The organism is Actinomadura macra NBRC 14102 (genome assembly GCF_001552215.1).
In the GTDB taxonomy this organism is placed as follows: domain Bacteria; phylum Actinomycetota; class Actinomycetes; order Streptosporangiales; family Streptosporangiaceae; genus Spirillospora; species Spirillospora macra.
Genome location: NZ_BCQT01000015.1, coordinates 1 through 114,083, shown reverse-complemented (window position 1 = coordinate 114,083; position 114,083 = coordinate 1). Strand labels below are relative to the sequence as shown.

Below are 114,083 nucleotides of genomic sequence, written 5' to 3'. Positions count from 1 at the left end.
GAACAGCATCCAGACGAAGACGGGGACCAGCGCGATCCGAAGGAGCGTCAGCGCGTTCGCGATGTTGTAGACGCTCGCCGGCGGCGGGTCCGGGGACCCCGTCATCGGGTCGGGCGCGCCGGCGATCATGACACGTCCGCGACGAGGTCCACGCCGTCGCTGCCGGTCACGCGGGCCGTGACGATGTCTCCGACGGCCGTGCCGGCCGGCAGGCCCGCGCCTGTGACGAGGACCGTCCCGTCGACCTCGGGCGCCTGGTGCTCGGCACGCCCCTCGAACGCGCCGTCCCCGGCCTCCTCCTCCAGCAGGACGCGGACCTGCGAGCCGACACGGTCCTCGGCGCGCTGGGCCGTCAGCTCCTCGGCGAGCCCCGACAGCTCCTCGACCCGGCGGGCGACCTCGTCCGGAGCGAGCTTGCCGTCCAGGTTCGCGGCCTCGGTGCCGTCCTCGTCGGAGTAGCCGAACACACCGACCGCGTCCAGGCGCGCGGCGGACAGGAAGGCCACCAGTTCCTCGAAGTCCTCCTCGGTCTCGCCGGGGAAGCCGACGATGAAGTTGGAGCGCACGCCCGCTTCGGGCGCCTGGGCGCGGATCTGGCCGAGCAGATCCAGGAACCGCTCGCGGTCGCCGAAACGCCGCATCGAGCGCAGCACCGGTCCGCTCGCGTGCTGGAAGGACAGGTCGAAGTAGGGCGCGACTCCCGGCGTGCCGCAGATCGCCTCGACGAGCCCCGGGCGGGTCTCGGCGGGCTGGAGGTAGCTCACCCGGACGCGTTCGATGCCCTCCACGGCGGCCAGGCCCGGAAGCAGCCCCTCCAGCGCGCGCAGGTCACCGAGGTCCTTGCCATAGGACGTGGAGTTCTCGCTGACGAGGACGAGCTCACGCACGCCGTGCCCGGCCAGCCAGCGCGCCTCCTCCAGGACCTCCGCCGGCGGCCGTGAGACGTAGGCGCCGCGGAACGCGGGGATGGCGCAGAACGTGCAGCGCCGGTCGCAGCCGGACGCCAGCTTCAGCGGCGCCACCGGGCCGCCGCCGAGGCGCCGCCGCAGCACCCGGGGGCCGGACGCGGGGGCCACCCCGTCGGGGAGGTCGTCCTGCCCGCCGTGCCCGGGGATCGCCACCGCCGTGCCCGCCGCGGTGCGCTCGACCGGGCTGATGGGCAGCAGGGTCCGCCGGTCCCGCGGGGTGTGGGCCTCACGGGCCCGGCCCGCCAGCACGTCGTCCAGCCGCTCGCCGATGGAGGTGTAGTCGTCGAAGCCGATCACCGCGTGGGCCTCCGGCAGCGCCTCGGCGAGCTCCTTGCCGTACCGCTCGGCCATGCAGCCGGCCGCGACGACCTTCGCGCCCGAGTCGTGCGCCGCCAGCAGCGTGTCGATGGAGTCCTTCTTCGCCGCCTCGATGAAGCCGCAGGTGTTGACCACCACCACGTCGGCGCCGGAGGCGTCGTCGCCCGCCACGTCCCAGCCCGCGTCCTCGATGCGGGCGGCCAGCTCCTCGGAGTCGACCTCATTGCGGGCGCAGCCGAGCGTGATGAGTGAGACCTTGCGGCGTGTGGACATGCCCCTAAGGTAATGGGCGCGAGCGCCGGGCCCGACCAGCGGGACGCCGAACCGTTCGGCGGCGTGACCGCCGCGGAGGCGATGGGCGGCCCGGAGGTCAGGCGGTCTTCGGGTCGCCGCGGCCGAAGTCCCTCCGCTGCACGCCCTTGCCCTTGCCGGGCGCGCCGATGTCCTTGCCGTTGACGGTCATCCGGACGCTGCCGCCGACACCGACCACGATGCTGATCTTCTTCTTGGCGGTCCAGCGCTTCTGGTCGCCCTCGCGCAGCATCCCGTTGAACAGCACCTTGCCCTTGTCGCCCTGCACGCTGACCCACGTGGTGCGCCTGGCCTGGACGGCCAGCTCGACGGTCTTGCGCGGCGCGGCGACCACCGGGTCGCTCTGCTTGGGCGGGACGCTCGCGGACGGCCTGGGCGCGGCCGGAGTCCCCGCGACCTGCTGGGCGGTGCGCTGCTCACGCCCGCCGCCGTGCCCCACGACCTGGACGATCCCGTAGATCACCACCAGGGCGAGGGCGAGCGCCATCGCGGCGCTCCAGTTCGGGGAGCGGCGCTCGCGGAACGCCACGGGCTGCTCGGGTTCGAACGCCGACACGGCCGAGACGGGTTGGGGAGCGCCGCCGTGCGTCGCGTCGAACTCGCTGACGAGCGGTTCGGGGTCGATGCCGATGACGCGGGAGATGCTGCGGATATGGCCACGGGCGTAGAAGTTGCCGCCGCAGGTGGAGAAATCGTCGGATTCCATGCCGCGGATGACGGTTTCCCGAATCCGCGTCTGGAGGCTGACCTGGGTCACCGAGAGACCGGCCTGCTGACGCTCCTTCGCCAAGGTCTCTCCGATGCTCACGTCGAGCCTCCTTTGAGCGCGCTCATGACCAACCCCACACTCCAGCGACACCAGTCTAGAAACCGCAATGCCCGCTGAGCGACAGCCAACACGTTCGAAACTGGGCAAGATTTCGCATCATTCCGCCATCGCCCGGCCCGCAAGCCTTCCGGGTGGAGGGAACCTACCGGTCTCCGCCACGGGACGCGCCGGAAACGATCCGTAGAACACCCGTCATGACAACCCGGGACACCGCCCCGACGCTCCCGGGACGACCAGGTCGACCGCCCGACTTCCACTCGACACCGCTCCTTCCGGGCGCCGCTAACCTCCGCGCAACTCGGTCAGGACACCGGGGAGGTCGTCGGGCTTGGCGAGGACGTCGCGGGCCTTGGACCCCTCGCTCGGGCCGACGATGTCGCGGCTCTCCATCAGGTCCATGAGCCGGCCGGCCTTGGCGAAGCCGACGCGCAGCTTGCGCTGGAGCATCGACGTGGACCCGAACTGGGTGGATACCACCAGCTCGATCGCCTGCACCAGCAGGTCCATGTCGTCGCCGATCTCCTCGTCGATCTCCTTCTTCGGCGCGTTGGACTCGGCGACGTCCTCCCGGTAGACCGCCTCCATCTGCCCCTTGCAGTGCTCGACGATCCCGTGGATCTCTTTCTCCGCCACGTAGGCGTTCTGGATGCGCATCGGTTTGCTGGCGCCCATGGGCAGGAACAGCGCGTCACCCTGCCCGACGAGCTTCTCGGCGCCGGGCTGGTCGAGGATGACGCGGCTGTCGGCCAGCGAGGACGTCGCGAACGCCAGCCGGGACGGCACGTTGGCCTTGATCAGCCCGGTGACCACGTCCACGGAGGGCCGCTGGGTGGCCAGCACCAGGTGGATGCCGGCGGCACGGGCGAGCTGGGTGATGCGCACGACCGAGTCCTCGACATCGCGGGGCGCGACCATCATCAGGTCGGCGAGCTCGTCCACGATGACCAGCATGTAGGGGTAGGGGGTGTAGACGCGCTCGCTGCCGGGCGGTGCGGTCAGCTTGCCCGCCTTGACCGCCTTGTTGAAGTCGTCGATGTGCCGGAACCCCGAGGCGGCCAGGTCGTCGTAGCGGCGGTCCATCTCGCCCACGACCCAGTCCAGCGCCTCGGCGGCCTTCTTGGGGTTGGTGATGATCGGTGTGATCAGGTGCGGGATGCCCTGGTACATCGTCAGCTCGACCCGCTTGGGATCGACCAGGATCATCCGGACCTCGTCGGGCGTGGCCCGCATCAGCACCGAGGTGATGAGCCCGTTGATGCAGGTCGACTTGCCCGCGCCGGTGGCGCCGGCGATGAGGATGTGCGGCATCTTGGCCAGGTTGGCCACCACCGTCCGGCCCTCGACGTCCTTGCCCAGCCCGACGATCATCGGGTGGTGCTCGTTGGTCGCGGCGGGCGAGCGCAGCACGTCGCCGAGGCTGACGATGTCCTTGTCGACGTTGGGGATCTCCACCCCGATCGCCGACTTGCCGGGAATCGGGGAGATGATCCGCACATCTGCGCTCTTCACGACATACGCAATGTTCTTGGTGAGCGCGGTGACCTTCTCGACCTTGACGGCGGGGCCCAGCTCGATCTCGTACCGGGTGATCGTCGGCCCCCGGGTGAACCCGGTGACCTGCGCGTCGATGTCGAACTGCTCCAGCACCCCCGTCAGCGCGTTCACCACCGTGTCGTTCGCCTTGGTGCGCGGCTTGGCGGCGCTGCCCGGCCGCAGCGCCGCGGGGTCGGGCAGCACGTAGATCTCACCGGACGACGACAGCGGCAGCTGCTCGGAGCTGCGCGGCGCGGGAGTGGGGTCGGGCGCCTCGTGAGCACCGAGCGCGTCGAGCGGGTCGGGGGTGTCGGGCACGTCGGGCGGCGGCGGCAGTTCGTCGTCCACCGGCGGCGCGGGCGGCGGGACGTCCCCGCTGAACGGGTCGGGCTCGAAGAGCTCGTCGGCGAGGTCGCGCCTCGGGCGGTCGGCCTTCTTGGTGCCGTCCTCAAGCAGCGGCGTGTCGTAAGGCTTGGAGTGCTCGCCCACCTCCAGCTCGCCGTCCTCGTCCTCACCCTTCTTGCTCTTGCGGCGCCGCTTCTTCGGAGCGTCGCCGTCCTGCGCCTCGTTCTCGGACGAGCGTGCCGGGCGCCCTTGCAGCGTCGCCATCGACCACAGGTCGGTGAACCGTTCGGGGACCTTGTTGATTGGGGTCGCGGTGATGACGAGCAGCCCGAAGAAGGACAGGAGCAGCAGCAGCGGGACGGCCACCCAGCCGCTGAGACCGGCCTCCAGCGGCGCCGAGACCAGCCAGCCGACCACACCGCCCGAGCCGCGCACCCCGTCCATGTCCTTGGACGGGGACGGGACGCCGGCGGCGATGTGGAAGATGCCGAGCACGCCGACGGCGAGGGCGGTGCAGCCGATCACGACGCGGCCGGTGTCCTCGTGCTGCTCGGGGTGGCGCAGCGTCTGCCAGGCCAGCAGCGCCAGCAGGACCGGCAGCACCATCGCCATCAGGCCGAGGCCACCGCGCACGACCTTCTCCAGCGCGATCGTGACGACGCCGTCGGGGCGGAACCAGGTCACGGAGGCCAGCACGATCGACGAGCCGAGCAGCGCCAGCCCGAGGCCGTCGCGGCGGTGCTCGGGGTCGAGGTTGCGGGCGCTGTTGCCGTAGGCGCGGAACACCCCGCCGACGGTGACCGCCGCGAGCTGGTAGAGCTTGAACAGCAGCTGGGCGAATCCGGAGATCACCTGGACGATCGGATGGGGCTTGCGCGGGGGACGGCCCCGGCCGGAGCCGCGCGCGCCGCCCTTGGCACCGCCCTTCGCCCCGGCCCGCGAGCCGCTGCTCGTCCGCTTGCGGGGGGCGGAACCGGCCGGCTTCCGGGCCGCGCCGCCCCCGGCACGCGAGGTGCTCTTGGGTCCGGACGCACGTGTGGCCATGATGATGAGAGTAGCCAAGGACCCCTGAGGTTCCAGGGATGGCGGACGGCGTGTTGCACCACCCGTGACGGACGGGGCACCACGCGGTACCCCCCGCGCGGCGAGCACGCGGGAGACCGTGCGGCGGCCCGTCCGTCCTGGAGCGGTCCTATACCTCGACGACCACGGGGATGATCATCGGGCGGCGACGGTAGTTGTCGCTCACCCACTTGCCCACGGTGCGGCGGATGAGCTGGCTGATCTGGTGCTGGTCGTTGACCCCGTCGCCGGCGGCGTCCCGCAGCACCTGACCGATCCGTTCGAGGACGTCCTCGAAGTCCTCGTTGACGATGCCGGCGCCGCGGGCGTGGATCTCCGGCCCGGCCACGACCTTGCCGGAACTGGAGTCGATCCCGACGACGATGGAGACGAAGCCCTCCTCGCCGAGGATCCGGCGGTCCTTCAGGGAGGTCTCGGTGACCTCGCCGACCGACAGCCCGTCCACGTAGACATACCCGGCGGGGACGGCGCCGACGATGCTCGCCTGCCCGTCCACGAGGTCGACGACCACACCGTCCTCGGCGATGACGATGTTGTCGTCGGGCACGCCGGTCAGCGCGGCGAGCTTGGCGTGCGCCCGCAGGTGCCGCCATTCGCCGTGGATCGGCATGAAGTTGCCCGGCTTGGTCATGTTGAGCACGTACAGCAGCTCGCCCGCCGAGGCGTGCCCGGACACGTGCACCAGCGCGTTGCCCTTGTGCACGACCCGCGCGCCCCAGCGGGTGAGGCCGTTGATGACACGGTTGACCGCGTTCTCGTTGCCGGGGATCAGCGATGACGCCAGCATCACGGTGTCGCGGTCGGTGATGCGGATCTGCTGGTGGTCGCGGTTGGCCATCCGCGACAGCGCCGACATCGGCTCACCCTGCGAGCCGGTACAGACCAGGACGAGCCGGTCGGCCGGGATGTCGTCCAGGTCCCGCGGGTCGACCATGATGCCCTCGGGCACGTCCAGGTAGCCGAGCTCACGCGCGACGCCCATGTTGCGGACCATCGAACGGCCGATGAAGCAGACCTTGCGGCCGTTGGCGACGGCCGCGTCCAGGACCTGCTGCACACGGTGGATGTGCGAGGCGAAACAGGCGACGATGAGCCGCTCCTGCGCGGTGCGGAACACCTCGTCCACGACCGGGCCGATGCTGCGTTCGCTCGGGACGAAGCCGGACACCTCGGCGTTGGTGGAGTCCGACAGCAGCAGGTCGATGCCCTCAGCGCCGAGCCGGGCGAACCCGGGCAGGTCGGTGAGCCGGCCGTCCAGCGGAAGCTGGTCCATCTTGAAGTCACCGGTGTGCAGCACGACGCCCGCGCGGGTGCGGACGGCGAGCGCCAGGGCGTCCGGGATGGAGTGGTTGACCGACAGGAACTCGCAGTCGAACGGCCCGTAGCTGCGGCGGTCGCCCTCGACGACGACCTCGGTGACGGGTTTGATGCGGTGCTCGGTGAGCTTCGCCTCCAGCAGGGCGAGGGTGAGCTTCGAGCCGACCAGCGGGATGTCGCGGCGCTCCCGCAGCAGGTACGGGACGGCGCCGATGTGGTCCTCGTGGCCGTGGGTCAGGACGACCGCCTCGATGTCGTCGAGGCGGTCTCTGATGTACTCGAAGTCGGGCAGGATCAGGTCGATACCGGGCTGCTCGGTCTCGGGGAAGAGCACGCCGCAGTCGATGACGAGCAGGCGGCCGCCTTGCTCGTACACCGTCATGTTGCGGCCGATCTCCCCGAGTCCGCCGAGCGCGACGATGCGCAGGCCGGATTCTGGCGGTGGCGGCGGGTCGGACAGCTCCGGGTGAGGATGACTCACCGGGCGACCTCCGGGATGGCTGCCTCGGGCACTTTTACTCCCCCTATCGTCAGGTCTTCACGCAGGCGCGCCGCGAACTCCGGCGGGGCCTCCACGAGGGGCGCGCGCAGCGGGCCGCCTCCGGGGAGACCGAGCAGGTTCAGCGCTGCCTTGACGGCGATGGCGCCCTGCGTACGGGTCATGATCGCGGTGACCACGGGCAGCAGCCGGCGGTGGATGTCCAGCGCCCGACCGTGCTCACCGGCGCGGTATGCGTCGATCATCTCATGGAGCTCGACGCCCACGACATGGCCGACCACGCTGACGAACCCCGCCGCCCCGACCGACAGCCAGGGCAGGTTGAGGTTGTCGTCGCCGGAGTACCAGACGAGGTCGGTCGCGGCCATCACCCGGGACGCGCCGAACAGGTCGCCCTTGGCGTCCTTGACGGCGACGATCCGCGGGTGCTCCGCGAGTTGCAGCAGCGTGTCGTTCTCGATCGGCACCCCGGCGCGGCCCGGGATGTCGTACAGCATGGTGGGCAGGCCGGTGGCGTCCGCGACCGCGGTGAAGTGGCGGACGAGGCCCTCCTGCGGGGGCTTGTTGTAGTACGGCGTGACCACCAGCAGCCCGTGCGCGCCGGCGGCCTCGGCCTGCCGCGCGAGATTCAGGCTGTGCTCGGTGTGGTTCGTCCCGGCACCGGCGACGATCACCGCGCGGTCCCCGACCGCCTCGATGACCGCGTGCAGCAGGCGCTGTTTCTCTTCGTCGCTCGTCGTCGGCGACTCCCCCGTCGTCCCGCTGACGACGAGACCGTCATGACGCCGCTCGTCGACCAGGTGGGTCGCGAGGCGCGCGGCGCCGTCATAGTCGACGCCACCGTCCGGCAGGAACGGAGTGACCATCGCGGTCAACATCCGCCCAAATGGCGCGTCGGTCGTTGTGCTGGGTGCCATGCATCGAACGGTACCGTTCCGGCGGGTCGGCTTGGACCCGCAGGTCCCTCCCAGTCAGGGAATGTCCCGCCCCGGTCGATCGGGCGGCCCGCGACGGGGTCGCGCGAGGGCCGGAACCGGGCACCGCAGAAGCCGCCGCCACACGCTCGGGGGTACGCGTGGCGGCGGCTCCATCACCACATCGTGGCACGCAAATGCCGCGTTACGGGGTCAGTCCGGCCACACCCCGGACTCGGTTGGATAACGTGGCCGTGCCCGCCGCGGCCCTGGTCGCGGCGTCCGGCCGGGTGCCCGGGAGCGCCTCATGCACGCCTCTGGGCGGCGGTGAGTTCGTGCAGACGGACGCGCAACTCCTCGACGTCGGGCGTCCGGACGAGATCATTCCCGCGGACGGCCCACCAGTGGCCGGAACCGCCCCGGCCGATCCGCCAGCCGACGAATTCGGCCGCTAACTCACTGAGCCTGTCGGTGACGTGCCACGCGGTCTGCTCAGTTCCCATCGGCCGTCCCCTCTTCCTCTGTGTCCACCACTTGCTCTGTGTCCGCCGTTTGGGTCTGGACGTCGCACCGTGGAGTACCCCGAAGGTGCCCCGCTACCCCACCCTTCTGGCCTGCGGAAGCACGCGGAACGGCCTGTCACGTACGGGCTTCCTCAATGCCCGGAACCGGTCGTCGCCGACGGCGGCCACGCCGCGCGGTACCGGGTCCAGGCGTCGGGCCCGGTGGTCCAGTCCGCGTACACGCCGACACCGAACGGACGCTTCGGGGGCCGGTCCAGATCGTCCACGCCGCGCCGGATGCCGCGCAGCGCGACGGTGAGGTCCTCCGCCCATCCCACCAGCGGCCGGTAGGTGGGGACGCCCATGAACACCGTCGCGCGGTCGCCGATCAACTCCAGGGTCCGGCGCGTGTGCCGGGCGTAGTGCCATCCCGCGAGCGACCTGGTCGGCAGCGACACGTCATAGGTCATGATCGCGACCTGGTCCGCCCGGTCGGCGATCTCGTTCAGGAACCTCTCGGTCGGACGCGGCGGATAGTGGACGGGCCCGTGGCGTGGCACGAACGCCTTGTAGACCGGCTGGAGGGCGTCGAACAGCGGCGGCTGCTCCAGCGCCACCGAGAGCAGCCGTCCCCGGGACCGGGTCAGCTCCCGCGTGCGGTCCATGAGCACCAGAAAGGAGGCGTCGTCGGGGTAGATCGGCTCGAAGTCGTAGTGGATCCCGTCGAACCCGACATCGAGGAAGGCCGCGTCGGTCTTCAGCACCCGTTCCCGCACGGCCGGATCGTCCAGATCGGTGACCCCGTGACCGTCCACCATGCGTATCTGGCCCAGGTACGCCTGGGCGCGCACCCCAGGCGCGTACTTACGGACGGCTGCGAGAAGCTGCCCGGCGTACCGGTACTTGGACGGCGGCACCGTCCCGTCCGCTTCGAAGGGCCCGGCGTGGAAATACACGTCGCTGATGCGATTCTGCTTGAGCAGGTCACCAAGCGCGCGGTACTCCGCGTCGGTGTGCGGCTCCCCCACCCACTGATGCCGTGCCCACAACGCGTTCACGTCCGTGCCGCGCGCCCCGGGCTCTGGCTGCCACCACACCCACGCCCCGCTGAACGCCAGCGCGACGAGACCGAGCGCGTACACCGCCGTCCAACCCGTCCACCGCACCACGCGCCGCGCACCCCTGCCACGCATCCCCGTCATCGAGCCATGATCTCGGATCAACCCGGCAGTCCGGACGCGATCGGCATGCCCCCACCATGGAACGATCATGCTTTCGCCGGGATCGCGCGTCGCGCGCGCGAGCTGTTGACACCGCGGGAACGATGTGGTGACCAGGCGGCCCATCGGACCGGGGGCCGGGCCACGGGACCCGTCCACCGCTTCCCGCGCGAGCCGCCGGGTCCGAACCCCGTGTAACGGGATGGAGGTCGAGCTGACATGCGTATCCGACCAAACCAGACCGAGCCGAAAACCCTGATCAGCACCCGGGCCCTAGTGATCATCATCGCCGCCGCCGGCGCCGCCGTCCTGTGCGCCGCCGCGCCCCGCGCCGCGGTCCCGATCGGCGTGGGCGTGGGAGTCGTCACCTTGCTGATCCAGATCGTCCGAGATTGATGGACGCGGCGGCGCATGTACGCAAACACGCGCCGCCGCGCCGTACCTGGCCGCCCGGCCAGGGTGGGGGCGGTTCTCAAAACCCGGGCCGGGCGGCGGTAGGGCACAGGACGCCCGCACCACCGGAACGTCCGTGCCCATCGTGCGGCCTCGCTCACAAGCGCCCTCACCGGCGCCGAGCGTCCAGCCACACGACACTCAAGGTCCCGTCCCAGACGGCGGGACGGAATCAACCCGCGGCTCCCACACCCGCGGCGCCTCCGCAAGCAGAAACAGATACGCCTGCTCACGGACCCGCTCCATATCGGAGTCCAACGCCGCCAAAATCCACTGCCACAACTCATGCGACAACAACATGAACCCCACGCCCCGCTGATGCCCGCTCACAACCCGGCCCGGCGTTCCTCCTCGACGACCTCCTGAAGCAATTCACGAAGAAGGTCGGAGGTGTCGGCGTCCACCTCGGTGACGACACGCACCCCCCGCCACCCCTCCACCGGCGGCTGTCGAATCGCCCACCAACGCTCGGTGTCACGAGTCAAGATCATCGACCAGCCCGGAAACTCAGCCCGGAGTTCCGCCTTGGCCACTTCGATATCGGCTTCCGAGAGCATTTGCGTCATGTGCCAATACTCACCGTGACCACGCACAAGAAGGGACAGGAAGCTGTCCCTACCTAAACCAGCAAACCGATCCGATCCGCCAGCTCTCGGGCATCACGCCGCAGCCCGATCGGACCATCCGCCAACTCCTTGACCATGCGCCTCGCGTAGCCGTTGTAGCGGATCGTCTCCGGCGCCGCCCTGTACGCCCGTTCCAAGGCATGGAGCTCCGCGCCCTGATCGCCGCTGATCTGCCATGCTCGCGCGACCTCGATCAGGTGGCGTCCGCGGCGCGGCTGTGAGGGGATCGCCACGCTCCTCGTCTGCCGCGCCTGCTTGCGCGCTTCTCCTCCCTGCCGAAGCTCCACAGCGACGGTCACGGCGTGAGCACCCATGATGACCTTGGAGAAAGACGTCATCGGGTCGTAGTGACCCGCGGGCAGGCTCTCGGCGATCCGGTTCGCTTTATCCCACCAACTCCAGGCTGTGCCGCTCTGACCCACCCGCGCCGCCGTGTATGCCGCCTCGTGGTGCAATGCCCCCCACATGGCCCGCAGGTCGTCGTCCGCGTTCCCCATATAGGGCTCGATCAATTCCAAGCCTTCGCGGTTGATGGTCTCCGCCGCGTCAAAGTCCCCCGCGTCCCGGTGCGCCTGCGCCGCCAACCACACGGCACCGCCGAGCGCTTTCGGGTCCCCTGACTCCTCGGCTGCCATGATGGACCGCTCAACCGTTCGCCAAAGCAGATCCGCTGACGGCTGGTAGGCGATGAAGAACTGCGCCAGGTTGTAGACCCCGGCGAGGATCGCCAGCGCCCGCCGCCGCTCTGCGCCCCGATACTCGCGGACGGCGTACTTGGCGTCGCTGATCAGTTCGGGCAGCAGGCCGCCGATGACGGTCCGGTGGTCGGGACTGGCGTGCCGGGCACGCCAGGCGGAATCGAGTCGGGCGCGTAGGTGCTCCAGTGGATCCGCCGGTCCAGAGCGCGAGATCGCGACCGCGTTGATCGCATCACGAACACCGGCGAGAGCCGGGTGTCCCGGACCTCGGAACATCGTCATCGGCAGGGGTTCGTCACCGCCCGTGATCTGAGAGACGTCCCTCAGCCTGAGTGCATCCGCCAAGGCCAGCACCGCGGGAATCTTCAACTCCCGGATCTCACCACGCTCAACAGCCTTGACCCACCGGGCACTCTTGCCCACAAGACCGCCGAGAACCTCGCGGCTCATCCCCTCCCGTTCTCGAAAGAACTTCACTCTCTGTCCGACGGTCAGGGCCGGGTCTGCGGGATCGATTTCGCGGTCGCTCATCAGCCCTGCACCTCCTGGAGCGTCGACGCTTTCAGGCTACGGCGCAGGCGCCTCTCGCGTCAGCGCAGAAGCAATCGAGCCCGTGCCCGCCGGACGCTTCACCGTTTCGGGCGTGACGCGTGACGGTCGCGCCCGGCGATCACCACCAGCCGCCGCCGACTGGCCCCGGCGACGGGCGCGGCGACGGACGCGGCACGTCCGAGCTCATCAGAGGGTGAGCACGGGCGAATTCATTCGTCGGGGTCAGGTGGCGCTGGGGCCGAGGGAGTCTTCCGCCGGCGCGGCCGCCGGGCGCGGTTCCTTGAGCTCGATGAAGATCGAGTGAGTCTCGGTGTCGCCGATGTTCTGGCCGGCGTGCTCCTGGGCGTCGAGCCACCGCGCCTGTCCTGCCTCCAGCCGAAGTTCCACCAGCCGATCGCCGGAGCTGAGCCTTCGGGTGAACGAGCTCAGCGTGACCATGACGCTGTCGGGGTGGTTGTGCGGCTTGGTCTGGTCGCCCGGCCGGTCTCGGTACTCCAGGACGCGGACGCGGTCGTTCTCGAACATCACCGAGTAGAGCTCAGGATTGGTCGCCGTGGGGTCCTGATGCATGGCAGCGCCTCGCTTGGCTCGCCGGGTCGTAGATGGAACTGGAGTCCCATGGGACGACGGTACCATGATGGCGATGACTGTCCCATATGAGTTCTTCGGCCGGCGGGAACAGAAGACGCGTACCCGGGAGGCCCTGGTCGCGGCCACCCGCACGTTGATGGCCGAGGGCCTGAGCCCGACCGTGGAGGAGGCCGCGGCCGCCGCGAGGATCTCTAGGACGACGGCCTACCGCTACTTCCCCAGCCAGCGCGCACTGCTGCTCGGCGCACATCCGCAGACCCAGCAGGCATCCCTGCTGCCCAGCGACCCGCCCGACGATCCGCAGGCCCGCCTAGACCTGGTCATGCGCGCCTTCACCGAGCTGACCATCGAGTGGGAACCGCAGCTCCGGGCCTCGCTTCGGCTGTCACTGGAGCCCGGCGCCGACCAGCCGCCGCTGCGCCAGGGCCGGGCCATCGGCTGGATACAGGATGCTCTGGCGCCGTTGCGGAATTCTCACCCGCACATCGATCTGAACCGGCTCGCCGTGGCGATCCGCTCGGCGACGGGCATCGAAGCGCTGATCTGGCTCACCGACATCGCCGGTCTTTCCCGGGACGAGGCGGCCAAGATGATGCGTCAGTCGGCGCACGCACTGCTGCGAGCTGCACTTGTCAACGACGACGGCTGACCGGTAACGCGTCGCCTAATACGACAGCCAATCCGAGCGATCGATGCGTCGGTCTGGCCCGTCCGCTGGTTCCCAAAGCGTGCCGATCACCTGCGCGCCGTCACGTCCAGCGCATCCGGATCCACCGAGGGGACGGGTCGCACGCTCCGGGGCAGTGTCGCCGCCCGCGACGCGGACGGCGACATGCTCAGACTCGTCTGAGGAGAAGCCGGTCGTCGGACGTGCTGGTCACGCGCTGTCCCTCGGCAGAGCGACGGCGGGGAAGTCGAGGTCGGTCTGGGCGACCGAGTTGAAGTAGTTCGTGAATACGTTGAGCGCCACGACACCGACGATCTCGCCGATCTCGCCATCGCCGAACCCGGCGGCGCGCACGGCGGCGAGGTCCTCGTCGCTGACGAAGCCCCGGGTGCGGACGATCTGACGGGCGAAGCGCAGCGCGGCCGCGGCCCGCGGGTCGCCGGCCTCGCCGTGAGTGCTGGCCTTGATCTCCTCGTCGCTGAGTCCGGCGCGGGCACCCAGGGTGTGGTGCGCGGCCAAGCAGTATCCGCAGTCGTTCTCGGCCGCCAGCGCCAGCGCCAGTTGCTCACGCAGAGTGGCGGAGAGGCGCCCGCCGTCCAGCGCACCGCTGAAGGCCAGGTAGGCGTCGAGGACGGCGGGGGACGTGGCCATGGTGAGCATCATGTTCGGCCGGATGCCGAGCGCCCGGTGCACGCGGTCGAGCAGGGCGGCGGTCCGGGGCTCGGCGGTGTCGGGGGGCACGGTGGCGAGTCGGGACATGATCTGCCTTTCTGATGACTACTGAGGAGTCCTAACTTTAGGACTCCTCAGTAAATTAGGGAGCCGGCTCTCATCGTGTCAAGGCATATGCTTAGGACTACTGAGGATCGGAGGGGACGTGCAGGCCGAAGGTGAACTGCCAATCGACGTCGCCCCACCGGTGGCCCAGGGCGGGACGGATCTCGACCGCAGGCTGGTGGCGGCACTGGAGCGCGCCGGTCACGTCGTGCGCACGCTGCTGTGGCGGCAGGCGTACGCGAACGGGCTCAGCCCCATCCAGACTCAACTGCTGCTGCATCTGGTGGGCAAGGCCCAGCCGCCGCGGGTCAGCGACCTCGCCGCCGAGTTCGACGTCTCGCTGGCGACCATGAGCGACGCGCTGGCGGCATTGCGCCGCAAGGAGCTCGTCCGCCGCGACCGCGACCCGGGCGACCGGCGCAGCCACATCTTCGTCCTCACCGACTCCGGTGCCCGACTCGCCGACGAGTTGGCCCACTGGTCCGACCCGGTCACCGGCTGGCTGGGTGCCGGGCCCGAGGCCGACAAGGCCGCCACCCTGCGCTTCCTACTCGACCTCATCGGTCGCTTGCACGACGCTGGGGTCCTCGCGGTCGCCCGCACCTGCGTGACCTGCCAGTTCTTCGTCCGCAACGCGCATGACGACCCGGCGCGCCCACATCATTGCCGCCTGCTCGACACACCCTTCGGCGACGCTGCGCTGCGAGTCGACTGCGCCGAACACCAGCCCAGGGAACACGAACCCTCACAGCCGTGAGACGGGTCGGCCGTGCCTAGCCACAACACCGGAACGGTCTACGGGGCGGAGGTGTAGAACCTGCGCACCCAGCGACGGTAGGTGCCGATCCCTTCGTCTCCGGGTGCAAGGTGCGGACGGTCGAGGTGACGCTGCCAGTTCCAGATCGGGATGTCCTCACGGATGACCCTGATGGCGAGCCGCGTGAAAATCCAGGCGACGACCCGATTCACCAAGACGATGTGCCGGCCGCCGATCGCGCAGGCGAACGCCACCCGCAGATGGGTGCGCCGGGGTCGACGGGCGTGGCGAGGGTCCACATGTGCAGGGTCAAACGCAGCCAGGACACGCGTGTCCTCACCCTCAGACACCCCAGGCCCCTCGCCGTCCGGCGAGGCGGTCCCGCTCAAGTGGGCGGTTGCAAGCGTCCTGGACCTGATTCGACGGGGGCTATTCGCCGATCTTCTTGCTGTACAAGGTGATGGTGGTCTCCGGCGTCACGCGGGTTCCCGCCTTGGGGGACTGCCGTACGACCTCCCAGTTCCGGTCCCACAGCAGCAGCCGGTTCTGTCCGGTGGCGTCCTTCTCCTCCAGCATGTGGAGCCCCGCGGCTTGTAGTTCGTTCTGTGCGTCCTGGTGATTGTGCCCGACCACGTTCGGGACGCGGATCCTCCCGCTCTCGGCAGGTGCCTTGCTCGGCGTCTTGGCGCTTGGGGCAGTAGTCGGTGAGATGGCGGTCGCGGTTACGGTGACGGACGCTGTGGGTTGGGTCCCGCCATTCTCGCCACCGCATGCGGCAAGGACGAGCGGAGTGGCCAGTGCAAGGACCGTCGCTAACGTTCGCATGAAGCTTCCTCTCGCCAGCGGTTACGGCATGGGGTGTCAGGGTCAGAACACCGGGATGATGTCTTCAGGGTCGATGATGGTGACTTCTGCGCCGGAGATGTCGAGTTCGGGGATGGCGGGGAACTCGATGCCCCAGCGTTCGACGATCGCGCGGACGCGGGCTATGGCCTGCTTCCAGTTCTCCGCCTGCTCCTCGGAGGTCAGGACGCCCAGTCCGGCCTCGCGGGCGTGACCCATGAGCACCCGGTGGTTGGCGAGGAAGTAGGGCGGCAGGTCCCAGAAGCCGTCCGGGGGCTCCCAGAGGATCATCGACAGGAAGACGAACCCGGCGCGGAGTTGCTTGGTGATCTGTCCCTTGACGTCATCGGTGAGGCCCGGCCACTCGTTCTCCAGGATCGTCATGCAGATCTGGAGGTGGCGCGACTCGTCCCGGCCGATCCTGGTGAACATGTCGCCGAACAGCGGATGGCGGGTGCCGGACGCCATGCCGCGGAAGAGGGTGGACGCGGCCATCTCGCCCATCATGAAGCTGGTGAACAGGACCGCGAGCGAGTACTTGCCGACGGCCGTCTTGTAGCCATGCCAGTAGCGACCACCGTTGTGGTAGAGCCAGCCGATGTTGTTGTGCGCGGCCCTTTCCAGGTCGGTCTCCGGCCGCCAGTCGAGGGGGCCGCCGGGCCAGAGCGCGGCGATGGAGCGTTGGCAGCACTCCTCGTGGTTCATCTCGTCCCGGGTGATCGAGAAGAAGCACTTGCGGACGGGATCCTCCTCGTGCTGCTCGAACGCCTGGATGGTCGCACGCGCGAACACGGCGGGGCCGGAGGCGTCGAAGTTGGCCAGGACGGCGAACCAGTACATGATGCCGAGGCGCTGCTCCGTGGTGAAGTCGGCGGGGCGCAGTTCGTCCCAGGGCAGGTCGGCGGGGTTCCAGACGGTGCGCTTCGACTTCTGGTAAATGGCGGCCAGCTTGTCGGTCTCGACCCGCCACTCCATCGGGTAGATGTTCGGCTGCGGGACCTCCGGGGCGGGCCAGAACCCGCCCTCGGGGATGGTCAGTTCGTCGGCCATGCGCTGCTCCTCGAAAGTCGCGACGCTGTGACGTCGTCGCTTTCCGCCACGGCGCGCGAGTCGTCTTGGGTACGGCGTACCCGCGTCCGCTGGGTTAGTGCCACGCAGACCAGGACGCCGACGGCGGCCACGGCGGTGGTGGCGTCGATCAGCTCGTTCAGGAAGATGCCCGACCAGACCAGGGTGAGGAGTGGCTGGGCCAGCTGGACCTGGCTGGCGCGGGCGATCCCGGCCCGCGCGAGGCCCTCGTACCAGGCGAAGAAGCCGAGGTAGGCGGAGAACGCCGTCACGTAGCCGAAGCCGAGCGCGGCGCGTCCCGTCCACTGGGGGTCGGTGGTGGCGAGCAACCACACCGTGACCGGGACGGTGATGGGCGCGGCCAGCACGAGGGCCCAGGAGATCACGCGCCAACCGGGCATGGCGCGGGCGAGCCGCGCGCCCTCGGCGTACCCGGCCGCGGCGGCCAGCAGGGCGGCGAACAGCAGCAGGTCCGCGGCGCTGACCTGACCGGCGCCGCGGACCAGCGCGAAGCCGGTGACGCAGGCCGCGCCCGCGGCGCTCGCCAGCCAGAACGCGCGGGACGGCCGCTCTCCCGCGCGCAGCACCGCGAGCACGGCGGTGGCGGCGGGCAGCAGGCCGATCACGACGGCCGAGTGGGCGGACGAGGCGCCGTGGTCGAGCGCGAGGGTGGTCAGCACCGGGAAGCCGAAGATCACTCCGGCGCACACGACCGCCAGCCCGAGCCACTGGTCGCGGCGGGGCGGGCGGGCGCGGACCGCCAGCAGCGCCACGGCGGCGAGCGCGGAGGCGGCGGCGGAGCGACCGATGCCGATCAGGTAGGGGTCGAGTCCCTCCAGCCCGAACACCGTGGCCGGGAAGGTGAACGAGTAGATCAGGACACCCAGCGACGCGAGCCACAGGCCGCCGAGCGCTATCCGCGTGGGGTCAGTAGCGCTATCCTCATTTCTCATGCAACACGATAGCAGTGTGCTCTCTCTGGCCGATCACCTGCGCGCCGAGGTGCGGCGTCTGGGGCCGGGTGAGCGGTTGCCGTCGAGCCGGGCACTGGTGGAACGGCACCGGGTCAGCCCGGTCACGGTGTCGCGGGCGCTGGGGCTGCTCGCCGCCGAGGGACTCGTGGTGACCCGTCCCGGTAGCGGCGCGTTCGCCGCCGACCGGCCCGCGCCCTCGGCGGATCCGATCGACCTGGGCTGGCAGGCGGTGACCCTCGGGGACCGCTCGGTCGACGCGGGCGGGGTGTCGGGGCTGCTCACCCCGGCGCCCGAAGGCACGTCCGCGCTCAGCGGCGGCTACCTGCATCCGACGCTGCAACCGGCCCGCGCGCTGGCGACGGCGGCGGCGCGTGCCGCACGGCGGCCGGACGCCTGGGAGATGCCGGCGCTCGGCGGGATGCCGGAGTTGCGCGGCTGGTTCGCCCGGACGGTCGGCGGCGGCGTCGCGCCCTCCGACGTGGTGATCACCAGCGGCGGGCAGCAGTCGCTGACGACCGTGCTGCGGGCGCTACAGCCGCCGGGCGCGGCCGTGCTGGTCGAGTCGCCGACCTATCTCGGTGTCCTCGCCATCGCGCGGGCGAGTGGGCTGCACCCGGTGCCCGTCCCGACCGACGCCGACGGCGTCCGCCCCGATCTGCTGGCGGAGGCGTTCGCGATGAGCGGCGCGCGGGTCCTGTACTGCCAGCCGACCTTCAGCAACCCGGCGGGGACCGTGCTGTCCGCGCGGCGGCGAGAGCAGGTGCTCGCGGTGGCGCGGGCGGCGGGCGCGTTCGTGGTGGAGGACGACTTCGCGCGGCATCTCGGCATCGATCCGCCCCCGCCGCCACTGATCGCGGTGGACGGCGAGGGCCGTGTCGTGCACATCGCCTCGCTGACCAAGGCCACCGCGCCCAGCCTGCGGGTCGCGGCGGTGATCGCACGCGGCCCGGTCGCCGAGCGGATCCGCGCGACCCAGCTCGTGGAGGAGTTCTTCCCCGCCCGCCCCTTGCAGGAGACCCTGCTGGAGCTGGTCAGCTCACCAGGCTGGCCGCGGCACCTGCGCACCGTCCGCACGGCGCTGCGGTCACGGCGCGACGCCGTGCTGTCCGCGTTCGCCCGCGACCTGCCGGAGCTGCGCCCGAACCGCCCGGCGGGCGGTTTCCACCTGTGGGCCCGCCTCCCGGACGGCGTGGACGACGTCGAACTGGCCGAGGCCGCCCTGCGCGCCGGCGTCCTCGTCAGTGCCGGGCGTCCCTTCTTCCCCGCCGAGGCCCCGGCGCCCTACCTGCGCATCAGCTACGGGACGGCCTCCAGCGAGTCCGAGCTGGTCGAGGGCGTCCGCCGCCTCGCCGCCGTCCTCTCCCGCTGACGCGCCGCTCCTGCGCCTCAGCGCTGGGTGGTGAAGCAGAACTCGTTGCCCTCTGGGTCCCGCCAGACCCGGAACGGGTGGTCCGGGTCGCCCATCGGCTCCCCGTTCGGGGACGCGCCGAGCTCCGCCGCCCGCTCGCCCGCGACATGGATGTCGGGAACGTCGAGGTCCAGGTGCAGCCGGTTCTTGATCGTCTTGTGCTCAGGAACGAGTTGGAACGACAGGAGCGGGCCGTCCGCACCGAGCGGTTCGAGGTCGAGCCAGTCGTCCTCCCGGCACGTCTCCCTCATGCCCAGCAGCGCACCCCAGAACGCCCCCACCACGTCAAGGTCGAGGCAGTCGAAGACGACGTTGGTCACCCTCGGGGTCATCGGACGCCGCCCAGGCCGCGCACACGGCCGGCCCGGTGCGCGGTGCGCTCCGACGCGCGGGCACGGGCGGCCAGGCGCGCCTCCACGATGTCGGCGTGCAGGCGCGCGGACTCGTGCCGGGCCCGTGCGTGCCGCGTGGCCAGGTTCGCCAGGTAGGGCAGCGCGTTCATCCGTCCTCCATTCATTGACACCAGCTAAACCGTAACGCTGGTGTCGACCTGGTGCAACCACCGTAGGACGAACAGCGGTGTCGGGGATTGGTAGGGTGGCTTACGGACAGGCAGGAGGGGTGATGGCCGACGCTCATCCCGGCGAGAACGCCGCGCTGTTGCTACGGGACTTCGTCAACACGCTCGACGTCGACTCCGGCACCGAGGAGCTCGCAACGCCCGCCCGGCTCGCCGAGTGGCTGGCCGGACGCGGCCTCGTCACGTCCGGTGCGAGCGCCGGGGACGCCGACTTGGCCATGGCGATCGCCCTGCGGGAAGGGCTGCGCGCCGCGATGCTCGTCCACCATGAACCCGCCGGGCCCGGCCTGGACAAGCACGAGATGGCGGAAGGGCTGGACGGCGCCCTCACCGTCCTTCCCCTGCGGATCGCCTTCACCGGCCCGCGTCCGACGCTCGTCCCGCTCGGCCCACCCGGGACGGCCGCCACCGGCCTCGCCCGCCTCGCCGCCGCGATCATGGACGCGGTGGCGGCCGGGACGTGGACCCGGCTGAAGGTCTGCCAGCAGAACACCTGCCGCTGGGCGTTCTTCGACACCTCCAAGAACCGGTCCCGCGCCTGGTGCTCGATGCGCGTCTGCGGCAACCGCACCAAGACCCGCGCCTACCGGGCCCGCCGCCGCCCGCCCGGCACGCCCCCGAACGAGGCACCGGACGCGGCGCCCGCGCGCTGACCGGCGCGCTCTAGGGTGGAGCGTGATCCCCGAAGAGAGGACACCCGACCTCATGGCCGATGTGGGCGTGCGGCCCGCCCGACGCGCGGACGCCGCCGCCGTCGCCGACATCCAGGTGCGCACCTGGCGGCAGGGCTACCGGGACCTCCTCCCGGCGGGCGTTCTCGCCCGCGTCACCGGCCCGGAGGCCCTGGCGGCCTGGCGGGAACGGTGGGCGGAGGCGGCGACGTCCCCGCCGAGCCCCCGGCACCGGCTGCTGGTGGCCGTCTCGTCCGACCTGGTCGTCGGATTCGCCGCGCACGGCCCGGCCGAGGACGACGACCTCGACCCGGCGGCGACGGCGGAGCTGATCACGCTGCTGGTCGACCCGCTGCACAGCCGCGCCGGACACGGCAGCCGGCTGCTAGCCGCCTCCGTGGACCTCCTGCGCGAGGACGGCTTCGCGACGCTGACCACCTGGGCGTTCGAGGAAGACGAGGTCACCCGGAGATTCCTCGGGGCTGCGGGCTGGGCCCCCGATGGAGCGGCCCGGACGCTCGACATGGGCGAGCCCGTCCGGCAGATCCGCCTGCACACCGACATCAGGGATGACGGCGCGTGACAGACCGCGCGATCAGGACGTTCGGCAGGGGTCGGTGAGCGGCATCGCACGTCCGGCCATATCTTTGAAGTCGTGCCCGAGTCCGCTTCTCTGACCCCGCCGCCGTATGCCCCGGCGGGGACGCCGCCCGCCGGCCGCCGCCGCTGGCTCGGCATGGTCGTCATCAGCCTGGGCGTCTCCCTCATCGTCGTGGACGCCACGATCGTGGGCGTGCTGCTCCCCCGGATCGTCACCGACCTGGGCCTGACGACCACGGGCGCGGAGTGGGTCACCTCGGTCTACTCACTGGTGTTCGCCGCGCTGCTCATCCCGTTCGGCCGGGCGGGCGACCTGTTCGGGCGGCGCCGCATGTTCGTCATCGGGGTGACGGTGTTCGCGGCCGCGAGCCTGCTCGCGGCGTTGGCGGGCGGCGGCGGAGCCCTGGTCGGCGCGCGCGCGTTGCAGGGGGTCGGCGCGTCGATGATCCTTCCGGCGACGCTCTCGACCGTGAACGCGATGTTCACCGGCCGCGACCGCGCCGTCGCGTTCGGGATCTGGGGCTCGCTGATCAGCGGCATGGCCGCGCTCGGCCCGCTGGTCGGCGGCGCCGTCGCTACCGGCGGCGGCTGGCGCTGGGCGTTCGGGATCAACCTGCCGCTCGGCGCCGCGCTCATCGCGGGGGCGCTCGCGCTGATGCCCGAGACGCGGCGGGAACGCTCCGGAAGCATGCGGCGCGAGATCGACTGGGTGGGCGGGCTGCTGTCGGCGCTCGGACTCGCCGCGCTGGTGTGCGGGCTCATCGAGGGCCAGGTGTACGGCTGGTGGACGGCGACGCGCCCGTTCTCGATGGCCGGGTTCGACTGGCCCGAAGGCGCGATCTCGCCGGTGCCGGTCGTCCTCGGTGTCGGTCTCGTGCTGATCGCGGCGCTGGTCGTCGTCGAGCGGGCACGGTCCGCCGCCGGCCGCGCCGTCATGCTCGATCTGGAGCTGTTCCGCATCCCCAACTTCCGGCACGGGAACCTCGCCTCGTCGCTGATCAGCGTGGGCGAGCTGGGGCTGCTGTTCATCCTGCCGCTGTTCCTGCTGGGGGTGCACGGGACGTCTCCGCTGCAGATCAGCGTGGCGATCCTGCCCCTGGCGATCGGCGCGTTCCTGTCGGGCGGATACGCCGGCAGGCTCGCGAACCGGCGCGGCGCGCACCGGGTCGTGCAGATCGGGATGGTGCTGGAGGTCGCCGCCGTCGTCGCGCTCGGCCTCACCGTCTCGGCGTCCACGACCGGGTTCGGGCTCGCGCCGTGGATGCTGCTGTACGGGCTGGGCCTCGGCCTGACGTCCGCGCAGCTCACGAACGTCTCGCTGGCGGACGTGCCGCCCGCGCTGGCCGGGCAGGCGTCCGGCACCCAGTCCACGGCCCGGCAGGTCGGCGCGGCGCTCGGCATCGCGCTGATCGGGACGGTGTTCGCGACGAGCCTCGGGGGCGCGATGACCGATCGGCTCGCCGGCTCCGAGCTGCCGCCGGCCCGCCAGGCCGCCGTCGCCCACGATCTGCGGGAAAGCGCCGGGACGTACGGGCGGGACCTGCACGAGGCCCCCGGCATGGCCGCCGAGGCGCGTGCGGCCGACGCCAGCCTCGCGATCGCGACCAGGAACGGAGCCCTGACCACCGCGGCGATTCTGGCCATGGGGCTCGCCCTGTCGATGCGGCTGCGCCCGAGCACTCATGATCATCGGGAAGAATCGAGGGGTTAGTCCCCTGTCGTCCCACGAGAACAAGCGGTGACTGTGGCCACGCTCTCCCAATGGGTCGCCGGATCCCGGCCCCGCACCCTGCCCACGTCCCTCGTTCCCGTCGTCGTCGGCACCGGTGTCGCGATCGGCGAGGACGAGGCCGTCTGGTGGCGCGCCGTGCTGGCCGCGCTCGTCGCCCTGGTGCTCCAGATCGGCGTGAACTACTCCAACGACTACAGCGACGGCGTCCGCGGCACCGATGAGGAACGCGTCGGCCCGCTGCGGCTCGTCGGCTCGAAGGTCGCACCCCCGAAACAGGTCCTCGCCGCCGCGCTGGGCAGCTTCCTCGCCGCGGCCGTCGCTGGTCTCGTCCTCGCCGCGGTGACGACCTGGTGGCTGCTCGTGGTCGGCGCGTTCGCGATCCTGGCGGCCTGGTTCTACACCGGCGGCAAGACCCCCTACGGCTACCGGGCACTCGGAGAGATCTCCGTGTTCGTCTTCTTCGGCCTGGTCGCCGTCGTCGGGACGGTGTACGTCCAGGTCGAGGGCCTGCCGTGGGAGGCGTGGGTGGCGGCCGTGCCGATCGGGCTGCTGGCCTGCGGGCTGCTGGCCGCCAACAACCTGCGCGACATCCCCACCGACCGGGTGGCGGGCAAGCGCACCCTCGCCGTCGTGCTCGGCGACCGCTGGACGCGGATCATGTACGCCGCCTGCACCGCACTGCCGTTCATGATCGTCCTGGTGCTCGCGGCCCCCCACCCGTGGGTGCTGCTCGCACTCCTGGCGGCGCCGCTGTCGGTGCCCCCCACGCAGAAGGTGCTGAACGGAGCGACCGGCCCCGCCCTGATCCCCGTGCTCGGCGAGACCGGCCGGCTCCAGATCGTCTACGGCGTGCTACTGGCGGTCGGCCTGGCCCTGCATTGATGCAATCCCGGCCCAAGGCGCTCGCCTGGCGGCTGTCATCTTGACCGTGTTCGGCGAGCGCGTCACCGCTTCGCGATCTGTCCCGGTGAGGCTCGACACCGGCTTTGCTCACCGGGACAGGTAGCGCGCTCGCGCCGGAGGCTTCAGAACGGGCTAGGCCGGCTTCCAGTCGATCTCGGGTTGGCCTGCGTCGACCAGGGCCTTGTTCACGGCGCTGAAGGGGCGGGTGCCGAAGAACTTCTTGGCGCTCAGCGGGCTCGGGTGCGCCGACTCGATCACGGTGTGCTGCGGGCCGGTGATCAGCCTGGCCTTCTTGCGGGCGTAGGCGCCCCAGAGCACGAAGACGACCCGGTCGGTCTTGTCGTTCAGCGCACGGATCGCGGCGTCGGTGAAGTCCTCCCAGCCCTTGCCCGCGTGCGAGCCCGCGTCGCCGCCGCGGACGGTCAGCACCGCGTTGAGCAGCAGGACGCCCTGGTCGGCCCAGCGGGTGAGGTCGCCAGACGTGGCGGGCGGGATCTCCAGGTCGCTGGCCAACTCCTTGTAGATGTTGCGCAGCGAGGGTGGCAGCCGTACGCCCTCGCGGACGCTGAAGCTGAGCCCGTGCGCCTGGCCTGGACCGTGGTAGGGGTCCTGCCCGAGGATCAGGACGCGGGCGCGGTCGAAGGGGCAGTGCCGGAACGCGTTGAACAGGTCCTCGCGCGGCGGGTAGACGGTCTGCTCGTCGTACTCCCCCGCCACGAAGGCTCCCAGCGCGGCGGTGGCGAGCGGATCGAGCAGCGGGTCGAGCCGCTCCCGCCAGTCGCCGGGCAGCAGTTCCATCAGGTCGAGGGGCATCGTCGGGCCTCCGGAAAGGGGATCTCGGTTGGCCCGACACTAGCCCGCGGCACTGACACGCCAGGCCGGAATCACGGGAGCCGATGCCCGTCCACCCTAGGATCAGGTCATATGCCCGACTCCCCCGGTCGGCGGCGCCTCCGCGCGCCCGCCCTGCTCGCGCTGCTCGTCCTGCTGGCCCTTCCCGCGGGTTGTGGCGGGTCGTCAGGGCCGGTGACGCTCACCGTCCTGGCGGCCTCGTCGCTGACCGAGGCGTTCGGCGAGATGGGGGTGGCCTACGGGCAGGCGCATCCGGGGGTGAAGCTGCGGTTCGAGTTCGGCGGCTCGCAGGAGATGGCCGATCGGCTCTCCGACCACGACCCCGGTGATGTGCTGGTGACGGCGGACATGGCGAGCATGCAGGAGGCCGACGACTATCTGACCGGACCCCGCCCGATCGTCGCGCACAACTCCCTGACGATCGCCCTCGCTCCCGGGAACCCGCGGCGCATCCGGGGGCTCCAGGATCTGACGAGGCCGGGACTGCGGGTCGTGGTCGGCGCCGGGACCGTCCCGGTCGGGCGGTACACACGGCAGGTGCTCGCACGGGCGGGGCTGACCGTCCGGTGGACGTCGGAGGAGATCAGCGCGCGCGCCGTCCTGGACCGGGTCCGGGCCGGGGAGGCCGACGCGGGGCTGGTGTACATCACCGACCTGCTCCCCGCGGGCGCCGCGGCGAGCAGCGTCCCCATTCCGGCGAATCTGAACGTCACGGCGGCCTACCCCGCGGCGGCCGTGAAGGACGGCCCCCACCAGGGCGCGGCGACCGCGTTCGTGTCCTGGTTGGGCACGCCCGCCGCGCAGAGGCTGTTCAACAAGTACGGTTTCGCGAGCCCCGGGACGACCCGCTGACCTCGGGTCACGCGGCTTCGGCGCGGACCTTGAGAGCGGCGTTCATGGCGAACTCGTCCTGCGTCTGGAGTCGCCCCCTGGCGGCCGGGACCAGCCCGCCGCGGAACCGCTCGCTTTGGCCAGGAGGGAACGTCCTGAATCCGCGCGCCGTTCTACCTCGCGGAGCCCACCGGGGCTTCCGTGGCCCGCGTTTCGCGAGCATGCGCCCGGGAAGATCTTGATCACCCGACCCGGGGCCGGGTGATGTACGGGGGGAATGTCAGTCGTGCCGTCCCAGCGACCCACGCCACAGCCGAGTGAGGCGAGGGCGCGCCGTGCAGGCCCCGGCGAGCCCGACAGGCGCCAGTCGGTGCCACCCCGCAACGACCCCGAGCAGCCCTGGCGCGCCGAAGGCGTGCCCGAGCGGCGACCGGAACGGCGGATACGGGGCTTCGGCGGCGGGTGGAAGCCCCGCCGCAACACCTCCCTGTTCTGGCTGCTCCTGCTGGTCGTCTTCGGGCTCAGCTACGCCTCGATGCACATCACCGGCAAGCAGGAGAAGGTGACCGTCCCCTACACCGCGTTCACCCAGCAGGTGTCCGCGGGGAACGTCAAGGACGTCTACACCAAGGGCTACCAGATCCAGGGCAAGCTCAAGAGCGCCCAGCAGGTCCCCGGGCAGGACGACGCGAAGAAGACCTACACCGCGTTCGAGACACTGCGCCCCGCCTTCGCCGATGACAAGATCTACACACAGATGGTCGACAAGGGCGTCCAGGTCGAGGCCAAGCCGGTGAACGCGGACCGCGGGCTCCTCGCCAACCTGATGCTGTCCCTGCTGCCGACGCTGCTGTTCGTCGGCCTGTGGATCGGCGTCATGGTGTGGCTACAGCGCCGGATGGCGGGCGGCGGCGGTGGCGGGATCATGGGCGGTTTCGGCCGCTCCCCCAAACCCGTCCAGCCGGACGAGAAGCGCGCCACATTCGCCGACGTCGCCGGAATCGACGAGGTGGAGGCCGAGCTCAGCGAGATCGTCGACTTCCTCAAGGACCCCGGCAAGTACCGGCGGATGGGTGCCCGCGTCCCTCGCGGCGTGCTACTCACCGGCCCGCCCGGCACCGGCAAGACCCTCCTCGCCCGCGCCGTCGCCGGAGAGGCGGACGTGCCGTTCTACTCCGCCGCCGCGTCGGAGTTCATCGAGATGGTCGTCGGTGTCGGCGCCGCCCGTGTCCGCGAGCTGTTCACGGAGGCACGCAAGACCGCCCCGTCCATCATCTTCATCGACGAGATCGACACCATCGGCCGGACCCGCGGCAGCGGCGCCAGCATGGGCGGGCACGACGAGCGCGAGCAGACCCTCAACCAGATCCTCACCGAGATGGACGGGTTCTCCGGCTCCGAGGGCGTCGTCGTGATCGCCGCGACCAACCGACCCGACATCCTGGACGCCGCGCTCCTGCGCCCCGGCCGCTTCGACCGGCAGGTCGCCGTCTCCCCGCCCGACCTGGAGGGGCGGATCGCGATCCTGCGCGTCCACACCCGCGAAGTGCCGCTCGCCGGCGACGCCGACCTCACCTCCATCGCCAAGATGACACCGGGCATGACGGGCGCGGAGCTCGCCAACCTCGTCAACGAGGCCGCCCTCCTCGCGGTGAAGCGCGAGAAGGGCGCGGTCGACATGGCCGACTTCCAGTCCGCGCTGGAGAAGGTGCAACTCGGCACCCGCCGCTCCCTGGTCATGCCGTACGAGGAGCGGCGCCGCACGTCCTACCACGAGTCCGGGCACGGCCTGCTCGGCATGCTCCAGCCGGGGGCCGACCCCGTCCGCAAGATCACGATCGTGCCGCACGGCCGCGCGCTCGGCGTCACCGTGTCCACCCCCGAGGGCGACCGGTACGCCTACGACGAGCGCTACCTGCGCGGCCGCATCATCGGCGCGCTCGGCGGGATGGCCGCCGAGGAGCTGGTCTTCGGCGTGGTCACCACCGGCTCGGAAAGCGACCTGGAGCAGGTCACGAAGATCGCCCGCGGCATGGTGGGCCGGTGGGGCATGTCGCAGCGGGTCGGCCCGCTGTCGATCCTGCCCGCCGACGGCATGGACCCGATGGGCCAGTACGCCGCTCAGGGCACCCTCGACGCGGTCGATCTGGAGGCCCGCCGCATCGTGGACGAGTGCTACGCCGAAGCTCTGGACACCCTCCGCGCCAACCGTGACAAGCTGGACTCCCTCGCCGGCGTCCTCCTCGAACAGGAGACCCTGGACGAGGAGGCCGCCTACGCCGCCGCGGGCATCGCCCGCGTCGTTCCGATCGACACCGTGAAGGTCCCCGGCTAGTCGGGCAGCGGCACGCCGATGGGATTGGGGAAGGGCACGTCCCCCGCCTTTGCGACAGCCGTGGTGAACGGCGCGAGCGTCCGGTAGAGGGCTTCGGGGTCGTCCAGCACCTGGAAGGGCGGCGCGGCGAGCGCGTCGGTCCGCCGCTCGATCTCGGCCTTGACGACCCGCCCCTCCTCGGTGGCCCCGTCGCCGTTCACCAGCCCGCGCCGGGCGAGCGCGCCGGCGGCCTCGTCCCACTCGTCCTGCGACCAGCCGCGGCTCTCCCGCACCCACTGTGCTGGAACGTTCCCCGTGGCGGACGCCAGCACGTTGGCCTCCAGGCCGCTGAGCCCCTCCGCCGTCAGCACCGCCACATGGCCGTCACCCCGGTGCTCCCGGAGCGACGTCGCGAGCTGCCAGAGGGCCTCCACGGGCTCGTCCGGAACAGGGAGATCCCTGTTGGCCGCGAACAATGCCCGCCCCGCCCCGTCCGCCGCCCCGACGACCTTCCCGAGCCGCGGCACGACGTCCGGTGCCGCATCCTCGATCCCCGGCGCCACCCGCCGCAGCGCCTTCGCAGCCGCCGGCGCGCGCACGCGCAGGATGCTCTCCGGCGACGCGAACGCCCACGCGTCCGGCACCGCACGTTGGACCCGCGCCGGATGGAACCCGAAGAACGTCGCCTCGATCACCCCCGGACCCACCGCCCCGAGCGGTGCGCCCCGCCCTCCGAAGTACCCCATCCAATATCCCTTGAGCCCGACACCCTTGACGGCCTCCAGACATTCGGGCGAGAAGTACGTCACCGCGTGCAGCGGCTCCAGCACCTTCCACATCCGTCGCGCGACCGACTCGTCCACTTGATCTCCCTCCACACCGCCGAACGGTAGGCGCGCCCCCACCCCCGCACAACCCCGCTCGTGCACCAACTGCAGCGCCGGATCACTCGATCTGGGTACGCTGACTACTGTGGGTCTCTACGATGACGGGAGCCGAGCGTGATGGAGGAGTCACCTAAAGTGAGCATTCTCGCTACAAGCCATCATCATCGCGAGCTCCCCGACACCCCCTACAACCTCTGGATGCGGGACGAGCTCGCCGACCTGCTGGATCTTCCCCACGACGGCACCCGAGCCGAGATCATCAATGGGGAGATCGTCGTGTCACCAGGGCCGGACATAGCCCACAACCTCATCGTCCAGGACATCTGGCACGCTTTCTCGGCGGCCCGGGTCCTGGACGCGTCGTTCCCGTGGCGCTGCGTCGCCACCCAGGACGTGAACCTCAGTGAGATCCACGATGGCTACATCCCGGACCTCTGCTTCCTACCCAAGGAGACCGCCGCCAGTACACGGCGAGCACAGATCAAGAAGGCCCTCCCAGAACACCTTGGACTCGTGCTTGAGGTCACGTCGCCGACCAACGCCTCCGACGATCGCCTGCCGGGGAAGCGGCGGTCCAAGCCGACCAAGTGGAACGGGTACGCACGGGTGTGCATTCCCTACTACCTCCTGGTCGATCGTGACCCGGCGGTCGCGCGGGTGACGTTGTACAGCGAGCCCGAGTTCGCCATCGGTGAGTACCGGGAGTCCACGAGCTGGGAGTTCGGCGACATCGTCAAGCTGCCGGAGCCCTTCGGCCTGGAGATCCCCACGGACGAGTGGGAGCCCTGGCTGCGCCACCCTTCCTGAGATCGCCTCGTCACATTGCTCCGCTCAGGTTCGTCACTCCTATGACGTAGCTGACAGAGGGGGATGTGGCTCATGGACGAGCGTGACTTTCTCGCGGAGCGGTTCGAGGCGCACCGGGGGCATCTGAAGGCCGTCGCGTACCGGATGCTGGGATCGTTGGCCGAAGCGGACGACGCCGTCCAGGAAGCGTGGTTGCGGCTCAGCCGGACCGACGCCGACGCGGTGCAGAACCTCGGCGGGTGGCTGACCACGGTCGTCGGGCGGGTGTGCCTGGACATGCTCCGCTCGCGGACGTCCCGCCGCGAGACCCCTCTGGACGAGCGGCTTCCCGACCCGGTCATCAGTCCCGTGGACGGGGTCGATCCGGAGCAGCGGGCGCTGCTGGCGGACTCGGTCGGGCTCGCCCTCCTGGTGGTGCTCCAGTCGCTCGGGCCGGCCGAGCGGCTGGCGTTCGTCCTGCACGACACGTTCGCGGTGCCGTTCGAGGAGATCGCGCCGATCGTGGGGCGGTCCCCCGCCGCGGCCAGGCAACTGGCCAGCAGGGCCCGCCGCAGGGTGCGGGGCGCGGTGCCGGTGCCCGAGCGCGATCTCACCCGCCAGCGCCAGGTCGTGGACGCGTTCCTCGCCGCCGCGCGCGACGGAGACTTCGAGGCGCTGGTCACCGTCCTCGATCCGGACGTGGTGCTGCGTGCGGACCAGGGTGCCCTCCCCGACGGTGGCTGGCGGGAGATCCGCGGCGCCGAGGCTGTGGCGGGGCAGGCGCTCACCTTCCGGCGGGCCTCGTTCAGGGCGCTGCCCGCGCTGGTCAACGGGACGGCCGGGATCGTCAACGTCACCGGCGGGCGGCCGGTGTCGGTGCTGTCCTTCACGATCGCCGACGGCCGGGTCGTCGCGATCGACATCCTCGCCGACCCCGACCGGCTCGACGGGCTCGACCTCACGATCCTCGGCTGACGGGCCGGCCCTCCCGGACCGGACGGTCGGCGCGAAGGCGTCAGCCGAGCGTGGTGGGAAGGACGGCGGACTTCAGGGCGTCCAGCACGGCCGGCGGTGGGACGGCGTGGACCGTGGGGTGGACGGGGGTGTCCGGGTAGGCGAGACGATCCTCGGACGGGGAGAAGGCGAGGTCGGTGCCCCGGGGGTCGAGACGGACCCACAGGTCGTCGACGAGGGCGGCGGTGAGACTGTGGAGGACGTCGAACCGCTGGTAGCACAGACCCGCCTGAATGCCGCCGGCGCGGAGCAGGGCGACGTAGGCGTGGGCCTTGGCGAAGCAGAGCCCGCTGCCCTGGGCGAGCGTGTCCGAGGCGCGCCAGGCGGTCGCTTCGAGGGAGTGGGTGATCTCGTCGCGGACGTACTCGAACGCGGACCGGGCATAGTCGATGTCGTCGCCCGTGCGCAGTCGCGCGGCGGTCGACTGGACGAGCGGGTGCTCGATGTCGATCGCCTCGGACGCGCCGAGGTAGTCCCAGGGGTCGGCGGCGAAGTCCATCACGGGCCGAAGTCCCCTCACAGGCCGAGGAGCGACTCTATGCCGAGGGTGAGGCGGTCGGGCTGGTCGGCCACGTTGCGGACGGCGAGGAGGACGCCCGGCATGAAGGACTCGCGGTTCATCGAGTCGTGGCGGAGGGTGAAGATCTCGCCGTGGCCGCCGAGGATCACCTCCTGGTGCGCGACGGCGCCGGAGAGGCGGACGGCGTGGACGTGCACCCCGTCCACGTCCGCGCCGCGGGCGCCGTCGAGGCCGGAGGTGGTGGCGTCGGGAGGCGGGGCGACGCCGGCCTCCGCCCGGGCGGCGACGATCAGCTCGGCGGTGCGGTAGGCGGTGCCGGACGGGGCGTCGGCCTTGTTCGGGTGGTGCGTTTCGACGATCTCGACGGACTCGAAGAAGGGGGCGGCCTTCTGCGCGAAGTGCATCATCAGGACGGCGCCGATGCCGAAGTTGGGCGCGATGAGGACGTTGCCCGGCGCGTCCGGCAGCCAGGAGCGGACGGTGTCGAGGCGGGAGGGGTCGAAGCCCGTGGTGCCGACGACCGCGTGGAGGCCGTGCTTGATGCACCACTGGAGGTTGTCCATCACCACGCCCGGGTGGGTGAAGTCGACGACGACGTCGGCCGTGGCGAGCGCGTCGAGCGCGTCGTCCTGGTCGACGGCGGCGGCGAGCTCCATGTCGTCCGCGCCCTGCACGGCCCGGCACACCTCGGCCCCCATCCGGCCGCGCGCGCCCAGCACCCCAACCTTGATCACGTGTTTCCTCCCGGCTAGCGTGCGTCGAGCCTACCGGTCGGGGGCTTCGTCCCGGATGCGGTCCCCGTCCCCCACGAACAGGTTGAGCAGCCAGCTGACGACCCCGATGATGATCGCGCCCCAGAACGCGGGCCAGAACCAGTCCACATGGAAGGGCAGGTCCAGCTTCCCGGCGATCCAGCTTGTCAGCATGAGCAGGGCCGCGTTCACCAGCAGGGCGAACAGGCCCAGCGTGAGGACGTAGAACGCGCAGCCCAGCACCTGGATCACCGGTTTGAGGACGGCGTTGATGACGCCGAAGATGGCCCCGACCGCAAGCAGGGTCAGCGCCTTCTCGCCGGTGCTCCCGGCGGTGAGGTCGATCCCGTCCAGCAGCGCCTGCGCCACCCACAGCGCCACCGCGGAGATCACGATTCTGATCAGGATCTTCACCCGTGGCCGATACCCGATCATGGGCGAGGTCTAACGGCCTCCAGGTCGAGTGCCGCGGCGGCCCGGGCGACGGCCTCGCGCTGGTGGGGGGCGAGTTCCTGGCCGGGGATCGTGAGCAGGGCGTCCAGGAAGGGGTCGGTGACGGGGGTGCGGACGCCGGCGAGGGTCTCCACGACGGCGAGGCCGCAGAACGGGACGTACTCCGGTGAGTAGCCGCCCTCGTGGGCGGCGATGACGGGGGCGCCCAGCGACAGGACGCGGGAGGTCAGCGCCCGGTACGCGGCGGAATTCAGTGCCATCCGGGCGAGCGGGTCGAAGGCGCTCGCGTCGAAGCCCGAGGCCACGAAGACCAGTTCCGGCTCGAACGCCCGGACGGCGGGCTCGACGACCCGATCGAACGCCTCCAGGTAGGCGCCCGCACCCGAGCCCGCCGGGAGCGGAATGTTGACCGTGAACCCCTCGCCCGGGCCGGTACCGCGTTCGGCGACGCCGCCGGACGCCTCGGGGAACAGCCCGTCCTGGTGCAGTGAGATCGCCAGTACGCCCGGGTCCGCCTCGAAGATCGTCTGGGTGCCGTTGCCGTGGTGGACGTCCCAGTCGACGACCGCGATCCGGCTCAGGCCGCGCGAGCGGGCGTGCTCGGCGGCGACGGCGATGTTGCCGAACATGCAGAACCCGATCCCCCGGTCGGGCACGGCGTGATGCCCCGGCGGGCGGACGAGCGCGTAGGCGTGGGAGACCGTTCCGGACAGGACGGCGTCGACCGCGGTGATGACGCCGCCGGCGGCGAGCGCGGCGATGTCGTAGGAACCGGGCCCGAAGGGCGACTCACCGTCGCCGGCGTCGCCGCCGCCGGCCTCCGACAGCTCCCGCATCCGGGTCACATGCGCCTCGGTGTGGACGCGCAGCAGCTCGTCCCTGGTCGCGGGACGAGGCTTCAGCGGCACCAGCGCGTCCAGCAGGCCGCTCACCTCGACCAGGTTCCGGAACCGCCGTTTGGTGTCCGGGTGGTCGGGGTGCCGCAGCGGCTCCAGGTACCCGCCGGCGGGCGCGCCGAGCGGACCGGACCCGGTGTCGTGCCAGAAGTAGCGCTCGTGGCAGATCCAGCCGGTCGCCATGTCAGCCCGCCAGGTCAGCGGGAGAAGTCGCGGTCACCGACCGGGCCGATGACCGTCAGGGCCTGCGGGGCGTCCAGCACCTCGCGGGCGATGGCGCGGACGTCGTCGAGCGTGACGGCCTCGATGCGGGCGAGGACCTCCTCGACGGGCAGCAGCGACTCGTAGACCAGCTCGCTCTTGCCGATGCGGCTCATGCGGGAGCCGGTGTCCTCCAGGCCGAGCACCATCGCGCCGCGCAACTGTCCCTTCCCGCGCTCCAGTTCCTCCGCGCTGAGGCTCTCGCCGACGACCTTGCCGACCTCGTCCCGGCAGATCGACAGGACCTCCTCGACCTTGCCGGGCTGGCAGCCGGCGTACACGCCGAAGATCCCGGAGTCGGCGTACTGGGCGGTGTAGCTGTAGACCGAGTAGGCGAGGCCGCGTTTCTCCCGCACCTCCTGGAACAGCCGCGAGGACATGCCGCCGCCGAGCGCCGCGTTCAGCACGCCGAGCGCGAAGCGGCGCTCGTCGGTGCGGCTCACCCCGGCGGCGCCGAGCACGATGTGCGCCTGCTCGGTGTCCTTGTCGATCACCCGGGTACGCGGGTCGACGGGCACGGGCGCGCCGTTCAGCCGGGGTGCGGCGGGCGCGGCGTCGCCGGTCAGGTGCTCGGCGAACGCGCGCGACACCAGCCGGACGACCTCGTCGTGGTCGATGTTGCCCGCGACCGACACCACGAGGTTGGACGGGACATAGTGCTCGCGGTAGTAGCCGTGGATGCGCTCGCGGGTCAGCGCGTTGATCGAGTCGACGGTGCCGAGGATGGGGCGGCCGAGCGGCGTGTCCCCGTACAGGGCGATGGCGAACTCGTCGTGGATGAGGTCGCCGGGGTCGTCGTCGCGCATGTGGATCTCTTCGAGGATCACCCCGCGCTCGGCCTCGACGTCCTCGGGACGGTTGACCGACGCCGCCACCATGTCGGACACGACGTCCACGGCGAGGGGCAGGTCGGAGTCGAGGACCCGCGCGTAGTAGCAGGTGTACTCCTTGGCGGTGAACGCGTTGAGGTCGCCGCCGACCGCGTCGATCGCCGCGGAGATCTCCAGCGCCGACCGGGTCCTGGTGCCCTTGAACAGGACGTGTTCCAGGTAGTGGCTGGCGCCCGCGTCCGGGACCGCCTCGTCACGGGAGCCGACGCCGGACCAGATGCCGAACGCCGCGGACCGGACGGTCGGCATCGTCTCGGTGATCACGCGCAGCCCGCCGGGCAGGACGGTACGGCGCACCGCGCCGGCCCCCTCGGTGTGGATCGTGGTGGTGGTGCCGGGCTCCTGCGCCCGCGCCGGCAGGGTCAACGGTGCTCCTTTGCAGCGTCCTTGGCGCCGGGCCCCTTGGGGGCCCTCCTTCGGCGGGCACTGCGTGCGATCGCTGCATCGCTTCCGACTCGCCCTGGCGGGCTCGCTTCGCGATCAGTTTCTCGCAAGCTCGCAACTGCCTTCGGACGCGATCGCGACGCTCTGGGTTGTCGACGGTTGAGGCGGTGGCTGGGGTTGAGTTGTGTTCGCGGTCGTTGTGCCGCCGTGCCCGCGGCGATCGCCGTGTCGTTCCCGCCGCCTGCCGGAGTCGGGCGCTGGAGCGCCTTTCTCCGGCGGGCGGCGCGGCGATCGCTGCATCGCGGTGGTCAGGAGTTCCGCTGGCCGGAGTCGTCGCCGCGGCGTGTGCGGCGGCGGCGGGGCGCGCGGCGGTCGTCGTCGTCACGGCGCTCCCGGCGCTCGCCGGAGTCGTCGTCCGCGGACGCCTCGGCCGGGCCTTCGTCGCCCGCCCCGGCGCGGTCGGCGGCCTCGCGGTCGACGACCTCGACCGGCACCAGCGACAGCTTGCCCCGCTGGTCGATCTCGGTGACCTCGACCTGGATCTTCTCGCCGACACCGATGACGTCCTCGACGTTCTCGATCCGGGCTCCACCGTGCAGCTTGCGGATCTGCGAGACGTGCAGCAGGCCGTCCTTGCCGGGCAGCAGCGACACGAACGCGCCGAACGTGGTGGTCTTGACGACCGTGCCGAGGAACCGCTCGCCGACCTCGGGCATGTGCGGGTTGGCGATGGCGTTGATCGCCTGCCGCGCGGCCTCGGCGGACGGGCCGTCGGTGGCGCCGACGTAGATCGTGCCGTCGTCCTCGATCGTGATGTCGGCGCCGGTGTCGTCCTGGATCGAGTTGATCATCTTGCCCTTGGGGCCGATGACCTCGCCGATCTTGTCGACCGGGACCTTGATCGTGATGATCCGCGGCGCGTTCGGGCTCATCTCGGCCGGAGCCTCGATGGCCTCCTGCATCACGTCCAGGATCGCCAGGCGGGCGCCCTTGGCCTGCTTGAGCGCCGCGGCCAGCACCGAGGCCGGGATGCCGTCGAGCTTGGTGTCCAGCTGCAGCGCGGTGATCACGTCACGGGTGCCGGCGACCTTGAAGTCCATGTCGCCGAACGCGTCCTCGGCGCCGAGGATGTCGGTCAGCGTGACGTACTCGCCGCCCTCGTGGATCAGGCCCATCGCGATGCCCGCCACCATCTGCTTGAGCGGCACGCCCGCGTCCAGCAGCGACATGGTGGACGCGCAGACCGAGCCCATCGAGGTGGAGCCGTTGGAGCCGAGTGCCTCCGACACCTGCCGGATCGCGTAGGGGAACTCCTCGCGGGTCGGCAGCACCGGGATCAGCGCGCGCTCGGCGAGGGCGCCGTGCCCGATCTCGCGCCGCTTGGGCGAGCCCACCCGGCCGGTCTCGCCGGTGGAGTAGGGCGGGAAGTTGTAGTTGTGCATGTAGCGCTTGGTGCGCTCGGGGTTGAGCGTGTCGATCATCTGCTCCATGCGGAGCATGTTCAGCGTCGTCACGCCCAGGATCTGGGTCTCGCCGCGCTCGAACAGCGCCGAGCCGTGCACGCGCGGGAGCACGTGGGCCTCCGCGGTGAGCTGGCGGATGTCCTTCAGCCCGCGGCCGTCGATGCGCAGCCCGTCACTGATGACCCGCTCGCGGACGAGCTTCTTCGTGACGGCGCGGAACGCGGCGGAGATCTCCTTCTCGCGGCCCTCGAACTCCTCCGCGAGCTTCTCGGCGGCGCCGGCCTTCAGCTCGTCCAGCCGGGCCTCGCGCTCCTGCTTGCCGGCGATGGTCAACGCCTGGGCGAGGTCCCCGGCGACGGCGGCGGTGACGGCGTCGAGCACGTCGTCCTGGTAGTCGAGGAAGACCGGGTACTCGGCGGTCTCCTTGGCGGCCACCGCGGCGAGGTCGCTCTGCGCCTTGCACAGCACCTTGATGAACGGCTTGGCCGCCTCCAGGCCCTGCGCGACGGTCTCCTCGGTGGGCGCGGTGGCGCCCTCGCCGATGAGCTTCAGTGTGTCGCGGGTGGACTCGGCCTCGACCATCATGATCGCGACGTCGCCGTCCTCCAGCGTCCGGCCGGCGACGACCATGTCGAAGGTCGCGCGCTCGAGCTCGGGGTGGGTCGGGAAGCCGACCCACTGGCCGTCGATCAGCGCGACGCGCACGCCGCCGATCGGGCCGGAGAACGGCAGTCCGGCCAGCTGCGTGGACATCGAGGCGGCGTTGATCGCCACGACGTCGTACAGGTGGTCGGGGTGCAACGCCATGATCGTCTCGACGACCTGGATCTCGTTGCGCAGCCCCTTGGCGAACGACGGGCGCAGCGGCCGGTCGATCAGCCGGCAGGTGAGGATCGCGTCCTCGGACGGACGGCCCTCGCGGCGGAAGAACGAGCCGGGGATGCGCCCGGCGGCGTACATCCGCTCCTCGACATCCACGGTCAGCGGGAAGAAGTCCAGGTTGTCCTTGGGCTTCTTGGACGCGGTGGTCGCCGACACCACCATCGTCTCGTCGTCGAGATAGGCGACGGCCGAGCCGGCCGCCTGGCGGGCCAGCCGGCCCGTCTCGAAGCGGATGGTACGGGTGCCGAACGTGCCGTTGTCGATCACGGCCTCGGTGCTCTGCGCACCGTCGATGCGCACGGCTTCTGTCACGGGAAACCTCCTCAGGGTTCCTTCATCGGTCCTCGCGGCCGTTTCCCGTGGCTTTCACGCTGCCGGTCTTCGATCGAAGCACCCGGATCGGTGCCCGCCGGCGCGGCGGGAGAATCCGGAAGCCACTACCGAGGACCGGCCCGCACCAGCGGTGTCCGCGAGGCTTGTCTCCAGTTTGGCGGCCCGGCCCCGACCGTGGTCGGCCGGGCGGCCGTTGTACCGGAGGCCGGACCGCACGGCCGGGCCTCCGGGGTGACCGGGCGGGGCGCCGCGAGTCGCCGCGGCCCTCCCGGTCATAAAGAGAGGGAGTGGCCCGGCAGGCCACTCCCTCACCGTGCTAGCGGCGCAGACCGAGTCGCTCGATCAGCTTCCGGTAGCGGTTGATGTCCTTGTTGCTCAGGTACTTCAGGAGCCGGCGACGCTGGCCGACCAGCAACAGCAGCCCACGGCGGCTGTGGTGGTCGTGCTTGTGCTCCTTGAGGTGCTCGGTGAGATCGTTGATCCGCCGGGTCAGCAGCGCGACCTGGACCTCCGGGGATCCGGTGTCACCCTCAGTGGTCGCGTACTCGGCGATGATCTGCTTCTTCGTAGCGGTGTCGAGCGACACGTGGCTCCTTCAGTGAGGTCGTCACCCGCAGATCCCGGGCCCGGTGGGCGAGCGGGTCCGCATGGTGCGTGTTAAGAGAGTGGCGAGCCGCATGAGGGTGCAGCCAGCCGCGCCGGGGCCCTTCCCGGCGACTATTCACCGTACCATGCCCGAAAGCCACCCCGTCACGGTATGGAATCGGGGTGATCACGCCGTGTATGCCCGCTTCAGCAAGAATCACCGGGTGTCGACGGTGATCTCTCGGGCGCTCGCGACGTCCCGGTGCATCTCCTCGATCAGCGCCTCGACGGAGTCGAACTTCAGGGTGTCGCGGATGCGGGCGACGAAGTCGGCGGCCATGTGCTCGCCGTAGAGGTCGAGGTCGTCGCGGTCGAGCGCGTACGCCTCGACGGTCCGCTCCCCCGCGCCCTCGAACGTCGGGTTGGTCCCGATCGAGATGGCGGCGGGCCAGCGGAAGCCCGGGTAGCGGTCGGAATCGCAGACCAGCCAGCCCGCGTACACCCCGTCCGCCGGGATCGCGGTGTGCGGCAGCGTCTCCAGGTTCGCGGTGGGGAATCCGAGCGCCCGGCCGCGCTGGTGACCGCGCACGACGATGCCCTCGACGCGGTGCGGGCGCCCGAGCGCGGTGGCGGCGGCGGCGACGTCCCCGGTCTCCAGCCGCGTGCGGATGTAGGTGGAGGAGATCGTGTCGCCGTTGGCGACCAGCGGCATGCCCGCGGCGGTGAAGTCGTACTTCTCGCCGAGCTCCCGCAGCAGCGCGACGTCCCCCTTGGCGCGGTGGCCGAACCGGAAGTCCTCGCCGACGATCACGTGGGCGGCGTGCAGCCGGTCGACGAGCACCGACTGGACGAACTCGTCCGGCGGCACCTTGGACAGTTCGAGCGTGAACGGTACGACCAGGACGGCGTCGGTGCCGAGGCCCTCCAGCAGCTCGATGCGGCGCTTGGTGGAGGCCAGCAGTGGCGGATGTGTGCCGGGCCGGACGACCTCGTCCGGGTGCGGATCAAAGGTGATCACCACGGAGCGCAACCCGCGGCGGCGGGCCTCCTCCGCGGCGGCCCCGACGATGCGTTGGTGCCCGCGGTGCACTCCATCGAACACCCCAATGGTCACCACCGAACGGCCCCAGTCGGCGGGAACCTCGTCGAGGCCAAGCCAGCGCCGCACCATGCTCTCCCTGCGTAGGACGTGAGTGCCCGGTCTTCTCCTGCGGTCTAAGGGTGCCATGCGGGGGAGCGTGGGGTTGCATCCAGGGTCGGGGTCCCGGCTGAGCCGGCGGCTCAGGCCGACTGGTAGACGACCAGCGACACCGCGATGTACTGCAGGACGTAGGCGGCGAGCGTGCAGGCGTGGAAGACCTCGTGGAAACCGAACCAGCGCGGCGAGGGGTTCGGGCGGCGCAGTCCGTACACGACGCCGCCGAGGCTGTAGCAGATGCCACCGAGCGCGACCATCACACACGCGACGACCCCGGCGCCGGACAGGAACTGCGGCAGGAAGAACACCGCGACCCAGCCGAGGACGATGTAGAGCGTCACGTAGAGCGCGCGCGGTGCGCCGATCCAGATCGTCCGAAAGACGACCCCGGCGATGGCGCCCGTCCAGACGATCGCGAGGACGCAGGCACGGACCGCCCCGTCCAGCGCCAGCACGGCGAACGGGGTGTAGGTCCCGGCGATGATCAGGTAGATGTTGGCGTGGTCGAACCGGCGCAGGACCTCGATGAGCCGGTGCGACCGCTGCCGGTGGTAGGTGCCCGAGATGCCGAACAGCATTCCCGAGGTCGCCACGTAGAGCGCGGACGCGAGCCGGGCCTGCGGGGTGGGCCCGAGCGCGACCAGGACGAGCCCCGCGACCAGCACCGCCGGGAACGCGCCGAGGTGGAGCCAGCCGCGCAGCCGGGGGCGGGTGGGGGACGGCACCTGGGGCTCGCCGGTCTCGAGGGCGGTCATGGAACGCCTCCTCACCAATCAACCTACGGTTACGTAGGTTACCCGACCGTAGGTTGCTCTGCACGGAGCCCCGGGGGTGACGCTCGCCACGGGACATCCCATTGCTCCCCTACAAGTTCGGCAGCGCCGACATAGCCAAGGACCTCAAGACCTTCCTCGGGCAGGAGAAGGACGGCTTCTAGGAGACGAACACGGCGAGGGGCTTGGCGAGGCCACCCTGCTCCTCGACCAGGGCCAGGAGGGTCCCGTCGGGCGCGAACACGCCCACGGGGCCCGGGCCCTGCCCGGCCGCGGTGAGCCGTCCGCCGTGCGCGATCCTGCGGGCGTCGTCGTCGGACACGTCGCGGCGTGGGAAGGCGGAGGCGACCGCCTCTCCCATCGGCAGGATCTCCATCGCCACGGCCAGTTCGTCCAGCGTGCGGGCCATGCCCAGGTCGTACGGGCCGACACGGGTGCGGCGTAGCGCGGTCAGGTGCCCGCCGCAGCCGAGGGACCCGCCGAGGTCGCGGGCCAGCGCCCGGATGTAGGTGCCGGACGAGCAGGCCACGGACGCGTCGACGTCGACCACGTCGCCATGCCGCCAGACACCGGTCACCGCGAACGAGTGCACCGTCACCGGGCGGGCCTTCAGTGCGACCTCCTCGCCCTTGCGGGCCATCTTGTACGCCCGCTCGCCGTTCACCTTGATCGCACTGACCTGCGGCGGGACCTGCTCGATCGGCCCGGTCAGCGCCGCGATCCCGGCCTCCAGCGCGGTATCGGAGACCGTCGCGGCGGACGCGGTCGCCGTGATCTCGCCCTCGGCGTCGTCGGTGTTGGTCGACTCGCCCAGCCGGATCGTCGCGTCGTAGCCCTTCTCCGTCAGCGCCAGATGCCCGAGCAGGCGGGTGGCCTTGCCGACGCCGACCACCAGGACGCCCGTCGCCATCGGGTCGAGCGTGCCCGCGTGGCCGACCCGCCGCGTCCGCGCAAGCCGCCGCATGCGGCCGACCACATCGTGTGACGTCCAGCCGGCCGGCTTGTCCACGATGACAAGCCCCGATTCAACCGATTCCACCTGTGCTCCGAACCCGTCGGGTGAGTCGCGCTGCCGTCTCTGTCATGCACCGCGGTCTTCTCTGTCACGCACTGCCGTCGCCGGGGACGCGCAGCGCTCCCCGCAGCCGGTCGATGATCCAGGCGGGCTCCCCGCCCATGGTGAACGCGGCGGCGGTACGGTGCCCGCCCCCGCCGAGCTCGACGCAGGCGCGGCCGACGTCCACCGAGCCCTTGGCCCGGGTGGAGACGTACCATTCACCCTTGTCGGTCTCCTTCAGCACGACCGCCACCTCGGCCTCGTCGGTCCGCCTGAGCTGGTCGATCACGCCTTCGAGCTGGTCGTAGGGGACGTCCCGGCAGTCCCGGTCGGCCCGGGCGATCGTCGTCCAGACCAGGCCGAGGCCGCCCGCCGCGTCCCGCTCCAGCCGGGCCCGCGCCAGCGCGCCCGCCAGGACCTGAAGGTAACCGAACGGAGCGCGGTCCCACAGCTCCCGGCTGACGGCGTCCGGCCGCACGCCCGCCGTCAGCAGCCGTCCCGCGAGGTCGTGGACCTCGGGCGTCGTGCACGGGTACTTGAACGAGCCGGTATCGCTGGCGAGCCCCGCGTACAGGCCTTCGGCGATGGCGCCGTCGAGGGGGACGCCGAGACGCCGGATCAGCTCCTCGACCAGGACCGCGGTGGCGGCGGCGTCCGGGTCGACCAGCCGTACCCCGCCGAACTCGGTGTTGGAGGCGTGGTGGTCGACGACGATCAGGGAACGGGCCCGCCCGGCGCGCGCGGCGAGCGACCCCAGCCGCGCCTGGCCCGCCGCGTCCAGCGAGACCATCAGCGCGGGCGCCTCGGGCATCCGGTCGGGCTCGACCAGCAATTCCTGCCCCGGCAGGAACCGCAGGATCGCCGGAACGGTGAAGGGCTCGCCGAACGAGGCCAGGCACTGCTTGCCGAGCGAGCGCAGGGCCTGCCCCAGCGCGAGCATCGAGCCGAGCGCGTCCCCGTCCGGCGCCACGTGGCAGACGAGGCAGACCTCGTCGGCGGAGCGGATCAGCTCGACCGCCCGCTCCCACTCCAACTGCCCGCCGAGATGCGCGCCCGCCGGCGCCGGGCCGGCGGACGCCACGGACTCCGGAGCCGCGAGGCCGTTCGGCGCCGGGCCCTTCACCGGCGGTGCCGGAGCCGCGGCCCGCGCCGCGTCGGCGCGCGGGACGATGTCGTGGCCCCCCGCGGAGTGCCCGCCCGCGTCGTGCGTGGAGCAGCGCCGCGTCCACCCCGCACCCGGCGTCTCCGCGCGCCCGTCAGGCCCGCTCACGATGACGGGCGGCCCGATCGGCCGTCCTCGCCGCCCCCCGCCGCGTCACGGCCGTCGAAGTCGTCTTCGTCCTCCTCGCCCGCGTCCTCCTCGCCCACGTCCCCGTCCTCGTCCTCGTCGGGCTCGCGGTAGGGGTTGGCGTCACCGGCGTGGGAGGCGCCCTGCGCCGCCCTGGCGACCTCGGCGTCCCTCGCGCGGGCCTGCGCCAGCAGGTCGTCGATGTGCGCGGCGTTCTCCATCAGGGAGTCCATGACGAAGGTAAGGCTCGGCGTGTGCCGGACACCGGTCTTGCGGCCCACCTCCGTACGGATGACGCCCTTGGCGCTCTCCAGCGCGGCGGCCGTCTCGGCGCGCTCCCCGTCCGACCCGTACACCGTGTAGTAGACGGTGGCGTCGCGCAGGTCGTTGGTGATGCGGGTGTCGGTCACGGTGACGAAACCGAGCCGCGGATCCTTGATCCGGCGCTCCAGCATCTCCGCCACGATCTGCTGGATGCGGTCGGCGAGCTTGCGCGCCCGAGCTGCGTCCACCATGATCGCACTCCCTTTCCGTACTCCTCGCGACGAACTCAGTCGTCGTCGTTGAAGAGCCGCTGCCTGGCCGACAGCAACTCGATCTCCGGCCGCCCCGCCACCAGCCGTTCGCACTGGTCGAGCACCTGGGTGCAGTTGGCCGCGGTGGCCGAGACCACCGCCACACCCAGTTCCGCCCTGCGATGCAGGTCGTTGTCGCCTGTCTCGGCGACGGCCACCGCCGGGAAGTGCTTGTGCACCTCGGCGATGATGGGCCGCAGCACCGACCTCTTCTGTTTCAGCGACCGGACGTCGCCGAGAAGCAGGTCGAGCGTCAGAGCACCCACGTACACCTGTTCGATCACCTCGTGATCCGCATAGATGAAACGACGACGGCCGGTCGCCGTGTTCCCGAAACCGCCTCCGTTGGCGGCCGGGCCGGACATGACAGACGCCAGGCTAGAAGATCCGCCTGGCGTCGGGGCACCGATGAGTCGATCACTCGGTCGGTGAGGCCGCCCGGCCGCGCGGACCCACCCGAAGGAGGGGCCGCGCGGCCGTGCTGGAGCCTCAGTCGCGGGGCTTCTCCCGCATCTCGAAGCACTCGATGACGTCACCGAGCTTGATGTCGCTGTAGCCGACACCGATACCGCACTCGAAGCCCTCGCGGACCTCGGTCGCGTCGTCCTTGAACCGCCGCAGCGAGGACACCGTGAGGTTGTCCGACACCACGACGCCGTCGCGGACGAGCCGGGCCTTGGCGTTGCGCTGGATGATCCCGGAGGTGACCATCGAACCGGCGACGTTGCCGATCCGCGGCACCTTGAAGATCTCGCGGACCTCCGCGGTGCCGAGCTGGACCTCCTCGAACTCCGGCTTGAGCATGCCCTTGAGGGCCGCCTCGATCTCCTCGATCGCCTGGTAGATGATCGAGTAGTAGCGGATGTCGACGCCCTCGCGGTCGGCCAGTTCCTGCGCGTTGCGCTCGGGCCGCACGTTGAAGCCGATGATGACCGCGCCCTCGGACGCCAGCGAGAGGTTGACGTCGTCCTGCGTGATCGCACCGACACCGCGCCGGATGATCCGCAGGTTGACCTCCTCGCCCACGTCGATCTTGAGCAGCGAGTCCTCCAGGGCCTCCACCGAACCGGACACGTCGCCCTTGAGGATGAGCAGCAGTTCCTGCCGCTCGCCCCGCTCCAGGTCCTTGAACAGCTCTTCCAGGGAGCTGCTCTTGCGGCTCTTGAGCAGTTCGGCGTTGCGCTTGCGCGCCACCCGCTTGTCGGCGATCTGCCGGGCGATCCGGTCGTCCTCGACGACCAGGAAGTTGTCGCCCGCACCGGGCACGGCCGCGAGGCCGAGCACCAGCACCGGACGGGACGGGCCCGCCTCCTCGACGTTGTTGCCGTTCTCATCCAGCATCGCCCGGACGCGGCCGTTGGCCACGCCGCAGACGATCGAGTCGCCGACCCGGAGCGTGCCGCGCTGGACCAGCACGGTCGCCACGGCGCCCCGGCCCTTGTCCAGGTTGGCCTCGATGGCCGAGCCCTGGGCGGGCATGTCGGGGTTGGCCTTCAGGTCGAGCTCGGCGTCGGCGGTCAGGATGACCGCCTCCAGCAGACCGTCGATGTTGATGCCCTCGCGGGCGGACACGTCGACGAACTGCGTCTGCCCGCCGAACTCCTCGGCGACCAGGCCGTACTCGGTGAGCTGGGCCCGGACCCGGTTCGGGTCGGCGCCCTCGACATCGATCTTGTTGACCGCGACCACGATCGGCACTCCGGCCGCGGTGGCGTGGTCGATCGCCTCAGTGGTCTGCGGCTTGACGCCGTCGTCCGCGGCGACCACCAGCACCACCAGGTCGGTGGTGTCGGCACCACGGGCACGCATGGCGGTGAACGCCTCGTGGCCCGGGGTGTCGATGAAGGTGATCTTGCGTTCTTCGCCGTCGACCTCGGTCTCGACCTGGTAGGCGCCGATGTGCTGGGTGATGCCGCCGGCCTCGCCCGCCTGCACGTTGGCCTTCCGGATGGCGTCCAGAAGCTTGGTCTTACCGTGGTCGACGTGGCCCATGACGGTGACCACCGGCGGACGGGACTGGAGGTTCTCCTCGCCGCCCTCGTCCTCGCCGTACTCGATGTCGAAGGACTCCAGCAGCTCGCGGTCCTCGTCCTCGGGGCTGACGACCTGGACGTCGAAGTCCAACTCCAGCCCGAGGGCCTGGAGGTCGTCGGGGTCCACCGACTGGGTCGCGGTGACCATCTTGCCGAGGTGCATCATGATCGCGACGAGCGACGCCGGGTTGGCGCCGATCTTCTCGGCGAAGTCGGTCAGGGACGCGCCCTGCGGCAGCCGGATGGTCCGGCCGTTGCCGCGCGGGGCCTGCACACCGCCGACGGCGGGTGCCTGCATGTTCTCGAACTCCTGGCGGCGCGCCCGCTTCGACTTGCGTCCGCGCGCGGGGCGCCCACCGGGGCGCCCGAAGGCGCCCTGCGTGCCGCCTCGGCCGCGGCCGCCGCCACCGGGACGGGGGCCGAAGCCACCGCCCGGACGGCCACCGCCGCCACCACCGGCACCGGCGCGGGGGCCACCGAAGCCGCCGCCACCGCCACCGGGACGACCGCCGCCACCGGGACCACGGCCACCGCCACCGCCACCGGGACCGCGACCGCCGCCACCGGGACCACGGCCACCGCCACCGCCTCCGCCGGGACCGCCGCGCCCGGGGGCGCCTGCGGGCCGTGAGGACGGCATGTTCATCGGGCTCGGCCGCGGGCCGCCCGGCCGGGGCGGCATACCGCCCGGGTTGGGGCGGGGACCGCCGGCGCCTGGGCCGCCGCCGGGACGGCCGCCCGCGGGACGCGGCCCGCCCGGACGGTCGCCGCCGCGGGGAGGACGCTCGTCACGCTCGGGACGGTCGCCACCAGGGCGCGGACCGGGACGCGGGCCCGGCTTGGGCGACTGGCCCATCCCGGTGTTGGTCGAGCTGAACGGGTTGTTGCCCGGACGCGGCCGGCCGCCGCCTCCGCCGCCACCCCCGCCGCCCTGACGCGGACCGGGACGCGGGCCCGGCTTGGGCGCGCGAGGACCCGGCTTGGGGCCGGCCCCGGGCCCGGCCCCGGCGCCGGGGCCACGGCCGCCGCCGCTGGTGGGGGCGGGCGCGGGCGGCGCACTCGGCGCCTGTGCCGCGGGCGCGTTCACCGGCGTGCTCGGCGCCGGCGGAACGGGCGGACGCGGGCCCGGCTTCGGTCCCGCGGGGCTCCCCGCGGGACCGCTGCCAGGGCTGCTGGCCGGCGTGCCGGGGACCGGCTTGGGCGCGGGCGGGCGCGGAGCCGCTGGCCGCGGGGCCTGCGGGCGGGCACCCTGCCCGTCGGAGGGGCCATTGGAGGACCCACCGGTTGCGCCGCCAGGCGGCCCCGGGCGCGGCCCGGACGGACGCGGACCCGAGGGCCTCTTCGGCCCGCCGCGCTTGTCCCCCTGCTTGGAAGACGAAGAATTGGAAAAGGCTTCGGTAAGCCTGCGAACGACTGGCGCCTCTATCGTGGAGGACGCCGACCGTACGAACTCGCCCATCTCCTGGAGCTTGGCCATGACGACCTTGCTCTCGACACCGAACTCTTTGGCGAGCTCGTATACCCGGACCTTGGCCACTGCACTCCCTACTCGGTCCGGGGGTGCGGCCTCCGGACCGTCGCTAACGTGCCGTACTCATCGCGGCGTGCTCATCGAGCGCTCATAGCAATCTCGACCTGCTTCCGACTAGACGTCGCTTACCGTTGGTCATCCTGCTGCTGTCGTGCCTGCTCTGCAAGCCTCGCTCGCAGCACACCTGAATCGAGCGGTCCCGGCAGACGGAACGCCCGCGGGAACGCCCGACGCCGCTCTGCGAGCTCGAAACAGGCCAGGTCGGGGTGCACATGGGCGCCCCGTCCCGGCAGCCGCCCGCGGGGATCGGGGACGAGGACGTCCTCGACCACCACCAGGCGCAGCAAGTCGGACTTGACCGTGCGAACCCGGCAGCCCACGCACATGCGTCGCGGAGCCACCCGGCCACGTGACATGAGTCTACCGCGCCGAGGCGTCGGCGGGACCTGTCGCATGCTCTCCTGACGTAGAAGATCCTGATTCGCCGGAATTGTCCCCACTCGGGGCAGGCCGCTCCCGCGACGGCGCGGCCGTTTCCGGCCCCGGACGGCGTGGGGGCGCCTCGGCGCGGGCCGCGCCGGTGGCGTCCGCCGGCTCGGTGTCGGACCGGATATCGATCCGCCACCCGGTGAGCCGCGCGGCGAGCCGGGCGTTCTGCCCCTCCTTGCCGATGGCGAGGGAGAGCTGGTAGTCCGGCACGATCACCCGGGCGACCCGGCCGTCCGCGTCCACGACCTCGACGGCCGAAACCCGCGCGGGCGACAGCGCGTTCCCGACGAACTCCGCCGGGTCCTCCGACCAGTCCACGATGTCGATCTTCTCGCCGTGCAACTCCGCCATCACGTTGCGAACGCGGCTGCCGAGCGGACCGATGCAGGCCCCCTTGGCGTTCACCCCCGCCTTCCGCGACCGCACCGCGATCTTGGTGCGGTGGCCGGCCTCGCGGGCGATGGCGGCGATCTCCACCGTGCCGTCGGCGATCTCCGGGACCTCCAGCGCGAACAGCTTGCGGACGAGGTTCGGGTGCGTCCGCGACAGCTGCACCGAAGGACCGCGGTGGCCCTTGCGGACCTGCACCACGTAGGCGCGCAGCCGCTCGCCGTGCTCGTACCGCTCGCCGGGCACCTGCTCCTGCGGTGGCAGGACGGCCTCGATCTTGCCGAGGTCGACCAGCACGTTCCGCGGGTCCTTGCCCTGCTGGATGATGCCGCTGACGATGTCGCCCTCGCGGCCCGCGTACTCGCCGAACGTCAGCTCGTCCTCGGCGTCCCGCAGCCGCTGCAGGATGACCTGCTTGGCGGTCGTCGCCGCGATGCGCCCGAATCCGGTCGGTGTGTCGTCGTACTCCCGGAGGGCCGTGCCCTCCTCATCGGTCTCGGTCGCCCAGACCGTGACGTGCCCGCTCTGCCGGTCCAGCTCGACGCGGGCCTTGGGCGCCGCGCCCTCCGTCCGGTGGTAGGCGATCAACAGGGCGTCTTCGATGGCCTTGACGGCCACGTCGAGCGAGATGTCCTTCTCGCTCTCCAGGCCGCGCAGGGCGGTCATGTCGATGTCCACGAGGTGTCCCCCCTCTAGTCCGGCTCAGCCGGAGAACGCGTTTCGTCGGCCGCGCCGGAGTCGTTCCCCCTGGAACTGCCCCGGGGAGCCTTGAACTCCACCTGCACCCGGCCGCGCCCCAGCTCGCCAAGGCCGAACCGGCGCCGCGCCACCTTCGGCCCGGCGGTCTTCGACCCAGCGGACTTGCCGCCGCCCCGGCCGCCGGCTCCCTTGCCCCGGCGCACCTCCGCGACGTCGATCTCGACGGCCTCGTCATCGGCCGCCACCACGCGGCCCTCGATCTGGCCGCCCTCGGTCAGCGGGACGGCGACCAGCCGGCCCACCGCGCGGCGCCAGTGCCGCGGCTCGGTGAGCGGACGGTCGACCCCCGGCGAGGTCACCTCCAGCACGTACGGCGAGGTGCCCATGACGTCGGAGGCGTCCAGCAGCGCGGAGGACCGCTCGCTGACCCGCGCGACGTCGTCCAGCCCGACCCCGCCGTCGCCGTCCACGACGATCTTGACCAGCCGGCGCCGGCCGGCGGGGCGGACGTCGACCTCCTCCAGGTCGAAACCGGCCTCGGCCACGACAGGCGCCAGCAGCCGGGTCAGCTCCGCGACGACCGCCTCGCGGGTCGGCCGCGCCGTTCCCTCGCCGCGGCCCCCCTGAGCGCGGTCACCGCGGGACTCGACGCTCATGGGACCCTCCTCTTGTTGTGCTCTTGCGCGATCCTCGCCCGCGAATGAGCGCGGGGCGGCGCCTGCGCTGAAATCACCGCTCGTCCGTTGACTCTTCAAGACTATCGACAGCCGGACACCGCAGGGGTCCTTCGAACAGCTCACCGGCGCGCCGGATATGGAATGCTTGAGCTGGCCCGATGGACGAGTCCCGGACGACGACCGGTTCCCGTCCGATCCTCGTCCGATACGGGCCGCCACCACGACATACCGGGTGAGGAGACGCCCTTGCCAGCGGCCGTGTTCTCGCGCCGGGCGATGCTGGGCGGGGCCGCGGCGTTGGCCCTGCCCTGGTTGTGCGGATGCACCGCGGAGGCGGCGCCGCGCCGGGACGTGGCCGTGCTCAGCGCCGCCATCGCCTCCGAACGGGACCTCATCGCCACCTACGAGGCGGCCCGGAAGGCGGACGCCTCGCTCGCCGGCCGGATCGATCCCGTCCTGGCCCACCACCGCGAGCACTTGGCGGTGCTGCGGCGCCACTACGTGCCCGGGTCGGGCGACCGGGCGGGCGAGGGCAGCTCCATCCCGGCCCCGCGCGCGGCCACCTTGCCGTCCGGTGGGGCGGGGATCCTCGCAGCGTTGCGGAAGGCGGAGGAGCGCGCGGCACTGGCGCGCCGGGAGGACGCCGGCCGGGCCGGTCCCGGGCTGTCCCAGCTCCTGGCGAGCATCGGCGCCTGCGAGGCGGGCCACGCGGGAACGGTACGGCCGCCGACGCCCCGCGACGCCCCGAAGTCCGATGTACGGGCGCTCCAAACGGCGCTGGCGGCCGAGCATGCCGCCGTGTACGGCTATGGCGTGCTCGGGGCCCGCCTGCGCGGGACGCCTCACCAGACCGCCAAGGCCGTCTGGGACGCGCACCGCACGCAACGCGACCGGCTGATCTCGATCCTCTCGGTCCCGCCGGTCGCGGCGGCCCCGGCCTACCGGCTCCCGGTACGGGTCACGTCCGCACGCGGGGCGGCCCAGCTCGCGGCGGCGCTGGAGGAGGGGGTGGTCCCCGCCTACGTCGGCTTGGCCGGGGCGTCCTCCCCCGACCTGCGGCATCTCGCGGCCGACAACGCCCAGATCGCAATGGCCCGCGCGGCGCGCTGGCGGCAGACCGCCGGGGCGCCGGGCCCGTCCGCCGCGTTCCCCGGGCTGCCTCCCACGGCGCTGTCACCGCGTCCCGAACCGGGTGAGTGATCTTGCGCACTCCGGGGAACGAAAGGGCTTCCAATACGCGTTGATCCCTTTTGTACTGGATCACTCGGGGGAGGAGCCCAGACGGCATGACGCAGACCCCGCACGGGAACGGAACCGGTGGGCGGACCGCCCTGGACGAGCTCCGCGCCGCCTACCACGAACAGCTGACGCAGCTCGCGACCGAGCGTGACGAGGCGCGGCGCCAGGCCCGCCGGGCCAAGGACGAGGCCGCCGTCGCCCGCGCCGAGCTCGCCAGCCTCGCCAACCGCGTCCACGATCTGCTGAACGCCGCCGCGCGGCATCTTCCGGACCTTCCGGCGATCGAGGCGCCGGCCGCGCCCGCCGCGCTCCCGGCCGCCCCGGAATCGCAGGCTGCCCCGGAACCGCAGGCCGAGGAGCCCAAGCGCAAGGCGAACGACAGGCGGAACGCCCGGGGGGCGAAGAGGCGGCCCGTTCGGGCGGGCTGACCGGAGGGCGGCGGCCCGGCCGCGGGTCCGCGAGAAGACAGCCCGGACGTGTCCGGCGGCCTCCTCGAACGCTCCCCCGACGCTGCTAATGTCGACCGAATGACCGCGTACGGCCTCCTCGTCTCCCCATCGCACAACAGGGTCTATGCACAGGCCGCAGCAGACCTGGTGAAGGCGGAACTGTCGGTCTTCAGCGAACGGGCGCTCGGCGGGCGCGTCGAGGACATCGCGGAGACCTCCATCGGCGGCGTCCCGTACGTGACGTTCACGGCGGACGGCCTCTCCGAGACCGACGTCCGCCTCCTGTCCAACCTGTCGTCCCTGTACGCGCTGTTCGAGATCGAGGACGGCGGCCTGCTCCGCCCCGTGCCACTCGCGCCCCTGGACGTGTTCGGCAGCGACCTGCTCACCATCCAGAAGTACTCCGGCAAGACGAACGAGTACTTCACCAAGCTGTTGCTGAACGTGACGGCCCTGGCGTCCGACGCGCCCCTGGATCTGATCGACGGGCGGCCTCGCGTCCTCGACCCCATGTGCGGCCGCGGCACCACCCTCAACCAGGCGATGATGTACGGCCTGGACGCCGCCGGGATCGATATCGACCGTAAGGACTTCGACGCCTACGCCGCGTTCATCAAGACCTGGCTGAAGAACAACCGTGTCAAGCACCAGGCACAGGTCGCCAACGTCCGGCGGGAGAAGTCCGTTCTCGGGCGCCGCCTGCACATCACTCTCGGCGCGTCCAAGGAGCGCTACAAGAGCGGCGAGACGATGGAGATCACCGTCGTGAACGCCGACTCGCTCGGCGCGGGACAGTTCTTCCGTCCCGGCTCGTTCGACCTCATCGTGACGGACGCACCGTACGGGGTCCAGCACGGCAGCCGTCCCAAGGGCGCGCAGCCCGGCCGCAACGGCAGGCCGGAGCTGTCGCGCAGCCCGGTGGAGTTGCTGTCGGCGGCCGTCCCGGAGTGGGCGGGGCTCCTGCGCACCGGCGGCGCCATCGGCATCTCCTGGAACACCTTCGTCGGCCGCCGCGACGAACTGGCCGACATCCTCGCCTCCAGCGGCCTCGGCGTCCGGGACTCGGACGCCTATCAGGGCTTCCGCCACCGCGTCGACCAGGCCATCTCCCGTGACCTGATCGTCGCGACGAAGGAGTAGGCCCGTCAGGGCGCCGCCCAGCGCTCGATGTGCGGGAGCAGTTCCTCCAGGTCGTGGATGAGGGCGTCGGGCGGTGTGAGGCCCGGCCGCGTGAATGCGGGGGTGGTCTGGTGCCAGACCTGAACGGCACGCAGACCGGCCGCCTTGGCCCCGTGGATGTCGTCATAGGGGCGGTCGCCGACGAAGACGCAGGAGGCGGGGTCGGTGGCGCCGACCGCGTCCATGGCCGTGCGGAACGCCTCGGCGTGGGGCTTGGTCCAGGGGATCTCGCTGGAGTAGACGGCACCGTCGAGAAGGTCGAGGACCTCGTCGCGGGCGAAGACGCGCTCGTGCCAGTCGCGGCTGCACATCGTGTTGGACAGGACGCCGATCTTGATGCCGCGCCCGCGGAGCGCGCGGAACAGGGCGGGGACGGCCGGATCGGTGTGGGTGTGCGGCGTCCAGCTCTCGAAGTGGGCGTCGAGGAGGGCGTCGGTGGCCTCGACGCCGGCGATCTCGAACAGTTCGGTGAGCGTGGCGCTGCGGTGCTCCTCGGTGCCGCGGCGCCACAGCTCCAGCTCCGCACCGGCGAGCGCGGTGGCGGCCTTCTCGAGAGCGTCCGCGGGAAGGTGCGCGGAGCAGATCGCGCGCCACATGTCGTCCAGCTCGACGTCGTGCCACGGGGTCAGCGTGCCGCCCCAGTCGAAGATCACTGCCTGTACGCCCATGTCGGGATGGTAACCACCGATATGCCGACCTTGGGAGCGTCTGGCCCGGAACGGTCCGGTGAATAGGCCGTCCGGCAGCGGGGATACCGGTCCGGTCAGTGGAGCCGAACCTGGAGGGCCCGATGACCGAGCGCAAGCCCGGTGAGGACCGTGACTTCCGCGATGACATGGACGACATGGGCGACGACGAGCAGGCGGAGGAGATCGCCCTGACCGAGCAGTACGTCCAGGACCCGCCCGAAGAGCACGTCATCGAGGAACCGGAGGACAGCAGGGACGGCGGCGTCGGCATCACCGAGTACGAACGGCAGACGACCGATGAGGACCAGCGGGAGCCCTGGCCGGACCCCGACCCGCCCGCCGAGTCCGACGCGGTGAACCCCACTCGAAGGCCATAGGAGAGGGGCGCGGCGGTCGGTAAATTCTGGCCGTACACGAGGTGGCGAGAGTCACTTTGCGGTTCTGTGACCCGGTCGCGGGGAATGTCGTAGGGAAACCGTAGGTTGCGCAAAACGGGCGGACTTGCGAGGTGACCGGGACATGCACGAGACAGTCGCGGTACCCGATCTGCCGTTCTCCGAACCTCACCCCCAGCCGGTCAGTGACCTTTCCGGAGCGACCGCCGAGGCCACCCCCGAAGACACTCCGCAGCGCTCATGGCTGCGGCGCAGAGCAGGACTGCTGATGCAGTGGGCGGTACTGCTCGCCGCCGTCGCCGCACTCCCGTTCGTCCACGACCAGCTTCCCGACCTCGCGGTGATGTGGTCGGCCGCGACGAACGCCGACCTCGGCTGGCTCGGCGTGGTCGTCCTCGCCGAGGCGGGGTCGATGGCGGCCTTCGCCCGGCTCCAGCGCCGGCTGCTGCGCATCGGCGGCCTGCGGATCTCACTGCGCCGCGCGTTCGCGATCACCTACGCGGGCAACGCGCTGTCCACCACGCTGCCCGCCGGCCCGGCGGTGAGCGTCGTCTACACCTTCCGGCAGTTCCGCCGGAAGGGAGCCTCCGCCCAGCTCGCCACCGCCGTGATCCTGGCGGGCGGGGTGATCACCACGACCGCCTACACGGTGATCGGGCTGGCCGCGCTGATGGCCGACCCGAACGCCCGCGAGCTGGCAATGACGGCGCTGGCCGTCCCGACGGCGTTCGTCCTGCTGCTGGTTCCCGCGCTCCGGTGGCCGCCGCTGCGTGCGCAGATCACGGCGCCGCTGCGGCACCTGTACCGCGTCGCGCTCACGCATCCGCGGATCGCCCCGCACGCCGAGCGGCTCGCCGGCGCCCGGGACGTGCTGCGCCCCACGGCGCGTGACTGGGCCGCGCTCGTCGTCCTCGCCACGCTCAACTGGCTGTTCGACATCCTGGCGCTGCTCGCCGCGGCGCGGGCCGTCGGTATCGACGTGGGCCCGCACGGGGTGACCCTCGCCTACTTCGCGGCGCAGGCGGCGGGCAGCGTCCTGCCGCTGCTGCCCGGTGGGATCGGCGCGATCGAGAGCAGCATGGCCGCCTCGCTGGTCGCGTTCGGCGCGACGCTGTCGCCCGCGGCGGCGGCCGTCGGCCTCTACCGGCTCGTCTCGTACTGGGCCGTCGTCGGGGTCGGCTGGATCGCCTGGGCCGCCCTGCACGAGGGCCCGCGACTGTCCGACCGCTCCCGCCGCCGCCTCGCCCGGACCGGCCGTCTCCTGCTGGACGGCCTCACCTCGACCGCGCTCACCAACCCCTACAGCGCGGTCCATGTGGCGTCCCCGCCTGCGCTCACCGCGATCCCGGCCGTGTTTACTGCGAGCCCGGCCCAGGGGGGCTCGCCTGGCGGCTCGCCCCCCTGACCGTGCTCGTGCGAGCGCGACATCGCTTCGCGATCTTCCCGGCGGGACTCGCCTCCGGCTTCGTCCCACCGCTCAGGTAACGCGCTCGGGTGCCTGGCGCCCGTCTCGGTCTCCGGGCGGACGTCCCACCGGGACCTTCGACCGAGATCGGCCACCGCGGGAATCACCGTGCCGGAATAGGGGCTTTAGTGGCATGTGTCGCGTCCAGCGGCGCCAGGCCAACAGAAGGGACCGGGTCATGGGTCACGGACCCAGTGCCGCCGTCGCGGGCACCGGTGTCGACGCCGCCCGGTTCCGTTCGGTGCTCGGCAGGTTCGCGACGGGCGTGGTCGCCATCACCGCCATCGAGACCGGCACCGGGCGTCCGACGGGCCTGGCCGCGAACTCCTTCACCTCCGTCTCCCTCGACCCGCCTCTCGTCGCGTTCTGCGTGGCGCACACCAGCACGACGTGGCCGCGGCTGCGCGGCGCCGACCGGCTGTGCATCAACATCTTGAGCGAGCCGCAGTTGGAGATCTGTAGGCGGCTGGCGCTCAAGGGAGGCGACAAGTTCGCCGACATCGACTGGACGGAGTCGCCGAACGGCAGCCCGCTGATCGAGGGTGCCCTGGCCTGGATCGAGTGCTCGGTCGAGCGGGAACACCTCGCCGGAGACCACGTCATCGTCGTGGCTCGCGTCCATAACCTGGACAAGCACGACGAAGGGGACCCTCTGCTCTTCTACCGGGGCGAGTACGGAAGCTTCGCCTAACCAGAACATCCACCGACCGGGTTGGTTTTTCTCCTCCGGAGTGTCCGAGTTCCTACCCGATTCGCATACCGAAAGGTATTCAGTTCCCTAAAGCACAAATCTTGAGCTACTTGGGCTATTTCGCGGCCCGAGCGGCAAAGTTCCAGATAAGGTCGGCTTCCTGCACTTCTCATTTCTGTGGAGGAATGAGCGTTGTGGCTGAAATCGACGACATCCTGTCCCTCGTCATGGGCATTCCGGGCGCCCTGCGGGTGACCCTGATCGACTGTGCCAGCGGGCTCGCCGTCGCCGCGGCGGGCCGTGAAGACCTGGTCGACCAGCACGAGGACGCGGCGGGGGTGACCGACGTCGTGCGGGCCGTGCTGGGTTCACCGGCGCTGAGCGCGACCGCGGCCGGCGATGACGTCGAGGAGATCATCGTCTGCGGGAAGGACGGTCATCACCTCCTCGCCATCACCGACGCCGGGCTCGACGGGCATCTCGTCGTCCATCTACTGATCGATCAGGAAAGGGGCAACCTCGCGCTCGCCCGGCTCCGCCTGCGCGGGCTCGTCCACGAAATGGCGGGGGGATGAGATGACGTACGCAGAACGGATTCCGCGAGCGCTCGAGACCCTGGAACGCGAGCGGGTCACCGGTATTCTGCGTATCGGCGACGAAGGAGCGCTCCATATCGCGGACGGGGCCGTGACGCACGCCGAGAGCAGGGATGCGCCCGGCGCCGGGGACCTGCTCAGGTCCTCCCGGGGCGCCGATCCCGAACTGCCGGCTCTGGTCGCCATGTTCGACGCCGCCTACTTCCTGCTCGGTTCGGAGGCCGAACCCGCGTTCACCGAGGGATCGGCCGCGCGGGGCCGGTGCCCGAGGACCACCGCGGCGACCCTCGTCCGCGAGCAGCGTCGGCGCCGCGATCTGCTCGACGCCGTCTGGCCGTCCGCGAACGTGGACGCGGTGCCGGTCGAGCCGGTGCGGCGCGTCCGGCGGCAGCGGGTCATCCTCACCGGGCTCCAGACGGAGATCCTGCTCAACGCCGATGGCCGGAGCACCCCCGTTGACCTGGCGCATCGCCTCGGGCGGACGGGCTTCGCCTGCCTGCTCGCGGTCCGCGGGCTCGCCGCGGCCTCGCTGATCCGGGCGGCGGCCCAGGGCACCTGCGCCGTGCGAGAGGCGGAGGAGGTCGGGGCAGAGCTGGTCTCCGCTCCGCCGGGCGGGTTCGAGCCGCCCACCCAGTGGGCGGCGGTCGACCACGAGCTGCTCACACGGCTGCGCGCCGCGTTGGCGGAGCTCGGATGACCGCGCTGAGGACACTGATCGAAAGGCTGACCAAAGTGGGGGAACCCTCGGAGACAGTCCCGGCCCCGGAGTCGGAGGTGATGACCGAGCTCAGGGCGCTGCGGGCGCGCATTCCGCAGCTCACGGGGAGCCTGGTCGCCTCGGCGGACGGCCTGCTCGTCGCACACGACCTGCCTCCGTCCGTCGAGCCGTCCGGCATGGCGGCGGTGACGGCCTCGGGGCTCTCCCTCGCGCACCGCATCGCGCAGACGGCGCACGGCGGCGCCTTCCACGAGGTGGTGATCCGTGGCGTCGACGGCTACGTGGTGACCTACTCCTCCGGCCCGGACGCGTCACTGACCGTCCTGGCGGGACCCGGCGTGAACGTCGGCCGGCTTCATCTGGAGTGCCGACCCGCCGCCCGCGCCATCGCCGACCATCTGACGGCCACGTCCACGCGATCCGCGGTCTCGCCGTCCGGCGGCCGCGAGTAACCCGGTGAACGGCAGAAAGGAAGAATCATGTCCAATCTCGAACTGGCGTTAAAGGAAATGATGGGGGTCGACGGGACCATCGGCGTCGCCGTCGTCGACTACAGCAGCGGTATGACCCTGGGCCAGCTCGGCAGTTCCAAGTCGCTCGACCTTCAGGTCGCGGCCGCCGGGAACACCGAGGTGGTGCGGGCCAAGCTCCGCACGATGGAGCAGCTCGGCATCAAGGAAGACATCGAGGACATCCTCATCAGCCTCGCCACCCAGTACCACATCATCAGGCCGGTGACCGGCCGCAAGGCCAAGGGACTGTTCCTCTACATGGCCCTCGACCGCGGGCGGGCCAACCTGGCGCTGGCCCGGCACCGGCTCAGGGAGATAGAGGAGTCCTTGGAGATCTGAACATCCGTCTAGGAGGCTCCACCCGGGATCACCACACCCCTGTGGCCCCGGGTGGAGCCGGTCAGCCAGTGCGGCGCTGCCGGACCGGCGGGGTCACGGTCGCCGGTGCGGAGGCCAGTGCTGGGAGATCTCTTCGACGGCTTTGAGGAGTGCCTCGGTGTGTCCGGCGATGTTCGCGGCCCGTACGGACGGGGTGAGCACGGACACGGCGGCGCCCGCGTGGCCGTCGTCGCCGAGTACCGGTGCGGCGATGCCATGGACGCCTTGTTTGAGCTCGTCGTGGGAGATGGCGTAGCCAAGCTGGCGCACTTCGTCGAGCTGCCGGCGCAGGGGGCCGGGATGGTCCGCCGCGTCCAGCACCCGGGCGAGCACGTCGTCGGGCGCGAAGGCGAGGATGGCGCGGCCGCTGGCACCGGAGGCCAGGGGACGGCGGGAGCCGAGCTCGTACTCGACCCGGATCGGATGCGCGCGGCCGATGACCTGCTCGATCGCGACGGAGTCCGTGTCATCGGGCACCGACAGGACCACCGTCTCCTCGGTGTCCCTCGCGAGCCCTTCGATGACCTCCCGGACGGCGGCGCGCAGGGCCGGCTCGATCGTCTCGGCGAACTTCAGGAACAGGGCGCCCAGATGATAGGTACCGCCAGCCTGGCGGAGGAAGCCACGGGCGTGCAGCGTGGCGAGCATCCGGTGGACGACCGTGCGGTTCTGCCCGGTGACCCGGGAGATCTCCGACGGGGACATGGGACCTCGCTCGCCGATGACCTCCAGCACCTGTAGCGCCTGCTCGACAACCCGCGACCGCTCCATTGTTCCTCACGTTCCGTTCGATGGCCGGCGGGCCGGGGGCGTCGCCGGTTCCGATTCTGGCGCCTGGCCGCGCACCGGGCCAGTGGATGCGGGCGTGTCCGCGCCGCGGCACCGGTCCAGGACGATCTCGGCCAGCCGCCGGGCGAGGTCGGGACGGCCGTTGAGGTAGTGGCGACCACCGTGGATCGCAGTGAGCGTCCTGCGGTCATGCGGGACCGCGTCGAACAACTCCCGCGCATGGGAGGGAAAACATCCCTGGTCGGCGGTGCCGTAGATGACGTGCACGGGAACACCGACGCCGCGCAGGCGCAGGGGGCCGTGGCCGTTGGACCGTGTGCGGCTCCACTGGCTCAGCCACGACCGCAGGGTCGTGAAGTGCGCGAGCCCGGTGGGCTGGAGGTTGGCGGCGTACGCGTCCCCCCAGAGCGTGCCCGGCTCCCGGTCGGAGGGGTCGATGTCCAGGTCGAGGAAGCGCGGGTCCGCGCAGGTTCCGTGCACCAGGAACGGCAGGTCCGCCGGTCCGCTCAGCCGGTCGAGCCGGTCGCTGGCCCAGGCGGTGATGCGGTCGTTGCGCGCCTGCTGGGCCGCGCGGTAGGCGGCGAGGAATCCGGGTGCGTACGGCGGCCCGTTACGAGGGCGGAACATGTCCAGGTCATCATCACGCCGGGTCGGGTCGTGCTCGTCCACGACGGCCGGGTCGAGCCACTCGGTGAGCAGGCCCGCCCGTCCGGGATGGGCCATGGCGAGGACCAGGGCGTCGGCGGGCGGCAGGTCGGCCGCGGTGAGGTCGGGCGGGCCGCCTCCGGGTGGCCCGGTGATCGTGGGATTCTCGGCCTGCTCCTGGTAGAGGGCGACCAGCCCGCCGCCGCCGGAGTTGCCCATGAGGACGACCTGCCGGTAACCCTCGTTCCGCAGGTGGCGTACGACCGACCCGACGTCGAGGACGCAGTTCTCCAGCAGGAGGGCGGAGTCGTTGCCGATGTAGCGGGTGGTCATGCCGACCGCGTCGGCGCCCTCGGCGGCGAGCCAGGGCAGGGCGTAGTGCCCGAGGAAGTTCGACGAAGGGTGCACGACGACCACGACGGTGTCGGCCAGGCGTCCTGGCGCGGCGCGGTGCCGGGTGGCCCAGAGCACTCCGGCCTGCCGCGCCACGCCCGAGTAGATCTGGTCGGCCGCGGCGGGCGTCTGCATCGGGATCGCGAGGAGCTCCACACCGTTCATGCGAGCACCTCCACCGGGGCGGCGCCCCGTACGACGTCGAGCAGGACGCCCGGATCGCCCGGCGGTGCGGTACCGCGCCAGGCGATGTGCTGGTCAGGCCGGACGAGCGCGAACCCGGCCCCGTACGCGGCGTGCACCGGTGCCTCGTGTTCAAGGTCCAGCAGGCGCAGGGGAATGCCGCGCTCGCGGGCCGATCGCAGCATCGTCCCGGTCCCTGGAGCCCCGCCGGGCCCGCCGGTGCGCAGCAGGGTGAAGCCGGGGCCGAAGTGGTCGAACAGCGACGATCCGTCGGCCAGCCATGCGTGCGGAGCGCGGTGTCCCGGTCGGGAGGTGGGGACGTACCGGGTGATCTCCAGCGGCGGGGCCGGGGGCCCGTCGTAGGCGATGACCGGCGAGTTCTCGTAGCGGTAACCGAGGATCAGCCCGAGCGCGTCGAACTGCTTGCGCTTCTCGCGCAGGATCTCCTCGCGCAGCCCGTGGCGGACCGCGGGGTCCTCCTCGATGCCGGGCCGGACGAACGCCGGGCCGCAGGTGGTCCAGTTGTTGACGGCCGAGGCGATGACCGCCTGGTTGACCGGGCGGCGCTCGGCCTCGTAGCTGTCCAGCAGCGCGGGACCGGCCCAGCCGTGCAGCACGCCCGCGAGTTTCCAGCCGAGATCGGCGGCGTCCTGGACGCCCTGGTTCATTCCGTGCCCGCCCGAGGGTGGATGGACGTGCACCGTGTCGCCGGCGAGGAACACCCGCCCGCGCCGGTGCCGCTCCGCGAGATGGGTGTTGGCCCACCACGGCCCCCATGCCCCGACCTCGAACGCGAAGTCCCGTCCGACGGCGTGCCGGATCAGCGCCCGGGCGTCGGCGTGGCCGTCGCCCGGCAGGTAGGTTGCCATAAACGTCCACGTACCGGTCAGGTCGCGGGGGCTGAGCAGGCCGGTGACGTCGGGGTTGACGATCCAGTAGTGGGCGGCCCGGCCCTTGTCGTGCAGGTCGGCCAGCTCGGGGCTGCGGAAGGTGATGTTCGCGTTCGCCGACAGGACGCGCTCGTCGGTCAGGCCGATGCCCGCCGCGTCCCGGACCCCGCCCTTGCTGCCCTCGCAGCCGACGAGGTAGGAGCACGAGATCCAGCGGCTCTCACGGCCGGCCGTGTCGCGGATGAGGGCCCGGACGCCGTCCTCGTCCTGCTGGAGATCCTCGAAGCTCCAGCCGTACCAGGTGCGCACCGTCGGCAGCTCGGTGAGCACCGCGCGGAGCTCGCGCTCGACGACCGCCTGCGGGATCCGCTGGAAGTTCTCGGCGAACAGGTCCGACCGGCCGATCCCGTGCTTGGCGCCACGGAACTCGGCGAGCAGATGGCCGGTCATGCGGGTCAGGAACACCACGTCGTCGGAATAGTCGGCGGGCAGTGGGGCGACCCGCCGGAGCCGGTCGGCGATGCCCCAGCGCCGGAAGTGCTCGAAGCTGCGCACGCTGCACCCGTTGGCCTTGCGGCCGGCCAGCGAGACCTCTTCCCGCTCCTCCACGAGCAGGCACTCGACGCCCCTGCGTCCGAGGTCGATCGCCAGGCACAGGCCGGTGGGCCCGCCGCCGACGATGAGCACGGGCACCGCCGGAGCCGGGGCCGACGCAGGCAGGGGGCGGTCACGCACCGGTCGCCGCCCGGTGCCAGCTCAGCGTGTAGGAGTCGTCCTCGCACGGCGTCGCGGCGGCGCCGAGGTTCAGCGGCCGGAAGGTGTCGATCATCACCGCGACCTCCTCCGTCCGCAGCGCGCCCAGCGCGGCCTCGACGCTGCCGGGATGCGGGCCGTGCACGAACCCGGCCGGATGGAGCGAGAGCGAGCCCTGCCCGATGCCGCTGCCGGCGCGGCTCATGAAGTCTCCCTGCGCGTAGAACAGCACCTCGTCGCTGTCGACGTTGGCATGCCACGGGGGCACCGGCACGGCCTCGGGGTGGTAGTCGAACAGGCGCGGCACGAACGAGCAGACGACGAAGTTCGGCCCCTCGAAGGTCTGGTGGACCGGCGGCGGCCGGTGCAGGCTGCCGGTCACCGGCTCGAAGTCGTGGACGTTGAACGCGTAGGGGTACAGGCACCCGAACCAGCCGGCGACGTCGAACGGATGCGTGGCCATCGTGTAGCGGGCGAACCCGGCGCGCGTCTTCATGAGCACGTCGACGTTCTCGCCCTCGTCCAGCAGCGGTCCCCGCGGAAGGCGCAGGTCCAGTTCGCAGTACGGGGAGTTCTCCAGGAACTGTCCGTGCGCCGACAGGTAGCGGCGAGGCGGGCGCACGTGCCCGGCCGCCTCGATCACGAGCGCCCGTACCGGCCCTTCCCCCAGCGGGATCCAGCGATGCGTGGTGGAGGCCGGCACGATCACATAGTCACCGGCGTCGGCCTCCAGCCAGCCGAAGACGCTCTCGAAGCGGGCCGCGCCGGACTCGATGTAGACGAGTTCGTCGCCGACGGCGTTCCGGTACAGCGGGGACGGCGCGTCGGCGGCGGCGTAGCCGATGAGCACGTCATCGTTGCCCAGCAGGATGTGGCGGCTGGTGACGAGGTCCCCGCCGGAGGCCAACTCGTGTGGCCGCAGGTGCCGTGCCCGCATCGGATGGTTGGGCCGCAGCCCGCCCGGGGCCGCTTCCGGCACGGCCTCGCCGGGGGCGACCGCCACCACCTCGCTCGGGATGCCGCGGTGGTAGAGGAGCGAGGAGTCGGCGACGAACCCCTCCTCGCCGATGAGCTCCTCGCGGTAGAGAGAGCCGTCCGGTTGCCGGAAGCGGGTATGGCGCTTACGCGGGACGTCCCCGACGGACGTGAAGTAGGGCATGAGTCCACCTAGATTCGAACACTACTGTTCGTATTTGACTGTAGATCGCACAATTCGCATCGTCAACACCACTGAGCTTCACCCTAAACACCGACTAAGTACCTGTTGACATGCAATGACATGCCGGTCTACCTTCACCTTTCATAGCCGAACACCCCAGTTCGGAAGTGCTTGATCTCGCTGAGGGCCGGCGGAGGGAGCCGCGCATGACCTACGTGATCGGAGTCGACATCGGTGGCACCTTCACCGACGCCTGCGTGATCGCCGAGGAGGGCACGATCGCGGCGACCAAGACGCTCTCCACGCCCCCCGACTACGGCGCCGGGGTGCTCACCGTGCTCTCCGACCTCGCCGAGCGCATGCGGCTGGACGTGTCGGACCTGCTGGCCGAGGCGGACTACATCTGCCACGGCACGACCGCCGGCCTGAACGCCCTGGTCACCGGCAACGTGCCTCCGGTCGGGTTCCTGACCACGCGGGGGCACCGCGACTCGATCGTGGTGATGAACGTCGCCGGGCGGCACGCTGGGCTCGGACCGGAGGCGATCCAGGACGTCCTGCACACGCACAAGCCCGAGCCGCTGGTCCCCCGCCGGCTCGTCCGCGAGATCGATGAGCGCGTCGACCGCGACGGCGCGGTGGTCGTCGCACTGGACGAGGATCAGGTACGGCGGGCCGTCCGCGAACTCGTCGCGCTCGGCGTCGAGGCGATCGCCGTGTCGTTCCTCTGGTCGTTCGCCAACCCGGCCCATGAGCGCGCGGCCCGGCGAATCCTGGAGGAGGAGGCCCCCGGCCTGTACGTCGGGCTCTCCAGCGACCTCAACCCGCGTATCCGCGAGTACCCGCGCAGCACGACCACGATCATGAGCACCCAGGTCGGCCCCGTGGTCCGCGCCTACCTGGACCCGCTGCACGCACGACTGCGCGAGCTCGGCTTCCTCGGGCAACTGCTGATCATGCAGGGCTCGGGAGGCACGATCGGAGCCCAGGACGCCGCCGCGCACGCGATCACCACCGTCGGCTCGGTGCTCACCGGCGGCATCGTCGGCTGCGTCACGCTCGGCGGGCAACTCGGGCACCGCGACATCGTCAGCACCGACATGGGCGGTACCACCTTCCTGGTCGGCATGGTGGTGGACGGCGCGCCGGTGACGACGACCACCGCGGTGATCAACCAGCACGAGGTGAGCGTGCCGATGGTGGAGATCACCACGATCGGCAGCGGCGGCGGCGCGGTCGCCTGGGTGGACGCGGGCGGAAACCTCAAGGTCGGGCCGCGCAGCGCCGGGGCCCGCCCGGGCCCGGCCTGCTACGCGCAGGGCGGCACCGAGCCGACGATCACCGACGCGGACGTCGTGCTGGGGATCATCGATCCCGGCTACTTCCTGGGCGGGCGCAAGCGCCTCGACATCGGCCTCGCCCGGGAGGCCATCCGCACCGGCGTCGCCGAGCCGCTGGGGCTGTCGGTCGAGGACTCCGCCGCCGCGATCTTCGAGATCGCCAACAGCCAGACCGCCGATGTGCTCCGGCAGGTCGTGCTGAACAACGGCCACGACCCCCGGGACTTCGTCCTCTACTCCTATGGCGGCGCTGGCCCGGTGCACTGCGCCAACTACGCCGCGGAGCTGGGCGCGCGGCAGATCCTGGTGCCGCTCGGGCCGACCGCGGCCACGTTCTCGGCCTTCGGGCTGTGCGCGGCCGACGTCGTCATCTCGGCCGAGCGCAGCCGCCCGTGCAACGTGCCGGTGCCGGCCGCGGAGCTGAACGCGGTGTTCGCCGAGCTCGAAGCCGAGGTGACCGAGCGGATGAAGGATCAGGACCTGGCGTTCTCCGACATCACCTTGAGCCGCGAGGTGGACGCGCGCTACCTGCTGCAACTAGCCGAGGTGACCACGCCGGTGCCGCCCGGCACGCTCGGCGACGAGGACGTCGCCGCCGTGGTCACCGACTTCGAACGGCGGTACGAAAAGCTGTTCGGCGAGGGCACCGGATTCGCCGCGGCGGGCGTGCAGCTGATCACGTTCCGCGTCTACGCCACCGGGCATCTCGGACGTACGCCGACGATCCCCACCATCCCCGTCGCCGCCGGGCCGCCTCCGGTGAAGGGACGGCGCCGGGTGTGTCTCAGCGTCCGGCAGGGCTGGGCCGACACCGCGATCTACGACTACGGCGCGCTGCGGGCCGGCCATACGATCACCGGCCCGGCCGTGGTGGAGGCACCGACCACCACCGTGCCCGTCCCCGCGGGCATGGGGGCCACCGTCGACCCGCTGGGCAACCTTGTGATCAACCTCGAAGACGGAGACTGACCGATGGCGATGCGAATTCCCGGCTCGGAGCGGTTCGCGTACCGGCCGAGGCCACGCGCCGAGATTCTCGACCTGCTCGGCGGGGACGTGCGGCTGCACACCGGCACCGCGGAGACCGTCGACGCGCTGACGTACGAGGTCGTGCGACACCGGATCTGGGCGATCACCAACGCCATGTGCGAGGGCCTGAAGCGGATGTCGGGCTCCATCATCGTCAGCGAGGTCAACGACTGCGGCGTGGCGATCATGGACGAGATCGGCGACGTCGTGCAGATCGGCCTGTTCAACATGAGCCAGGCCGGCGCCATCGACATGGCGGTCAAGTGGATCCTGGAGAACCGCTCGGACAATCCGGGGATCGCACCCGGTGACATGTTCATCCTCACCGACCCGTGGGTGGGCGGGAGCCTGCACCAGAACGACGTGTGCCTGGTGGCGCCGATCTTCCACGACGGCGAGATCTTCGCCTGGGCCGGCACGATCGCGCACGAGATCGACCTCGGCGGCGTGGCCCCGGGAAGCTGGAGCACCAAGGGCATGGACGTGTTCTGGGAGTCCCTGCCGATGCCGCCCATCAAGATCGTTGAAGGTGGCCGGATCCGCGCGGACGTCGAGGACGCCTACATCCGCCGCTCGCGGCTGCCCGCCCTGGTCTCCCTCGACCTGCGCGCCAAGATGGGTTCCAACAACATCGGCACCGAGGGCGTCGGCCGCCTGATCGGCAAGTACGGCGCCGGCACGGTCAAGCGCGTGATGCGGCGCATGATGGACGATTCGGAGCAGCGACTGCGGGCCCGGCTGCGCTCGCTGCCCGACGGATCATGGTCGGCGGTCAGTCACCAGGACTCCGCCCGCGAGACCGACCGCGACATCCACACGATCGCGCTGACGATGACCAAACGCGGGGACGAGCTGACCTTCGACTTCTCCGGGACCGACCCGCAGGTGGACGGCATCATCAACTGCACCTACGGCGGGCTGCGCGCGGGGATCCTCGGCGCGATCCTGCCCGTGCTGTGCGGCGACATCCCGTGGGCGCCGGGCGGCCTGCTGCGTCCGCTGCGCATCGTCAGCGAGCCCGGCACGATCAACAACTGCGAGTTCCCGCACGGCGTAGGGAAGGGGTCGGTGGCCTCCCACTGGGCCACCGCGTACGTGGTGGTCGAGTGCCTGGCCGGGATGCTCGACAGCGATCCGCGCCCCGAGGGCCGCGAGACGCTGACCGCCGTGCCGTGCGGCGCCTGGGACTGCGTCATCCTCTCGGGGCTCGACCAGCACGACCATCCGTTCGTGATGATGCTCGGGGACCCGATGGCGGGCGGGATCGGGGCGCGCGGCACCGGGGACGGCGGCGACACCGCCGGGCTTCTCGGCATCCCGATGGGGAAGATCGCCGACGTGGAGATGAACGAGTTCCTCTACCCGCTGCTGTATCTGTGGCGGCGCGAGGAGATCGACTCGGGCGGGCCCGGCCGGTATCGCGGAGGCGTGGGGGGATCGAGCTGCTTCGTCCCTCACGGCCCTGGGTCGCCCAGCCTGCATCTCGTCGTGTCTCATGCCGGCAAGGCCCTGCCGTCCGCGCCGGGGGTCAGCGGGGGCTACCCCGGCAACACCGGGCATGACGTGCTCGTGCACGGCGCCCGGGTCGGCGAGCTGCTGGCCGCCGGGCGCATCCCCGAGTCGGTGGACGAGCTCGGCGGACGCGCCGAGATCATTCCCGTGCACGCCGAGACGCAGATCGGCCTCGCCGACGCCTACTTCACGCAGTGGTCGGCCGGCGGCGGCTACGGCGACCCGCTCCTGCGCGACCCGCTGCTCGTCCTGCGCGACGTCACCGCCGGGAAGGTCGGCGTCGAGGCCGCGGAGCGGATCTACGGCGTGATGCTCACCGGCGGCGGTATCGACGAGGACGCGACACGACGGCGGCGCCAGGAGCTGCGTGCCGCCCGCGCGCCAGGCCGCGAACCCGACCGGATGGAACGAGAGGGTGCCCGCACGGAGCGACGCTTGGACGACAACCTGGACCTCGCCGCCGACGACACCGTGCACTGCGCCCACTGCGGCGCGGCCGTCGGCGACCGCACCGACCCCACGTCCGGCGCGCTGCTCGCCGAACTGCCCGCCCGTGACGCCGCCGACCAGGTCAAGTCCGATCCGGCGCTGCACACCGACCGGCCGGTCGTCTTCCGGAGGCGGCTGTGCCCCGGCTGCCACACCAGCCTGCTCGCCGAGATCGTGCCCGCCGACGCTCCCGGCGGCCGGACCAAGACGCTGAGCACCGGTGCGTAGCGTGGCAGGCAGAGGGCGTACAGCCGTGGTCGCGGCGCTGGCCGCCTACGGCGAACCGTTGCGGCTACGGGAGGTGCCGCTGCCCGAGCCCGAAACCGGCGCCCTGCTGGTACGGATCGCCGCCGCGACGGTGTGCGGTTCCGACGTCCACCTGGTGGACGGCCACATGGCGGGCTCCTCGGTGCGGTATGAGCTTCCGCTGGTGCCCGGCCACGAGATGGTCGGGGAGATCGTGGCGATGGGTCCGGACGCCGACGCCGATTCGGTGGGCCGGCCGCTGCGTCCCGGCGACCGCGTGGTGTGGTCGCCGGCGCCGTGCGGGCGCTGCCACCCGTGCACGATCCTGCGCCGGCCGAACCTGTGCCAGAACCGGGTCGGGGTCATGCAGGTCAGCTGCGAACGCTTCCCGTACGTCACCGGCGCGTTCGGGGAGTACGGCTACGTGTTCCCGCGGTCGGGTCGGATCCGCGTGCCCGATGAGGTGCCGGACGCGCTCGCGGCGGCGGCGAGCTGCGCGGGCCGGTCGGCCGTCAACGTGCTCGCCGCCGCCGGGGCGATCGACCCATCGCAGCACGTGGCGGTCCAGGGCAGCGGCCCGCTGGGCCTGTTCGCGACCGTCCTCACGGCACGGCAGCGCCCGGCCAGCCTCACCGTGATCGGGGCGCCGGCCGACCGGCTCGCCATCGCCCGCGACTGGGGGGCGGACGCGACGATCGACGTGGGCGAACTCGACGCCGAAGGGCGCCTGGAGCGGCTGCGCGAGCTGACCGGGGGGCACGGCGCCGACGTCGTCCTCGAATGCTCGGGCGCGCCGCCGGCCTTCGCCGAGGCACTCGACCTGGCCGCCATCGGCGCCCGTGTGGTCGTCGCCGGCACCCTCGGCGGGCCGCCGCACCCGGTGGCGGCGGCCCGGATCCCGCTCAAGGGGCTCCGCGTCGCGGGCGTCTTCAGCGCCGACGCCGACGCCTACGACAAGGCCCTGGAGCTCGTCCGCCGCACCCGCGACGAGATCGACTGGGGGCGGCTGCTCGCCCCACCCCGCCCGCTGAGCGAGGTGAACGACGCGCTCGCCGCCATGCGGGCCGGCACGGAGATCAAACCGCTGATCGTTCCGGGGAGTGACCGCCCATGAAGATGTACGAGATGTTCATCGGTGGTGCCTGGGTACCGGCCGAAGGCGGGCGCCGCTACGAGACCCTCAACCCGGCCACCGGCCTGGCCTGGGCCGAGGTACCCGACGCCGGCCCGGCCGACGTCGACCGGGCCGTCCGCGCGGCGCGCGAGGCCCTGCACGGATCCGGTTGGGGCGCGCTGACCGCTACGCAGCGCGGCGGTTTGCTGCTGCGGCTCGCCGACCTGATCGAGCGCGACGCCGAGCACCTCGCCCGGATCGAGACGACCGACAACGGCAAGATCCTCGGGGAGACCCGCGCGCAGGCGCTCGGGATGAGCCGCTGGTACCGCTACTTCGCCGGGCTCGCGGACAAGATCGACGGCCGGGTGGCGAACATGGACTTCCCCACCCTCTTCGGCTTCACCCGGCTGGAACCGGTCGGCGTGGTCGCCGCGATCGTGCCGTGGAACTCGCCGCTCATGCTCGCCACCTGGAAGCTCGCGCCCGCCCTCGCGGCGGGTAACACGGTGGTCCTCAAGCCCAGCGACGCCACCCCCGCGTCCACGCTGGAACTGGCCGCGCTCATCGCGGAGGCGGGGATCCCCGACGGCGTGGTCAACGTCATCACCTCCGCCGCCCCCGCCTGCGGCGAGTCCCTCGTCCGCCACCCGGGCGTCGATCACGTGACCTTCACCGGAGGCCCGCGTACGGCGGTCGCCATCAGCCACGCCGTCGCCGACAACCTCACACCCACCACCTTCGAACTCGGCGGCAAGGGGGCCAACGTCGTCTTCCCGGACGCCGACCTGGACGCGGTCGTGCCCGGCGTGCTCGCCGGGATCTTCGCCGCGACGGGGCAGACCTGCGTGGCCGGGTCGCGGCTCATCGTCCACCGCGACCTGCACGACGAGGTCGTCTCCCGGCTGGTCGACCGCGCGGAGCGCATCCGTCTCGGGGACCCCGCCGACCCGCGGACCCAGATGGGCCCGGTCGCCACCCAGGCGCAACTCGCCCGCATCCGCTCCATGGTGGACGAGGCGGTCGCCGCCGGCGCCACCGCCGCGACCGGTGGCCGCGTCGCGACCGACCGGGTCGCCTCCGCGGGCGAGGCGCTCCGCGCGGACGCGTTCTACGAGCCGACGATCCTCACCGGCGTCCGGCCCGATATGCCGATCGCCCAAGAGGAGGTGTTCGGGCCCGTCCTGGCCGTCCTGCCGTTCGACGACGAGGAGGAGGCCGTCGCGATCGCCAACGGAACGCCGTACGGCCTGACGGCGGGTGTGTGGACCCGCGACGTCAAACGCGCCCACCGCCTCGCCCACCGGATCAGGGCCGGGACCGTGTGGGTGAACACCTACCGCCTGGCCAGCCCCGTGGTCCCCTTCGGCGGCCTCGGCCGGAGCGGCCACGGCCGGGAGAACGGCATCGAGGCCGTCAGGGAGTTCACCCGGACCAAGACGGTCGTCCTCGAACTGGGCGACGACATCCCCGACCCCTTCGTCACCCGCACGTGATCGGCTCGGGAAGCCTGCCGCCCAGCGTGCCCGGCCACTCAGGCGGCCGAGGCCAAGACACGCAAGGCCCGCGCATCGGGATGCGCGCGCCCCTCCTGGGGAAGGGTGTTCACGATGCGGGAGACGAGGTGGCGGCGAAAAGAACTCAGCGGCCTGGTCTTGAGCTTCGACAGCGCGAGTTCGAGACCGGTGGAGATATCGTGCCTCTGCACCAGCCAAAGCGACCGCATCAATTCGACGCCCTCATTCCAAGGCGCCCCGACCGCGCTCGTCTGAGCTTGATCCAGATACGTTTTCGCCTGATCGTCATCAATCAGAACCCGGACGTACGCTTCAGTCCAAAACAACTTGCTTTCCGGCAAGCCAACCGCGGCTGAAGTGCTTTGTTCGGACGGAAGATCATTGAACGTCTGCCTGAAGTTACTCAGAGCCGCCCTCGCCGTGCGCCGGTCGCCGCGTTCGGCCGCCACGTACGATCGGGCGGCATAGGCGCGGGCCAGACCTGAGGACGGACTCCCTTTCGCGAGTCCGATTGCCTCGCCGGTCAACTCTTCAACGATAGCGTCGGAGTGTTCCGACCACGTGGTGTACTGCGCCTCCCTGGCTCGCGTCCACACTGAGAGGTCACGGTCGCCGGAAGCGTCTGCCAGACGCCGAGCATTCGTCCAGGACACGCGTGCGCTGCGCTTGTCCCCAAAGTCACACAGGTCCATCGCCAGCAGGGCCGACAGCCCGGCGCCGATCCGGAACAACTCAGCCTTCTCCGAGGCGCTCCCAGCACGCTTGAGCAGTTCGCCGAGCGCGGTGATGTCGGCCGCGACTCCGCTGATCAGAGAGCCGGCAGGTTCCGCAAGGAGTTGCAGACCGTATCTATGGACGACACGCTCCCACTCGGCGATGTCGAACGGATTCCCCAGCGCGTCCTCGATCCCGGCAAAGACACTCTCGATGACGTGCGGCGGAAGCGCCGTCCCGGCGCCAAAGGCTGCGATCACCTGAACTGCTGTGCGACGTCTCATGTCGTCGTCTCCCCAATAGGGAGCGGGGTTCAGGTTCAAGATACCCAGAGGGGCCGTCGCTTCATACCCCGCGGTCTTACTCGTGGTACGCGGCGGAGCCTCCGGTGCGAGCGCGATCAGCCTGCCTCCGGCGTCGAGAGCGTCGTCCAGCGCTCGGACCACCTCCGCCGACGGCCTTCTGTAACCGTTGACGACCCTTGAAATGTACCCGTCGTCATAATGGGTCAGCTTCGCCAGCTTCCTCTGCGACATGCCCTCGCGCGCCTCGATCAGCCCGCGCAGCATCTCGCAGAAAGCCGCCCTGTCGGTGGACTCCATCCGCGCCCCACACATCCGATCGCCCGATTCGACCGTCGTCGACCGTGGCTATTGATCGACGGAAACCAGGCCGCGACACCGAACCCAACGTTATCCGTGATCGAACATGCGCGCAGGGTAATGGCCGAGAAAATCGGCCCCGGTCATCGCCTCGCGTGGCGGATCTTGAGCCGTCCGAACCCCATGGCCCCGGTGATCCTGATCGTCGGGCCGCCGGGGTGAGGGCGCCGCCGGGGTTTGTAGCGCGAGTCCTTCCACTCGGTGCGCAGATCGTCGACCTCGACCACGGCGTCACGAGGCACCGTGATCTTGGCTCCGCCGGTGCCGAGTTGCAGCTCGATGTCGACGACCGGATGGTCGATGACCGCCCGGGACAGGTCCAGGTGCACCCTTCCGAACGCGGACTCGACCTTGAGAGTGCGAGGCACTCGCCATGCGCCGCGCCGCTGAATCCGTCCGTTGGCGGCGCCGATCGTGGACGTGGTGCCCGCGTCCTCCGCCGGGAGCGAGACCAGTGCCGACACGAGCTCGTCGTGCGTCTTGGCGGTGAGCACCCGATGGAGGAGTTCGTCCATCTCCTCGTGCGAGATGTGCTCCTCGGCGTACGCGTCACGCACGCGCTGCACGGCCGTGTTGCGATCATCTTCTCGGATCCGTTGCGACGGGCCGTCCGGCAGGGGGGTCACCGTTTCAGTCTAGCGCCGCGCCTGGGCAGGGCCCGTTGAAGGAAGGGCCTCCAAGACCCGACCGCCAAGGGCCCTGCCGTCAACTCAATTCGGGCAGAAGCTGCTCTGATAGCCGTCGGAGCGGCGTCCGTCGGCGTCGAAGACCGTGACCGAGACGTAGGCGTTTCTGCCACGGCCGCATTTGCCGGTGATCTGGACGTAGTTCTGGTCGTAGCGGTTGATCCGGCGGGACGTCAGGGCGTCCGTGCTGACCTGGACCGTGTCGGGGTCGGTGCCGCCCTCCCAGTAGAGCACGCACTCAAAGGAGGCGTAGGGGATTCCGTCGGGGTCGGGCCCGCCGAACGCGTCACAGACGAACGTGGTGATCTCCGGGGGCGGGGCGGGCGGTGATGTTCGGGCCACCAGGAGTTCGAGGTTGAAATCGAACAGGGTCTTGTTGATGGGCGTATACGAGGTGATGCATGTGGTCCTGCCTTTGGTGACGCCGAAGACGGTTCCCTGAGCCTGGCCTCCGTTGGCACTGATGACCGGGCTACCCGAGTCGCCGGGTTGGCTACAGAAGTCCGCGTCGTTGTAGCCGGTGATTCTCACCGTCTCACCACTGGCGAAGCTGAAGGTGTCCGTCAGGCCGATCTCAAGCAGGCGGCCGCAGCGGTAGACCCTGGTCTCGTCGCCGTAGGAGCAGATCACGTCGCCTCTGCCCGCCGCCTGTGATCCCAGTACCGGGATGGTGCCCACAGTGGTCCGCATCAGCGGCAACGGTTGGTTGTTCGCATCGAGCCGGACGAACGCCTCGTCCACCAGCGGCTCCGACCTCGGGGGGTTGAAGGTGGTCTGGGCGGCGAAACCGACCTCCCGGCCTGCGATGCTGATCGGCTCACCGGCGACACGGGCGCAGTGTCCCGCGGTGACGAAGCCGTTGGAACCGACGATCGGATTGACGCCGAAGCCCGCGGTGCATCCGTTGGGCGAGGACCGGCTCGTGAAGCCGTCGCCCGCGATCACGTCGGCGGTCGGCCGACGCGACCGGCGGCTCTGGTCGTAGGCGACCAGGGAGGCGGGCACGCCGGCGGCGGTGACCCACGCCGCCGCGGCGGCCTGCTCACCTGGCTCGGCCGCGACAACCAGGCGGTTGTGCTCGGGGTCGATGTGCCATCCGTGCGCGGCGGTGCTGGGCCGCTTACGGGCGTGGTCTTGCAGTTTGAGCTGTGCCCTCTCCAGTTCGCCGAGGCTGTGGGTCACCAGCGTGGGCATGGCGCCCGCGGCGCGGACGGCCGTCGCTGCGCGCTGGTCGGTGACGGCGACCATCAGCGACGAGCCGTCGCCGTTCATCCAGGTGCCGGCGAAGTGCCGGCCCGCGGCGCGGCGGGCCCGCGGCTCGACTGCGTCGGCGGCGTGCTGGCGGCCGAGCCGGGTGATCGCCTGACCGCGGGTCAGGTGCAGGTCCCGCTGGATGGCCTCGATCAGCTTCGGTGACGTCCGTGCCGCTTCCTCGCCCACACCGGGCGTCGGTACCAGCAGGACCGGACCCGAGCCGGGGGCGGGGCCCGGATCGGCCGCTGCCGGACGTGCCGGGGCCACGGCCCCGGCCAGCAGCATGCACACCGCCACCAACACGGCGGGTAGGGGTGAACGGACCAATGATCTTCGCATCGGACACCTCGGAATCGTGCGACATATCGAGCATGGAGGTATTCGCCGCTCGATACCGCATGGATCAAGGTCCACCGGAAATCGGTCTGCGCGACCGGCGGAGGACGGGAGCAAGCCCGAACGGCGAAGCAAAGCCGAGTCCCACCGGGCAGCGCGCTCCGCCGCCGACCAAAGCGCTCAGTCGGAGGTTCCCGTACCGGGCACTAGACGGTCGAGCCCTCTGGGGCCTTGAGGCGCGCCAAGACTTGGATGGGGTCGGCCAGGACCTCGGCGAAGGCGAATTCGGCGGCGCCTACCAGGGTGGTGTCGTCACCCAGAGCGGCGGTGCGGAGGCGGACGTTCTGGCGGGGGGCGGCGAGGGCGTTGGTCGCGAGGACGCTGCGGACCTGCGCCGCGGCGCCGAGGTAGATGTCGCGGAGCGTCCCACCGAAGACGACGAGGCCCGGGTTGAAGACGTTGACGAGGTTCGCGACGCCGAAGCCGAGCCAGGTGCCGACGCGGTGGAGGGCCTCGCGGGCGACGATGTCGCCGCGGTCGGCGGCGTCCACCACAGCGCGGACGGCGTCGCGGCCAGTCTCGCCGGGAGTCTCCTCGCGGTCGGCGTGGGCGAGCAATGTCCGCTCCCCCACCTCGGCCTCCAGGCAGCCGCGCGACCCGCAGGCGCAGGGACGCCCGCCGGGATTGACGACCATGTGCCCGACCTCGCCGCCGTAACCCTCATGGCCGCCGAGCAGCCGGCCGCCGACGATGAGGCCGCCGCCGACGCCGACGTCCCCGTGCAGGTAGATGAGGTCGTCACAGCCGACGCCCGCGCCGCGTTCGTGCTCGGCGAGCGCGCCGAGATTGGCGTCGTTGCAGATCAGGACGGGCAGCCCGAGGCCGAGCCGGCGCGACAGCGCGTCCCCGAGCCGCAGGTCGCCGATGTCGAGGTTGGGTCCGAACATGATGGCGTGGTCCTCTCGGCGGACCGTACCGGGGAAGCCCAGCGCCGCCCCGACGCACACCGCGCCCCGCTCGGCCTTGCGGACGAGCGACCGGGCACCCGCGGCGAGCGTGCCGACCAGGTCGGCGGGGTCGGAGCCGCGGGCGCGGGACGCCTCGCGGCGGTCCAGGACGACGCCGCCGAGGCCGACGCGAGCGATCACGAGGCGGTCGACGCCGACCTCGAACGCCAGCACGTACACGCGGGTCGACTCCGGCCGCACGACGAGGGACGGGCGGCCGGCGCGCCGTCCCGGCTTGCGGGGCAGTTCCTCGCGGACGAGTCCGGCGGCGGTGAGATCGGACGTCAGCGCCATGATCGTGCTGCGGTTGAGCCCGAGGGACTCGGCGAGCGTCGCGCGGGAGGCGGGGCCGCGCAGGTGGACGAAGCGCAGCAGCGTACCGAGGTTGTGCCGCCGGATGTCCTCCTGGGACGGGCCCGCCTTCATCATCGGCGCAGCCCCAGGGCGCCGCTGGCGCCCGAGGTGATCAGTTCGACGACCTGCCGGTGGGTGACGTCGGCGGTCCGGACCTGGGCGACCATCCGGCCGAGGTACAGCGCGGCGATCCGGTCCGAGACGGCGAAGACGTCGTTCATGTTGTGGGAGATGAGCACGACCGCGAGGCCCTTGTCGGCGAGCCGCCGCACGATCTCCAGGACCTGCTGGGTCTGCACGACGCCGAGCGCGGCGGCGGGCTCGTCCAGGACGACGAGCCTGCTGTCCCACAGGACGGCGCGGGCGATGGCGACGGTCTGCCGCTGCCCGCCCGACAGCGTGGAGATGCGCCGCCGGACGGAGCCCATCGTACGGACCGACAGGCTGGACAGGGTCGTGCGCGCCATCTCCTCCATGGTGTCCTCGTCCAGGGCGAGGCCGCGGCGCCGCTCCCGGCCGAGGAAGAGGTTCTCGACGATGTCGAGGTTTTCGCAGAGGGCGAGGTCCTGGTGGACGACCTCGATGCCGAGCGCGGCGGCGTCGCGGGGGTTGGCGACCCGGACGGGCGCGCCCGCGAACCGGTACTCGCCCGAGTCGGGCGGGTGGATGCCGCCGATGCATTTGACGAGCGTCGTCTTGCCGGCGCCGTTGTCACCGACCAGCGCGGTGACCTCGCCCGGGTGCGCGGTGAACGCGACGTCGTGCAGGACCTTGACGGAACCGAAGCTCTTGTCGATGCCGCGCAGGTCGAGGACGGGCGTCACTGACATGCCGAGAGGCTCCCACCGTGCCACACCGCCGTCCCGCGCCGAGCGGTCGTGGGTGGTGAGCGTATCAGCCGCGCTCCTCGGCTCGAAAGCGGCCGCGCCGTCGCCCGCGGTCACGGCGTCACCTTCCGGTGGCCGACCGGCGGCGCCTGGCGAGCGCGTCGATGCTCGCGGCGAGCAGCAGCACGACCCCGGTGATGAGGAACTGGAGGTACGCCTTCGTGCCGAGCAGCCCGAGGCCGTTCTCGATGATGGCGATGACGAGGCCGCCGAAGACCGCGTCGCGGGCCTTGCCGCGTCCGCCGAACAGGCTCGTGCCGCCGATGACGGCCGCGCCGACCGCGTACAGCAGCGTGTTGCCGCCGCCCGCGTCGGTGGTGACGGAGTTGAGCCGGGACGCGGCGACGATGCCGCTGACCGCCGCCATCCCGGACGCGATCATGAAGACGGAGATCCGGATGCGGGTGACGTTGATGCCGGCGCGGCGGGCGGCCTCGGCGTTGCCGCCGACGGCGTAGATGTGCCGTCCGTAGGACGTGCGGCCGAGCACGAACGTGCAGACGATGAGCAGGACGCCGACCAGCGGCACGCCCCAGGGGACGCCGCCGAGAGTGATCAGCGGGCTGGGTGCGCGGTCCAGGCTGAGCAGGTAGGTGCCGAACAGGACCGCGAGGGCGACCAGGCCGGACTGGACGAGCACCAGCTCCAGCGGACGGGAGTGCAGCCTGCGGACGTGCTGGCGGCGCCAGCGCAGCAGTTGCGTGCCCGTGTACCCGGCGACGCAGGCCCCGGCGAGCGTCCAGCCGAGCCAGATCGGCATGTTCTTGTTGGCGAGGGCGTCGATGACGCCGTCGCGGACGGGCACAGTCCCGCCGTCGCCGATCATCCGCAGCGTGACGCCCTGCAGTCCGAGGAACAGCGCGAGCGTGACGACGAACGACGGTATCCGCACCACGGCGACCAGCCAGCCGATCAGGGTGCCGATGACGATGCCGATCGCCACGGACGAGATCACCGCGACGTACCAGGGCTGTCCGGAGTCGGCGATGAGCTTGGCCATCACCGCCGCGCAGACGCCGCTGGCGACGCCGGCCGACAGGTCGATCTCGCCCAGCAGCAGCACGAACACCAGGCCCATCGCGAGGATCGTGATGGGCAGCGCCTGCGTCGAGAGGTTCGCGATGTTGCCCTTGCTGAGGAACGTGTCGGGCTTCAGCGCGGTGAACAGCGCGACCAGTGAGATCAGGCCGAGGATGGCGGGCAACGCGCCGAGTTCGCCCGCGCGGATCCGGCTCCGGTAGTCCAGCAGGGCCGACCGCAGGTCGTGCTCTCGGCCGTCGATGGCGAAGTCCGCGTCCGCCAGCTGCACGGCGGTCTCCTTGCCCTCGGGGATGTCGGTGGACACCTCGCGTCCTCCTTCAGATGCTCTCGGCGGCGGTCGTCGGCGTAAGGCCGAGATCACCGGAACGGCCGGCGGTGATGAGCTCCACGACCTGGCCGTGGGTGACCTCGGAGCGGGCGACGTCCGCCGCGACGCGGCCGAGGTAGAGCGCGGTGATCCGGTCGGCCACCTCGAAGACGTCGTTCATGTTGTGGGAGATGAGCACGACCGCGTGTCCGGTGTCGGCGAGCCGCCGGACGAGGTCGAGGACCTGCCGGGTCTGCGCGACGCCGAGCGCGGCGGTCGGCTCGTCCAGGATCACGACCTTCGACTCCCACAGCGCGGCCTTGGCGATGGCGACGGTCTGCCGCTGCCCGCCCGACAGGCTCGCGACCTGCTGCCGCACCGACGTCACGGTGCGGACCGACAGCCGGGCGAGGGTGCTCCTGGCCGCCTCCTCCATCGACGCCTCGTCCAGCACGATGCCCTTGCGCCGCTCGCGGCCGAGGAACATGTTCTGGACGATGTCGAGGTTATCGGCGAGGGCGAGGTCCTGGTAGACGACCTCGATGCCGAGGGCGGCGGCGTCTCGGGGACCGCCGATCCGCACCGGGCGGCCCTCGAACTCGACGCGCCCCGAGTCGATCGGGTGGATCCCTGCGATGCACTTGATGAGGGTGGTCTTGCCGGCGCCGTTGTCGCCGACGAGGGCCATCACCTCGCCCTGCGGGGCGGTGAAGTCCACGTCGTGCAGCACGTGGACGGGGCCGAAGCTCTTGTTGAGCCCGGTCAGGCGGAGGACGGGGTCACCGTTTTCTGCCACGAGTTTCCTTCCAGGGTTCGGCGTCGTGCCCGTGGCGGGCCCGGCGGACGCTCCGGATCCCGGAACGGCCGGTACAGGGGTGGGCCCGCCACGGAGTTCGGCGGGTGGATCTACTCCACGCCCGCGTCCTTGCACTTGGCCGCGTAGGCGCCCTTGCACAGCTCGGAGGTCTTGACGAAGCCGTCGTCGACGACCTGCTTGATGTTCTCCTTGGAGACGCCGATCGGGATCAGCAGCACCGACGGGACGTCCCGCTTGCCCTGCGGGTCGTTGGCGGTGCCGTTGGTCTGGCCCTTCTCGCCCTTCAGCAGCGCGATGGCGAGTTTGGCGGCGGCGTCCGCCTCCTGCTTGACGGGCTTGTAGACCGTCATGCACTGCGTGCCGTCCAGGATGTTCTGCAGGCCCTGGAGCGTCGCGTCCTGCCCGGTGATGGCGACCTTCCCGGCCTCACCGTTCTTCTTGACGATGGCCGCGGCGGCGTTGCCGAGATTGTCGTTGGCGGCCACGACGCCGTCGATCCTGCCCTTCTGCTCGGTCCACATCTGCTCGAAGATCGTCGCGGCCTTCTCCGGCTTCCACAGCGGGACGGCCTGCTCGGCGACCTTCCTGTAGCCGGTGACCTTGTCCAGGACGCTGTGGGCACCCTGTGCGAACAGCGTCGCGTTGTTGTCGGTCGGGGAGCCGTTCAGGTAGGCGATGTTCGCGGGCTTGTCACCCAGGCACTTCTGCAGGCCCTTGCCGAGTTCCTGGCCGACCTTCACGTTGTCGAAGGAGACGTAGTAGTCCGCGACGCCACCGAGCGTGAGCCGGTCGTAGTCGATCGTCTTGACGCCCTGCGACTGCGCCTTGCGCTGGACGGCGGCGGCGGAGTTGGAGTCCAGGCCGTCCACGACCAGGACGGTCACCCCGCTGGTGATCATCTGGTCGGCGATCGTCTGGAAGCGCTGGGGGGAGCCCTCGGCGTTCTGGATGTCGTACTGGACGCCCGCCGCCTTGAACGCCTGCTCCAGGTAGGGGCGGTCGAAGCTCTCGTAGCGGGTCGAGGACGTCGTGTCGGGCAGGATCACGCCGACCTTGCCCTTGGCCGAGCCGGAAGCGGCCTGCGAGTCACCGGAGTCGTCGCCGCACGCGGTCAGCGCGAGCGCCGCGGCCGCGGACAGGGCGGTGAGGCTGAGGATCCCCTTGCGCATAGTCCGGGTCCTTTCGGGGGATGGTGGCCGCGGACGCGGCAAGAATGTTGTGTCCCGCAACTTATGTCGCACTTGTCTGGCACACCAGACCCACCGCCTCGCCGATTTGTTGTGGGCAATAACAATCTCGTAACACGAGATCAGTTGGCGGAGGGTCCCAGCACAGCGCGGCAGCCCGGCGCGGGGCCATGACCGAAGAAGCGCGCCGAGTGGACGCCCGAATGTTTGGAGCCTCAACATTCCTTCGACACGGCGGTCAACCCGCGACGGGACGGCGAGGACTGCGAGACGTGTCGGCGCGATGGCGGGCCCGGCGCGAGGGGCGCGCGTGCGGGCGGGGGGACGCCCCAGCCGTGATCATGCAGGGGGCCGCCGGAGTGGGCCGGGGCCATGCTGCATGATCACGTCGTTCAGCGGGCGGCGAGGACCAGCGCGACCCGGTCGGCCGCGGCGGCGACGTCGTCGGCGGTCGCGATGCGCTCGGCCCACGACCACCAGTACCACCATCCGTCCGCGCCCTGCTCCGCCAGGATGTTCTCCGTGAGGGCGGACGCGTCCGGGTTCATCACGTGCAAGCTGGGCGACTGGCCCCGGGGCAGGGTGAGACGCACCCGGAAGCCCCGCTTGGCCAACTCGTCGCCGAGCTCTTCCAGATATTCGATCCGCGTCCTCGAAGGTGCGGCGGTTCCCGTATCGTCAGGCGTCATCCTCGTCTTCCTCGTGGACTCCGCGCGGCCCGACGAACACTCACCCTTCCGTCTCCCCGGCCCGACCGCAAGCACTTCGGGCAGGTCAGCGCGGGTGCGCTGGACGGACGGGCAGGCAGGGGCACGCGTCCCGGGTGTCGGGGACCCTATCCGGGATATCTTGCGCCTAACAGGCGAACAGGAAGATGGGGGCGATGATGACGGTGAGCGCGGGGTCGAATCCGGAGCGGACCCGGCCCGACCAGCAGCTGCCGGACCGCTCCGGCACCGGTTCCCCGCCCCCTGGCGACGCCACCATGATGGACGCGCCGGCCACACCGGCCACACCGGCGGCTCCCGTCCCGCCGCCGGCGCCGCCCGTCCAGCCCGCAGCCACGCCACCCGCCGGAGGATCCGGTACCGCGGCGCGGCAGGGCGGCCAGAGCTGGCACCGGATGCACTACGCCGTCGGGGTGTTCCTCCTCGCCTACGGCGTGACCGGGCTCGCGACCGCCGCGCTGCTGTGGGGCGACCGGCGCGACGAGTTCGAGGCGTACTTCGCCTCCGGGCCCGCCGTCGGCCTGCTCGTCCTCGTCAAGGCGGTCGAGGTGCTGCTCGTCCTCATCACCGCGGCCGGGCTGGCGCGCCGCCGGGACATGTGGTTCGTCGCGCCGCTGGCGGGCTGGATGGCGGGGTTCGCGATGTTCGCCGTCCTGGACGTTCTCAAGGGACGGTGGGGCGGGCTGCTGGAGCATGTCCTGTACCTCGCGGGCTTCGTCGTCCTGCTGTTCCTTTCCTACGGGCTGAGCGCCAAGGCGCAGCTCGCCGCCGCGGCGCGGGCCAGGCGCGAGGCGGGCGGGGAAGCGGCCGGGGACGGGCTCGGGGAAGGCCGCCTGACCCGCACGCAGGAGTTCGCCCTTTCGGCGATCAACCGGCTCCCCCGGCGCTGACCGAGGCATCCAGGCCGCAGCGCACGACGATCCGGCACCACCGATCACTGGCGCATTGCTCGGAGTAAAGAACGACGTCGCGGGCGATCTTGGCAACAGTTGCCCTTGGGGACGGGGTGACCCGCTGCGAGCTTGGGCCCCATGAGAGCGAGAAATCTGGCGTGGTCGGCGGTGCTGGCCGCGTCCCTGGTGGCACCGGCGTCCCTCGCGACGTCCGCCGCCGCGCAGTCCCCCACCGCCCCGGCCGCGCCGCCCGGCTGCGACCCGACGCAGACCACGCCGGTCTACCGCGGCAAGGTCCCCACCCCCCGGCAGGTCCTCGGCTTCGACCTCGGCGAGCGGCAGGCCACCGCCGCCGAGTCCGATCTCTATCTGGAGACGGTCGCCGCCAAGAGCGAGCGCGTCGTGTCCGGGACGCTGGCCAGGACGGCGCAGGGCCGTCCGCTGAAGTACGCCATCGCCGGACGGCCCGAGGTGGTCTCCCGCGCCGGTCTCGCGAAGACGCGGCGCGAGGCCGGGTGGCTGCGCGACCCCCGCACTCCGGACGCCCTGGCCACGCGGATCGCGGCGCGCGGCGTCCCGATCCTGTGGGTCAGCGGGAACGTGCACGGCGACGAGCCGAGCGGCACCGACGCGGCCCTGCGGGTGCTGCGCGACCTCGGCGACCGCACGGACTGCGCCGCCGACACCATCCTGCGCAACGCACTCGTCGTCGTCCTGCCCACGCAGAACCCCGACGGACGCGAGCTCAACACGCGCCAGAACGCCTACGGCTTCGACATGAACCGCGACTGGTTCGCGCGCACCCAGCCGGAGACCGACGGCAAGCTCGCGATGCTCAACCAGTACCCGCCCGCGCTCTACATCGACGCGCACGAGATGGGCGGCACATCGTACTTCTTCCCCCCGAACGCCGATCCGGTCTACCACGAGACGCCGGAACAGGCGGTCGGCTGGATCAATAGCGTGTACGGCGCGGCGATGGCGGCCGAGTTCACCCGCCAGGGCATCGACTACTTCAACCGCGACGTGTACGACCTCTTCTACCAAGGCTACGGCGACTCGGTTCCGACGACCGCGTTCCACGCCGCCGGGATGACGTACGAGAAGGGCGACGGCAGCCCGTACCCCGAGCGTGTGAAGGAGCAGTACCTCACGCAGTGGGTGTCGCTGTCGGCCGCCGCGCGCAACCGGCACAGAATTCTCAGCGAGTGGCGCCAGATGGCGGTGGACGCCTACGAACAGGGCAAGGCGGGCCGCCTGGAGCCCAACCAGATCTACAACCCGCCCAACCAGGTCGACCGCCCGGTGCCCGCACGCAAGGTCCGCGAGTACTTCCTGCGGGATGACGACCGGGCCAAACGCGCCGAAGTCCGCACCATCGTGCGGAGGCTCCAGCGCATGGGAGTCCGGGTGGAGCGGCTGGTCCGACCGCTTACCGTCCCGGACTTCACGGCGTACGGACGTCCCGAGGCGAGCACGACACTCCCCGCGGGCACATACCGGATCTCCATGGCGCAGGGCCAGAAGCACTGGATCCAGGCCATGCTGAACGAGGACTCCTACACGCCGTTCCCGTACTTCTACGATGTGACGGCGTGGAGCATGCCGCTGCTCGGCAACGTGTCCGGCGGCTCGTCCGGCGCCGAGCTGCGCCCGAGATCCGTCCCGGTTCCCGTGCTTCCCGCGCCGCGTCCGGGCCACGACGGGCGGGCCCCGGCGATCGGCGTCCTCCAGCTCTCGACGACGACGTCGGCCGCGCGCCAGTCGGTGGGCTGGCTGCGCCAGCGCCTCGACCGCGAGTGGAGGCTGCCGTACACGCTGCTCACCCCGGCCGACGTCGCGGCGGGCCGGCTGTCGGGCGTCGAGGTCCTGCTGACGCCGAACGGGCCCGCCCCCGCGGCCTACACCGCGCTCGGGGACGCCGGCCGCGCCGCGCTCCAGAACTGGGCGAAGGACGGCGGTCGCTACGTCGGCTGGCAGGGTGGCACCCAGCTCGCCGCGCGCCTCGGTCTGACCACGGCGACGCTGGCCGAGCCGACGTCCGACATCCCGGGCACGATGTTCCGCGTCACGGTGGACGCCTCCAGCCCGCTCGCCAGGGGCGTCGGCCGGACGGCGTGGAACTACACCTCGTACGACCCGGTCATGAAGGCCTCCAGCGGCGTCGTCGTGTCGTACCCGGCGGCCGGATCCCCCGACTGGTTCGTGTCGGGATTCGAGAAGGGCGGGTCGGAACTGGGCGGCACCGCGGCGGTCGTGGACCAGCCCGTCGGGAAGGGCCGCTCCGTCCTGTTCGCGGCGGAACCCAACTTCCGCGCGTTCAGCGACGGGACGGCCAAGCTGCTCTACAACGCCATCCTCGGCCGCGACCCGAGGAACGCGCCCGCACCGCAGGCGTCGGCGACCGCGAAGGCGGCGCAGGAGGCGGCGCAACTGCCGTACTACGAGTCCCCGATCCGCGTCTCGGTGGGCACGGCGGACGCGGCGACGACCGCGTCGGTCCTGCGCTCGGTCGGCGCGACGTGGACCGAGCGCCGCACCGGTGACGCCGTCCACTACGTCATCGACAACCCGCACGGACTGTCCGCCGACCACCACCCGTTCGCCGGCCGCCTGCCGTCCCTCATCAGAAAGGCGGGAATCGTCCCGATTGCGGTCACCCTTCCCTGACCGTGCCCGTGCGGCGGGTCGTCGTCATGACCTCACGACGACGACCCGTCTCACCGCGGGAGCCAGGCGATGGCTGTCATCGTGCCGGGCGGGACCTCGGTGAAGCCGCCGTCGCGGACAACGGCCGTGGCGCGCTTCACGCAGTCGCGCCATGGGACGTCCCGCGCCAGCCGCACGCGTGCGCCTCCCTCGATCCAGGCCGCCACGTGCCTGCGGCGGCCCTGGCGCAAGAGAAGCTGGGCCGCGTGCCCGCACTGCGCGGCGGCCTTGCCCGTGGTCATCGTGACGTCGGGGTTGAGGGCGATGGCCGCGTACGGAGGCTCGGGTCGCGGTCCGGGCTCGCCTTCCTCCAGGTCGAGTCCCGCGACCTGGAGCCTGGCCAGTTCGGGCGGGACGTCCGACACCGCGGTCGGCACGAAGGCGCGCACCTCAGCGCCCTCATGGGCGACCGTGACGCCAGGGAGCTTCTCCGCTTCGGGCCAGCGCACTCCGCGCGCGCGCCGCGTCACCTTACGAATGCGACGTGACTCCCACTCGCGGACGGCGGCGCGCCACTCGCCATCGGATTCGGCCGCGCGCGGGTCGGTCAGCAGCCGGACGACCGCCATCGCCGCCGCCTCGCATACAGCACCGTGATTGGGCGGATCCGTCTTCTCCACGCGTACAACAAGCTGCATCGCCCAGGGCGGATCGTCGAGGGGGTCGGCATCAGGAGGGAACGAGTCGGGTCGCACCCATGGAGTATTCCAAACACCCGGCCGAGGACTTCGTCCAGGCGGATGTGGGTACTGCAACTCTTACGGTCCCCCGAACGTCAGTTCTGGTGCGGGGGGCGGGAGGGCACGGCGGAGGAGTCGGGTCGGAGGTCGCCGGTGACCAGTGGCACGTGGAGCGATTCCATCCCGGGAATCGGAACGTTTTTTGTCGGCATCGACGTCGCCCCGGGTCGCTACCGGTGCGACGACGGCAAGGGCGGCTGGTGGGTCCGCTTCACCGGGCCCGGCGGCGGCGATCCGGTCGGCTCCTGGCCGCTGCCGTCCGGCCCCACCGAGATCGAGATCTCTCCCACCGACTTCGCGTTCGAGACGCACGTCGGGACCTACTGGCGGCGGATCGCGCCCGCCCGCGCCCCCGGGGACGGCCCTGTCGCCGAGCCCCGTCCGGTCGCCGACCCGACGCTGCGCGCCGAACTCGACACGCTCGTGGCGCGCCGCCGTCCGCTGCTGTGGCTGGCGCCGCTCACGGTTCTCGGCCTCGGCCTCGTCGGCTCGCCGCTGCTCGGCTCCCTGTGGCTGCTCGCGCTCGGCATGCTCGCCGTCCTGGTCGCGCTCGGCACCCCGTCGGTCTCCCTCGACCTGCGCCGCGCCCGCGAGCTGGATCGGCGCCGCGACCGCTACCTCACCCCCGACGACTTCGACGGCCCCGGCCGCGCGCTGCTCGCCCGTGTCCAGGCCGCCGTCGACGCCGTCCGCGACTCCGAGGTCAACCGGGAGGGCCTGCTGGACACGGTCGACAACGCCGTCACGCTGCCGCGTCAGGAGTGGGAGATCGCGCAGGTGCTCGCCCGGCAGTCGAAGCTGCGCGGCGAGCAGGAGGAGATGGCCGGCGCCGCGGACCTTCCCGAGCTGACGGCGGCACTGCGGCCGCTGCGCGAGAAGCTGGACATCTCCGTCGAGGCCGTCACCCGGCGGGTGGAGGCGCTGGAGCGCTACGCCGACCGCGCCCGCGCGGCAGACGATGCCCTCCGCGCCCACCGGCACCTTGAGGCGCTCGCCGAGAAGGCCCACGAGTACGACGAGCTGCTGGCCGACACCGTCCGCGACGATCTGGCGCTGCCCGCCATCGAGCGGCTGACCGAGCAGTCCGACGCGCTCGTCCGCACGCTCCGCGCCCGGCTGGCCCAGGCCGCCGAGGCGGGAGACGAGCTCCCGCCGCCCCAGAGCGAGCCGGAATCCCGCTGACGGTTCGACGGCCCGGTCTACTCGGGCGGGCGGCGGGCAGGCGAGGCTGGATCTCGGACGCCGCCGCTGAACGGCTCGTCCAGGTGGCGCTCACGGCCCGCCCCGCAGACGAGCAAGCGGTTGGGCGACCCGGCATACTGAGGAGGTGACCACGAACGCTGATCCCGGAGGACCCAGGACCCGCGCCCCCGGCGAGGGCGGCGGCCGGCGCCGTGGCAAGGGCTCGCCCGCCCTGGCCTCGGAACGGCGCGAGCACCTGGTCCGGCTTGCGGCCGAACTCTTCGCGGAGAAGGGGTTCCAGGCCACCACGGTACGCAACATCGCCGAGGAGGCGGGGATCCTCTCCGGCAGCCTCTACCACCACTTCGACTCCAAGGAGTCGATCGTGGACGAGATCCTCGCCGCCTTCTTCGACGAGATCATGTCGGCCTACCAGGGCGTGATCGACGAGGGCCGGAACCCGCGTGAGACCATCGCCGGCCTCGTCCGGATCGCCTTCGGTACCCTCGAACCGCACCGCGCCGCCATCACCGTGATGCAGAACGACTGGAACTACCTCAAGGGGATGGACCGGTTCGCCTACCTGACCAAGTCCGAGGACGAGGTCGAGAAGCTCTGGGTGGACACCATCAGGGCGGGCCAGGCGGACGGGTCGTTCCGCGCCGACATCGATCCGAAGCTGACCTACCGGATGATCCGCGACACCGTCCGGGTGGCGGTCCGGTGGTTCAGGCCTGGCGGCCGCCTCGACGCGCAGGGCCTCGCCGAGCACTACCTCAAGGTGATGTTCGACGGCATCAACACCCACTGAACCGCCGCCCCCTACCCCTACCCCGAGACCCCCACGCCGGGACGGGCCTCACCGTGCTCGTCGTGGGCCGGCAGCAGCCGGGCGAGCGGCCGGGGAAGCCACCAGTTGGCCTCGCCGAACACCTCCATCATCGCCGGGACGAGCACCATCCGCACGACCGTCGCGTCGATCAGGATCGCGACGCCGAGACCGAGGCCGATCTGCTTGACCGCGATGTCCGCGCCGAGCAGCACCGACAGGAACACCATCACCATGATCGCGGCGGCGGCGGTGATCACGCGGGCGGTGCGGGCGAGCCCCTGCGCGACGGCCTCGCGGGTCTCGACGCCGCCCCGGTGCACCTCGCGGATGCGGGAGACGAGGAACACCTCGTAGTCCATCGAGAGCCCGAACAGGATCGGGAACATCATCAGCGGCACCCACGTGGTCACCGGCAGGTCCGTGGGGAACCCGAGGACGCGTCCCGCCCAGCCCCACTGGACGACGGCGGTCAGCACCCCGTACGCCGCCGCGATCGACAGCAGGTTCATCAGGGCGGCCTGCAACGCGACGGTCACCGACCGGACGAGCGCGACCAGGAGCAGCAGCGACAGCCCGACGACGACCGCGATCAGCCAGGGCAGCCGCGTGCTCACCTCGTCGGCGAAGTCGATGGACGCCGCGTTCGGGCCGCCGACGTAGGCGGTGACGCCGGTCCCCGCGGTGGCGCCGGGGATGACCTCGTCCCGCAGCGTGTGCACGAGACGCGGCGTCTCCTCGTCCTGCACGCCGGTCTTCGGGAACGCCATGATCATGGAGGCGGCGCCGTCGGCGCTGGTGCGCGGCGGCTGGACGGCCGCGACGCCCGGGGTCGCGCGGACCGCGGCGGCGACGGCCCCGGCGTCCCCGCCCTGCGTGACGATCACCAGGGGCGCGGCGGTGCCGGGCCCGAAACCCTCCGTCAGGATCCGGTGGGAGGCGTACCCGCTGGTGTTGTGCGGCTGGGTGCTGGAGTCGGGCAGGCTCAGCCGCATCGACAGGGCGGGGGCGGCCAGCACCAGCAGCACCGCGGCGGCGGCCAGCCCGGCGACGGCAGGATGGCGCTGGACGGTCCGCGCCCAGCGCTCGGCGAGCGGCCGGCGGGCGCGGCCGAGGCCGGGCACCCGGAACCGGTCGATGGCGTGCCCGGTGAAGCCGAGCAGCGCCGGCAGCAGCGTCACGGCGCCGAGCATCGTCATGAGCACGGCCAGCCCGGCGGCGACCGCGACGCCGTTGAGCAGCTTCTGCTGCATCACGAACAGCCCCATCAGCGCGATCACGACGGTGGTCCCGGCGAACAGCACGGCGCGCCCGGCGGTGGTGAGGGCGATGACCGTCGACTCCTCGGGATCGTTCCCGGCGTGCAGTTCCTCGCGATACCGGGTGACGATGAACAAGGCGTAGTCGATCCCGACACCGAGCCCGATGAGCGCCGCCACGACGGGGCTGAAGGACGGTGCGGGCAGCACGTGCCCGAGCAGCGCGACCAGCCCGAGCCCGGAGCCGATGCCGAGCAGCGCCGTGAGGATCGGCAGGCCCATCGCCAGCAGTGACCCGAACGCGACCAGCAGGATGATCACGGCGGCGAGGACGCCGATGCCCTCGGCGAACCCGCCGCCGGGCGTCTCGGCGGTGTCCACCGCGGCGCCGCCCATCTCCAGCCGGACGGGCCCGTCGCTTGAGCGGACGTCCTCCAGCAGCTTCTTGACCTCGGCGACCGGCATGTCCTCGGCGGTCACGTCGAGCGCGGCGGTGGCGAACGCCGTCCGCCCGTCCGCGGAGATCTGGCCGGGCGTGTCGTACGGCGAGGTCACCGACGACACGTGCGGCGTCCGGCCGATCCGCTCGATCGCCTGTCTCACCCGCGCTTGGACGTCCGGCGTCCGCACCCCGCCGTCCGCGCGGACGGCGAGGGTCACGCTGTCGCCGCTCTGCTTCGGGAAATGGTCGTCCAGCAGCTTCTCCGCCTTCGCCGAGCCCGAGTCACCGCCGGAGAAGTCGTTCAACGGGTCGGCCGCGAAGCCGAAGCCGAGGACGATCACGGCGATCGTGCCCGCGATCCACGCGGCCACCGTCAGGCGCCGCTTCCGATAGCAGAGCCGGGCGAGCCTGGCCAGTCTCATGGGGAACCACCTTCGCGGACGTACCGCTCGCAGGGGACAGTTGTGTTCCCGTTGAGCCTGTCCCCCGGAGGTGCGGCGGGGCATCCGGCGTGCGACGTCATCCGGTCTGTCGGATACTTCGGTTGGAGTACGCCCGGCGCGGTATCCCACAGTGGGACGTCCCCAACCCCCATAGTGTGCTTAGTCACAATTTGCCGAGTAGGGGTGACACTTTGGCCCATGGGGACGCTGTTACCGGAGACGGCTACGGGGGGAGGACGACATGACGGCTCAACGAGGCGCCGCCGGTCGTGAGGAACCCACGCCCGCGGCCCTGCGCGCCGCCACGGCGCGGGGTATGCAGGAACAGTTCCCGGGAGTGCGCGTCTGGTACGGCGAGTCCACCGGGTCCTGGTGGGCCCTCGTCCCCCTGCGGGAGGGTCCCCGGCTTCTGGAGGCACCTTCGCCCCAGGAGCTCCGCGAGGAGATCATGAGCGCCCGGAACCGGGGATGACCAGCCCCGACTCGTACGCCAGCACGACCAGCCGGACGCGGTCACGGACCCCGAGCTTGCCCATGGCCCGGCTCACGTGCGTCTTCGCGGTGAGGGGGCTGACCGAGAGCTCGCCGGCGATCTCCCCGTTGGACAGCCCCCGCCCGACGAGCCGCACCACCTCCCGCTCCCGCTCGGTGAGGGCGCCGAACGGATCGGCGGGGGGACGCGCGGACGGCGCGGACGGGGCCGGCCGGCGCGTGAGGAAACCCTCGATGACTGCGCGCGTCACCGCGGGTGCCAGCAGCGACTCCCCCGCCGCGACCACCCGCACCGCGTGCAGCAGGTCGGCGGGCTCGATGTCCTTCACCAGGAACCCGGCGGCCCCGGCGCGCAGGGCCCGGTAGACGTCCTCGTCCTCGGTGTAGGTGGTCAGGACCACCACCCGCACCGCGGCGAGCGCCGGGTCCGCGGCGATGCGGCGGATCGCGGTGAGCCCGTCGATCTCGGGCATCCGCAGGTCCATCAGCACCACGTCGGGCCGCAGTTCGCGGGCCAGCGCCACCGCCTCGCCGCCGTGCTCGGCCTCGCCGACCACCTCGATGCCGTCGGCGGAGCGCAGCAGCATCCGGAACCCGGCGCGCACCAGTGACTGGTCGTCGGCGAGCACGACGCGGATCACGGCACGCCGCCCGCCACCTCCGCGAGCCCGCCGGCGCCCGCGTCCGCGAGAGGCACGCGCCCGGTGGGGAGGCGGGCCCGGACGCGGAAGCCGCCGGACGGGCCCGGGCCCGCGCTCACGGTGCCGCCGAGCGCGCGTGCGCGCTCGGCCATGCCGTTCAGGCCGTGCCCGCCGCCGGGGCCGGACGGCCCGTCGCCGTCGTCGGTAACCTCCAGGTCGAGGCCGTCGCCGGTGTAGGCCAGGCCCACGCGGACACGCACGTCCGGCCCCGCGTGCCGCAGGACGTTCGTCAGGGCCTCCTGGAGGATCCGGTAGGCGGCGTGGTCGGCAGGTGCATCGAGCCCCTCCGGGCGGCCTGTGACGTCCAGTGTGACCGGAACGCCGGACGCCCGGACGGCCGCCAGCAGCTTCGGGAGCCGGTCGAGCCCGGCGGGGCCCTGGCCGCCCACGTCCGCCCCGGAGCGCAGCATGCCGAGCGTGGCGCGCATCTCCTTGAGCGCCTCCTTGCTGGTCTCCCGGATCGCGGCGAGCGCCGGGCGGAACTCCTCGTCCCGCTCCCCGAGGACGTGCAGGGCGCTGCCGGCCTGCACGGTGATGGTGGCCATGCTGTGCGCGACGGTGTCGTGCAGTTCGCGGGCGATGCGGACGCGGTCCTCGGCCACCCGCCGGGCGGCCTCCACATCGCGTTCCTCCTCGGCCAACCGCAGCCGCTCGCGCGTCTCGGCGGCCAGCGCGCGGCGGCTCCGCACCACCTCCGCCAGCAGCATCACGGTCACGGCCAGGGCGGTGTGCGTGACGAAGGTCGCCAGCGCCTCCAGCGGCTCGCCGTTCTCAAGGCAGACGATGACATAGCCGGCGCTGAAGTAGGAGGCGCAGACGCCGACCGCCCAGCGGGCGTGGCCCGCGTAGACGGTCGAGTAGAACGGGACGGCGAGCAGCGCGGTCGGCGGGATCCCTGGATATCCGAACGAGTAGTAGACGAACAGTCCCGCGCTGGACAGCAGCAGCGCGGCGATCGGGCGGCGCCTGTGCAGCACCAGCGGCAGCGTCATCAGGACGCAGATCATGTACGCGCGCGCGTCGGCCGGCGCCGAGTGTCTCTCGTCCGACTCGTGGATCATCATGGCGACGACCGTCCCGACCGCCAGCGTGACGCCCGCGTCCAGGAGTGGGCCACGCCATCGCGCAGGACGATCGAGGATCTTCACCCGCCAACCGTACGACGATCGCGCCCGAAGTGGAGGCGGGTCAGGGACGGATCAGGGGCGACTCAGGGACGGGTCAGGGATGCGGGCCGCCCGCCGGGAACGGGGCGCGATCCGTCCCGGCGGGCGTCTCGAGAAACTAACCTGAAGAATGCTCATATACAAGCGCTTGCTAGGCATTCGTCCAGACCAGGGCCACTCCGGGCCGATCGCGGGACGCGGTTACAGCACGTACTGGCGGTTACAGCACGTACTGGATCGCCGCACGCGACGCCACGATCGGCGTGATGAACTGGTCGACCACCGCGCGGTGCGCCGGATGGTCGCGGTAGGTCAGATAGGCGTCCTTGTCGGCGAAGTCGGCGACCACCACGAAGTCATAGGACGCGGAGTTCACGCCCGCGTCCGCGCCGAGGCTGTACTCCCGGATCTCCGGGATGACGCCGGGCAGCTCGCCGAGCCGGGCCGCGACCTCCTCCTGCTGGCCGGTCGTCGTTCCCTCGGCCCACATGAACATCACCACGTGCCGAAAACCACTCATGGCAGCACCGTAGCGCCGCACGACGATGGATCGGACGGAACTGCGGGTTGCCCCTTCCGGACGCGGGGTAATAGACCTCATCGAAGAGGCGAAAAGGCACCTCTTCGTCGTCGCGGGACCAACCGGACGACACAGTGCCGGTGCGGCGAACACGGCGGAGACACCGCGGCGGGGAAAGAGCAACGTCCGGTCCGGGGAATGAGTTCCAAAGGATCATGGTTGTGGGCTCAGCGGAGGTGTCCTCGTGCAACCAGTGGATTCGTGGCGGCGAGCGCGGCCCACCTGGCCGCTCGCGCTCGCCACGGCGTCCGTCTCCGCGCTGGTCGCGGTGCCTGCGGTGGCGCGCTCCCCGCACTGGCTCGACCAGCTGTCCCTGCTGGTGACCGGCCGCCCGCTCGCGCCGGCGCACGCCGTCGCGCTGGCCCTGGCGATCGCGCTGGTGGCGCGCGGCGTCCTGCTGCGGCGCCGCGCGGCCTGGTACGGGCTGCTCGCACTGGTGACCATGGGCCTGCTCGCCGTCCTCGCGGGCGACGACGCGCCCTGGCGGCTGCCGCTGCTGGCCGCCGTGCTGGTGGTGCTGTGGATGCGGCGCGATCGGTTCCCGGTGCGTCCGCACCCCGAGCGCGTCCGGACGGCGGTGCGGACGGCCCTGGCCCTGGTGATCGTCGCCATGGCCGGTTCAGTGCTGCTCGGCGGCGTGTCGATCAGGTCGGCCGGACGGGACGTGGCCAGCGGCCTCGGCGCGACCGGCGCGCCCATCGACGGCGCGTCGTGGCTGCCCGGCGTGCTCGGCCTCGTGGGCACCGCGGGGCTGCTCGTCCTGGTCGTGACGCTGCTCGCGCCCGACCCGGCGCCGCCGCCCGGCGACGACGGGGAACGCGGCCGGGTCGCGCGCCTCGTCGCGCATCCCGGCTCCGACACCCTCGCGCCGTTCGCGCTGCGCCGCGACAAGACGTATGTGTTCAGCCCGGACGGGCGCGCCGCCATCGGGTACCGGGTGCTGTTCGGCATCGCGGTGGCGGGCGGCGATCCGGTCGGCGCCGCGGCCTCGCAGCCGGCCGCCGTCCGCGCGTTCCTCGCGCTGTGCCGCCGGACGGGTTGGCGTCCCGCCGTCCTCGGCGCCAGCCCTGACCTGCTGCCCGCCTGGGGGCGGCTGCGGTCGTTCGGCTACGGCGACGAGGTCGTGGTGCGGCCCGGTGAGTTCACGCTGTCGGGCCGGCGGATGCGCAACGTCCGGCAGGCGGTCGGGCGCACCACGAACGCCGGCGTCACATCCGGGATCGTCGCCGAGCGCGCCCTGACACCCGAGCTGCGTTCGGACCTGCTGGACGTGGCGTCCCGCTCGCTCGGCGGCGCGGCCGAGCGCGGCTTCTCCATGAACCTGGACGAGTTGCTCACCGGTCACCATCCCGGCGGGATCGTGGCCGTCGCCTACGACGCGGACGGACGGCCGATCGGCTTCCAGCGGTACGTGACCGCCGGGCAGGGCATCAGCCTGGACGCGATGCGCCGTGCCCCCGGCGGGCCAAACGGCGTCAACGAGCGGCTGATCGTCGAGATGATCGGGTATGCCCGCGAACACGGCCACGGGGTGGTCTCGCTGAACTTCGCCGCCTTCCGGGAACTGCTGGACTCGCGGCACCGCGGCGCGCTGGAGAGGATCGGCTACCGGGCTCTCCACCTGCTCGACCCGCTGATCGCGGTGGAGTCGCTGTACCTGTTCGACAAGAAGTTCCGGCCCTCCTACAAGCCGCGCTGCATCGTGTTCCGCTCCTGGTTCGACATCGGCTGGCTGGCCGCGGCGCTGCTCACGCTGGAGTTCGGCCGCACCCGGACCCGTCCGGCCCGCGCAGCCGAGGAGGCCGCGGGCGAGCCCGTCCACCACTTCGGCCGTCCCTGAACCCGTCCGCGGGGCACCGGGTCCGGCCGAGGTCGAGCACGCCCGGCCGACCAAGGCGGGCCGATAATGGACTCACCGCCGAATCGACCTTCTTTTCAGTGGGGTCCGTAACTCGCATTTCAACAATCCCCGCCTCGGTGAGCTGCGATAAATATCCGGCCTACTCTGTCAAGAGTTGATATGTGCTTCGGGGCGTACGATCCTGGTCGTCGTGGAAGGCCGCAAGATCGACTTCCATGCGATGTCACACGGTGCAAGTAATCCCCTTTTCAACAAGTTCGACGCGTGCTCGTACCACCAGGTCACCGACACCGAGGTCTTCTCGCCCTGACGTTATCGGTGGGTCCTTTCCGGTCGCCGCGTGCGAAGGAGGTACATATTGTGGGCGGGATGACATGGCCGGTTCTCCTGGTCACGGTACTCGCCTTGGCGATCAGCGGCCCGCAGACCGCCTCCGCGGCCGCTCGGCGCGGGCACGCCGCGCCCACCCTGAACCAGACGGTCCTCATGGTCTGGAAAGGCGTCAGCGGAGACGAGCGCGTCTGGTGGAACCAGCGACAGAACGGCCAGTGGTCGACGTCACAAAAGATTTCTGACGCCGCCATCGGTTTCGGCCCGGCCCTTGGACTGAGGCAGTACGACCTACGCGGCGTCGAGCCCGTCATGCTCTGGAAGGGCGTTGAAGGAGACCAGCGGATCCGGTGGAGCTCTCTCAACGGCGGTTCCTGGAGCGGCCCGGAGGTCGTGCCGGGCGCGTCGAGCAGTTTCCGTCTCGCCCTCGGCAGTGCCTATATCAGCTGACCGGACGGCGCCGCAGCGGCGCCTGAGATGTGCACCCGGGCTGGCACATGTGAGCGACCACCCAGGCGGGAGTGGTCGTGACACGAGGACCCGGTGTGCGCCAGGCGGCCCGTGCGGGCGAACTGACCGCACGGGCCGCCCGCACGGCGGTCATCGTGATGCCCCGCCGGTGACCCGCGTATCCGCCCTCAGCGCGCCGGAATGAACGTGAGAAGAGGGAGCCGTGCTGTCGATACGGGTGGTGGCCGTTCGTGTAGGTGTTGAGACACCGGCACGCACGAGGGGCTGTGAGGGAAATGAACGAGGTTCGGACGGTGCTCGCCGGGCGTGGCCTGGTCGAGTCGCCGCGCTGGCACGGTGACCGGTTGTACTTCTCCGACTGGTCTTCGGGTGAGATCGTCGTCACCGGCCTCGACGGGGCCGGGGAGGTGTACGCGCGGGTGGCGTCGGTGCCGCTGTGCACCGCCTGGCTCCCGGACGGACGGATGGTGATCGTTTCCTCCCAGGAGAGGAGACTCCTTCGCCGGGAGCCGGACGGATCCTTCTTCGTCGTGGCAGAACTGGGCGAATCAGGATGGAACGACATCGCAGTGGACGGGCGCGGCAACGCCTACGTCAACCGGGTCGGTTTCGACCCGATGGCCGGTGAGCAGTTCAGGCCGGGGTTCGTCCACCTGGTGGCCGAAGGGTCGGTGCGCCAGGTCGCCGACGACATCGCCTTCCCCAACGGGATGGTGGTGACACCCGACGACTCCACCCTGATCGTCGCGGACTCCTACCGGCACGAGCTGGTGGCGTTCGACATCGGCGCCGATGGCGACCTGGCGAACCGGCGCGTCTGGGCCGCGTTGGGCGAGGGCACGCCCGACGGCATCTGCGTCGACGCCGAGGGCGCCGTCTGGTACGCCGACGTGCCCAACGAACGGTGCGTGCGCGTCGCCGAGGGCGGCACCGTGCTGCGCGTCGTCGAACTGGACCGCGGCGGGTTCGCGTGCACCCTGGGAGGTCCCGGCGACAGGACGTTGTTCGTCGTGGCGGCCGAGTGGCAGGGGATGACCGCGCCGTCGCCGGTGGTGCCCGGCTCGGGCCGGGTCCTCGCCGTCGACGTCGACGTCCCCGGGGTGGGGCGACCCTAGCGTCCCGGTCGCCGGAATCGTCGAGCATGATTCTAGGAACCTTCCATGAGAGGACGCGCATGAGCAGCACTGTGCAGGGGCACTGCGACCCGGCGTTCGCCTCCGTCCGCGACGTGTTCGAGCGGAACTTCGCCGCGGGACGTGAGCTCGGTGCCGCCGTCGCGGTGTACGCGGGCGACCGCAAGGTGGTGGACCTGTGGGGTGGTGTCGCCGACCGGCGGACGGGGCGCGGCTGGCGGGCGGACACGCCCTGCTTCGGGTTCTCCTGCACCAAGGCGGTGACCGCCGCGGCGGCGCTGCTGCTGGCCGAGCGCGGCGCGTACGAGATGGACGGGCCGGTGACCGCGTGGTGGCCGGAGTTCGGGGCGCGGGGCAAGGACGGCACGACCGCCGCGCATCTGCTGTCGCACCAGGCCGGCCTGCCGGCGTTCGCCCGCGCCGTCTCGGCGGAGGAGGCGGCGGACGCCCCGGCGCGCGCCGCCGACCTGGCTTCGCAGGAACCCGAGTGGGCGCCCGGCACCGCGCACGGCTACCACGCACTGACCTACGGCTGGCTGGCGGGCGAGATCGTCCGGCGGCTGTCGGGTCGGCCGGTCGGCGCCTTCGTGAAGCAGGAGTTCGCGCGCGGGCTGGACCTGTGGATCGGCTCCCCCGACGAGGTGATCGAGCGGGCCGCGAAGCTGTCGGCCGGACGGCGCGTCGGCGGCGGCGCCGATGTCCTCCTGGTCGCCGAGGAGGGCGACGTGCTCGACCGGCTCGCCGGTGCCTACACCGACAGGCGGAGCAGACTCAACCGAGCGATGAACAACCCGCATCCGGGCAAGGGCGGCTACAACAACCCCGTCGTGCTGCGCGCGGGGTGGCCGTCCGCCGGGATGATCACGACCGCTCCCTCCTTCGCCGCGTTCTACCGTGACCTGGTGGCGGGCCGGATCCTGCGTCCGGAGACGTTGCGGGACGCGATCCGCCCCCGGGCGACCGGCCCCGACCGGACGATGATCGTGCAGAGCTCCTTCGGGCTCGGCTTCATGCGCCCGGCCCAGACGTTCCGTACCCCTGCGGCCGGACGAGTGTCGGCGTTCGGGCACACCGGCGCGGGCGGCTCGATCGGCCTGGGCGACGTCGAGGCCGGGCTCGCGCTCGCCTACCTGCCGAACCTCATGGGCGACCAACTCTCCGGCGACCTTCGCGCCCACCAGTTGACCGAGGCCGCGTACGCCTCCCTGTCCTGAGGTCCTCGCACATTTGTCCCGCCGCTGGCCGAGACCATCCGGCCCGGGTCGTTGCCTGGCGCTCGCGCAGGCGGCGGGACGGTAGCGTGCCGGTTCATGGACGTTCGTGATCTGCACCCGTGGCCCACCACGCCGGAGGCCGCGGAGGCGATCCAGGACGAACTGCGCCCGTTGCTCGTCCTGGACGAGCCTGGCCCAACGGAGCCGCGCACGGTCGCCGGCCTCGACGTCTCGTACGCGGGCGACGGCGGCGGCACCGGCACACGGCTGGCCGCCGCGGCGGTCGTCCTCGATGCGACGACCCTGGACATTCTGGAAGAGTCGGTCGTCGCCGGCACCGCCGCGTTCCCCTACGTCCCGGGCCTGTTCGCCTTTCGGGAACTGCCCGCGCTGGTCGAGGCGCTGCGCGGGCTGAAGACCACGCCCGACCTGCTCGCGTGCGACGGGTACGGCGTCGCGCACCCGCGCCGGTTCGGGCTGGCCTGCCACCTCGGCGTCCTCACCGGGCTGCCGACGATCGGCGTCGCCAAGACCGGCTTCGTCGGCGCCTACGACCCGCCGGGCGTCCGGCGCGGCGACACGAGCCCGCTGCTGGATGGCGGCGAGGAGGTCGGGCGGGTCCTGCGCACCCAGCACGGCGTGAAACCGGTGTTCGTGTCCGTGGGTCATCGCGTCAGGCTGGACGACGCGTGCCGCGACGTCCTGAATCTGGCGCGTGACCACCGCCTTCCCGAGACCACCCGCCGCGCCGACCGGCTGTCCCGCGACGCCCTCACCGACCGCCCTCCGGCCATGTGAGCGCCGCGCCGGCACCGCGTCGCCATTGCGTCCGGCCAGGTAGCTGTCATGATGGAGGTCTCCGAGAGGCAAGCGGAGACCGTCCCCGGTAATCCGGACGTGCTCCGGCCGCACCACCGCTGGACGGTGCCCATGGACACCCGGCCGATGAGAGCCGATGCCCGCCGCAACTACCAACGACTCCTCGACACTGCCCGCGCGGCCTTCATGGAGCACGGGACCGGCGCGTCCCTCGACGACATCGCCAAGCGCGCCGGAGTCGGCTCCGGTACCCTCTACCGCCACTTTCCCACCCGCGACGACCTGCTCCACGCCGTCCTCCGCGACCGTATCGACGGCCTCCTCTCCCACGCCGCCGAACTCCTCGCCGGCGCCGTCCCCCAGCCGGCGCACGACCCCGCTCCCGAGGCGGCATCCGGTGCAGGGCAGATGCTGGGCATCGAGCAGACCTCCGCGGTGCAGGCCGAGGTGGCGCTCGGGGTATGGCTGCGGGTCTATCTCGCGGGCGCCGCGACCCCGCGCGGGACCTCCAGCGTGATCATCGACGCCATGTCGGCACGGTGGACGGGGACCCGGCTCGGCGCCTGCGCGGAGGCGATCTGCGAGGCGCTCGGGCTGCTGCTGGAGCGGGCGCAGCGCGCAGGCGCCCTCAGGTCCGACATCGACCCCCGCGATCTCCTCCGGCTCACCAACGCGATCGGCGTCGCCGCCGAACGCACCCCCGATCCGGACGCGTACGCCGACCGGATGCTCGTCCTCCTCTTCGACGGACTGCGGACACGGTAGGTGGAGCACGCTCTCTTACTGCACACCCAAGCGTACGCTAGGTTGGCACGGATCGTCCGCCGGACGTTCCCCCAGGATTCGAAGCACGCTCGGAAACGTGACGGGTGCCCGCGGGAAGGCATCCGGGTAGGGATGCCCCGGTGGCCGCGAGCAGAAGGAGCGTCGATGGGGCAGCTTGACGGCAAGGTGGCGTTGATCACCGGCGGTGCGCGCGGCATGGGCAAGGCCCACGTGCGGCGCTTCGTCACGCAGGGCGCCAAGGTCATTTTCGGCGACATCCTGGTGGAGCAGGGAGACGAACTCGCCGCCGATCTCGGGCCCGACGTCCGGTTCGTCCGGATGGACGTGACCGATCCCGACGACTGGCGGACCGCCGTCGAGATGGCGACCGGCACCTTCGGCGCGCTGCACATCCTCGTCAACAACGCCGGGATCATCAGGCACACGACCATCGAGGAGATGTCCCTGGCGGAGTTCCGGCAGGTGCTCGACGTCAACCTCGTCGGCCAGTGGCTCGGCGTGAAGTCGGTGACGGCCGCGATGCGCGCGGCGGGCGGCGGCTCGATCGTCAACGTGTCCTCGACCGAGGGCTTCATCGGCGCCTCCGGCCTCGCCGCCTACAGTGCCAGCAAGTTCGGCGTGCGCGGCCTCACCAAGGCCGCCGCCCGCGAGCTCGGTCACCAAGGCATCCGCGTCAACTCGATCCACCCCGGCGGCGTCCTCACCTCCATGTCCCTCCAGGATGACGTCGTCGCCAACACGGCCGGCAGCGCCGACGCCCTCTTGAGGGCCCTGCCGCTCGGCCGGCTGGGAAAGACCACCGAAGTCTCCGGCCTGGTCGCCTACCTGGCCTCGGACGACTCGTCCTACTGCACGGGCAGCGAGATCCTGGTCGACGGCGGCATGCTCACGGGCGCCGGTTACTGAGCGACTCGTCCGGTCCAGCCCTCGACCGCCTCCAACTGGGCGGCCAGCGAAATGAGCGTGGCCTCGTCGGAGTCATGCCCCAGTAGTTGCGCGCCAATGGGCAGGCCATTCCCCATGAAGCCCGCGGGCACGTTCACCCCCGGCCATCCGAGGACATTCCACGTCCACGCATATGGACAGGCCGCCGCCACACCCGCCTGCGTCTTCCGGTATCCGACCCCGTCGAAGGCCCCGACCTTCAACGGCGGCCACGCGGTCGTGGGAGTGAGCACCACGTCCGCGTACCGGAAAATACGTCCGACCTTCCGGTGCAGGTACGGTTCCATTCGCCGCGCCAAAGGCAGCAGCCGCCGACCCGCCAGCCGCCCGATCCTCGCCTCCACAAGCGTCCGCGCCTCGGGCCGCGGATTCGGCATGGCATCGAGCAGATCCACGACCCCCGCGGTCCCTCTCGGAACCAATCCGAGCCCCACGAGCCCGTAATCGGGATCGGCCGGGAACACCTTGTGCCCCAGGTCGGTCAACCTCCGCGCGATCCGCTCGACGGCCGCCCGGATCTCCGGATCGAGCCTCGAACGAACCCCGAACGCCGTCCTGAACGACACCGCGACCCGCAACCTGCGCGGCTCTCTCCGAGCCGCCTCCGCGAAAGATCGGACGGGCGCATCGATCCGATAGACGTCTTCGGGATGGCTCCCCGCGAGCACGTCCAACAACAGAGCGGCGTCACCGACACTTCGCGCCAGCGGGCCCCACACAGTGATCCCGTTGAAAGGATCGGTCTGCGGATATCCCGAGACGCGTCCCCGCTGCGGCTTTATCCCCACCAACCCCGTCCAGGCCGCAGGGATACGGATCGACCCGGCCCCGTCCGACCCCACGGCCGCCGCTACCATCCCGCCCGCCACTGCAGCGGCCGAACCCCCCGACGAGCCGCCCGGCGTGTACTCCGGGTTCCACGGATTGCGCGCGGCCCCGAACCCCGATGACTCGCTGAAAGGCCACAGCCCGAGCTCACACGTCGTCGTCTTCCCCACGACGATCGCCCCCGCCGCCCGCAACCTGCGGACGACCTCCCCGTCCCGGGAGACCGGCCGATGGTCCCCGGCGACCGCGAACGGCGTCGTCTCCCCCGCCAGATCCGTGTCGTCCTTGATCGCGACGGGCACCCCCAGCAGCGGCAGCCGCTCCCCTGCGGCCAGCCGCTCGTCCGCCCGCAGCGCCTCGGCCACCGCCGCCTCCCTCCGGACGACCCGGAACGCCCCGAGCGACTCCTGCCGCGCGATGCTCTCCAGCGACTCCGCGACCAGTTCCCTGGCGGAGACCTCACCCCGCGCCAACGCCGCCGCCTGCTCTGCCAACCCCAGCACCACGCCGCCCCTCACATCTCGTTCGTTCGAACGAACGATAGCGAGGACCTCCGCCTTACGGAAGACTGTGCACCGATGAGCGCCCGCGACCAGATCGTCCAAGCCACCCTCCGCCTGATCGGCGAGCAGGGCCTCGGCGCCGTGACCAACCGCGCCGTGGCCCGCGAGGCCGGCGTCTCACTCGGCTCCCTCACCTACCACTTCCCCAGCCAGGAGGACCTGCTCCGCGAGGCCCTGCGCGCCTTCGTCGACGACGAGATCGCCCACATCACCGCCTACATCGCGACCCTCAACAAGTCGGACCTGGCCCCCACCCGGGCCGCGGACCAGGTGGAGAAGGCCGTGGCCGGCTTCGCCCGCGGCCCCGAGCAGATCGCCAACCTGGAACTCCATCTGCACGCCGCCCGCGACCCCGGCATCCGCGACGCCTCGACCCGCTCCGTCGCCGCCTACGACCGCCTGGCCGCGGCCGTCCTCACGGATGTGGGCATCCCCGACGCCGAGCAGCACGCCCCCGCCGTGGTCGCCATGCTCTACGGCCTCGCCATCCGCCGGCTCGCCACCGGCGACACCACCGCCGCCGGCACCGCGGACGCCTTCCGCCTGCTCCTCTTCGGCGCTCTCCCCCGCACCTGAAAAAGGCTTCTGGCCCGCACGGCCCCCGAGCGGGGTCAAGGCCGTGCAGGCCAGAAACCTGTCTCAAACAGGAACCTCAGTCGGAACCTCAGCCGACGTTCACTCTGCTCTCCGCCTGTGCACCTCCGCCGTATTGGATGTGACACCGCAACGCTAAGCCGCCCCCACCCTCACTAGAACCCCCTTAACCCTCACTTAGGGAACCGCTGAGCAGCGCTTATTTCACTCTCCGTTCCGAACCGCCCGAGAACCCTCACCCGGAACGTGTTCACCTGCGAGAACAAGGCACGCCCACCCCCGGGACCACCCCGCTCAGGAGTGCTCGCCCACGATGGAGAGGTCACGCGGTGGCATCGGCAGCGCGGGCGAGGGATGCAGCATCGGGGCGGAGAACTCGTCATCGTCGGGCGGGCATTCTGGTTTCGCCCACGCGGGCATCTCCGGGACGAGAGACCGCAGACCTTCCCCGCTCCGCCGGTCGCCGTGCACATAAGCGAGATGATCCGTCCCTTTGCCCTGGACGACCAGCGCGTGGAAATCTTCGGGCGACAATGCGCCCAGCCTGCTTTCCACGACCTCCGTGTACACCGTGGCCGACAGCGCGAAGACGAGATCCATCGCCTGCCGTTCACTCAGTTCGCGACGCAGACCGTCCGAATCGACCAGCCGCGAGACGAGAATCGGGGCCGGGCCGACCGGACCGAACGGGCCCCCGATGACGGTCCCGTGATGAATGGCCAGGCGTACCCGGATGCGCGGACCGGGCCCTCGCTCGGCGTTCACCGTCGCAAGCGAACGGGCGAACTCGCGAGGGTAGGCGGCGACCAGTCCCAGCACGTCGGTGTCCCTCGGGAGGACGGCGAGCTCTCCGTCACCGCGCGCCTGGCGGTACCAGGAAGCACGGTCGAGGGCGGCCCGCACTGCCGCGTCATCGAGGGCCCGGCGCAGCACGTCCTGCACGCCGACCTGGTCCAGCACGCTCAGCCTGCTGAATCCCTCGACGTCGACCGCGGTCACGAAGTGGTAGCCGAACTCCAACCGCTCGCCGTCGAGATCGGACCGAGAGTCCGTTATTTGACTATTTGACGATCTCGAAGTCGCCACGTTCCTTACTCCCATGACCAACCTCATCTCCCGCAGTGCGAACCGACGGTTAGCTCTGTTCCGATCGCCCTTCAACTCCAGTTTGGTCAGACGACAGAAACCGCGGCCCCAAACTGGAGTCAATCAAGCAGACGATTCCCCGCCCTGCTCTGAGGGAACGCCGCGTCCCGCACAGAAGGCTGCGCGAGGACAAAGATCCAGTGGCCGGTTCCTCCCGGTTTAGGACTACAACCGACGCAGGGTTGGGAAGGACTCCGGCAGCCTGACGAATGATCTCGCACGAGTATGCAAGAATCCCTTCTCCGTTGGAGAACCACGTGCCACTTTCCTGGCTATAACGCTAGGCAGGACGGCGGGGGGATGTAAACGACCAGCTACCGGACAAGCCGAGTACTCCACGATCCCGAGGGAACTCGAAAGGCACGAACGATGGACGACGGTACAGCGGATGCGCGCCGGAGGTACACGCGCAGTCTCAAGGAACTGCGACAGGACATGGGCTGTACCGTCGAACGACTTATGGAGTGTCCAGAACTGGTGGCCGCGCTCCGTCGGCGACTCTCGTCCACACATCGTCCGACGACGATCGAGACCTGCGTCGCAGAATTGAAAGCGCTGGTGGAAGCGCTCAGTGACCCGAAATTTCGTGGCCCACTACTCGTGGCGTTGCGCTTCGACCGTAAATATGCCGAGGACACGCTCACCGCCCGGAGAACCAGTTACAGTACGGATCTCAAACACTCGACCGACCCCGACGTGCGCAAGTACCGGGTCGACAGCCTTCGCACACTCGAACGACGCGAGAACGACGGGATCGAGAAGGTGTCCCGCTTCCTGGCAGAGGAGATCGCACAGATCGGCGACTCCGAGGGGCGGGTCAAGACCGAGCACAGCCACACCGGTGAACCCTCGACGCTCGCCACCGAGGCCATCTCCTACACATGCCAGTTCTCAGCGGCCGGCGCCATCGTCCAGAATGACGTGCGCGTATGGCTGAAGGCGCTCGTTCCCCAGGCCAACCCCCAGGTCACCGTCGAGTACCGCTACTACAGCGAGAGCCGGCCAGGTGTTCTCGACATCGAGCCGATCTTCGGTTGCGACGTCGCGCGGAAGAGCGAGAACAGCGCGGGAGGCGTCATCGCGACGCTGGAGCTGCCCAAACGACTCGGTTCCGATGACGGAATATATGTCTTCGCCTACCGCGTGCGCGTGAACAGCGAAGTCCGCGCGGAACCGGTACTGAGGTGGAAGCCCCTCACCGAGCACACCAAACGCATCGAATTCCAGCTCCTCTTCGACCCGAGGATGACACCGAGCCGCGTCTGGTGGTTCCGTGCGGCCTCGGACACCAAAGGAGAACTGGAGCCGGATATCCGGGACAGGCAGCATTTGGAGCGACTCGACCGCGGCTCGTACGTCTACAAGATCTTCGACGGCCGGCCCCTGGAACCCCTGCTCCACTATGGTGTAGCTTGGAGCTGGGAACCATGACTGGCTGTAGCCGGGCAGATGCGAGCAGCGGCGAGACAGGGATTATCGCATGGGCGGTAAGGGCGCACGGTAGCCGAGCACAGAACCTGTTCACAGCGAACTACCAGAACAGCGCGTACCCGATGGGTACGCGCTGTGATCATTCAGTTGAGACTAGGCACCGCTGCCGCCCACGTAGTCATCCTCTCGTTCTACAGATTCAGTGTCGCTCAATTCGGCTGAGCCCAATCGGCTCAGACCGTGTCTGCTCGGGTCCGGTGACCCTCGACATTCGTCGGCACCGCCCCGGGAAGGCCTCATCTCTTCGGCCTCATCCGCCCCGCTGGTCACGTCGAGCAGGACCCGAGCCTAGCGATCAGCCAAGTTCTAGTCAACGCTAGTCATTACTCCAGAACAGATAGCCAACTTGGAGTAATTACTCGGCACGAGGAGACCCCTCGCCACCTCGGCGTTCACGTATTTCAAGATCTCGAAGGAGGGCGGCCTCGGCGGGCGGCATCGCCGAGGCCTGACACCGGCGCGAAGGGCCGACCTCCAGCACAAGGACGGGGCTCGACCGCCACACCGAGGGCGCGGTGACCGCCGGCCGGCGACTTCCCCGGAACAGCACCTCGCGCCACGGGGCGTTCATCTCTCCGCCTCCGCCTCGATAACCATCATCGGCTCCACGGTCCAACGATTGCCACATTCGGCACATTCTCCGACGCGCAGGGTGAATGCCGCGCAGTGCGGCACCGCATCGTTTTCAGTGCGGGCATGGTCCGTTCGGCAACCAAACCGGCTCATTACGATCACCGGCGATGGCCGCGGGATCTGCCGGATGACCTCGAAGGTCACGACGGCCCGACACCGCTTCAGATCGAGATCGGCGCGTGTTTATCTCGATCCACCCAAGAAGCAGACTATTCGGACCAAGTCACGTGAATATTCGGACAACCTTTAAACAGCTTCCGTTATTGAATCGAAGGATCTGTCGATACCACCCTTAGGGGTCGCCTGAAGCGGCCCATAAATTGCGGTATTGACATCTTGACTCATGCTATGCTGAACCGATGAATGCTTCTGCCCCCCGACAGCGCAGCGCCGAAACCAAGAAAAGGCGAACACGTAGCGCCCTGCTGGAGGCAGCTCTGACCCTCTTCGCCGAACGAGGGTGGCACGGAACTAGAGTGGAAGACGTTGCCAAGGCCGCCGGCGTGAGCACCGCCACCGCCTACAATCATTTCAGAACGAAGCAGTCCCTCATCGGCTACGCCTATTCGCCGTTACTGACGGAGCTCATCGAGTCGGCCGACCAAGCGATCAAGGGCAGGTTCCCGCCCATCGCCGCCATCAGGAAGCATATCTTCGATCTTTCTCTCCTTGCTCGCACTCATCGCGACCTCACGGTGTGCCTGATCGCCGCGATGCAGGAACAGAGCCAGAAGACGGGGAGCGCGATCACCGAACCCGATGACGTACGCAAGCTCGCCCCGTTGTCCGAGCCACTTGTCGATCTTATCTCCTATGGTCAGAACCTCGGAGTGGTGCGGATCGATCCGTCGGCCGCCGACACGGGCGTTTATCACACCAGCGCCCTGCTCTTTCGTGTGCTGAGCCGGCCGCACGAATCGGCCGAGGAGACCGCGTCCGTGACCTTGAGCCAACTACTGCCCGCCCTGGTCTCCGAAACGGATCGACTGGAGTGGTCACCCGAAGACGATCTGTCACTGATCCTCAAACGGCTGACCCGCGTCTCCGGTGATACGCGGGCCCCGACGGAGGAGAGGCGCAGGCTCGCGAACCACCCGCTCACCAAGGACTATCTGGAGGCCGGTTTCCGGCTCTTGGTCCAGGGATGCGACCCCAGCGATCGCGTGGAGAAAACCGGGAGATCGTCCTCCTCCTCGATGTTCCTTGAGTTCCTCTCCAGTGACAGGATCATCGCGGAGGCGGCGAAAGGCAGCGAGAGGACCGTCGACGAGGACTCCTTCCTGGCCAGATGGCCTGATCGCGACGCCTACATAGGCGATGTCCTGGCCTACTCCCTGTGGATCAAGAACTGGCTGCCCCACACCATCGCCGCAGACAAGGCCAGAGCGGTGATCTCCACCGCGACCGATCTCGCGGACGCGGCCCATGAGGCGTGTTACCAGGACCAGGTGGCCGGGCTCAACAATCCCGCCCTGCGCCTTGCGTTCATAGCCGCCGTCATCGCCGAGCATCATCCTGAGGTGAAGGAATCATTGGCCGCCGTCTACCACAGCACCCAGGAAAAGTGGATCCCCATCTATCGACAGATCTTCTTGCGGCATAACCTGAGGCTCCGCTCTGAGGTCAGCATCCGGGATATCGCCGACATTTTCACTGCGTTATCCGACGGCTTTATCCTTCGCATGCACTCGGACTCGACCAGCCGTTTCATCGATCACGACAAGAGAAAGACCATGCTGGGTAAGGCGATCATGGCCGTCGTTCTCGGCAGTGTCGAGAGAGGGGACGACGAGGATCTCGATTCCGCCTTTCGCCAGCTCACCTCCGTTCACTAGACCCGATTCCGCTGGGTCGCATCGGATCGGGCCGGTCCTGAACCGGGTCGGCGAACCCGTGTCCATGCAGTGCGGGGCACTGGAACAACACGGGCATTTCGGTAATGTCGCCGGGGGTTGGTCAAGGAGAGATCTTCGTTACTTAGTGTGTAAGATCTGTTACTCCAGGTAAGGAAGGCGGCTGTAAGTCGTGTACGACCTGGAGGAATGAGATGCGAGCAGCAGTAAGACTCGGTTCGGGTCTGGTCGCCACCATCGTGGCCGGGACGGTGCTGGGGGCCGGGACCGTCGCAGGCGCGTCGCAGCCGCCGCCCAAACCGCGGCAGGACGAGCAGAACATCACCCAGCCGAACCCGCAGGACGAGGAAGGGCAGGGTGGCGGCGCGATCGAGGTCGGGGCGCAGGGGGACGCCGAGGCGTTGAACCGGCTCCTTGAGCGGGACGAGCAGCGCGTCCGCTGGTGCAGGGGCGTGGTGGTCGTGGACCGCCTGAACGTCCGCAGCCACCCGTGGGTCGACCACAACCTGGTCGGCCACCTGCGGCGCGGCGACCACGTCACCACCGACTGGCACAGCATCCAGCGCAGGGGCGGCTACCTGTGGGTGCGGCTCCACAACGGGAACTGGATCGCCGACTACAAGACCGGCAACGGCAACGGCAAGTGGTACGTGAAGTACTCCAACTGCTGACACCGCGGCGGGCCGGTGCCCACGCCCCCACGATGGGCGGCCGGCACCGGCCCGGTAGGGCCCCGGAACGGGATGACCGGCGACCACGTGCGGCCTAGCCGAGCGCGCGGGTGAAGGCGAGGGGCTCCTGGTCGACACCGCTGCAGGTGGGATCGGCCAGTGGCTTGACCCCGCCGGGGCACGGCCGGTCGCGGTTGGCCGACCACATGGCCGTCCAGGCGAGGCCCCGGGCGCGGGCGAACGCGGCGACCTGGGCGGCGTCGGCGAGCGTGAAGGTCTCACCGGCGACGTCGTTCACGCCGATCATGGGAGTGATGGCGAGACGGTCCCAGGCGGAGGGCACGGCCAGGGCGGAGCGAAGCTGGGTCTCGGTCGAGGTCGCGGCCTGGACCGCCAGATCCCCCATCTCGCTGGACGGGGGTCCGTAGTCCATGGCCATGATGTTGACGACGTCGACGTCCATGCCGTTGGCCTTGGCGTTCTTGACCAGGTTCACGCCGTCAGGAGTGAGGCCCTCCGGTAGAACGGGCAGCGTGAGCGACACCTCCAGGTCGGGGTGCCTCTTCTGGAGGGTGGCGATCGCCTGGGCGCGACGGGTGTTGGCCGCGGTGTCGGCGAGCGCGGCACCCTCGATGTCGAAGTCGGCGCGGGTGAGCTTGAAGGCCGACACCACCTGCTCGTAGGCGGCGGTGAGCCGCTCGACGGTGGGGCATGCCGCGGCGAGTTCGATGCCGGACGCGCCGCCGAACGAGATGCGGATGTCGCCGCCGAGAGCGCGCAGGTCGCCCGCCTGGTTCGCGACGGGGTTCGCCCCGATGTCGGTCACCCCACCCCATTTGGGGGCGCACCCAGCACCGCCGGCGGTGATGAACGCGAGCGTGTAGGACTTGACGCCGGTCTTCTTCGTCGCGTCCACGAGATCGAACGGCGGGTGGAGGCTGCCGTCGATGTAGGGGGCGAACTCGGGCGCACCGGCGGCGGCCCGGACGGCGCGCACCGGCTCGTCGGCGGCGGTGTCGGGCAGGACCGCGAGGCCGCAGGCGACGGTGGCGAGTGCGGCGGCGAGTCCGACGGCGAGGTAGCGCAGCAGAGGGCACGCGCGGAAGGTGCGGGCAATGGGCCGGCTCATGTGCGCCTCCTCGACCGGGGGTGGTGCCGATCAAAGTAGGGCGCCCGACGGCCGGGCGGTTCATGGTTAAGAGTCTGTTAAGACCGTTCTAGGACGCTCGGGAGCGGCGTCCCTCGGGCGGTCGGGAATGGCGGCGGCGGACGAGACCCCGGGAGCGCCGGGCCGGCGGCAGCCACTTGGTGCGGAACCACATCTGCACCTGCGCACCGCCGAGAACGCTGCGGTGGATGCGCAGGTATCCGCCGGTGGACTCGGCGGCGCGGCGGGCGATGTCGAGGCCGAGTCCGGTGGAGCCGCCGCCGCTGCTGCCGCGCTTGAGCGCCGCGTCCGGGTCGGCGATGCCGGGGCCGCCGTCGGCGACGAGGATGCCGGTGATGCCCTGTCCCTGGTGGAGGGTGACGGCGAACCCGGTGCCGTCGGCCGTGTGCCGGAAGATGTTGCCGAGAAGGGCGTCGACCGCGGCCGCCAGTTCGGTACCGGGGAGCGGGAGGGACGCGGATTGCTCGGCGCCGATCAGCTCGCAGGAGCGGCCCTCGTCCTCGGCCAGGACCGACCAGAACGCGATCCGGTCGCGCAGCACCTTGGCCGCGTCGCAGCTCCCGCGTCCCGTGGGTCGCCGGACGGTGCGGATGATCTGGTCGACCTCGCGCTCGATGCGGTCGACGGCCTCGCGAGTCTGCTCGGCGACCGGGCCGTCCCCGAGTGCCTCGGCGTTGAGGCGGAGCGCGGCGAGGGGAGTGCGCAGGCGGTGGGACAGGTCGGCGGCCATCTCGCGCTCAGCGGACAGGAGCTGCACGACGTGGTCCGCCATCGCGTTGAAGGCCAGCCCCGCCTCGACCAGCTCGGGCGGCCCGTCCGGCTCGATGCGGGCGGACAGCTCGCCGTCGCCGAAGTCGCCCGCGACCTCGGCGAGGCGGCGGGTGGAGCGGATCATCCTGGCGCCGAGCCGGTCGGCGACGGCGACCGAGCCGGCGACGAGCGCGGCGGCGACGGCGGTCATCACGATCCACGCCTTCCACACACCGCGCGACAGGTCCTCGTCCGGCAGGAACACCTCCACGACCGCGGTGCGGCCCGCGTCCAGCGACACCGGCTGGAGCAGCGCGTACCCGCCGGACACCCGGGCGGTGTAGGCGCGGCCGCGGCGGCCGGCCTCGGCGAGTTGCTCGGGGCGGGCACCGGAGCCGCCGGTGGACTTCGGCACCAGCCCGCCGTCCGGCATGTGTACGGTCATCCGTTTCGCGGCACCCGCCTGGGTGCTGGCGACCGCGCGTTCGAGTGAGGCCGGGTCCTCGGTGACGACCAGGACCGGGCCAAGCGCGCTGGCCTGCCGTTCGGCGGTGGTGAGGGCGCGGTCGCGGGCGATCTCGCGGACGGTGAGCGCGAGCGGGATGAGGAAGGCCAGCGCCACCATCGAGGTGACCGCGAGGGACACCAGGACGAGCGTCCGCCTCATGAGCGCGGGCCCGGCTCGGCCAGCCGGACCCCGACACCGCGCACCGTGTGCAGGTAGCGGGGCGCGGCGGCGGTCTCGCCGAGCTTGCGCCGCAGCCAGGACAGGTGCACGTCGATCGTCTGGTCGTCGCCGTACGCCTGCCGCCACACCTCGGCGAGCAGCTCGCGGCGCGCCACGACCCGCCCGGGACGGGCGGCGAGGTAGGCCAGCAGGTCGAACTCGCGGCGGGTCAGCTCCAGCGGCGCGCCGTCCAGCAGGGCCTCACGCCGGTCGAGGTCGATGTGCAGGCCGCCGACGCTCAGCTCGGCGGTCGGCCCGGACCGGGTCGACCGGCGCAGCACGGCGGCGAGCCTCGCGACGAGGTGCTCGGCGGAGAACGGCTTGATGAGGTAGTCGTCGGCGCCCGCGTTCAGCAGCCGGACGATCTCGGGCTCGTCGTCGCGGGCCGTCGCGACGATGACGGGGACGTCGGAGATGCCGCGCAGCATCTTCAGCACCTCGGCGCCGTCGAGATCGGGCAGCCCGAGGTCGAGGACGACGGCGTCGGGCGGCGACTGTGTGACCTCGCGCAGCGCGTCCATCGCGGTCCCGACGCTGCGCACGACATGGGACCGGGCGCTCAGCTCCCTGATCAAGGCGGTGCGGACGTTCGCGTCATCCTCGACCACCAGAACACTCGCCATGGCCGAACCGTATGCCACCATGTGCCCATGCGTCGCGCGATGTCATATGTTGCGCCCTGGGCCGGAGTGACCGCACTCGCGGTGACGTTCTCCTGGCTCGGCGTTCGCGGCGTCGTGCGCGACACGGTCTCCGAGCGGTCGGCGCCGCCGCCGATCGCGGGACCGGTCATCCACGCGAGCCCGTCCGCGCCACCGGGACCGACGAGCATCGGATCGCCGACCGTCCGGCCGAGCCCCGCGACAGGCGAGGACCGGGCGCCGGCGCCGCGGCCGGCGAGTTCGCCGGCGCCGACCAGGTCGGACGGGACGGGCGCGCCGCGGACGGCGGGCAAGGTGCGTAGCTACGCCACGCGCGGCGGGCAGGCGGCGATGTCGTTCGCCGGCGGGCGGGTGCGGTTGGTGTCGGCGACGCCGAACTCCGGGTACGAGACGCGCGTCACGGAGGCGGGCGGCTGGCTGCGCGTCGACTTCCTCACCGACAAGCGCACCTCGTCCGTCATCGCGACGTGGTACAACCAGCCGGCGACGGTCAAGGTGTACGAGTACTGACGCCGTAAGCCGCGGCGAACTCGGCGACCGCCTCCCGCTGCGGGGCGGCGGTTCCGCTCCGTCGGCGTCCTCGACTGGGGCTCTTTTCGGCTGAGGCGTCGAACCGCCGCACGATAGGTTCCTGATGGTGCTCCCATGGGAGGAACAGGAAGAACAGTGACCGAACAGCCCCCGCCCCCGCCCCCGCCGCCTGGCTCCGACGATCAGCCGCCGCCTTATCAGGGGCCCTACGGCGGGCAGTACGACCCGCGCTGGGGGTACGGCCCGCCCGGTGTCCCCCACGGCCCGCCCGGCCAGGTCCAGAGCAACGACTCGACGTGGGCGATCTTCACGTACATGGGGGTGCTGCTGGTCGGGTTCCTCGCGCCGCTGATCATTTACTTCGTGAAGAAGCGGGAGTCGGCGTTCGTCCGGTTCCACGCGGCGCAGGCGCTGAACTTCCAGATCACGCTGCTGATCCACCTGCTGGCGGTCGCGGCGATCTGCGTCCCGCCGACGATCGTCACCGAGAACCCGGCTTTCCTCATCCCGCTGATCCTGCCCTATCTGGAGCTGCTGTTCGGGCAGTGGGTGTTCCTGATCCTGGGCGCGGTGAAGGCCGGCAAGAACGAGTACTACCGGTTCCCGACGTTCTTCTGCTTCCGCATGATCCGCTAAGGAGGCCCACGCCGCGGCGCCGAACCACGCCGCCGTGCCGTGCGTCACAGAAGCAGCGTCACACTAGCGCTCGGCGGCTTCCGGGGAGGCCGCCGCACGGGGGCGCGCCAAGCGACGAGGGGCTGTCAGGTGAGCGGGGATCCGGTGCTGTCGGTGCTGGTCGTCGACGACGACTTCCGGGTGGCCGAAGTGCATGCCGAGTTCGTCCGGTCGGTGCCGGGGTTCCGGGTCGCCGGACGGGCCGGATCGGCGGCCGAGGCACGTGCCCGGGCCGCCGAGTTAGCCCCCGACCTGGTGCTGCTCGACATCTATCTGCCCGACGAGTCGGGCCTGACCCTGCTGCGCGACCTGGACGCCGACGTCATCATGGTCACCGCGGCCACCGACGCCGCGTCGGTGCGCACGGCGCTGGCGCGCGGCGTCCGGCACTATCTGTTCAAGCCGTTCACCGCCGCGGACCTCGCCGAGCGGCTCACCGCCTACGCCTGCTACCGCCGTCGGCTCGGCATGCCGGGCGAGTTGACCCAGGCCGACATCGACGAGGCGCTGCGCGCGCTGCACGGCGACCCGCCGCAGCGTCCCCCCGCCGCCGGGGAGGGCGTCCAGGTCACCCGGCGGCTGGTGATGCGGGCGCTGGAGCGTGCCGCCGGTCCCCTGTCGGCGACCGAGGTCTGCGCCCAGGTCGGCATCTCGCGCACCACCGCGCAGCGGTACCTGGCCGCGCTCGCCCAGGACGGACGGGTGGAGGTCACGCTCCGCTATGGCAACACCGGTCGCCCGGAACATCAGTACACCTGGGCGCCCGGCTGAGCGCCGGGGCACCCCGGCGCTCACAGCAACTCCACGTTCGTGCCCGCGGCGGTGCGCCCCCGCGTGTCGAGCAGGAAGCGGGCCTTGCCCGCCAGCAACTCGCCGGTGTACTCGCGGTGGTCGGTGAGCAGGATGGTCAGGTCCGCGGTCTCCAGCGCATCCGGCAGGTCCGGGACGCGCGACAGTGACAGGCCGCCGACCTGCCATGTCTCGACGTACGGGTCGTGGAACGACAGCCGGGCGCCGAGCCCCGCCAGTCGTTCGGCGACCTGCTGCGCGGGGGACTCGCGCCGGTCGGCGACATCGGCCTTGTAGGTGGCGCCGAGCAGCAGCACCCGGGCCCCGCGCAGCGCGAGACCCCGGTCGTTGAGCTGCTGCTGCGCGCGGTGCACCACGTACCGCGGCATGCCCGTGTTGATCTCCTGGGCCAGCTCGACGAAGCGGAACGCGTAGCCCAGCGTCCGGACCTTGTAGGACAGGTAGTTCGGGTCGATCGGGATGCAGTGCCCCCCGACGCCCGGCCCCGGGAAGAACGGCTGGAACCCGAACGGCTTGGTGGACGCGCAGGAGATGGCGTCCCACAGGTCGACGCCCAGTTCGTGGCAGAACACGCTCATCTCGTTGACCAGCGCGATGTTGACGTGGCGATAGGTGTTCTCCAGCAGCTTGGCCATCTCCGCCTCCCGTGTCCCCTTCGCGAGCACGACGGTCTTCACGAACTTGCCGTAGAACGCCTCGGCCGCTGCGGCGCACGCGGGCGTGTACCCCCCGACGATCTTCGGGGTGTTGGCGATCCCGTAGCGGGCGTTGCCCGGGTCGATGCGCTCGGGCGAGAACGCCAGATGGAAGTCACGGCCGGCGATGAGGCCCGACTCCTCCAGCAACGGTCGCACGACCTCGTCGGTCGTCCCGGGGTAGGTGGTGGACTCCAGGACGACCAGCGTGCCCGGCGAGAGCCGCCGCGCGACGGCCGACACCGCGCCGCGCACGGCGGTCAGGTCCGGCCCGCCCTCGGGGGCGAGGGGCGTCGGCACGCAGATGACGACCGTCCGCGCCGTGCCCAGGACGTCCGGGTCGGCCGTGGCGGCGAACCCCGAGCCGATCATCGCGCCGACGTCGGCGTCGGAGACGTCGTCCACGTGCGAACGGCCCGCCATGAGCGACGACACCAGGGCCTGGTCCCGGTCCAGCCCGCGCACGGCCAGCCCGGCCCGGCAGGCCTCCCGTGCGAGCGGCAGCCCGACATAGCCGAGACCGATGACCACAAGGTCCATGGACGGGCTCCCTTCCTCTGCCCCGGCGTGGACGCGTGTCACACGATGACCCGGCTGGACGGCGACTCGCGCATGTCCCTCGACACCCGCAGGTCCCGGGTGACCAGTGCCTTCTTCAGCCAGCGGTCGGTACCGTCGAAGCGCGCCCGGAACGCGGCCCGGCCGTGCACCGCCAGATAGTTGTCGACGACCAGGAGCGTTCCCGGCTCGACCTCGATCCGCTGCTGGACCCGGTTCATCTCGTCGATGAGCCGGCGCAGCGCCGTCTCGACCGCGGGGTCGTCGTCGGCGCACCGCATGAAGTACGGGTCGATCCGCAGGTACGGCGACTCCGGTGCCCCGAACAGGACCGGGACGGCCCGGGGCTCGTCGCGCATCTTGCGGGCGCGGAGCAGGCTCGGGTGCCCGGGGTGCTTCTCGGCCATCTGCCGCAGGTGTTCGTTGTCGGGCATGATGTGGAACCTCGGCTGCCGCAGCAGTTCCAGATCCGCCTCGTCCAGCCGGACGTCCCGGACCGAGGACACCAGCGTCGGCACGTGGTCGGGGTTCCGCATGCCGAACAGCAGCAGGTAGTCGCAGCGGTACGGGTGGAAGCCGTCCTCGGTGTGCCATTCCAGCAGCACCTGGCCGTGGCCGCTCTGTTCCTGCTCGTCGCCCGCGATCGGGACGACGTTGTGCAGCAGCCGCCCGCCCTGGAGCGTCGACCAGCTGAACGTCTCACCGGTCAGGCACATCGCGAGCAATCCGAGCACGAACTCCTCACGGCGGCCGCGCCCCTGCGCGGCGGCCTCGGACCAGTTCGCCGGGGTCGGCCCGAGCGCCCGGTCGCCGATGGGCCAGCCGCGCACCGTGCAGGTGGCCGCCCGCTCGTCGCGGCAGAACTCCGCGAGGAACCGCCGCACCCCGGAGGGCACCATCGCGGTCAGGTCCCACGCCTGGTCGAAGAAGTACGGCGCGGCCGGATCGATCTCCAGGGAGTCGAGCTTGTCGACCAGCGATTCGAGCTCACCGACGTCCGCCAGGGACATCGTGTACGACAGTGGGGTGTCCATCGGTTCCTCTCCTTCGATGCTCACCGGGGTGACGTGCCGAGCCGCTGGAGGTCCGCGGCGATCTTCCGTGCGGTCCGTCCAGCGCAGACGTGCGGGACGGGGTCGCCGAAACGCTCCCTGAGCAGCGCCGTGACGAGCGCCGGCCCGTGGAGGCGGCCCGCCCATGCGGGCACCTCGGCCGCCAGGCCGGCGGCCGGGTCGGCGCCTGGCAGCGCGCCGAGCAGGTCGGCCACGTCCCGTTGCAGCGGGGTGCGGGGCGCGGCGGGGGCGCCGCCCCTGGAGCGCGGCGGTGGGGGCAGCGCCGCGCGGTTGAGCTTGCCGTTGCGGGTGCGCGGCATCCGCTCCAGCCGGGCCCACAGCGCGGGGACCATGTGGGCGGGTAGCCGCTCCCCGGCGTAGGCGGCCAGGTCGGCGTCGTCGACGCGCTCGCCGGGCGGCGCGCTCCTCGCCCGCTCGTCCAGGACGACGTAGGCGACGAGCCGCAGGTGGTCCCCCGCCTGCGCCGTGACCACCGCCGCCTCCTGGACGCGCGGGTGGCCGTGCAGCACGGCCTCGATCTCGCTCGGCTCGACCCGGTGGCCGCGGATCTTCACCTGCTGGTCGATCCGGCCGAGGAAGTCGAGCGTCCCGTCGGGCCGCCACCGGACGAGGTCGCCGGTGCGGTACAGCACGCCGTCCCCGAACGGGTTCGCGACGAACCGCTCGGCGGTGGCCTCGGGCCTGCCGCGGTAGCCGCGGACGGCCACGCCCGCGCCCCCGACGCACAGCTCGCCCGGCACGCCCACCGGCAGCGGC

The 114,083-nt window shown here is 71.1% G+C and carries 110 protein-coding genes (1 of these 110 running past the window's edge); 45 read left to right on the top strand and 65 right to left on the bottom strand.

The window, feature by feature from the left end:
- From AMA02S_RS24470 to AMA02S_RS24435, 8 genes are all read right to left on the bottom strand, one after another.
- A protein-coding gene (locus tag AMA02S_RS24470) for a CDP-alcohol phosphatidyltransferase family protein (protein WP_067461732.1) crosses the window boundary here: on the bottom strand, positions 1–129 show its 5' portion. It extends 459 nt beyond the left edge of the window; only the first 129 of its 588 coding nucleotides appear in the window; the start codon lies at positions 127–129; its stop codon lies beyond the left edge, outside the window.
- Positions 126–1,559, bottom strand: coding sequence for a 30S ribosomal protein S12 methylthiotransferase RimO (gene rimO, locus AMA02S_RS24465; RefSeq protein ID WP_067461731.1), 1,434 nt, complete (start codon positions 1,557–1,559; stop codon positions 126–128). Before rimO ends, AMA02S_RS24470 begins: the two co-directional genes overlap by 4 nt.
- A 97-nt stretch (positions 1,560–1,656) precedes the next feature.
- Entirely contained in the window at positions 1,657–2,406 is a 750-nt protein-coding gene (locus AMA02S_RS24460; protein ID WP_084265549.1) for a helix-turn-helix domain-containing protein, read from the bottom strand.
- Positions 2,407–2,709: 303 nt separating this feature from the next.
- Positions 2,710–5,349, bottom strand: a complete 2,640-nt coding sequence (locus AMA02S_RS24455; RefSeq protein WP_067461730.1) for a DNA translocase FtsK — start codon at positions 5,347–5,349, stop codon at positions 2,710–2,712.
- A 148-nt stretch (positions 5,350–5,497) separates the two neighbouring features.
- Positions 5,498–7,186, bottom strand: a complete 1,689-nt coding sequence (locus AMA02S_RS24450) for a ribonuclease J (RefSeq protein ID WP_067461729.1) — start codon at positions 7,184–7,186, stop codon at positions 5,498–5,500.
- Positions 7,183–8,121 carry a 4-hydroxy-tetrahydrodipicolinate synthase gene (gene dapA / locus AMA02S_RS24445; protein ID WP_084265548.1) on the bottom strand — a complete coding sequence of 313 codons (939 nt, stop codon included), beginning with the start codon at positions 8,119–8,121 and terminating at the stop codon, positions 7,183–7,185. Before dapA ends, AMA02S_RS24450 begins: the two co-directional genes overlap by 4 nt.
- 302 nt (positions 8,122–8,423) lie before the next feature.
- Positions 8,424–8,621, bottom strand: a complete 198-nt coding sequence (locus AMA02S_RS42130) for a hypothetical protein (protein ID WP_157430818.1) — start codon at positions 8,619–8,621, stop codon at positions 8,424–8,426.
- Positions 8,622–8,773: 152 nt separating this feature from the next.
- The gene (locus AMA02S_RS24435; protein WP_245667805.1) at positions 8,774–9,823 is read right to left on the bottom strand and encodes a glycoside hydrolase family 18 protein; all 1,050 of its coding nucleotides are present in this window, start codon (positions 9,821–9,823) and stop codon (positions 8,774–8,776) included.
- A 237-nt stretch (positions 9,824–10,060) separates the two neighbouring features.
- Between AMA02S_RS24435 and AMA02S_RS42125 the strand changes: the two genes are divergently transcribed.
- Positions 10,061–10,237 carry a hypothetical protein gene (locus tag AMA02S_RS42125; protein WP_157430817.1) on the top strand — a complete coding sequence of 59 codons (177 nt, stop codon included), beginning with the start codon at positions 10,061–10,063 and terminating at the stop codon, positions 10,235–10,237.
- A gap of 383 nt (positions 10,238–10,620) precedes the next feature.
- On the opposite strand, the gene AMA02S_RS24425 is transcribed toward AMA02S_RS42125, so the two are convergent.
- The 3 genes from AMA02S_RS24425 to AMA02S_RS24415 all read right to left on the bottom strand — a co-directional run bounded on the left by AMA02S_RS24425 (position 10,621) and on the right by AMA02S_RS24415 (position 12,740).
- Positions 10,621–10,860 (bottom strand): hypothetical protein, encoded by a 240-nt coding sequence (locus AMA02S_RS24425; protein WP_067461725.1) that lies wholly within the window; start codon positions 10,858–10,860, stop codon positions 10,621–10,623.
- A gap of 53 nt (positions 10,861–10,913) precedes the next feature.
- Positions 10,914–12,149 carry a helix-turn-helix domain-containing protein gene (locus AMA02S_RS24420; RefSeq protein WP_157430816.1) on the bottom strand — a complete coding sequence of 412 codons (1,236 nt, stop codon included), beginning with the start codon at positions 12,147–12,149 and terminating at the stop codon, positions 10,914–10,916.
- A gap of 243 nt (positions 12,150–12,392) precedes the next feature.
- Positions 12,393–12,740 (bottom strand): cupin domain-containing protein, encoded by a 348-nt coding sequence (locus AMA02S_RS24415; RefSeq protein ID WP_067461724.1) that lies wholly within the window; start codon positions 12,738–12,740, stop codon positions 12,393–12,395.
- Positions 12,741–12,813: 73 nt separating this feature from the next.
- On the opposite strand from AMA02S_RS24415, the gene AMA02S_RS24410 reads away from it, so the two are divergent.
- The gene (locus tag AMA02S_RS24410) at positions 12,814–13,410 is read left to right on the top strand and encodes a TetR/AcrR family transcriptional regulator (RefSeq protein ID WP_067462006.1); all 597 of its coding nucleotides are present in this window, start codon (positions 12,814–12,816) and stop codon (positions 13,408–13,410) included.
- Positions 13,411–13,638: 228 nt separating this feature from the next.
- On the opposite strand, the gene AMA02S_RS24405 is transcribed toward AMA02S_RS24410, so the two are convergent.
- Positions 13,639–14,187, bottom strand: a complete 549-nt coding sequence (locus AMA02S_RS24405) for a carboxymuconolactone decarboxylase family protein (protein WP_067461723.1) — start codon at positions 14,185–14,187, stop codon at positions 13,639–13,641.
- Between the two features lie 118 nt (positions 14,188–14,305).
- On the opposite strand from AMA02S_RS24405, the gene AMA02S_RS24400 reads away from it, so the two are divergent.
- A complete protein-coding gene (locus AMA02S_RS24400) occupies positions 14,306–14,962 on the top strand; it encodes a MarR family winged helix-turn-helix transcriptional regulator (protein WP_218005105.1) in 657 nt (218 codons plus the stop codon).
- Between the two features lie 38 nt (positions 14,963–15,000).
- On the opposite strand, the gene AMA02S_RS24395 is transcribed toward AMA02S_RS24400, so the two are convergent.
- From AMA02S_RS24395 to AMA02S_RS24380, 4 genes are all read right to left on the bottom strand, one after another.
- Positions 15,001–15,261, bottom strand: coding sequence for a hypothetical protein (locus AMA02S_RS24395; protein ID WP_157430815.1), 261 nt, complete (start codon positions 15,259–15,261; stop codon positions 15,001–15,003).
- 130 nt (positions 15,262–15,391) lie between these two features.
- Positions 15,392–15,595, bottom strand: coding sequence for a PASTA domain-containing protein (locus AMA02S_RS43625; RefSeq protein ID WP_218005104.1), 204 nt, complete (start codon positions 15,593–15,595; stop codon positions 15,392–15,394).
- 234 nt (positions 15,596–15,829) lie between these two features.
- A complete protein-coding gene (locus AMA02S_RS24385) occupies positions 15,830–16,855 on the bottom strand; it encodes a hypothetical protein (RefSeq protein WP_067461721.1) in 1,026 nt (341 codons plus the stop codon).
- The gene (locus AMA02S_RS24380; protein ID WP_067461720.1) at positions 16,840–17,826 is read right to left on the bottom strand and encodes a DMT family transporter; all 987 of its coding nucleotides are present in this window, start codon (positions 17,824–17,826) and stop codon (positions 16,840–16,842) included. Before AMA02S_RS24380 ends, AMA02S_RS24385 begins: the two co-directional genes overlap by 16 nt.
- On the opposite strand from AMA02S_RS24380, the gene AMA02S_RS24375 reads away from it, so the two are divergent.
- Positions 17,825–19,216 (top strand): aminotransferase-like domain-containing protein, encoded by a 1,392-nt coding sequence (locus AMA02S_RS24375; protein ID WP_067461719.1) that lies wholly within the window; start codon positions 17,825–17,827, stop codon positions 19,214–19,216. The two genes, AMA02S_RS24380 and AMA02S_RS24375, sit on opposite strands and share 2 nt — an antisense overlap.
- 17 nt (positions 19,217–19,233) lie before the next feature.
- Here the strand turns inward: AMA02S_RS24375 and AMA02S_RS24370 are convergent, their stop codons facing one another.
- Together AMA02S_RS24370 and AMA02S_RS42120 are read right to left on the bottom strand one after the other, a co-directional pair.
- On the bottom strand, positions 19,234–19,575 hold the full coding sequence (locus AMA02S_RS24370; protein WP_245667804.1) for a VOC family protein: 342 nt from the start codon (positions 19,573–19,575) through the stop codon (positions 19,234–19,236).
- Positions 19,576–19,583: 8 nt separating this feature from the next.
- Entirely contained in the window at positions 19,584–19,757 is a 174-nt protein-coding gene (locus AMA02S_RS42120; protein WP_157430814.1) for a hypothetical protein, read from the bottom strand.
- Positions 19,758–19,879: 122 nt separating this feature from the next.
- On the opposite strand from AMA02S_RS42120, the gene AMA02S_RS24365 reads away from it, so the two are divergent.
- The 4 genes from AMA02S_RS24365 to AMA02S_RS24350 all read left to right on the top strand — a co-directional run bounded on the left by AMA02S_RS24365 (position 19,880) and on the right by AMA02S_RS24350 (position 23,720).
- Positions 19,880–20,488: a CGNR zinc finger domain-containing protein gene (locus AMA02S_RS24365; RefSeq protein ID WP_067461717.1), complete on the top strand. Its 609-nt coding sequence runs from the start codon at positions 19,880–19,882 to the stop codon at positions 20,486–20,488.
- Positions 20,489–20,510: 22 nt separating this feature from the next.
- Entirely contained in the window at positions 20,511–21,089 is a 579-nt protein-coding gene (locus AMA02S_RS24360; protein WP_439951606.1) for a GNAT family N-acetyltransferase, read from the top strand.
- A 72-nt stretch (positions 21,090–21,161) separates the two neighbouring features.
- Positions 21,162–22,817, top strand: a complete 1,656-nt coding sequence (locus AMA02S_RS24355) for an MFS transporter (RefSeq protein ID WP_245667802.1) — start codon at positions 21,162–21,164, stop codon at positions 22,815–22,817.
- 33 nt (positions 22,818–22,850) lie between these two features.
- Positions 22,851–23,720, top strand: coding sequence for a 1,4-dihydroxy-2-naphthoate polyprenyltransferase (locus tag AMA02S_RS24350; protein ID WP_067461715.1), 870 nt, complete (start codon positions 22,851–22,853; stop codon positions 23,718–23,720).
- A 153-nt stretch (positions 23,721–23,873) separates the two neighbouring features.
- Here AMA02S_RS24350 and AMA02S_RS24345 read toward each other — a convergent pair whose 3' ends face one another.
- Positions 23,874–24,554 carry a uracil-DNA glycosylase gene (locus AMA02S_RS24345; protein WP_067461714.1) on the bottom strand — a complete coding sequence of 227 codons (681 nt, stop codon included), beginning with the start codon at positions 24,552–24,554 and terminating at the stop codon, positions 23,874–23,876.
- Between the two features lie 111 nt (positions 24,555–24,665).
- Here AMA02S_RS24345 and modA point away from each other — a divergent pair, with 111 nt between their 5' ends.
- A complete protein-coding gene (modA, locus tag AMA02S_RS24340; protein WP_067461713.1) occupies positions 24,666–25,445 on the top strand; it encodes a molybdate ABC transporter substrate-binding protein in 780 nt (259 codons plus the stop codon).
- A 349-nt stretch (positions 25,446–25,794) separates the two neighbouring features.
- Positions 25,795–27,759: an ATP-dependent zinc metalloprotease FtsH gene (gene ftsH, locus AMA02S_RS24335; protein WP_067461712.1), complete on the top strand. Its 1,965-nt coding sequence runs from the start codon at positions 25,795–25,797 to the stop codon at positions 27,757–27,759.
- Here the strand turns inward: ftsH and AMA02S_RS24330 are convergent.
- Complete coding sequence (locus tag AMA02S_RS24330) at positions 27,756–28,601, bottom strand: SCO6745 family protein (protein ID WP_157430813.1); 846 nt, start codon at positions 28,599–28,601, stop codon at positions 27,756–27,758. The genes ftsH and AMA02S_RS24330 overlap by 4 nt on opposite strands.
- A 159-nt stretch (positions 28,602–28,760) precedes the next feature.
- Between AMA02S_RS24330 and AMA02S_RS24325 the strand changes: the two genes are divergently transcribed.
- Entirely contained in the window at positions 28,761–29,432 is a 672-nt protein-coding gene (locus AMA02S_RS24325; protein WP_067461711.1) for a Uma2 family endonuclease, read from the top strand.
- Positions 29,433–29,504: 72 nt separating this feature from the next.
- The gene (sigJ, locus tag AMA02S_RS24320; RefSeq protein WP_067461990.1) at positions 29,505–30,386 is read left to right on the top strand and encodes an RNA polymerase sigma factor SigJ; all 882 of its coding nucleotides are present in this window, start codon (positions 29,505–29,507) and stop codon (positions 30,384–30,386) included.
- Positions 30,387–30,426: 40 nt separating this feature from the next.
- On the opposite strand, the gene AMA02S_RS24315 is transcribed toward sigJ, so the two are convergent.
- The 17 genes from AMA02S_RS24315 to rimP form a co-directional block, all read right to left on the bottom strand.
- Positions 30,427–30,924 carry a transglutaminase-like domain-containing protein gene (locus AMA02S_RS24315; protein WP_067461710.1) on the bottom strand — a complete coding sequence of 166 codons (498 nt, stop codon included), beginning with the start codon at positions 30,922–30,924 and terminating at the stop codon, positions 30,427–30,429.
- A 17-nt stretch (positions 30,925–30,941) separates the two neighbouring features.
- Positions 30,942–31,679: a 4-hydroxy-tetrahydrodipicolinate reductase gene (gene dapB / locus AMA02S_RS24310; RefSeq protein WP_067461709.1), complete on the bottom strand. Its 738-nt coding sequence runs from the start codon at positions 31,677–31,679 to the stop codon at positions 30,942–30,944.
- Positions 31,680–31,709: 30 nt separating this feature from the next.
- Positions 31,710–32,132: a phage holin family protein gene (locus tag AMA02S_RS24305; protein WP_067461708.1), complete on the bottom strand. Its 423-nt coding sequence runs from the start codon at positions 32,130–32,132 to the stop codon at positions 31,710–31,712.
- Complete coding sequence (locus AMA02S_RS24300) at positions 32,129–33,229, bottom strand: class II histone deacetylase (RefSeq protein ID WP_067461707.1); 1,101 nt, start codon at positions 33,227–33,229, stop codon at positions 32,129–32,131. The genes AMA02S_RS24305 and AMA02S_RS24300 overlap by 4 nt, the downstream gene beginning before the upstream one ends.
- Positions 33,230–33,243: 14 nt before the next feature.
- Complete coding sequence (locus AMA02S_RS24295) at positions 33,244–34,563, bottom strand: M16 family metallopeptidase (RefSeq protein WP_067461706.1); 1,320 nt, start codon at positions 34,561–34,563, stop codon at positions 33,244–33,246.
- A gap of 326 nt (positions 34,564–34,889) precedes the next feature.
- Positions 34,890–37,220, bottom strand: coding sequence for a polyribonucleotide nucleotidyltransferase (locus AMA02S_RS24290; RefSeq protein WP_067461988.1), 2,331 nt, complete (start codon positions 37,218–37,220; stop codon positions 34,890–34,892).
- Positions 37,221–37,575: 355 nt separating this feature from the next.
- Entirely contained in the window at positions 37,576–37,845 is a 270-nt protein-coding gene (rpsO, locus tag AMA02S_RS24285; RefSeq protein ID WP_067461705.1) for a 30S ribosomal protein S15, read from the bottom strand.
- Between the two features lie 216 nt (positions 37,846–38,061).
- Entirely contained in the window at positions 38,062–39,012 is a 951-nt protein-coding gene (locus AMA02S_RS24280; protein WP_067461986.1) for a bifunctional riboflavin kinase/FAD synthetase, read from the bottom strand.
- 113 nt (positions 39,013–39,125) lie between these two features.
- Positions 39,126–39,797, bottom strand: a complete 672-nt coding sequence (gene trhA, locus AMA02S_RS24275; protein ID WP_067461704.1) for a PAQR family membrane homeostasis protein TrhA — start codon at positions 39,795–39,797, stop codon at positions 39,126–39,128.
- Positions 39,798–39,975: 178 nt separating this feature from the next.
- Positions 39,976–40,854, bottom strand: a complete 879-nt coding sequence (gene truB, locus AMA02S_RS24270) for a tRNA pseudouridine(55) synthase TruB (RefSeq protein WP_067461703.1) — start codon at positions 40,852–40,854, stop codon at positions 39,976–39,978.
- Between the two features lie 64 nt (positions 40,855–40,918).
- The gene (locus AMA02S_RS24265; RefSeq protein ID WP_245667800.1) at positions 40,919–42,142 is read right to left on the bottom strand and encodes a DHH family phosphoesterase; all 1,224 of its coding nucleotides are present in this window, start codon (positions 42,140–42,142) and stop codon (positions 40,919–40,921) included.
- The gene (gene rbfA, locus AMA02S_RS24260) at positions 42,139–42,675 is read right to left on the bottom strand and encodes a 30S ribosome-binding factor RbfA (RefSeq protein ID WP_067461702.1); all 537 of its coding nucleotides are present in this window, start codon (positions 42,673–42,675) and stop codon (positions 42,139–42,141) included. The genes AMA02S_RS24265 and rbfA overlap by 4 nt, the downstream gene beginning before the upstream one ends.
- A gap of 35 nt (positions 42,676–42,710) precedes the next feature.
- The gene (locus tag AMA02S_RS24255; protein WP_067461981.1) at positions 42,711–43,007 is read right to left on the bottom strand and encodes a DUF503 domain-containing protein; all 297 of its coding nucleotides are present in this window, start codon (positions 43,005–43,007) and stop codon (positions 42,711–42,713) included.
- A 217-nt stretch (positions 43,008–43,224) separates the two neighbouring features.
- On the bottom strand, positions 43,225–46,305 hold the full coding sequence (gene infB / locus AMA02S_RS24250; RefSeq protein ID WP_067461701.1) for a translation initiation factor IF-2: 3,081 nt from the start codon (positions 46,303–46,305) through the stop codon (positions 43,225–43,227).
- 119 nt (positions 46,306–46,424) lie between these two features.
- The gene (locus AMA02S_RS40630) at positions 46,425–46,685 is read right to left on the bottom strand and encodes a YlxR family protein (protein ID WP_245667816.1); all 261 of its coding nucleotides are present in this window, start codon (positions 46,683–46,685) and stop codon (positions 46,425–46,427) included.
- Positions 46,686–46,719: 34 nt separating this feature from the next.
- The gene (gene nusA / locus AMA02S_RS24245; RefSeq protein WP_218005114.1) at positions 46,720–47,844 is read right to left on the bottom strand and encodes a transcription termination factor NusA; all 1,125 of its coding nucleotides are present in this window, start codon (positions 47,842–47,844) and stop codon (positions 46,720–46,722) included.
- Between the two features lie 26 nt (positions 47,845–47,870).
- Positions 47,871–48,533 (bottom strand): ribosome maturation factor RimP, encoded by a 663-nt coding sequence (gene rimP / locus AMA02S_RS24240; protein ID WP_084265542.1) that lies wholly within the window; start codon positions 48,531–48,533, stop codon positions 47,871–47,873.
- Positions 48,534–48,800: 267 nt separating this feature from the next.
- Between rimP and AMA02S_RS44305 the strand changes: the two genes are divergently transcribed.
- The 3 genes from AMA02S_RS44305 (at position 48,801) to AMA02S_RS24225 (ending at position 51,382) form a co-directional block, all read left to right on the top strand.
- Positions 48,801–49,754: a ferritin-like domain-containing protein gene (locus AMA02S_RS44305; RefSeq protein WP_245667799.1), complete on the top strand. Its 954-nt coding sequence runs from the start codon at positions 48,801–48,803 to the stop codon at positions 49,752–49,754.
- A gap of 86 nt (positions 49,755–49,840) precedes the next feature.
- Positions 49,841–50,221 carry a hypothetical protein gene (locus AMA02S_RS24230; RefSeq protein ID WP_067461699.1) on the top strand — a complete coding sequence of 127 codons (381 nt, stop codon included), beginning with the start codon at positions 49,841–49,843 and terminating at the stop codon, positions 50,219–50,221.
- A gap of 99 nt (positions 50,222–50,320) precedes the next feature.
- Entirely contained in the window at positions 50,321–51,382 is a 1,062-nt protein-coding gene (locus AMA02S_RS24225) for a TRM11 family SAM-dependent methyltransferase (protein ID WP_067461698.1), read from the top strand.
- 5 nt (positions 51,383–51,387) lie between these two features.
- On the opposite strand, the gene AMA02S_RS24220 is transcribed toward AMA02S_RS24225, so the two are convergent.
- A complete protein-coding gene (locus tag AMA02S_RS24220; protein ID WP_067461697.1) occupies positions 51,388–52,089 on the bottom strand; it encodes an HAD family hydrolase in 702 nt (233 codons plus the stop codon).
- A gap of 122 nt (positions 52,090–52,211) precedes the next feature.
- Between AMA02S_RS24220 and AMA02S_RS24215 the strand changes: the two genes are divergently transcribed.
- From AMA02S_RS24215 to AMA02S_RS24185, 7 genes are all read left to right on the top strand, one after another.
- Positions 52,212–52,487 (top strand): hypothetical protein, encoded by a 276-nt coding sequence (locus tag AMA02S_RS24215; RefSeq protein WP_157430812.1) that lies wholly within the window; start codon positions 52,212–52,214, stop codon positions 52,485–52,487.
- 142 nt (positions 52,488–52,629) lie between these two features.
- Positions 52,630–53,910, top strand: a complete 1,281-nt coding sequence (locus AMA02S_RS24210) for a lysylphosphatidylglycerol synthase transmembrane domain-containing protein (RefSeq protein ID WP_084265541.1) — start codon at positions 52,630–52,632, stop codon at positions 53,908–53,910.
- Positions 53,911–54,148: 238 nt separating this feature from the next.
- On the top strand, positions 54,149–54,661 hold the full coding sequence (locus tag AMA02S_RS24205; protein WP_067461694.1) for a flavin reductase family protein: 513 nt from the start codon (positions 54,149–54,151) through the stop codon (positions 54,659–54,661).
- Between the two features lie 185 nt (positions 54,662–54,846).
- Positions 54,847–55,236, top strand: a complete 390-nt coding sequence (locus AMA02S_RS24200) for a hypothetical protein (protein ID WP_067461693.1) — start codon at positions 54,847–54,849, stop codon at positions 55,234–55,236.
- Position 55,237: 1 nt separating this feature from the next.
- Complete coding sequence (locus AMA02S_RS24195; RefSeq protein ID WP_067461692.1) at positions 55,238–55,954, top strand: hypothetical protein; 717 nt, start codon at positions 55,238–55,240, stop codon at positions 55,952–55,954.
- On the top strand, positions 55,951–56,427 hold the full coding sequence (locus AMA02S_RS24190) for a roadblock/LC7 domain-containing protein (protein WP_067461691.1): 477 nt from the start codon (positions 55,951–55,953) through the stop codon (positions 56,425–56,427). Before AMA02S_RS24195 ends, AMA02S_RS24190 begins: the two co-directional genes overlap by 4 nt.
- Before the next feature lie 27 nt (positions 56,428–56,454).
- Entirely contained in the window at positions 56,455–56,826 is a 372-nt protein-coding gene (locus tag AMA02S_RS24185) for a hypothetical protein (protein WP_067461690.1), read from the top strand.
- Positions 56,827–56,919: 93 nt separating this feature from the next.
- On the opposite strand, the gene AMA02S_RS24180 is transcribed toward AMA02S_RS24185, so the two are convergent.
- From AMA02S_RS24180 to AMA02S_RS24165, 4 genes are read right to left on the bottom strand one after another with little or no spacing between them, the layout of a single operon-like run.
- Positions 56,920–57,636: an IclR family transcriptional regulator gene (locus tag AMA02S_RS24180; RefSeq protein ID WP_067461689.1), complete on the bottom strand. Its 717-nt coding sequence runs from the start codon at positions 57,634–57,636 to the stop codon at positions 56,920–56,922.
- A 6-nt stretch (positions 57,637–57,642) separates the two neighbouring features.
- Complete coding sequence (locus tag AMA02S_RS24175; protein ID WP_067461688.1) at positions 57,643–58,857, bottom strand: alpha/beta fold hydrolase; 1,215 nt, start codon at positions 58,855–58,857, stop codon at positions 57,643–57,645.
- Positions 58,854–60,458: an FAD-dependent monooxygenase gene (locus AMA02S_RS24170; RefSeq protein WP_169806882.1), complete on the bottom strand. Its 1,605-nt coding sequence runs from the start codon at positions 60,456–60,458 to the stop codon at positions 58,854–58,856. Before AMA02S_RS24170 ends, AMA02S_RS24175 begins: the two co-directional genes overlap by 4 nt.
- A gap of 34 nt (positions 60,459–60,492) precedes the next feature.
- The gene (locus tag AMA02S_RS24165) at positions 60,493–61,677 is read right to left on the bottom strand and encodes a homogentisate 1,2-dioxygenase (protein ID WP_067461686.1); all 1,185 of its coding nucleotides are present in this window, start codon (positions 61,675–61,677) and stop codon (positions 60,493–60,495) included.
- A gap of 206 nt (positions 61,678–61,883) precedes the next feature.
- Between AMA02S_RS24165 and AMA02S_RS24160 the strand changes: the two genes are divergently transcribed.
- From AMA02S_RS24160 to AMA02S_RS24145, 4 genes are read left to right on the top strand one after another with little or no spacing between them, the layout of a single operon-like run.
- The gene (locus AMA02S_RS24160; RefSeq protein ID WP_067461685.1) at positions 61,884–63,986 is read left to right on the top strand and encodes a hydantoinase/oxoprolinase family protein; all 2,103 of its coding nucleotides are present in this window, start codon (positions 61,884–61,886) and stop codon (positions 63,984–63,986) included.
- Positions 63,987–63,989: 3 nt separating this feature from the next.
- A complete protein-coding gene (locus tag AMA02S_RS24155) occupies positions 63,990–66,275 on the top strand; it encodes a hydantoinase B/oxoprolinase family protein (protein WP_067461684.1) in 2,286 nt (761 codons plus the stop codon).
- A 1-nt stretch (position 66,276) separates the two neighbouring features.
- Positions 66,277–67,407 (top strand): zinc-binding dehydrogenase, encoded by a 1,131-nt coding sequence (locus AMA02S_RS24150; RefSeq protein WP_067461683.1) that lies wholly within the window; start codon positions 66,277–66,279, stop codon positions 67,405–67,407.
- Entirely contained in the window at positions 67,404–68,903 is a 1,500-nt protein-coding gene (locus tag AMA02S_RS24145) for an aldehyde dehydrogenase (protein WP_067461682.1), read from the top strand. Before AMA02S_RS24150 ends, AMA02S_RS24145 begins: the two co-directional genes overlap by 4 nt.
- A gap of 38 nt (positions 68,904–68,941) precedes the next feature.
- On the opposite strand, the gene AMA02S_RS24140 is transcribed toward AMA02S_RS24145, so the two are convergent.
- The 9 genes from AMA02S_RS24140 to AMA02S_RS24100 form a co-directional block, all read right to left on the bottom strand.
- On the bottom strand, positions 68,942–70,240 hold the full coding sequence (locus AMA02S_RS24140; RefSeq protein WP_067461681.1) for a helix-turn-helix domain-containing protein: 1,299 nt from the start codon (positions 70,238–70,240) through the stop codon (positions 68,942–68,944).
- 143 nt (positions 70,241–70,383) lie between these two features.
- Positions 70,384–70,926 carry a DUF1707 SHOCT-like domain-containing protein gene (locus AMA02S_RS24135; protein WP_067461680.1) on the bottom strand — a complete coding sequence of 181 codons (543 nt, stop codon included), beginning with the start codon at positions 70,924–70,926 and terminating at the stop codon, positions 70,384–70,386.
- An 84-nt stretch (positions 70,927–71,010) separates the two neighbouring features.
- Positions 71,011–72,579 carry a S1 family peptidase gene (locus tag AMA02S_RS24130; protein ID WP_084265538.1) on the bottom strand — a complete coding sequence of 523 codons (1,569 nt, stop codon included), beginning with the start codon at positions 72,577–72,579 and terminating at the stop codon, positions 71,011–71,013.
- Between the two features lie 203 nt (positions 72,580–72,782).
- Positions 72,783–74,009, bottom strand: a complete 1,227-nt coding sequence (locus tag AMA02S_RS24125; RefSeq protein WP_067461678.1) for an ROK family transcriptional regulator — start codon at positions 74,007–74,009, stop codon at positions 72,783–72,785.
- Positions 74,009–74,767: an ATP-binding cassette domain-containing protein gene (locus AMA02S_RS24120; protein ID WP_067461971.1), complete on the bottom strand. Its 759-nt coding sequence runs from the start codon at positions 74,765–74,767 to the stop codon at positions 74,009–74,011. The genes AMA02S_RS24125 and AMA02S_RS24120 overlap by 1 nt, the downstream gene beginning before the upstream one ends.
- A gap of 118 nt (positions 74,768–74,885) precedes the next feature.
- Positions 74,886–76,169 carry a sugar ABC transporter permease gene (locus AMA02S_RS24115; protein WP_084265537.1) on the bottom strand — a complete coding sequence of 428 codons (1,284 nt, stop codon included), beginning with the start codon at positions 76,167–76,169 and terminating at the stop codon, positions 74,886–74,888.
- 13 nt (positions 76,170–76,182) lie between these two features.
- Positions 76,183–76,968 carry an ATP-binding cassette domain-containing protein gene (locus AMA02S_RS24110; RefSeq protein ID WP_067461677.1) on the bottom strand — a complete coding sequence of 262 codons (786 nt, stop codon included), beginning with the start codon at positions 76,966–76,968 and terminating at the stop codon, positions 76,183–76,185.
- Positions 76,969–77,078: 110 nt separating this feature from the next.
- A complete protein-coding gene (locus AMA02S_RS24105; RefSeq protein WP_067461676.1) occupies positions 77,079–78,158 on the bottom strand; it encodes a sugar ABC transporter substrate-binding protein in 1,080 nt (359 codons plus the stop codon).
- A 410-nt stretch (positions 78,159–78,568) separates the two neighbouring features.
- The gene (locus AMA02S_RS24100) at positions 78,569–78,865 is read right to left on the bottom strand and encodes a hypothetical protein (protein ID WP_067461675.1); all 297 of its coding nucleotides are present in this window, start codon (positions 78,863–78,865) and stop codon (positions 78,569–78,571) included.
- A 194-nt stretch (positions 78,866–79,059) separates the two neighbouring features.
- Here AMA02S_RS24100 and AMA02S_RS24095 point away from each other — a divergent pair, with 194 nt between their 5' ends.
- The gene (locus tag AMA02S_RS24095; protein ID WP_067461674.1) at positions 79,060–79,794 is read left to right on the top strand and encodes a hypothetical protein; all 735 of its coding nucleotides are present in this window, start codon (positions 79,060–79,062) and stop codon (positions 79,792–79,794) included.
- A 141-nt stretch (positions 79,795–79,935) separates the two neighbouring features.
- Positions 79,936–82,467 carry a M14 family zinc carboxypeptidase gene (locus AMA02S_RS24090; RefSeq protein ID WP_157430811.1) on the top strand — a complete coding sequence of 844 codons (2,532 nt, stop codon included), beginning with the start codon at positions 79,936–79,938 and terminating at the stop codon, positions 82,465–82,467.
- A 50-nt stretch (positions 82,468–82,517) separates the two neighbouring features.
- Here AMA02S_RS24090 and AMA02S_RS24085 read toward each other — a convergent pair whose 3' ends face one another.
- A complete protein-coding gene (locus tag AMA02S_RS24085; RefSeq protein WP_245667795.1) occupies positions 82,518–83,126 on the bottom strand; it encodes an aminoacyl-tRNA hydrolase in 609 nt (202 codons plus the stop codon).
- Positions 83,127–83,339: 213 nt separating this feature from the next.
- Between AMA02S_RS24085 and AMA02S_RS24080 the strand changes: the two genes are divergently transcribed.
- Together AMA02S_RS24080 and AMA02S_RS24075 are read left to right on the top strand one after the other, a co-directional pair.
- Positions 83,340–84,428: an Rv1352/Rv1906c domain-containing protein gene (locus AMA02S_RS24080; RefSeq protein ID WP_067461671.1), complete on the top strand. Its 1,089-nt coding sequence runs from the start codon at positions 83,340–83,342 to the stop codon at positions 84,426–84,428.
- A 145-nt stretch (positions 84,429–84,573) separates the two neighbouring features.
- The gene (locus AMA02S_RS24075; RefSeq protein ID WP_067461670.1) at positions 84,574–85,239 is read left to right on the top strand and encodes a TetR/AcrR family transcriptional regulator; all 666 of its coding nucleotides are present in this window, start codon (positions 84,574–84,576) and stop codon (positions 85,237–85,239) included.
- Between the two features lie 17 nt (positions 85,240–85,256).
- Here the strand turns inward: AMA02S_RS24075 and AMA02S_RS24070 are convergent, their stop codons facing one another.
- Positions 85,257–87,380, bottom strand: coding sequence for an MMPL family transporter (locus AMA02S_RS24070; RefSeq protein ID WP_067461669.1), 2,124 nt, complete (start codon positions 87,378–87,380; stop codon positions 85,257–85,259).
- 262 nt (positions 87,381–87,642) lie between these two features.
- Here AMA02S_RS24070 and AMA02S_RS24065 point away from each other — a divergent pair, with 262 nt between their 5' ends.
- The gene (locus AMA02S_RS24065; RefSeq protein ID WP_067461668.1) at positions 87,643–87,873 is read left to right on the top strand and encodes a hypothetical protein; all 231 of its coding nucleotides are present in this window, start codon (positions 87,643–87,645) and stop codon (positions 87,871–87,873) included.
- Here AMA02S_RS24065 and AMA02S_RS24060 read toward each other — a convergent pair.
- From AMA02S_RS24060 to AMA02S_RS24050, 3 genes are all read right to left on the bottom strand, one after another.
- Positions 87,848–88,534 (bottom strand): response regulator, encoded by a 687-nt coding sequence (locus tag AMA02S_RS24060; protein WP_067461667.1) that lies wholly within the window; start codon positions 88,532–88,534, stop codon positions 87,848–87,850. The genes AMA02S_RS24065 and AMA02S_RS24060 overlap by 26 nt on opposite strands.
- Positions 88,531–89,742, bottom strand: a complete 1,212-nt coding sequence (locus tag AMA02S_RS24055; RefSeq protein ID WP_067461666.1) for a sensor histidine kinase — start codon at positions 89,740–89,742, stop codon at positions 88,531–88,533. Before AMA02S_RS24055 ends, AMA02S_RS24060 begins: the two co-directional genes overlap by 4 nt.
- A 238-nt stretch (positions 89,743–89,980) precedes the next feature.
- A complete protein-coding gene (locus AMA02S_RS24050; RefSeq protein ID WP_067461665.1) occupies positions 89,981–90,280 on the bottom strand; it encodes a Dabb family protein in 300 nt (99 codons plus the stop codon).
- Positions 90,281–90,524: 244 nt separating this feature from the next.
- On the opposite strand from AMA02S_RS24050, the gene AMA02S_RS24045 reads away from it, so the two are divergent.
- The 7 genes from AMA02S_RS24045 (at position 90,525) to AMA02S_RS24015 (ending at position 97,860) form a co-directional block, all read left to right on the top strand.
- On the top strand, positions 90,525–92,180 hold the full coding sequence (locus tag AMA02S_RS24045) for a bifunctional lysylphosphatidylglycerol flippase/synthetase MprF (RefSeq protein ID WP_157430810.1): 1,656 nt from the start codon (positions 90,525–90,527) through the stop codon (positions 92,178–92,180).
- Positions 92,181–92,570: 390 nt separating this feature from the next.
- Positions 92,571–92,981: a hypothetical protein gene (locus tag AMA02S_RS24040; RefSeq protein ID WP_157430809.1), complete on the top strand. Its 411-nt coding sequence runs from the start codon at positions 92,571–92,573 to the stop codon at positions 92,979–92,981.
- Between the two features lie 296 nt (positions 92,982–93,277).
- Complete coding sequence (locus AMA02S_RS24035; protein ID WP_067461662.1) at positions 93,278–94,117, top strand: SMP-30/gluconolactonase/LRE family protein; 840 nt, start codon at positions 93,278–93,280, stop codon at positions 94,115–94,117.
- A 59-nt stretch (positions 94,118–94,176) separates the two neighbouring features.
- Positions 94,177–95,349: a serine hydrolase domain-containing protein gene (locus AMA02S_RS24030; protein ID WP_067461661.1), complete on the top strand. Its 1,173-nt coding sequence runs from the start codon at positions 94,177–94,179 to the stop codon at positions 95,347–95,349.
- Between the two features lie 96 nt (positions 95,350–95,445).
- On the top strand, positions 95,446–96,147 hold the full coding sequence (locus AMA02S_RS24025; protein WP_067461660.1) for an endonuclease V: 702 nt from the start codon (positions 95,446–95,448) through the stop codon (positions 96,145–96,147).
- A 48-nt stretch (positions 96,148–96,195) separates the two neighbouring features.
- On the top strand, positions 96,196–96,933 hold the full coding sequence (locus AMA02S_RS24020) for a TetR/AcrR family transcriptional regulator (protein ID WP_245667793.1): 738 nt from the start codon (positions 96,196–96,198) through the stop codon (positions 96,931–96,933).
- 165 nt (positions 96,934–97,098) lie between these two features.
- Entirely contained in the window at positions 97,099–97,860 is a 762-nt protein-coding gene (locus tag AMA02S_RS24015) for an SDR family NAD(P)-dependent oxidoreductase (protein ID WP_067461659.1), read from the top strand.
- Here AMA02S_RS24015 and AMA02S_RS24010 read toward each other — a convergent pair.
- Complete coding sequence (locus tag AMA02S_RS24010) at positions 97,854–99,230, bottom strand: amidase (RefSeq protein WP_245667785.1); 1,377 nt, start codon at positions 99,228–99,230, stop codon at positions 97,854–97,856. The two genes, AMA02S_RS24015 and AMA02S_RS24010, sit on opposite strands and share 7 nt — an antisense overlap.
- 75 nt (positions 99,231–99,305) lie before the next feature.
- On the opposite strand from AMA02S_RS24010, the gene AMA02S_RS24005 reads away from it, so the two are divergent.
- Positions 99,306–99,866, top strand: coding sequence for a TetR/AcrR family transcriptional regulator (locus AMA02S_RS24005; RefSeq protein WP_067461658.1), 561 nt, complete (start codon positions 99,306–99,308; stop codon positions 99,864–99,866).
- A gap of 312 nt (positions 99,867–100,178) precedes the next feature.
- Here the strand turns inward: AMA02S_RS24005 and AMA02S_RS24000 are convergent, their stop codons facing one another.
- Positions 100,179–100,883: a nucleotidyl cyclase domain-containing protein gene (locus AMA02S_RS24000; RefSeq protein ID WP_157430808.1), complete on the bottom strand. Its 705-nt coding sequence runs from the start codon at positions 100,881–100,883 to the stop codon at positions 100,179–100,181.
- 516 nt (positions 100,884–101,399) lie between these two features.
- Here AMA02S_RS24000 and AMA02S_RS23995 point away from each other — a divergent pair.
- Positions 101,400–102,461, top strand: a complete 1,062-nt coding sequence (locus AMA02S_RS23995) for a hypothetical protein (RefSeq protein WP_157430807.1) — start codon at positions 101,400–101,402, stop codon at positions 102,459–102,461.
- Positions 102,462–103,088: 627 nt separating this feature from the next.
- Here the strand turns inward: AMA02S_RS23995 and AMA02S_RS42115 are convergent.
- On the bottom strand, positions 103,089–103,298 hold the full coding sequence (locus AMA02S_RS42115) for a hypothetical protein (protein WP_157430806.1): 210 nt from the start codon (positions 103,296–103,298) through the stop codon (positions 103,089–103,091).
- A gap of 215 nt (positions 103,299–103,513) precedes the next feature.
- Between AMA02S_RS42115 and AMA02S_RS23990 the strand changes: the two genes are divergently transcribed.
- Together AMA02S_RS23990 and AMA02S_RS23985 are read left to right on the top strand one after the other, a co-directional pair.
- Entirely contained in the window at positions 103,514–104,989 is a 1,476-nt protein-coding gene (locus AMA02S_RS23990) for a TetR/AcrR family transcriptional regulator (RefSeq protein WP_084265534.1), read from the top strand.
- A 212-nt stretch (positions 104,990–105,201) separates the two neighbouring features.
- Entirely contained in the window at positions 105,202–105,678 is a 477-nt protein-coding gene (locus tag AMA02S_RS23985) for an SH3 domain-containing protein (protein WP_157430805.1), read from the top strand.
- 94 nt (positions 105,679–105,772) lie between these two features.
- On the opposite strand, the gene AMA02S_RS23980 is transcribed toward AMA02S_RS23985, so the two are convergent.
- The 3 genes from AMA02S_RS23980 to AMA02S_RS23970 all read right to left on the bottom strand — a co-directional run bounded on the left by AMA02S_RS23980 (position 105,773) and on the right by AMA02S_RS23970 (position 108,946).
- A complete protein-coding gene (locus AMA02S_RS23980) occupies positions 105,773–106,807 on the bottom strand; it encodes a chitinase (RefSeq protein ID WP_067461653.1) in 1,035 nt (344 codons plus the stop codon).
- Between the two features lie 88 nt (positions 106,808–106,895).
- Positions 106,896–108,263, bottom strand: coding sequence for a sensor histidine kinase (locus AMA02S_RS23975; RefSeq protein WP_067461652.1), 1,368 nt, complete (start codon positions 108,261–108,263; stop codon positions 106,896–106,898).
- Positions 108,260–108,946, bottom strand: coding sequence for a response regulator transcription factor (locus AMA02S_RS23970; protein WP_174550981.1), 687 nt, complete (start codon positions 108,944–108,946; stop codon positions 108,260–108,262). Before AMA02S_RS23970 ends, AMA02S_RS23975 begins: the two co-directional genes overlap by 4 nt.
- Before the next feature lie 27 nt (positions 108,947–108,973).
- Between AMA02S_RS23970 and AMA02S_RS23965 the strand changes: the two genes are divergently transcribed.
- The 3 genes from AMA02S_RS23965 (at position 108,974) to AMA02S_RS23955 (ending at position 110,962) form a co-directional block, all read left to right on the top strand.
- Complete coding sequence (locus AMA02S_RS23965) at positions 108,974–109,495, top strand: hypothetical protein (protein WP_067461651.1); 522 nt, start codon at positions 108,974–108,976, stop codon at positions 109,493–109,495.
- Between the two features lie 156 nt (positions 109,496–109,651).
- Positions 109,652–110,152: a DUF4870 domain-containing protein gene (locus AMA02S_RS23960; RefSeq protein ID WP_067461650.1), complete on the top strand. Its 501-nt coding sequence runs from the start codon at positions 109,652–109,654 to the stop codon at positions 110,150–110,152.
- 129 nt (positions 110,153–110,281) lie between these two features.
- Complete coding sequence (locus tag AMA02S_RS23955) at positions 110,282–110,962, top strand: response regulator (RefSeq protein ID WP_245667783.1); 681 nt, start codon at positions 110,282–110,284, stop codon at positions 110,960–110,962.
- Positions 110,963–110,982: 20 nt separating this feature from the next.
- Here the strand turns inward: AMA02S_RS23955 and AMA02S_RS23950 are convergent, their stop codons facing one another.
- The 3 genes from AMA02S_RS23950 to AMA02S_RS23940 all read right to left on the bottom strand — a co-directional run.
- Complete coding sequence (locus AMA02S_RS23950; RefSeq protein WP_067461649.1) at positions 110,983–112,236, bottom strand: nucleotide sugar dehydrogenase; 1,254 nt, start codon at positions 112,234–112,236, stop codon at positions 110,983–110,985.
- 38 nt (positions 112,237–112,274) lie between these two features.
- Positions 112,275–113,288, bottom strand: a complete 1,014-nt coding sequence (gene gntD, locus AMA02S_RS23945) for a guanitoxin biosynthesis L-enduracididine beta-hydroxylase GntD (protein ID WP_067461648.1) — start codon at positions 113,286–113,288, stop codon at positions 112,275–112,277.
- Positions 113,289–113,308: 20 nt separating this feature from the next.
- Positions 113,309–114,083, bottom strand: a 775-nt coding sequence (locus AMA02S_RS23940; protein WP_157430804.1) for an AMP-binding enzyme, incomplete at its 5' end; no start/stop codon positions are given.

Coding starts and splice junctions, on each gene's coding strand:
- AMA02S_RS24120 (WP_067461971.1), bottom strand. CDS start 74,767: ATGTCAGTGACGCCCGTCCTCGACCTGCGCGGCATCGACAAGAGCTTC.
- AMA02S_RS42125 (WP_157430817.1), top strand. CDS start 10,061: ATGCGTATCCGACCAAACCAGACCGAGCCGAAAACCCTGATCAGCACC.
- AMA02S_RS24345 (WP_067461714.1), bottom strand. CDS start 24,554: ATGCCCCTCGACCTGATGGAACTGCTGCCCGGCGACTGGCGGGAGCGG.
- AMA02S_RS24155 (WP_067461684.1), top strand. CDS start 63,990: ATGGCGATGCGAATTCCCGGCTCGGAGCGGTTCGCGTACCGGCCGAGG.
- AMA02S_RS40630 (WP_245667816.1), bottom strand. CDS start 46,685: ATGTGCGTGGGCTGCCGGGTTCGCACGGTCAAGTCCGACTTGCTGCGC.
- AMA02S_RS24300 (WP_067461707.1), bottom strand. CDS start 33,229: ATGGCGACCGGCTGGATCTGCCACGAGCGCTACTTCTGGCACGACACC.
- AMA02S_RS24160 (WP_067461685.1), top strand. CDS start 61,884: ATGACCTACGTGATCGGAGTCGACATCGGTGGCACCTTCACCGACGCC.
- AMA02S_RS24030 (WP_067461661.1), top strand. CDS start 94,177: ATGAGCAGCACTGTGCAGGGGCACTGCGACCCGGCGTTCGCCTCCGTC.
- rbfA (WP_067461702.1), bottom strand. CDS start 42,675: ATGGTGGACGCAGCTCGGGCGCGCAAGCTCGCCGACCGCATCCAGCAG.
- AMA02S_RS24140 (WP_067461681.1), bottom strand. CDS start 70,240: ATGGAGTCCACCGACAGGGCGGCTTTCTGCGAGATGCTGCGCGGGCTG.
- AMA02S_RS24090 (WP_157430811.1), top strand. CDS start 79,936: ATGAGAGCGAGAAATCTGGCGTGGTCGGCGGTGCTGGCCGCGTCCCTG.
- AMA02S_RS23990 (WP_084265534.1), top strand. CDS start 103,514: ATGAATGCTTCTGCCCCCCGACAGCGCAGCGCCGAAACCAAGAAAAGG.
- AMA02S_RS23985 (WP_157430805.1), top strand. CDS start 105,202: ATGCGAGCAGCAGTAAGACTCGGTTCGGGTCTGGTCGCCACCATCGTG.
- AMA02S_RS24130 (WP_084265538.1), bottom strand. CDS start 72,579: ATGCGAAGATCATTGGTCCGTTCACCCCTACCCGCCGTGTTGGTGGCG.
- AMA02S_RS24315 (WP_067461710.1), bottom strand. CDS start 30,924: ATGGACTTCGCCGCCGACCCCTGGGACTACCTCGGCGCGTCCGAGGCG.
- AMA02S_RS24195 (WP_067461692.1), top strand. CDS start 55,238: ATGACGTACGCAGAACGGATTCCGCGAGCGCTCGAGACCCTGGAACGC.
- AMA02S_RS24410 (WP_067462006.1), top strand. CDS start 12,814: ATGACTGTCCCATATGAGTTCTTCGGCCGGCGGGAACAGAAGACGCGT.
- AMA02S_RS24425 (WP_067461725.1), bottom strand. CDS start 10,860: ATGACGCAAATGCTCTCGGAAGCCGATATCGAAGTGGCCAAGGCGGAA.
- AMA02S_RS24040 (WP_157430809.1), top strand. CDS start 92,571: ATGACATGGCCGGTTCTCCTGGTCACGGTACTCGCCTTGGCGATCAGC.
- AMA02S_RS24365 (WP_067461717.1), top strand. CDS start 19,880: ATGGCCGACGCTCATCCCGGCGAGAACGCCGCGCTGTTGCTACGGGAC.
- AMA02S_RS24105 (WP_067461676.1), bottom strand. CDS start 78,158: ATGCGCAAGGGGATCCTCAGCCTCACCGCCCTGTCCGCGGCCGCGGCG.
- AMA02S_RS24025 (WP_067461660.1), top strand. CDS start 95,446: ATGGACGTTCGTGATCTGCACCCGTGGCCCACCACGCCGGAGGCCGCG.
- rimO (WP_067461731.1), bottom strand. CDS start 1,559: ATGTCCACACGCCGCAAGGTCTCACTCATCACGCTCGGCTGCGCCCGC.
- AMA02S_RS24455 (WP_067461730.1), bottom strand. CDS start 5,349: ATGGCCACACGTGCGTCCGGACCCAAGAGCACCTCGCGTGCCGGGGGC.
- AMA02S_RS24205 (WP_067461694.1), top strand. CDS start 54,149: ATGGGTCACGGACCCAGTGCCGCCGTCGCGGGCACCGGTGTCGACGCC.
- AMA02S_RS24220 (WP_067461697.1), bottom strand. CDS start 52,089: ATGGGCGTACAGGCAGTGATCTTCGACTGGGGCGGCACGCTGACCCCG.
- AMA02S_RS24185 (WP_067461690.1), top strand. CDS start 56,455: ATGTCCAATCTCGAACTGGCGTTAAAGGAAATGATGGGGGTCGACGGG.
- AMA02S_RS24065 (WP_067461668.1), top strand. CDS start 87,643: ATGACGGCTCAACGAGGCGCCGCCGGTCGTGAGGAACCCACGCCCGCG.
- trhA (WP_067461704.1), bottom strand. CDS start 39,797: ATGACCGCCCTCGAGACCGGCGAGCCCCAGGTGCCGTCCCCCACCCGC.
- AMA02S_RS24050 (WP_067461665.1), bottom strand. CDS start 90,280: ATGAGTGGTTTTCGGCACGTGGTGATGTTCATGTGGGCCGAGGGAACG.
- AMA02S_RS24380 (WP_067461720.1), bottom strand. CDS start 17,826: ATGAGAAATGAGGATAGCGCTACTGACCCCACGCGGATAGCGCTCGGC.
- AMA02S_RS24230 (WP_067461699.1), top strand. CDS start 49,841: ATGACGCAGACCCCGCACGGGAACGGAACCGGTGGGCGGACCGCCCTG.
- AMA02S_RS42130 (WP_157430818.1), bottom strand. CDS start 8,621: ATGGGAACTGAGCAGACCGCGTGGCACGTCACCGACAGGCTCAGTGAG.
- AMA02S_RS24125 (WP_067461678.1), bottom strand. CDS start 74,009: ATGAAGGCGGGCCCGTCCCAGGAGGACATCCGGCGGCACAACCTCGGT.
- rimP (WP_084265542.1), bottom strand. CDS start 48,533: ATGAGCGTCGAGTCCCGCGGTGACCGCGCTCAGGGGGGCCGCGGCGAG.
- AMA02S_RS23980 (WP_067461653.1), bottom strand. CDS start 106,807: ATGAGCCGGCCCATTGCCCGCACCTTCCGCGCGTGCCCTCTGCTGCGC.
- AMA02S_RS23965 (WP_067461651.1), top strand. CDS start 108,974: ATGCGTCGCGCGATGTCATATGTTGCGCCCTGGGCCGGAGTGACCGCA.
- AMA02S_RS24215 (WP_157430812.1), top strand. CDS start 52,212: ATGACCGAGCGCAAGCCCGGTGAGGACCGTGACTTCCGCGATGACATG.
- AMA02S_RS24180 (WP_067461689.1), bottom strand. CDS start 57,636: ATGGAGCGGTCGCGGGTTGTCGAGCAGGCGCTACAGGTGCTGGAGGTC.
- AMA02S_RS24385 (WP_067461721.1), bottom strand. CDS start 16,855: ATGGCCGACGAACTGACCATCCCCGAGGGCGGGTTCTGGCCCGCCCCG.
- AMA02S_RS24165 (WP_067461686.1), bottom strand. CDS start 61,677: ATGCCCTACTTCACGTCCGTCGGGGACGTCCCGCGTAAGCGCCATACC.
- sigJ (WP_067461990.1), top strand. CDS start 29,505: ATGGACGAGCGTGACTTTCTCGCGGAGCGGTTCGAGGCGCACCGGGGG.
- dapA (WP_084265548.1), bottom strand. CDS start 8,121: ATGGCACCCAGCACAACGACCGACGCGCCATTTGGGCGGATGTTGACC.
- AMA02S_RS24305 (WP_067461708.1), bottom strand. CDS start 32,132: ATGATCGGGTATCGGCCACGGGTGAAGATCCTGATCAGAATCGTGATC.
- AMA02S_RS24200 (WP_067461693.1), top strand. CDS start 54,847: ATGAGCGTTGTGGCTGAAATCGACGACATCCTGTCCCTCGTCATGGGC.
- AMA02S_RS24145 (WP_067461682.1), top strand. CDS start 67,404: ATGAAGATGTACGAGATGTTCATCGGTGGTGCCTGGGTACCGGCCGAA.
- AMA02S_RS24035 (WP_067461662.1), top strand. CDS start 93,278: ATGAACGAGGTTCGGACGGTGCTCGCCGGGCGTGGCCTGGTCGAGTCG.
- AMA02S_RS24210 (WP_084265541.1), top strand. CDS start 52,630: ATGCACGAGACAGTCGCGGTACCCGATCTGCCGTTCTCCGAACCTCAC.
- AMA02S_RS24420 (WP_157430816.1), bottom strand. CDS start 12,149: ATGAGCGACCGCGAAATCGATCCCGCAGACCCGGCCCTGACCGTCGGA.
- gntD (WP_067461648.1), bottom strand. CDS start 113,288: ATGGACACCCCACTGTCGTACACGATGTCCCTGGCGGACGTCGGTGAG.
- modA (WP_067461713.1), top strand. CDS start 24,666: ATGCCCGACTCCCCCGGTCGGCGGCGCCTCCGCGCGCCCGCCCTGCTC.
- AMA02S_RS24435 (WP_245667805.1), bottom strand. CDS start 9,823: ATGACGGGGATGCGTGGCAGGGGTGCGCGGCGCGTGGTGCGGTGGACG.
- AMA02S_RS23950 (WP_067461649.1), bottom strand. CDS start 112,236: ATGGACCTTGTGGTCATCGGTCTCGGCTATGTCGGGCTGCCGCTCGCA.
- AMA02S_RS24005 (WP_067461658.1), top strand. CDS start 99,306: ATGAGCGCCCGCGACCAGATCGTCCAAGCCACCCTCCGCCTGATCGGC.
- AMA02S_RS24225 (WP_067461698.1), top strand. CDS start 50,321: ATGACCGCGTACGGCCTCCTCGTCTCCCCATCGCACAACAGGGTCTAT.
- AMA02S_RS24405 (WP_067461723.1), bottom strand. CDS start 14,187: ATGTCCCGACTCGCCACCGTGCCCCCCGACACCGCCGAGCCCCGGACC.
- AMA02S_RS24020 (WP_245667793.1), top strand. CDS start 96,196: ATGATGGAGGTCTCCGAGAGGCAAGCGGAGACCGTCCCCGGTAATCCG.
- AMA02S_RS24095 (WP_067461674.1), top strand. CDS start 79,060: ATGATGACGGTGAGCGCGGGGTCGAATCCGGAGCGGACCCGGCCCGAC.
- AMA02S_RS24100 (WP_067461675.1), bottom strand. CDS start 78,865: ATGACGCCTGACGATACGGGAACCGCCGCACCTTCGAGGACGCGGATC.
- AMA02S_RS23995 (WP_157430807.1), top strand. CDS start 101,400: ATGGACGACGGTACAGCGGATGCGCGCCGGAGGTACACGCGCAGTCTC.
- AMA02S_RS24375 (WP_067461719.1), top strand. CDS start 17,825: ATGCAACACGATAGCAGTGTGCTCTCTCTGGCCGATCACCTGCGCGCC.
- AMA02S_RS24015 (WP_067461659.1), top strand. CDS start 97,099: ATGGGGCAGCTTGACGGCAAGGTGGCGTTGATCACCGGCGGTGCGCGC.
- AMA02S_RS24175 (WP_067461688.1), bottom strand. CDS start 58,857: ATGAACGGTGTGGAGCTCCTCGCGATCCCGATGCAGACGCCCGCCGCG.
- AMA02S_RS42120 (WP_157430814.1), bottom strand. CDS start 19,757: ATGAACGCGCTGCCCTACCTGGCGAACCTGGCCACGCGGCACGCACGG.
- AMA02S_RS24415 (WP_067461724.1), bottom strand. CDS start 12,740: ATGCATCAGGACCCCACGGCGACCAATCCTGAGCTCTACTCGGTGATG.
- AMA02S_RS23975 (WP_067461652.1), bottom strand. CDS start 108,263: ATGAGGCGGACGCTCGTCCTGGTGTCCCTCGCGGTCACCTCGATGGTG.
- nusA (WP_218005114.1), bottom strand. CDS start 47,844: ATGACCGCCCTGCGCGGCCTGGAGAGCGAGAAGGACATCTCGCTCGAC.
- AMA02S_RS23970 (WP_174550981.1), bottom strand. CDS start 108,946: ATGGCGAGTGTTCTGGTGGTCGAGGATGACGCGAACGTCCGCACCGCC.
- AMA02S_RS24070 (WP_067461669.1), bottom strand. CDS start 87,380: ATGAGACTGGCCAGGCTCGCCCGGCTCTGCTATCGGAAGCGGCGCCTG.
- AMA02S_RS24190 (WP_067461691.1), top strand. CDS start 55,951: ATGACCGCGCTGAGGACACTGATCGAAAGGCTGACCAAAGTGGGGGAA.